Origin of the sequence: Veronia nyctiphanis (genome assembly GCF_004116385.1) — a bacterium.
In the GTDB taxonomy this organism is placed as follows: Bacteria; Pseudomonadota; Gammaproteobacteria; order Enterobacterales; family Vibrionaceae; genus Veronia; species Veronia nyctiphanis.
Map to the genome: position 1 here is coordinate 1 of NZ_PEIB01000016.1, position 106,528 is coordinate 106,528.

100 protein-coding genes, 9 pseudogenes and 2 riboswitches are annotated in these 106,528 nt (G+C 44.1%); of the genes and pseudogenes, 58 read left to right on the forward strand and 51 right to left on the reverse strand.

Annotation, left to right across the window (positions count from 1 at the left end):
- The 10 genes from CS022_RS24895 to CS022_RS13590 form a co-directional block, all read left to right on the forward strand.
- Window positions 1-274 (forward strand): hypothetical protein (locus CS022_RS24895; protein ID WP_161569635.1); only part of this gene is annotated, 274 nt, incomplete at its 5' end.
- Window positions 196-468, forward strand: coding sequence for a hypothetical protein (locus tag CS022_RS28110; protein ID WP_408057245.1), 273 nt, complete (start codon window positions 196-198; stop codon window positions 466-468). The genes CS022_RS24895 and CS022_RS28110, both read left to right, overlap by 79 nt.
- The gene (locus CS022_RS13560) at window positions 390-1,193 is read left to right on the forward strand and encodes an Ig-like domain-containing protein (RefSeq protein ID WP_161569636.1); all 804 of its coding nucleotides are present in this window, start codon (window positions 390-392) and stop codon (window positions 1,191-1,193) included. Before CS022_RS28110 ends, CS022_RS13560 begins: the two co-directional genes overlap by 79 nt.
- The gene (locus CS022_RS28115) at window positions 1,142-1,813 is read left to right on the forward strand and encodes an Ig-like domain-containing protein (RefSeq protein WP_408057246.1); all 672 of its coding nucleotides are present in this window, start codon (window positions 1,142-1,144) and stop codon (window positions 1,811-1,813) included. The genes CS022_RS13560 and CS022_RS28115 overlap by 52 nt, the downstream gene beginning before the upstream one ends.
- Window positions 1,735-3,912: a Calx-beta domain-containing protein gene (locus tag CS022_RS13570; protein WP_129122734.1), complete on the forward strand. Its 2,178-nt coding sequence runs from the start codon at window positions 1,735-1,737 to the stop codon at window positions 3,910-3,912. Before CS022_RS28115 ends, CS022_RS13570 begins: the two co-directional genes overlap by 79 nt.
- A 710-nt stretch (window positions 3,913-4,622) precedes the next feature.
- The gene (locus tag CS022_RS13575; RefSeq protein WP_129122735.1) at window positions 4,623-5,078 is read left to right on the forward strand and encodes a GNAT family N-acetyltransferase; all 456 of its coding nucleotides are present in this window, start codon (window positions 4,623-4,625) and stop codon (window positions 5,076-5,078) included.
- A gap of 127 nt (window positions 5,079-5,205) precedes the next feature.
- Window positions 5,206-5,697: an SDR family oxidoreductase gene (locus CS022_RS13580; RefSeq protein ID WP_129122736.1), complete on the forward strand. Its 492-nt coding sequence runs from the start codon at window positions 5,206-5,208 to the stop codon at window positions 5,695-5,697.
- A gap of 2 nt (window positions 5,698-5,699) precedes the next feature.
- A complete protein-coding gene (locus CS022_RS24720) occupies window positions 5,700-5,900 on the forward strand; it encodes a Rossmann-fold NAD(P)-binding domain-containing protein (RefSeq protein WP_145964516.1) in 201 nt (66 codons plus the stop codon).
- Between the two features lie 23 nt (window positions 5,901-5,923).
- Entirely contained in the window at window positions 5,924-6,424 is a 501-nt protein-coding gene (locus tag CS022_RS13585; protein ID WP_129122737.1) for an NUDIX hydrolase, read from the forward strand.
- 795 nt (window positions 6,425-7,219) lie between these two features.
- The gene (locus CS022_RS13590) at window positions 7,220-7,543 is read left to right on the forward strand and encodes a hypothetical protein (protein ID WP_129122738.1); all 324 of its coding nucleotides are present in this window, start codon (window positions 7,220-7,222) and stop codon (window positions 7,541-7,543) included.
- 560 nt (window positions 7,544-8,103) lie between these two features.
- On the opposite strand, the gene CS022_RS13595 is transcribed toward CS022_RS13590, so the two are convergent.
- Complete coding sequence (locus tag CS022_RS13595; RefSeq protein WP_129122739.1) at window positions 8,104-8,490, reverse strand: DUF2306 domain-containing protein; 387 nt, start codon at window positions 8,488-8,490, stop codon at window positions 8,104-8,106.
- A gap of 248 nt (window positions 8,491-8,738) precedes the next feature.
- Here CS022_RS13595 and CS022_RS13600 point away from each other — a divergent pair, with 248 nt between their 5' ends.
- From CS022_RS13600 to CS022_RS13620, 5 genes and pseudogenes are all read left to right on the forward strand, one after another.
- A complete protein-coding gene (locus tag CS022_RS13600) occupies window positions 8,739-9,248 on the forward strand; it encodes a tetratricopeptide repeat protein (RefSeq protein WP_129122740.1) in 510 nt (169 codons plus the stop codon).
- A gap of 2 nt (window positions 9,249-9,250) precedes the next feature.
- Window positions 9,251-10,270 (forward strand): annotated as a pseudogene (locus tag CS022_RS26410) (tetratricopeptide repeat protein); the annotation flags it as partial.
- Between the two features lie 92 nt (window positions 10,271-10,362).
- Window positions 10,363-10,560: pseudogene (locus tag CS022_RS28120) on the forward strand (tetratricopeptide repeat protein); the annotation flags it as partial.
- A 24-nt stretch (window positions 10,561-10,584) separates the two neighbouring features.
- Window positions 10,585-11,043 (forward strand): tetratricopeptide repeat protein, encoded by a 459-nt coding sequence (locus CS022_RS13615; RefSeq protein ID WP_235869506.1) that lies wholly within the window; start codon window positions 10,585-10,587, stop codon window positions 11,041-11,043.
- 288 nt (window positions 11,044-11,331) lie between these two features.
- Window positions 11,332-11,574 carry a hypothetical protein gene (locus CS022_RS13620; protein WP_129122743.1) on the forward strand — a complete coding sequence of 81 codons (243 nt, stop codon included), beginning with the start codon at window positions 11,332-11,334 and terminating at the stop codon, window positions 11,572-11,574.
- 335 nt (window positions 11,575-11,909) lie between these two features.
- Here the strand turns inward: CS022_RS13620 and CS022_RS13625 are convergent, their stop codons facing one another.
- Window positions 11,910-12,419, reverse strand: a complete 510-nt coding sequence (locus CS022_RS13625) for a hypothetical protein (protein WP_129122744.1) — start codon at window positions 12,417-12,419, stop codon at window positions 11,910-11,912.
- Window positions 12,420-12,998: 579 nt separating this feature from the next.
- On the opposite strand from CS022_RS13625, the gene CS022_RS13630 reads away from it, so the two are divergent.
- From CS022_RS13630 to CS022_RS13645, 4 genes are all read left to right on the forward strand, one after another.
- On the forward strand, window positions 12,999-13,415 hold the full coding sequence (locus tag CS022_RS13630) for a VOC family protein (RefSeq protein ID WP_408057241.1): 417 nt from the start codon (window positions 12,999-13,001) through the stop codon (window positions 13,413-13,415).
- A 141-nt stretch (window positions 13,416-13,556) separates the two neighbouring features.
- A complete protein-coding gene (locus tag CS022_RS13635) occupies window positions 13,557-13,886 on the forward strand; it encodes a hypothetical protein (protein ID WP_129122745.1) in 330 nt (109 codons plus the stop codon).
- Window positions 13,887-14,142: 256 nt separating this feature from the next.
- Window positions 14,143-15,150 (forward strand): hypothetical protein, encoded by a 1,008-nt coding sequence (locus CS022_RS13640; protein ID WP_129122746.1) that lies wholly within the window; start codon window positions 14,143-14,145, stop codon window positions 15,148-15,150.
- 351 nt (window positions 15,151-15,501) lie between these two features.
- Complete coding sequence (locus CS022_RS13645) at window positions 15,502-16,398, forward strand: hypothetical protein (RefSeq protein WP_129122747.1); 897 nt, start codon at window positions 15,502-15,504, stop codon at window positions 16,396-16,398.
- Between the two features lie 63 nt (window positions 16,399-16,461).
- Here the strand turns inward: CS022_RS13645 and CS022_RS13650 are convergent, their stop codons facing one another.
- Window positions 16,462-17,022 (reverse strand): histidine phosphatase family protein, encoded by a 561-nt coding sequence (locus CS022_RS13650; protein ID WP_161569637.1) that lies wholly within the window; start codon window positions 17,020-17,022, stop codon window positions 16,462-16,464.
- A 352-nt stretch (window positions 17,023-17,374) separates the two neighbouring features.
- Here CS022_RS13650 and CS022_RS13655 point away from each other — a divergent pair, with 352 nt between their 5' ends.
- Window positions 17,375-17,725 carry a DUF3147 family protein gene (locus CS022_RS13655; RefSeq protein WP_129122749.1) on the forward strand — a complete coding sequence of 117 codons (351 nt, stop codon included), beginning with the start codon at window positions 17,375-17,377 and terminating at the stop codon, window positions 17,723-17,725.
- 19 nt (window positions 17,726-17,744) lie between these two features.
- Here CS022_RS13655 and iolG read toward each other — a convergent pair whose 3' ends face one another.
- The 7 genes from iolG to CS022_RS13690 form a co-directional block, all read right to left on the reverse strand.
- A complete protein-coding gene (iolG, locus tag CS022_RS13660; RefSeq protein WP_129122750.1) occupies window positions 17,745-18,731 on the reverse strand; it encodes an inositol 2-dehydrogenase in 987 nt (328 codons plus the stop codon).
- 309 nt (window positions 18,732-19,040) lie between these two features.
- Window positions 19,041-19,709: a 3,4-dihydroxy-2-butanone-4-phosphate synthase gene (gene ribB / locus CS022_RS13665; protein ID WP_129122751.1), complete on the reverse strand. Its 669-nt coding sequence runs from the start codon at window positions 19,707-19,709 to the stop codon at window positions 19,041-19,043.
- Between the two features lie 194 nt (window positions 19,710-19,903).
- A riboswitch (FMN riboswitch) is annotated at window positions 19,904-20,056 on the reverse strand.
- Window positions 20,057-20,114: 58 nt separating this feature from the next.
- Window positions 20,115-20,879 carry an HvfC/BufC family peptide modification chaperone gene (locus tag CS022_RS13670; RefSeq protein ID WP_129122752.1) on the reverse strand — a complete coding sequence of 255 codons (765 nt, stop codon included), beginning with the start codon at window positions 20,877-20,879 and terminating at the stop codon, window positions 20,115-20,117.
- Window positions 20,876-21,703 carry an MNIO family bufferin maturase gene (gene bufB, locus CS022_RS13675; RefSeq protein WP_129122753.1) on the reverse strand — a complete coding sequence of 276 codons (828 nt, stop codon included), beginning with the start codon at window positions 21,701-21,703 and terminating at the stop codon, window positions 20,876-20,878. The genes CS022_RS13670 and bufB overlap by 4 nt, the downstream gene beginning before the upstream one ends.
- A 22-nt stretch (window positions 21,704-21,725) precedes the next feature.
- Complete coding sequence (gene bufA2, locus CS022_RS13680) at window positions 21,726-22,007, reverse strand: BufA2 family periplasmic bufferin-type metallophore (protein WP_129122754.1); 282 nt, start codon at window positions 22,005-22,007, stop codon at window positions 21,726-21,728.
- Between the two features lie 359 nt (window positions 22,008-22,366).
- Window positions 22,367-22,582 carry a hypothetical protein gene (locus tag CS022_RS13685; protein WP_129122755.1) on the reverse strand — a complete coding sequence of 72 codons (216 nt, stop codon included), beginning with the start codon at window positions 22,580-22,582 and terminating at the stop codon, window positions 22,367-22,369.
- 64 nt (window positions 22,583-22,646) lie between these two features.
- Window positions 22,647-23,078 carry a TraR/DksA family transcriptional regulator gene (locus CS022_RS13690; RefSeq protein WP_235869507.1) on the reverse strand — a complete coding sequence of 144 codons (432 nt, stop codon included), beginning with the start codon at window positions 23,076-23,078 and terminating at the stop codon, window positions 22,647-22,649.
- A 447-nt stretch (window positions 23,079-23,525) separates the two neighbouring features.
- Between CS022_RS13690 and CS022_RS13695 the strand changes: the two genes are divergently transcribed.
- Entirely contained in the window at window positions 23,526-23,915 is a 390-nt protein-coding gene (locus CS022_RS13695) for an SgcJ/EcaC family oxidoreductase (RefSeq protein WP_129122756.1), read from the forward strand.
- A gap of 361 nt (window positions 23,916-24,276) precedes the next feature.
- Window positions 24,277-24,370: riboswitch (cyclic di-GMP riboswitch) on the forward strand.
- A 91-nt stretch (window positions 24,371-24,461) separates the two neighbouring features.
- Window positions 24,462-26,023: pseudogene (gbpA, locus tag CS022_RS27745) on the forward strand (N-acetylglucosamine-binding protein GbpA).
- Between the two features lie 711 nt (window positions 26,024-26,734).
- Here the strand turns inward: gbpA and CS022_RS13705 are convergent.
- The 5 genes and pseudogenes from CS022_RS13705 to CS022_RS28130 all read right to left on the reverse strand — a co-directional run bounded on the left by CS022_RS13705 (window position 26,735) and on the right by CS022_RS28130 (window position 30,041).
- A pseudogene (locus CS022_RS13705) lies at window positions 26,735-27,195 on the reverse strand (GNAT family N-acetyltransferase).
- 90 nt (window positions 27,196-27,285) lie between these two features.
- Window positions 27,286-27,903 (reverse strand): GNAT family N-acetyltransferase, encoded by a 618-nt coding sequence (locus CS022_RS13710; RefSeq protein WP_145964517.1) that lies wholly within the window; start codon window positions 27,901-27,903, stop codon window positions 27,286-27,288.
- 121 nt (window positions 27,904-28,024) lie between these two features.
- A complete protein-coding gene (locus tag CS022_RS13715; RefSeq protein ID WP_129122758.1) occupies window positions 28,025-28,465 on the reverse strand; it encodes a bifunctional diaminohydroxyphosphoribosylaminopyrimidine deaminase/5-amino-6-(5-phosphoribosylamino)uracil reductase RibD in 441 nt (146 codons plus the stop codon).
- Window positions 28,466-28,784: 319 nt separating this feature from the next.
- A pseudogene (locus CS022_RS28125) lies at window positions 28,785-29,454 on the reverse strand (adenylosuccinate synthetase).
- Window positions 29,418-30,041, reverse strand: a complete 624-nt coding sequence (locus CS022_RS28130; protein WP_408057242.1) for an adenylosuccinate synthetase — start codon at window positions 30,039-30,041, stop codon at window positions 29,418-29,420. The pseudogene CS022_RS28125 and the gene CS022_RS28130 overlap by 37 nt, the downstream one beginning before the upstream one ends.
- A gap of 110 nt (window positions 30,042-30,151) precedes the next feature.
- On the opposite strand from CS022_RS28130, the gene CS022_RS13725 reads away from it, so the two are divergent.
- Complete coding sequence (locus CS022_RS13725; protein WP_129122759.1) at window positions 30,152-31,006, forward strand: LysR family transcriptional regulator; 855 nt, start codon at window positions 30,152-30,154, stop codon at window positions 31,004-31,006.
- Here the strand turns inward: CS022_RS13725 and CS022_RS13730 are convergent.
- The 5 genes from CS022_RS13730 to CS022_RS13750 all read right to left on the reverse strand — a co-directional run bounded on the left by CS022_RS13730 (window position 30,998) and on the right by CS022_RS13750 (window position 35,510).
- Window positions 30,998-32,104 (reverse strand): glycoside hydrolase family 18 protein, encoded by a 1,107-nt coding sequence (locus tag CS022_RS13730; protein WP_129122760.1) that lies wholly within the window; start codon window positions 32,102-32,104, stop codon window positions 30,998-31,000. The genes CS022_RS13725 and CS022_RS13730 overlap by 9 nt on opposite strands.
- Window positions 32,105-32,107: 3 nt before the next feature.
- The gene (locus CS022_RS13735) at window positions 32,108-33,193 is read right to left on the reverse strand and encodes an acyltransferase (RefSeq protein ID WP_161569638.1); all 1,086 of its coding nucleotides are present in this window, start codon (window positions 33,191-33,193) and stop codon (window positions 32,108-32,110) included.
- Between the two features lie 103 nt (window positions 33,194-33,296).
- Window positions 33,297-33,869 carry a glycosyltransferase gene (locus CS022_RS27345; protein ID WP_129122762.1) on the reverse strand — a complete coding sequence of 191 codons (573 nt, stop codon included), beginning with the start codon at window positions 33,867-33,869 and terminating at the stop codon, window positions 33,297-33,299.
- A complete protein-coding gene (locus tag CS022_RS27350; protein WP_129122763.1) occupies window positions 33,863-34,546 on the reverse strand; it encodes a glycosyltransferase family 2 protein in 684 nt (227 codons plus the stop codon). Before CS022_RS27350 ends, CS022_RS27345 begins: the two co-directional genes overlap by 7 nt.
- A gap of 472 nt (window positions 34,547-35,018) precedes the next feature.
- Window positions 35,019-35,510, reverse strand: coding sequence for a nucleoside deaminase (locus CS022_RS13750; RefSeq protein WP_129122764.1), 492 nt, complete (start codon window positions 35,508-35,510; stop codon window positions 35,019-35,021).
- Between the two features lie 386 nt (window positions 35,511-35,896).
- Here CS022_RS13750 and CS022_RS13755 point away from each other — a divergent pair, with 386 nt between their 5' ends.
- Window positions 35,897-36,313 (forward strand): GFA family protein, encoded by a 417-nt coding sequence (locus CS022_RS13755; protein ID WP_129122765.1) that lies wholly within the window; start codon window positions 35,897-35,899, stop codon window positions 36,311-36,313.
- A 125-nt stretch (window positions 36,314-36,438) separates the two neighbouring features.
- On the opposite strand, the gene CS022_RS13760 is transcribed toward CS022_RS13755, so the two are convergent.
- Window positions 36,439-37,035, reverse strand: coding sequence for an OsmC family protein (locus CS022_RS13760; RefSeq protein ID WP_129122766.1), 597 nt, complete (start codon window positions 37,033-37,035; stop codon window positions 36,439-36,441).
- Between the two features lie 136 nt (window positions 37,036-37,171).
- Here CS022_RS13760 and CS022_RS13765 point away from each other — a divergent pair, with 136 nt between their 5' ends.
- Window positions 37,172-37,639, forward strand: coding sequence for an Lrp/AsnC family transcriptional regulator (locus CS022_RS13765; protein WP_129122767.1), 468 nt, complete (start codon window positions 37,172-37,174; stop codon window positions 37,637-37,639).
- 59 nt (window positions 37,640-37,698) lie between these two features.
- Here CS022_RS13765 and CS022_RS13770 read toward each other — a convergent pair whose 3' ends face one another.
- From CS022_RS13770 to CS022_RS13790, 5 genes are all read right to left on the reverse strand, one after another.
- The gene (locus tag CS022_RS13770) at window positions 37,699-38,457 is read right to left on the reverse strand and encodes a class I SAM-dependent methyltransferase (RefSeq protein WP_129122768.1); all 759 of its coding nucleotides are present in this window, start codon (window positions 38,455-38,457) and stop codon (window positions 37,699-37,701) included.
- A gap of 47 nt (window positions 38,458-38,504) precedes the next feature.
- Window positions 38,505-38,729, reverse strand: coding sequence for a hypothetical protein (locus CS022_RS13775; protein WP_129122769.1), 225 nt, complete (start codon window positions 38,727-38,729; stop codon window positions 38,505-38,507).
- A 207-nt stretch (window positions 38,730-38,936) separates the two neighbouring features.
- Window positions 38,937-39,404 carry a hypothetical protein gene (locus CS022_RS13780; protein WP_129122770.1) on the reverse strand — a complete coding sequence of 156 codons (468 nt, stop codon included), beginning with the start codon at window positions 39,402-39,404 and terminating at the stop codon, window positions 38,937-38,939.
- A gap of 649 nt (window positions 39,405-40,053) precedes the next feature.
- On the reverse strand, window positions 40,054-40,320 hold the full coding sequence (locus CS022_RS13785; protein WP_129122771.1) for a nitrilase-related carbon-nitrogen hydrolase: 267 nt from the start codon (window positions 40,318-40,320) through the stop codon (window positions 40,054-40,056).
- A 38-nt stretch (window positions 40,321-40,358) separates the two neighbouring features.
- Entirely contained in the window at window positions 40,359-40,832 is a 474-nt protein-coding gene (locus CS022_RS13790; protein ID WP_129122772.1) for an OsmC family protein, read from the reverse strand.
- Window positions 40,833-41,153: 321 nt separating this feature from the next.
- Here CS022_RS13790 and CS022_RS13795 point away from each other — a divergent pair, with 321 nt between their 5' ends.
- Window positions 41,154-41,636, forward strand: coding sequence for a GNAT family N-acetyltransferase (locus tag CS022_RS13795; protein WP_129122773.1), 483 nt, complete (start codon window positions 41,154-41,156; stop codon window positions 41,634-41,636).
- 156 nt (window positions 41,637-41,792) lie between these two features.
- On the opposite strand, the gene CS022_RS13800 is transcribed toward CS022_RS13795, so the two are convergent.
- The gene (locus tag CS022_RS13800) at window positions 41,793-42,185 is read right to left on the reverse strand and encodes a hypothetical protein (protein ID WP_129122774.1); all 393 of its coding nucleotides are present in this window, start codon (window positions 42,183-42,185) and stop codon (window positions 41,793-41,795) included.
- A gap of 138 nt (window positions 42,186-42,323) precedes the next feature.
- On the opposite strand from CS022_RS13800, the gene CS022_RS13805 reads away from it, so the two are divergent.
- Window positions 42,324-42,884, forward strand: a complete 561-nt coding sequence (locus CS022_RS13805) for a TetR/AcrR family transcriptional regulator (protein WP_129122775.1) — start codon at window positions 42,324-42,326, stop codon at window positions 42,882-42,884.
- A 660-nt stretch (window positions 42,885-43,544) separates the two neighbouring features.
- On the opposite strand, the gene CS022_RS13815 is transcribed toward CS022_RS13805, so the two are convergent.
- The 6 genes from CS022_RS13815 to CS022_RS13840 all read right to left on the reverse strand — a co-directional run bounded on the left by CS022_RS13815 (window position 43,545) and on the right by CS022_RS13840 (window position 48,445).
- Complete coding sequence (locus CS022_RS13815) at window positions 43,545-43,958, reverse strand: VOC family protein (RefSeq protein ID WP_129122777.1); 414 nt, start codon at window positions 43,956-43,958, stop codon at window positions 43,545-43,547.
- A gap of 71 nt (window positions 43,959-44,029) precedes the next feature.
- Window positions 44,030-44,470 (reverse strand): helix-turn-helix domain-containing protein, encoded by a 441-nt coding sequence (locus CS022_RS13820; RefSeq protein WP_201746285.1) that lies wholly within the window; start codon window positions 44,468-44,470, stop codon window positions 44,030-44,032.
- 470 nt (window positions 44,471-44,940) lie between these two features.
- Window positions 44,941-45,546, reverse strand: coding sequence for a Rossmann-fold NAD(P)-binding domain-containing protein (locus tag CS022_RS13825; protein WP_129122778.1), 606 nt, complete (start codon window positions 45,544-45,546; stop codon window positions 44,941-44,943).
- 360 nt (window positions 45,547-45,906) lie between these two features.
- Window positions 45,907-46,710: a hypothetical protein gene (locus CS022_RS13830; RefSeq protein ID WP_129122779.1), complete on the reverse strand. Its 804-nt coding sequence runs from the start codon at window positions 46,708-46,710 to the stop codon at window positions 45,907-45,909.
- A gap of 685 nt (window positions 46,711-47,395) precedes the next feature.
- The gene (locus CS022_RS13835) at window positions 47,396-48,037 is read right to left on the reverse strand and encodes a glutathione S-transferase family protein (protein WP_129122780.1); all 642 of its coding nucleotides are present in this window, start codon (window positions 48,035-48,037) and stop codon (window positions 47,396-47,398) included.
- Window positions 48,038-48,076: 39 nt separating this feature from the next.
- Window positions 48,077-48,445, reverse strand: a complete 369-nt coding sequence (locus tag CS022_RS13840) for a VOC family protein (RefSeq protein WP_129122781.1) — start codon at window positions 48,443-48,445, stop codon at window positions 48,077-48,079.
- A 180-nt stretch (window positions 48,446-48,625) separates the two neighbouring features.
- On the opposite strand from CS022_RS13840, the gene CS022_RS13845 reads away from it, so the two are divergent.
- Window positions 48,626-50,191: a gamma-glutamyltransferase family protein gene (locus tag CS022_RS13845; RefSeq protein ID WP_129122782.1), complete on the forward strand. Its 1,566-nt coding sequence runs from the start codon at window positions 48,626-48,628 to the stop codon at window positions 50,189-50,191.
- 168 nt (window positions 50,192-50,359) lie between these two features.
- Here CS022_RS13845 and CS022_RS13850 read toward each other — a convergent pair whose 3' ends face one another.
- A complete protein-coding gene (locus tag CS022_RS13850; RefSeq protein WP_129122783.1) occupies window positions 50,360-50,680 on the reverse strand; it encodes an EthD family reductase in 321 nt (106 codons plus the stop codon).
- Between the two features lie 209 nt (window positions 50,681-50,889).
- Here CS022_RS13850 and CS022_RS13855 point away from each other — a divergent pair, with 209 nt between their 5' ends.
- The 4 genes from CS022_RS13855 (at window position 50,890) to CS022_RS13870 (ending at window position 55,845) form a co-directional block, all read left to right on the forward strand.
- A complete protein-coding gene (locus CS022_RS13855) occupies window positions 50,890-52,521 on the forward strand; it encodes a phytoene desaturase family protein (protein ID WP_161569639.1) in 1,632 nt (543 codons plus the stop codon).
- A gap of 106 nt (window positions 52,522-52,627) precedes the next feature.
- Window positions 52,628-53,104, forward strand: a complete 477-nt coding sequence (locus tag CS022_RS13860) for a TetR/AcrR family transcriptional regulator (protein ID WP_161569640.1) — start codon at window positions 52,628-52,630, stop codon at window positions 53,102-53,104.
- Window positions 53,105-53,472: 368 nt separating this feature from the next.
- Entirely contained in the window at window positions 53,473-54,207 is a 735-nt protein-coding gene (locus tag CS022_RS13865) for an SDR family oxidoreductase (RefSeq protein WP_129122786.1), read from the forward strand.
- 1,395 nt (window positions 54,208-55,602) lie between these two features.
- Entirely contained in the window at window positions 55,603-55,845 is a 243-nt protein-coding gene (locus CS022_RS13870; protein WP_129122787.1) for a hypothetical protein, read from the forward strand.
- A gap of 367 nt (window positions 55,846-56,212) precedes the next feature.
- Here CS022_RS13870 and rpiB read toward each other — a convergent pair whose 3' ends face one another.
- From rpiB to CS022_RS13895, 5 genes are all read right to left on the reverse strand, one after another.
- The gene (gene rpiB, locus CS022_RS13875; protein ID WP_129122788.1) at window positions 56,213-56,644 is read right to left on the reverse strand and encodes a ribose 5-phosphate isomerase B; all 432 of its coding nucleotides are present in this window, start codon (window positions 56,642-56,644) and stop codon (window positions 56,213-56,215) included.
- A 555-nt stretch (window positions 56,645-57,199) separates the two neighbouring features.
- Complete coding sequence (locus CS022_RS13880; RefSeq protein ID WP_129122789.1) at window positions 57,200-57,796, reverse strand: class I SAM-dependent methyltransferase; 597 nt, start codon at window positions 57,794-57,796, stop codon at window positions 57,200-57,202.
- Between the two features lie 49 nt (window positions 57,797-57,845).
- Window positions 57,846-58,445: a phosphoribosylglycinamide formyltransferase gene (gene purN, locus CS022_RS13885; RefSeq protein ID WP_129122790.1), complete on the reverse strand. Its 600-nt coding sequence runs from the start codon at window positions 58,443-58,445 to the stop codon at window positions 57,846-57,848.
- Window positions 58,446-58,577: 132 nt separating this feature from the next.
- Window positions 58,578-59,066, reverse strand: a complete 489-nt coding sequence (locus tag CS022_RS13890; protein ID WP_129122791.1) for an HAD-IIIA family hydrolase — start codon at window positions 59,064-59,066, stop codon at window positions 58,578-58,580.
- Window positions 59,067-59,482: 416 nt separating this feature from the next.
- Window positions 59,483-60,526, reverse strand: coding sequence for a tetratricopeptide repeat protein (locus CS022_RS13895; protein ID WP_129122792.1), 1,044 nt, complete (start codon window positions 60,524-60,526; stop codon window positions 59,483-59,485).
- Between the two features lie 812 nt (window positions 60,527-61,338).
- Between CS022_RS13895 and CS022_RS13900 the strand changes: the two genes are divergently transcribed.
- On the forward strand, window positions 61,339-61,632 hold the full coding sequence (locus CS022_RS13900) for a DUF998 domain-containing protein (RefSeq protein ID WP_129122793.1): 294 nt from the start codon (window positions 61,339-61,341) through the stop codon (window positions 61,630-61,632).
- Window positions 61,633-62,079: 447 nt separating this feature from the next.
- Here CS022_RS13900 and CS022_RS13905 read toward each other — a convergent pair.
- Both CS022_RS13905 and CS022_RS13910 read right to left on the reverse strand, forming a co-directional pair.
- Window positions 62,080-62,960, reverse strand: a pseudogene (locus tag CS022_RS13905) (homocysteine S-methyltransferase family protein).
- A 710-nt stretch (window positions 62,961-63,670) separates the two neighbouring features.
- Window positions 63,671-68,386, reverse strand: a complete 4,716-nt coding sequence (locus CS022_RS13910; protein WP_129122794.1) for a hypothetical protein — start codon at window positions 68,384-68,386, stop codon at window positions 63,671-63,673.
- Between the two features lie 522 nt (window positions 68,387-68,908).
- Here CS022_RS13910 and CS022_RS24900 point away from each other — a divergent pair.
- Both CS022_RS24900 and CS022_RS13915 read left to right on the forward strand, forming a co-directional pair.
- A complete protein-coding gene (locus tag CS022_RS24900; RefSeq protein WP_161569641.1) occupies window positions 68,909-69,076 on the forward strand; it encodes a hypothetical protein in 168 nt (55 codons plus the stop codon).
- The gene (locus tag CS022_RS13915; protein WP_268967901.1) at window positions 69,077-69,454 is read left to right on the forward strand and encodes a YdcF family protein; all 378 of its coding nucleotides are present in this window, start codon (window positions 69,077-69,079) and stop codon (window positions 69,452-69,454) included.
- 21 nt (window positions 69,455-69,475) lie between these two features.
- On the opposite strand, the gene CS022_RS13920 is transcribed toward CS022_RS13915, so the two are convergent.
- Together CS022_RS13920 and CS022_RS13925 are read right to left on the reverse strand one after the other, a co-directional pair.
- Window positions 69,476-70,357: an AraC family transcriptional regulator gene (locus CS022_RS13920; RefSeq protein ID WP_129122796.1), complete on the reverse strand. Its 882-nt coding sequence runs from the start codon at window positions 70,355-70,357 to the stop codon at window positions 69,476-69,478.
- A 149-nt stretch (window positions 70,358-70,506) separates the two neighbouring features.
- On the reverse strand, window positions 70,507-71,415 hold the full coding sequence (locus CS022_RS13925) for a LysR substrate-binding domain-containing protein (protein WP_129122797.1): 909 nt from the start codon (window positions 71,413-71,415) through the stop codon (window positions 70,507-70,509).
- A 111-nt stretch (window positions 71,416-71,526) separates the two neighbouring features.
- On the opposite strand from CS022_RS13925, the gene CS022_RS13930 reads away from it, so the two are divergent.
- From CS022_RS13930 to CS022_RS26435, 4 genes and pseudogenes are all read left to right on the forward strand, one after another.
- Window positions 71,527-72,066, forward strand: a complete 540-nt coding sequence (locus tag CS022_RS13930; RefSeq protein ID WP_129122798.1) for an NADPH-dependent FMN reductase — start codon at window positions 71,527-71,529, stop codon at window positions 72,064-72,066.
- Between the two features lie 354 nt (window positions 72,067-72,420).
- Window positions 72,421-72,789, forward strand: coding sequence for a hypothetical protein (locus tag CS022_RS13935; protein ID WP_129122799.1), 369 nt, complete (start codon window positions 72,421-72,423; stop codon window positions 72,787-72,789).
- A gap of 535 nt (window positions 72,790-73,324) precedes the next feature.
- On the forward strand, window positions 73,325-73,891 hold the full coding sequence (locus CS022_RS13940) for a hypothetical protein (RefSeq protein WP_129122800.1): 567 nt from the start codon (window positions 73,325-73,327) through the stop codon (window positions 73,889-73,891).
- An 83-nt stretch (window positions 73,892-73,974) separates the two neighbouring features.
- Window positions 73,975-74,100: pseudogene (locus CS022_RS26435) on the forward strand (fluoroquinolone resistance protein); the annotation flags it as partial.
- 127 nt (window positions 74,101-74,227) lie between these two features.
- Here CS022_RS26435 and ileS read toward each other — a convergent pair.
- Window positions 74,228-77,380, reverse strand: a complete 3,153-nt coding sequence (gene ileS, locus CS022_RS13950; RefSeq protein ID WP_129122801.1) for an isoleucine--tRNA ligase — start codon at window positions 77,378-77,380, stop codon at window positions 74,228-74,230.
- A gap of 244 nt (window positions 77,381-77,624) precedes the next feature.
- Window positions 77,625-78,164 (reverse strand): Crp/Fnr family transcriptional regulator, encoded by a 540-nt coding sequence (locus tag CS022_RS13955; RefSeq protein WP_129122802.1) that lies wholly within the window; start codon window positions 78,162-78,164, stop codon window positions 77,625-77,627.
- 90 nt (window positions 78,165-78,254) lie between these two features.
- On the opposite strand from CS022_RS13955, the gene CS022_RS13960 reads away from it, so the two are divergent.
- Entirely contained in the window at window positions 78,255-78,983 is a 729-nt protein-coding gene (locus tag CS022_RS13960) for an SDR family oxidoreductase (protein ID WP_129122803.1), read from the forward strand.
- A gap of 54 nt (window positions 78,984-79,037) precedes the next feature.
- Entirely contained in the window at window positions 79,038-79,709 is a 672-nt protein-coding gene (locus CS022_RS13965; RefSeq protein WP_129122804.1) for a TVP38/TMEM64 family protein, read from the forward strand.
- Between the two features lie 71 nt (window positions 79,710-79,780).
- Here CS022_RS13965 and CS022_RS13970 read toward each other — a convergent pair whose 3' ends face one another.
- The 3 genes from CS022_RS13970 to CS022_RS13980 form a co-directional block, all read right to left on the reverse strand.
- Window positions 79,781-80,443: an NAD-dependent epimerase/dehydratase family protein gene (locus CS022_RS13970; protein ID WP_129122805.1), complete on the reverse strand. Its 663-nt coding sequence runs from the start codon at window positions 80,441-80,443 to the stop codon at window positions 79,781-79,783.
- Window positions 80,410-80,757 carry an NAD-dependent epimerase/dehydratase family protein gene (locus CS022_RS13975; RefSeq protein ID WP_161569642.1) on the reverse strand — a complete coding sequence of 116 codons (348 nt, stop codon included), beginning with the start codon at window positions 80,755-80,757 and terminating at the stop codon, window positions 80,410-80,412. The genes CS022_RS13970 and CS022_RS13975 overlap by 34 nt, the downstream gene beginning before the upstream one ends.
- A 181-nt stretch (window positions 80,758-80,938) precedes the next feature.
- Window positions 80,939-81,523 (reverse strand): TetR/AcrR family transcriptional regulator, encoded by a 585-nt coding sequence (locus CS022_RS13980; RefSeq protein WP_129122807.1) that lies wholly within the window; start codon window positions 81,521-81,523, stop codon window positions 80,939-80,941.
- A gap of 201 nt (window positions 81,524-81,724) precedes the next feature.
- On the opposite strand from CS022_RS13980, the gene CS022_RS13985 reads away from it, so the two are divergent.
- From CS022_RS13985 to CS022_RS14025, 10 genes are all read left to right on the forward strand, one after another.
- Window positions 81,725-82,747, forward strand: a complete 1,023-nt coding sequence (locus tag CS022_RS13985; RefSeq protein ID WP_129122808.1) for a Rieske 2Fe-2S domain-containing protein — start codon at window positions 81,725-81,727, stop codon at window positions 82,745-82,747.
- 30 nt (window positions 82,748-82,777) lie between these two features.
- Complete coding sequence (locus CS022_RS13990; RefSeq protein WP_129122809.1) at window positions 82,778-83,938, forward strand: hybrid-cluster NAD(P)-dependent oxidoreductase; 1,161 nt, start codon at window positions 82,778-82,780, stop codon at window positions 83,936-83,938.
- A 33-nt stretch (window positions 83,939-83,971) separates the two neighbouring features.
- Window positions 83,972-84,502 carry a hypothetical protein gene (locus CS022_RS25430; protein ID WP_201746286.1) on the forward strand — a complete coding sequence of 177 codons (531 nt, stop codon included), beginning with the start codon at window positions 83,972-83,974 and terminating at the stop codon, window positions 84,500-84,502.
- Between the two features lie 96 nt (window positions 84,503-84,598).
- Window positions 84,599-84,826 (forward strand): hypothetical protein, encoded by a 228-nt coding sequence (locus CS022_RS25435; RefSeq protein WP_201746287.1) that lies wholly within the window; start codon window positions 84,599-84,601, stop codon window positions 84,824-84,826.
- Between the two features lie 636 nt (window positions 84,827-85,462).
- A complete protein-coding gene (locus CS022_RS14000) occupies window positions 85,463-86,419 on the forward strand; it encodes a haloalkane dehalogenase (protein ID WP_129122824.1) in 957 nt (318 codons plus the stop codon).
- Window positions 86,420-86,879: 460 nt separating this feature from the next.
- On the forward strand, window positions 86,880-87,908 hold the full coding sequence (locus CS022_RS14005) for a haloalkane dehalogenase (RefSeq protein ID WP_201746288.1): 1,029 nt from the start codon (window positions 86,880-86,882) through the stop codon (window positions 87,906-87,908).
- Window positions 87,909-88,327: 419 nt separating this feature from the next.
- Entirely contained in the window at window positions 88,328-89,743 is a 1,416-nt protein-coding gene (locus CS022_RS14010; protein ID WP_235869508.1) for an SLC13 family permease, read from the forward strand.
- 11 nt (window positions 89,744-89,754) lie between these two features.
- Complete coding sequence (locus CS022_RS14015; RefSeq protein ID WP_129122811.1) at window positions 89,755-90,546, forward strand: hypothetical protein; 792 nt, start codon at window positions 89,755-89,757, stop codon at window positions 90,544-90,546.
- The gene (gene apgM, locus CS022_RS14020; RefSeq protein ID WP_129122812.1) at window positions 90,543-91,790 is read left to right on the forward strand and encodes a 2,3-bisphosphoglycerate-independent phosphoglycerate mutase; all 1,248 of its coding nucleotides are present in this window, start codon (window positions 90,543-90,545) and stop codon (window positions 91,788-91,790) included. The genes CS022_RS14015 and apgM overlap by 4 nt, the downstream gene beginning before the upstream one ends.
- A gap of 67 nt (window positions 91,791-91,857) precedes the next feature.
- On the forward strand, window positions 91,858-92,823 hold the full coding sequence (locus CS022_RS14025) for a LysR family transcriptional regulator (RefSeq protein ID WP_129122813.1): 966 nt from the start codon (window positions 91,858-91,860) through the stop codon (window positions 92,821-92,823).
- A 39-nt stretch (window positions 92,824-92,862) separates the two neighbouring features.
- Here CS022_RS14025 and CS022_RS14030 read toward each other — a convergent pair whose 3' ends face one another.
- Window positions 92,863-93,522, reverse strand: a complete 660-nt coding sequence (locus tag CS022_RS14030; protein WP_129122814.1) for a winged helix-turn-helix domain-containing protein — start codon at window positions 93,520-93,522, stop codon at window positions 92,863-92,865.
- 221 nt (window positions 93,523-93,743) lie between these two features.
- On the opposite strand from CS022_RS14030, the gene CS022_RS14035 reads away from it, so the two are divergent.
- The gene (locus CS022_RS14035) at window positions 93,744-94,010 is read left to right on the forward strand and encodes a VF530 family protein (RefSeq protein ID WP_129122815.1); all 267 of its coding nucleotides are present in this window, start codon (window positions 93,744-93,746) and stop codon (window positions 94,008-94,010) included.
- On the opposite strand, the pseudogene CS022_RS14040 reads toward CS022_RS14035, so the two are convergent.
- Window positions 93,994-94,631 (reverse strand): annotated as a pseudogene (locus CS022_RS14040) (bifunctional 4-hydroxy-2-oxoglutarate aldolase/2-dehydro-3-deoxy-phosphogluconate aldolase). The gene CS022_RS14035 and the pseudogene CS022_RS14040 overlap by 17 nt on opposite strands.
- 74 nt (window positions 94,632-94,705) lie before the next feature.
- Window positions 94,706-95,626, reverse strand: coding sequence for a PfkB family carbohydrate kinase (locus CS022_RS14045; protein ID WP_129122816.1), 921 nt, complete (start codon window positions 95,624-95,626; stop codon window positions 94,706-94,708).
- Window positions 95,627-96,265: 639 nt separating this feature from the next.
- On the opposite strand from CS022_RS14045, the gene CS022_RS14050 reads away from it, so the two are divergent.
- From CS022_RS14050 to CS022_RS14070, 6 genes and pseudogenes are all read left to right on the forward strand, one after another.
- Entirely contained in the window at window positions 96,266-97,906 is a 1,641-nt protein-coding gene (locus tag CS022_RS14050) for a methyl-accepting chemotaxis protein (protein WP_129122817.1), read from the forward strand.
- A 182-nt stretch (window positions 97,907-98,088) separates the two neighbouring features.
- Window positions 98,089-98,814, forward strand: a complete 726-nt coding sequence (locus CS022_RS14055) for a histidine phosphatase family protein (RefSeq protein WP_129122818.1) — start codon at window positions 98,089-98,091, stop codon at window positions 98,812-98,814.
- Window positions 98,815-99,053: 239 nt separating this feature from the next.
- Window positions 99,054-100,964, forward strand: a complete 1,911-nt coding sequence (locus CS022_RS14060) for a penicillin acylase family protein (protein ID WP_235869509.1) — start codon at window positions 99,054-99,056, stop codon at window positions 100,962-100,964.
- A gap of 166 nt (window positions 100,965-101,130) precedes the next feature.
- Window positions 101,131-101,349: a penicillin acylase family protein gene (locus tag CS022_RS26440; protein ID WP_235869510.1), complete on the forward strand. Its 219-nt coding sequence runs from the start codon at window positions 101,131-101,133 to the stop codon at window positions 101,347-101,349.
- Window positions 101,350-102,055: 706 nt separating this feature from the next.
- Window positions 102,056-103,648 (forward strand): annotated as a pseudogene (locus tag CS022_RS14065) (retention module-containing protein); the annotation flags it as partial.
- Between the two features lie 62 nt (window positions 103,649-103,710).
- Window positions 103,711-106,528 (forward strand): beta strand repeat-containing protein (locus CS022_RS14070; protein WP_328590366.1); only part of this gene is annotated, 2,818 nt, incomplete at its 3' end.

Below are 106,528 nucleotides of genomic sequence, written 5' to 3' on the forward strand. Positions count from 1 at the left end.
TTTCTCTGTTACCTTGCCTGATGACCTCATCGACAGCACCGACGGGAGCGGAAGCCTTGATGTCACCGTATCTGTCACTGACAGCGCGGGTAATATTGCGACCGTCACCGATACCGTTGACTACACGGTGGATACGTCAGGCCCAACAAGCAGCACCTCCAGTGTGACGCTGAACACCATTGGGCTGATGGCGTCATTAATGCGAACGAAGCGGCGCAAGACCAGACGGTTTCTGGTACTGTTTCCGGTGAATTCAACGCCAACGATGCCGTGACGGTCAGCGTCGGTAACCACACCTACTCCGCGAATGTGGATGAAGATGGCTATTTCTCAGTCACAGTTCCCGGCAGCGTTCTGGCCACCAATAGCGGGGTTGATGTTGCGTGGTGGTGTCGGATAACGCTGGCAATACCGCGACGATTAACAACTCACTGTCATACAACGTTGACACTCACGCCCCAACGGTAAACCTCACACTGGACGAACTGAACGATGGTGACACACTCAATGCGGACGATCTGACGTCCGACATTACGCTTGGCGGCAACCTCGGCGATGCACTGACTGACGGCGACACCGTTACAGTGACCGTCACCGTGGGTGACACCACTCACACCTTGCCTGTCAACGTCGATAGTGAGGGCAATTTCTCCGTTACCTTGCCTGATGACCTCATCGACAGCACCGACGGGAGCGGAAGCATTGATGTCACTGTCTCTGTCACTGACAGCGCAGGTAATGTCGCGACCATCACCGACACCGTTGACTACACGGTAGATACCTCAGGCCCAACAAGCAGTACGTCCAGTGTCACGCTTAACCCCATTGGGACTGATGGCGTCATTAATGCAAACGAATCTACACAAAATCTCACTGTTTCAGGCACCGTTTCCGGTGAGTTCAACGCCAACGATGCCGTCACGGTCAGCGTCGGTGACAACACCTACTCTGCGAACGTAGATGATAATGGCAACTTCTCGGTCACTGTCCCCGGCAGCGTTCTGGCCGACAATCATCAGGTCAACGTCACCGCCACGGTGTCAGATGATGCGGGAAATACCGCACCGATATCTGTCTCGCAGGCTATACCGTCGATACCTCAGGTCCAACGAGCAACACCTCCAGTGTCGCCCTTGACCCTATTGGTGCTGACGGCATCATTAATGCGAACGAAGCGGCGCAAAACCAGATAGTTTCTGGCTCTGTCTCGGGTGAATTCAACACCAACGATGTCGTCACGGTCAGCGTCGGTAACAACACCTACTCCGCAAACGTGGAGGAAAATGGCAATTTCTCGGTCACTGTCCCAGGTAGCGTTCTGGCAGCACACAGTGCTATTACAGTGACCGTTACAGCCACTGATGCCAGCGGCAACAGCGGCAACATTAGCACCACCGAGACCTATTACGTTGAGCCACTTCCGACGTTGTCTACTCTGAACTTGGTCCAACATGGTATAGAGGATGCATCGAGTTACCAAGAAGGCCCAGCGTGGGAGATCAGTGTCACCAATGCCAGCCCGACCAGTGGCAACCTGCACTTTGTATTTAACGACAACCAATACAGCTCCAGCTTCGGTCAGTTTGAGAATGAAATCTTTGTTGAAGGCAGTGACGGAAACCTGATCAGCCCACCGGAGGGCCAGGCTGGCCCCAACGGCGGCTGGGTTGTCGCGTGGACGGCGCCATTCATGCAAGGTGACGTCACCTTGCGGCCGGGGAAACCCAGGTCACGGTGTACCTGTTACCCAAAGATGACAATGTCTTTGAGACCAACACCAATATTGGCTTTGATGTCAGTTACAACGGCATGACATTGCGCGCTGACGGCGACAAAGAGGCCACCGTCAATGACGAGGCAGATAAGCCGACCGTGACAGATGTTTCTGATGCTTCTGTGACTGAAGGTCAAGAAGCAGTCGTTACCGTTACTTTGAGTAATACGTCAACCACAACAACTCGTGTCTTCCTTGATGCATATAACGGCCAAGCTACAGGAGGTGGTGTTGATTATAACGAGACACTCTTCGTCGATTTTGGTGATGGTCAAGGTTGGCGTGACCTTGGAGACTTCACCTATGGCAAGTGGGTAGATGTGCCCCGCCATGTGAACGCTTTCAATGTAAAAATCGGTACCGTCGATAATGGTGTCTTCGAGCCAACTGAACAATTCACCCTTCATGCCAAGGCGCATGGACAAGCAGCGGTAGTTGGAACAATTACCATCATGGACAATGATCTGATTGAAGTAACGTCTATCACCAAGTATCAGAACGGTGTCGAGAATGTTGAGGGTAAAGATAGAGACGTCGGTTGGGAGCTTAATTTATCTCAAGTATCGAATACTGAAACAGTCATCAAATTAAACATCAATGATAACCAGCATTCGGCAAGGGTTAATGAAGATTACAGCGGTACATTCACTGTGATTGATAACCAAGGTAATGAACAAACAGTAACGTTAAGCTACGGGAGTCAATGGGTGGGTGAAATCGTCATTCCGCCAAATACGAGCAAAGTAACGTTACTGGCCGAGACCCTAAATGATGACATTTACGAGGGAATGGAGACACTTACCGTCAATGCGCTCGTTGTTGGTTCCCAGACTGACTACATTACGTCTGTTGCTGTAGGTATTAACGATGCTTCAGATAAACCTAAAGTAGAATCAGTCAGCAGCCCAGATGTGTCCGAGGGCGATGCAGCCATCTTTGATGTCATCATGACAAACCAATCAACCACCTCTACTGTGGTGACACTGGAATTACAAAATGGCGCAGCCACTGCGGGGACTGATTTTAACACTGGTATGACGGTTAGCTTTGATAACGGCGCCACTTGGCAAGCATACGGATCTGGTGGTATCAGCGTCCCGGCCAACACAGACTCCTTCAAGGTACGTGTAAACACGATTGAGGATCATCACTACGAAAAAGGTGAAAAGTTCAGTTTAATTGCCTCTTCGGAATATGAGCTAGGCAAAGAAAAAGGGACTGCCACTATTGTTGATGACGAGCTGATCCCTCGCGACGTCAATGGCCTTTGGGATGTTGAGGACGTCAGTAAGCTGACACTTGAAATGCAGAACATTGTTCAAAAACTGAGCGCGAGTAACAGAAGTAGCCTCGGTTACTACTTGATGGACAGCTCAGGCAACATCATCAAATCTGAAATCATGATGGCCAAAGTAGCGGACCACAGTCATTTGAACTTCGATGTTTATCTGTCTGGTGCAGCAAAGATGGGGCTGTTTCTGATACCTAACGGTGCCACTTATGGTTTCAAAGAGGGCAGCGCCGACATCACGGTGACAAATAATGGTTCAGAAATCCGACAGAACGGTAAATTCAGCCGGGTAGTCCTTTCTGAGTCACATAAAAACCAAGGAGACTACGATAACGAGAAAAACAACAATGACCACGAATCGTTCTGGGAAGATATGTTCGGTGGCGGTGACAAAGGTCATGACGATGTCAGACTGAACGTGGTCGCCCGTCCAAAAGCGTTTGTCAATTCACGCTCATTAGACCTTGAAAATGATAGCAGAATGCTTGATACCTCGGAATTCATTAGGTCTAACAGAGTGGCGCCTCGCGCTTTCTCTGATTCTCAGAGTAATGAATCAAATAACTCGGATAGCTCTGGCCAAGAGCAAAAACTTCCCGAAATGCACACTGACTTGACGATAGATACAAGCAAAACAAGCAGTCATACCGCCAGTGTTTCTGCTGACGTCATCTCGGATTTAAACGGAGGCTTTATTCATACAGAAGAAGAGTTCTCTCTCTCTGATTTGATAAAAACAAGTCCAAGCAACGAAATCGGCGCTAGGGATGAAAGTGATGAACTGTCTGAGTTTAACGAGAAAGGCATCATTCTGGACAAGAATAGCCTCATGATTCTGATGTTGTGAACGGTTTATATGGCGGCTCTGAATCTCAAATGTTAGCAACGACGGTGGATGATGCAGCTGAGGATACCTCTTTCACGCCACTCATCAATATTAATCATGATTTGCTAGAGTCCTAATTTTCAATGCTGCGTGCTGAATTTAATCAGCTGAAAATACATTAGGTGATAGTGAAAACAGCACACATTCAGAGAAAATAGGTACTCGCCTACTAACCGAAAAACCATCCACCATGCGGGTGGTTTTTTTATGGACAAAGGGGCCCGGTGAGGGCTCCGCTTAGGGAAGGAGCATACTAAAAGGAAGGTAGTTCTCACCGGGCATGTCGGGGCAACAAGCAAAAGGCGTCATCGACAGAGACACAATAATGTAATCGTTTACATCAGCAAGGGGAAATCACTACGGTGTGATTTAACACTTCGAAAAATACAGCTTTAGCTCATTGCTTTTCATCATTTTTCATCGAGTCACTCATTTCAATGACAATTCATTTTAAATACCTTGACGTAACATGAGGGATAAATGGCCTAAGAAATCGTATTTCTACGTTATTTTGCCTGTATCGCTCAACACTTCAGGTACTCCACTTTTCTTTTTCCCTTCTCGGACCACATCACAGCAATTCATTCAAGGTACTTGCGAGTGTCTGATATTGTCTTGAATCAGCTTATTTAGGTACATCATCAGGAATCACAAAGTAGGAAGTGGCAAAGATGCAATTACGATTCGAGCCGGTCGAGGATCCGTTCGGCGACGAGGTCTTTCAGATGATGAAATCTGGGCTTTACCCATTCGTTGAAGAGGTTTTTGGCTGGGATGAAGAATTCCAAAAACGACGCATGCGTGATGACTACAAAGCCGAGTGGTTCTATTGGGTTCTCGATCAAACGGAGAAAGTCGGTTTTGTGTGTTTCAAGCCTTATGATGAGTCGCTTCACCTTCATCTTGTCGTCGTTATGGTACCGTTTCAGGGGCGCGGTTACGGAAAGCTAATCATGCATAAAATTCATGAAGTTGCTCAAACAGAATCCAGAGACATTACTTTGTCATGCTTCAAGAAAAATGAACGTGCAGTAAGGCTATATCAATCACTCAGTTATCAATTAACCGCAGAAGAGGAGCACTTCTACTCTTTTAAACGTAGCAACAGCAATCAAGAAGGATGCTAGGAGAGCAGCAAGTATTTCCCTTGAACTCCAACAGATCGGGCGTCCTATGAAAGAGTCCAGACTCCCAAACTTGACGCTGCAGTAGTCAATTCATGATTAAACAAAATGAGATAGCGATAGAAAGACAATGCCTAGCATACTAATCACCGGCGCAGGAAAAGGGCTGGGTAACGAGCTTGCCAAAATATTTTCCAGCAATGGGTGGCAACTTTATCTGGTGGTTCGAACCATTGAGTCAGCGAAAAACATCTCGCAAGAAATCGAAACCGCGAAGGTTTTTATCTCTGATATCACCAGCGAAGATTACGAATCTCAACTTCAAAAGTGGTTGGAGGGTGACACGATTGATGTTGTCATCAACAATGCTGGCGCAGGTAGCAAAGAGCCGGATATACATAGTGCAACCGCGGAGCAGTTAAAAACCGTATTTGACACCAACTGTATCGGTGTGTTTTCGACGATCAAAGGCGCTTATTCGTCATTACAAAAGGCAGAAAACGGGCTAGTGATAAATATCAGTTCGCGTCGGGGTTCTCTCAGTATGCAATCATCAGGCGCAGCAAAGGTAGTGGTTGCTCTTACTCATACCGTATTAGTAAGGCCGCCCAAAACATACTGACATTGTGCCTTGCCGACGACCTCGAAGTTGATGGAATATCAGTCGCTGCCATGCACCCTGGCAGACTGCTCACTAAAATGGCGCCAAATGATGCTGCTATGACACCCATGAAATCTGCCGAGTTAATTTATGACGCTATCGCCAAAGGCCAGATAAACAGTCGTGATTTCCTTTGCATGGAAACAGGAAAGCTCGCGTGGTAAACCATCAGTTGGAGAAAGAAAGTATGACAACAGTAAACTGGGGCTTTGGTCCGGCAAAGTTAACTTGGCTGGCGGCCTCGGCTGATATTGACCTGAATAACGTCACCTCCGTTCACGGTTATCTTCTCCACAATAACCAGCTCGCCATTGTGCAGAATAAACGAAAAGGTTTCGAAATTCCGGGAGGGCACGTTGAAAAAGGAGAGACATTGGAGGCAAGCCTACGCCGTGAAGCGCTAGAAGAGGCTTGCGTGACTATTGAGAAGCCAAAACTTCTTGGTTTCGTGGAGGTGAATAATAGTAAGAACCCCGAATTCCCTGACGACAGCCCATACCCCAAGGTTGGTTATCTCGCGTTTTTTTGTGCAGATATTAGAGAGCTCCTCCCTTTCAGTGCGGAATTTGAGACCAGCCATAGGCAATTTATCGAACCATCATCATTGCCCAAGGCGCATCATGCTTGGAATTCTGTTTTTCAACAATCATTAGAGAACCTTTCGCAGCAAGTGAATATTGGTGACTAATAATTTGATTGCTGGCGTTGATTAACTGAATCACGTAAAAATAAAAGGTCGGTGTGTCAGCGGCACTCAAATAGTAATGAGAGTGGGCATCTCCGCTGACATGCCAGAAGGAGCTTGCTGGCCACCGAAAGAGATAGTTTGTAACTCAAGATTGTTGTTCGACGTTCTCATACACACACTATCTATCTGGTTATTTACATACCAGTGATCCTTTCTATTTCACGACTGAACAAACACATTCTTTTCAAAATGCTGTCTGTCATTTACACCCTCAATATCAAACAAGAAAGGGAAAGAGGGAAGAATATTTACTATCAGGCCCCTGAATATAATTGAAAGAAAATGTTAGGAAAAGTCGTTATTTAGAAAGAGAGCCCGACGAAAAAACAGCACCCCGCAGAAGAAATGGGCGCTGATACTAGTCGTATGCCTGGGAGGAAGTTTGCAGGCCGTCGGGCAACGTCAAAAAATGACAAAAGGTTACAGTTGGCGTAACACGGCGCGCACAATATACAACACATCACACTTCTTATAGTGCTTCTACACAAATACGAGATATCACTCGTAATGTAATCGCTACCATAAACTCAGAATCGTATATAACGAGCATCCGGCTAATGGTTACCAGGCTCAAATGAAGGCAGCTGTTTGCATTAAGTATTTAGTAGTAAAAGATTCATATGAACCCAAGGCACAAAAGCATACAAAAGCACACACTAAGTGCATAATTTGCTGTACGTTTATCATAAGTACTCGAAGTTCGAGTTTAACCCATCACCAATCAGTGAGGTGCTTATGTCTGAATTAATGATTAAATCGACAGTGGTTTCATTACAAAACGGTGCTGTAAGAGTAGATGGTAAGCTTGTAATGTTTGATTCAAAGGTTCAGTTTGAACCGTTCAATCCACAGGCGTATTTGGGGCCTTACACTTTTAAAACTGACTCCATTGCCCATGTGGAGAAATGCCTTGGAAAAGGCGCAGGGGTATTTCCTGTAACGACAGATGCAATCAGAATTACACTCAGTAATGGTGATGAGTACGAGTTTATCGTTGCCAATGCAGATGATTGGGTAGAAATGCTATGTCGATTACAAAACACGTCAACACAAATCTAACCCCATTACCTTTCTTCCAGCCCGTTTAGTTGAGCCGATACTAAACGGGCTGCTCTCAATATTCTTCCCCAGGACCGCAAATTTCATAACAAAATCAATCACTTTACAAAGCATCATTCAAAACGTAAAAGACGTTGTTTTTACCGGAGAACTCGACGGATTGAGCGCCTATTCCAAAGCAGACATCACCACTAATGGCACTTGAACAACGGAGCGCAAAGAAGGTGCTCATGATCATAAGCCTAAACACACTGAGCATTTTACAGACATTGGAGACCTTGCATTAAATTGTATTGGGTTCAATAGCTTTGGATTATTTAAAAATAACTTGCAGGAGTAAAGAAAAGCCCCGGAAAACCTGCATCTCGCTTAGGGATGGGATGTAGGCTTATTATTTACGCTTCGTAAGGAAATATCAAAGCTACCGGGTAAAAATAAGAAAACATGTAACTTAGAGACTCACGTTACTGAATTAAACATACGTTTTAAATAAACGCTGCTGCTTTTGCGATACACAATCGGCTCTTTACAATTAGTAACAGCAATGACATTGCTTTTATTCACATAAAAATCACTGAGTGCAACATCCTTCCGGGCTGAACAGCAAATATTCCTGCGACGATACACGCGCCAAAGTATAAACCGATCATTTCATTTCGATGCGTTTTAATGTTACCCCGTTTCGCGGCTAAATAAGCTTTTGGTACTGAAATCAGCGCGAACACGCTCAATATGTGTATTGGGCCAAAGTGTCCTAACACTTGAAGGCCTACCCGGGCCTCAATGCCTAAAGATATCGCGGCTGTCACAAACATCAGCACCATAAACGTTCTGCCAAAAAGTTTATGCAGTGCCCCGCCCTTTTTCATCATCATGACCAACGTCCCAAGCAACATGGCTGGAAGAATTGTAAACAAGTGGCTGTAAATCAAAAATTGTTGGCTCATGGTCTGTCTCTATCTCTGTGTGCTTTGACGTTGTGGACATATTATCTAGAGACATGAGTGTACATATGATGCTGCGATAAATTGCTGCTATGGGGGATGAATGGCATTTGCAGAGTATTAACAGTCACGAGATTTATCCCCAATAATGGTTAATATCTTGAAAATATCCTCTCTATGCTGATGAATTCGACAGCGCTCAGTGTTAGCGTTTTCATTATCACCTTGTTGCTGTTGGACTTACTCACTGTATGAAAAAGTACTTACTCGCGCTCACTGTATTTTCTGGTATTTGTGCTGCTGAAGAATCAACCAATGGGTGGCTTGCACTTCAAGCTGGCGACCATCAAGCTGCTTTTCAGCATTATATGAATGCTGCGGAAAATGGTAACGCCGATGCTCAAAACAACCTTGGCAGGCTGTACCAAGGCGGAATAGGGGTAGAGCGCGATGTTGAACAAGCCCAAAAGTGGTATAGGTTAGCCGCAGAGCAAGGATTACGCGTTGCTCAAACCAATCTCGCTGTGATGTATTTTGAGGGCAAAGAGACAAAGCAAAATTATAAGCAAGCCATGCATTGGTTTCTCAACGCCGCTGAGCAAGGGTCACCCGCAGCTAAATTTTACATTGGTAAAATGTTCCTTGAGGGGCTGGGTGTAAACAAAGATTATCAAGAAGCAATCGGTTGGTTTATTCAATCTGCTGACCAGGCTTTGCCCCCGCTGAAAATACCATTGGGCACACTTTCCAGCATGGCCTAGGGATCGTAAAGAGTGATAAAGACGCCGTTTACTGGTACAAAAAAGCAGCTGCTCAAGGGCTTCCTAATGCCATGAGTAATCTTGGCTTCATGTATTTACACGGTTTGGGAATCACAAAAGACGAAGAAGCAGCAATACGATGGTTTAGGCTCGCCGCGGAACAGAGCGATCCTTATGCCCAAAATACGCTTGGCGTCATATATGAAACTGGCGATATCGAACCAAAAGATTTACGTATTGCGCTTGATTGGTATCGAAAAGCAGCCATGTCTGGATATGAAGCAGCACAAACCAACCTGGGTTTGGCACTTTACAAGGGCCATGGAACCCAGATTAACTTCTCTGAAGCATTTCACTGGTTTACTGAAGCCGCGAAACAAAAAAGCACAACAGCCGAACTCTATCTTGGCCTGATGAACAAGAATGGCGAGGGCGTTAAACCTGATCCTATTGAAGCAAATAAATGGCTTCGCTTGGCCGCTGAAAAAGGCCAAGCTAACGCGCAGTTTTATGTAGGACAAATGGCTGAGCAAGGTGTTGGCCAGCGGAAAAACATCGAAGAAGCCATTCAGTTTTATCGCCAAGCCGCAGAACAAAACATCGCGGAAGCACAATTCAATCTCGCTTTACTACTAGAGAAAGGGCCGAAAGACTATGTCAATCTTGAGGAAGCAGCTAAATGGTATAAAGAGGCTGCCGAGCAAGGCATTGTCGATGCGCAGCTTAACCTTGCCCTGATGAATGAAGAAGGCCGAGGAGTAACGCAAAATATTGAGCAAACTGAGTTTTGGTATAAAAAAGCGGCTGAGAGTGGTAATTCTGGTGCACAGAATAACCTAGCGCTCATATATTTCAATGGTATTGCTTCAAAGCCAGACTATCAAAAGGCAGCTTTCTGGTTCGAGAAGGCAGCGAGGCAAGGCCTGAAGGAGGCAGCATTCAACCTTGGTTTTGTATACGCAACGGGAAAAGGCGTCACTCAAAATGGTCACCAGGCCGTTTTTTGGTATACGAAAGCGGCTGAGAAGAGCCACAGAGATGCGCAATATGCACTTGCTGAGATCTATTTTGATGGCCTACTCGGCGTAGCAACAACGATAAGCAAGCCGCATATTGGTTCAAGCTTGCCGCACAACAAGGCCACACTGCGGCACAAAATAATATCGGCGTCATGTACAAAGAAGGACGTGGGATATCTCAGGATTTTGTTCAAGCCGGTATTTGGTTTGAGAAAGCCGCAAAAAAAGGGAATCACCTTGCGCAAACCAATATTGGTCAATTATATCTTCAAGGAAATGGCGTCGAAAAGAATGTCAAAGAGGCTGAAAAGTGGTTCTTGTTAGCCGCTAAGCAAGATGATGTAATTGCACAGACCAATCTAGGTTTTCTCTATTTACAAAGTGGAATCAAAGATGAGCAACTTGCCTTTAAATGGTTTTATAAAGCGGCTGAACAAGGGTATGTCACGGCGCAACACAACATTGGGGTTGCCTTCGATCAAGGCATAGGCACTGCCCCTGATGCTGAAAAAGCGGCAGAGTGGTATAGAGAGGCAGCACTGCAAGGTAATAGCGCGTCTCAATTTAACCTCGGCGTGATGTATTTCAACGGGCAAGGTCTGAAAGAGAACAAAGAAAAGTCACTCAAATGGCTGATTCTGGCTGACCGAAATGGTTTTGCCAATGCGCGTGAAGTCAGGCAGTCTATTGCGGCACAGCTGCAGAAGTCCGCTCTTGATAAAGCTGAGAAAGCCGCTGATGCCTGTTTAGAATCTGGTTATAGACAGTGCGTGTAACCACTTTTAATCTCTAAATAAAGCCGCCATTCGCGGCTCTCCTCCCTAAATCGCCACAATTCTGCAAGCAATATTATGATTTAATGATGATTTCATGTTGATTATTATTTTCTATTTAACCAGACACTTTCTCTGCAAAAAAGCCAGCAATACATATATTTTGCTTAGAGGTATCACGTAAAATGCTTTCAGCTTGAGCGAAATTACTATAAGCATCATAGGCATAACCCTATAGTCACTCTTTAACAACGTAAAATTAGTGTTAAAAATGTAATCAGGAAAAGGTTTATGACCACTGATGTAATTATGCTTTGTCAGTTTGTCGCTGGCTGCGCCTTGTTGATTGGGATTATGTGTTACCGAGTAGCGAAAAAGAAAACACAGTCTCCAATACTGTCTGCACTGATTGGCGGTATCTTATCGGTTTGCCCACTTTTAGGCTTACTGTACCTTTTGGTGCTGATAAAGCGGCCAGACTTGCCCAACCTCCGACAAAGGCTTGCTAGTCATCAGTCATTTCCCAGCAGGTAAATGGCTAGCCCGAGACCATAAAGATACTGCAAAGGAAGGAAAGCAGTTCTCTACGATTAAGCCGAGTGCATCAGGGGTCGGCACTCGGGCTCACCGGTTGGTACGTCGTGAAAATCCAACTGACCCAAATTAATTGATAGCCTTGTGATTTTCTAGTGGAATGGCGAGTTTTGCGAGACGATGTATTTCATTTGTATTATCTAGGGATAACCAATTACGCATTTTCCGCGCACTGCGTCTGAATTTTTCAATTAGGCAGCCACCTACATGATCGAACTGACAGCCATGTGCTTTTTTTTATCCTGACATTACTGACCACTGCAGACCCAACCCGACTAAAGCTGCTCATTTTCTGGCAATGTACGCTTTTTGTTCAAGTGCCGAATAGCAGCGTCCATCATGCTCTCAATGGCATCAGCCGCGCCCGACAGGCTAAACCTCGACACTTGAAACTTGCCGCTTTCCATTGGTACGGCAATCCCAAACTGACTGCCCTGCAATATCGCAAGGTCAATATCATCATAAGGCTCAAGCACCATGACATTCTGGGAGCCAAAGGTGTCACCACAGTGAAGTGTGACATGAATCGCTGCATACTCAGAATTCACCAACGCCGGGTATTCAAATCCCTTTTCACAGGTAATATCAACGCCGACAAGGAAAAGGCATTTCTCGCTGTCAAAGTAACAGTACTTGCCAAATATATCGTTGCTATTGTTCACCGTCGCAGCAAAGTAGTATTCCGCACCATCAGTATTGACCATCCAATCCCTATGGAACTCTTCAGCAGCCAGTAATGTCGTGCTGTAAACACATCCAGCTAAACACAATGCCTTTATCTTCATTGTTCTGTCCGAAACTAGTCACCCCTTATTAAGGTGTAGGACAGAACAGGAGTCTTGACTAATTGACGGAAGTTACGCTCTCATCAAACTCAGCGCACTAACAAGGCCATCCCTTTCGTTTTTCTGATACGGCAAAGGGCTTCCCAGAAAAGAATCTACATCTTTAACGTCACTGAATATAAGAATGTTCGCCTGGAAGTAAACGGATAAAAAACCAAATCGGAAGAGAGTGAGAAGTGTTGATCATTTATAGCATTAGAGAAAAAATGCCCGAATTACCCAGTGGCAAACACTTCGGAGGGGATTGGTAAAACCACTTAAACAGTAGACCAGCATAGCTGGAATTCGGGCTAAAACAGTCGCAGGAACTACCCTGCTATGGACAAGCAACATAATATTCTTATTTTTAGTTTTATGAATAGCATCAATGACTATATGAGAAGTAGATTCCAATATATTTACTTCATATAAAAATCAATACCTGAAGTATCGTAGGGTGTTGACTTGCCTATGAATGATAAACAACATGCCAGCAACACCTCGCGATATACTAAAACGTAATTAGTCTGGGAGTTCAGGATGATGCTTAAGATAGCTAGGCTCGACCATATTGTTCTAAGAACAAACGACGTGAGTAACATGGTGCGTTTTTATTGTGAGGTTCTTAACTGCCATGTTGAGCGTACAACAGATCCGGAGATAGGACTGACTCAGATTCGAGCGGGCTCTGCACTCATTGACTTAGTTGACGTAAATAGCTCACTCGGTAAATCGGGAGGTGGCGCGCCTTCGCGGTCAGGAAATTCCCTTGATCACTTCTGCCTGCTCCTCGAAAAAATTGACAATAACGCACTCCTCGAACATTTGAGTGATCATCACGTCAAACACAGCGGTTTTGCCAATCGTTATGGTTCGGAAGGCTTTGGTCCATCTTTATATATCGAGGACCCTGATGGCAATACTGTTGAACTGAAAAGTGAGCACAGCAGTCGTTAAACGATCACCGTTTTTACTTACAACGATCACACTGATAAGAATACGTTGTAAACAGAATATTTATTTATTTCTCCCATCACATCATCTCTCCCTTGAACCATCTAACGCAATGTTTTTACATCATTAAAATTGTGGTTAGTGATGAAGACAACACAACTAGGAAGACCAGAGTACCATCTTCTTGATGCTGCTATTGAAGAGTTCTGCCAACAATACTGCTGGGCTCATGATGTTCAATCGATTGACATCGAACAAAGGAGTGTACTTGAGATATTTCCTTCAAGTGGCCACTCGGCATACCGGAGGATCATGACCAACACTTACAATGATTTTGCATCAGTAAGCACATTTTTACTTTCAATCGGTTTTGCTAGTCTGAAATCAACCATCGGTAGTCAACATGTCGAGTTTCACTATCAATATAAAGTGCTCCAACGCACACTATTACCATCTCATCACATTGCAAACTAGCCTGAGTATATGCAGTCAAACACGTCACATTTCACTCTCGCCAGCAACGTAAAATATCAGTTAATAGAAATAATCTTATTCATGAAAATACCATTACTGATAATTATGTAAATATAACACTCCTTTATTTTGACCTTCTCAAAGTCTCAATCCCGGTACGTCATTATTGCGCCACGAAAAAAACTAAGTACGTCCCAGAAGTACTTAAGTAAGACACGAAATAAGACGTTAAGTCAGGATAAGAAAGGGAGAGATAATGAAAAGGTTAATACTGGCAAATCTGATTGTTGTCGCACTCACAGGATGTGAAGGGAAAGGGAGCAGCACGACGGTATTCCCAAATAGCGAAACAGTTTTTTCCGATACCAATGCGAATTCGTCGTCAGACACGAATGACGACACCAATACTGGTACTGATTCGCCCCCCTCGGAAACGCCAACAGGAGATACAGGAAACAATAGCGATAACGACAATACCGATTCGAGTGGAAGCTCAGATAGTAATGCTGACACACCTCAAAACAATGAACCATCGAACACCGGTGACACCAACACAGACACAGGAAACGACGGCTCAAGCGGTGATTCGAACGTAACACTAGACAACGCATCTGATTGCTATAACCCAAATCTAATAAGAACCGGATACAGATACGAAGCCACTTATTCATTGAAAATAGAAAATCAAAACTTCGTCACTTATGACTCATTCTCTGTTCTGTCGCCAGCGACAGAGAACGGTCGAAATGTTGTTTCTGTGACTTACTCCAGTCGAGTCAGACCAGAATCTAGCCCTAACCAACTCATTTTTAGCTATTACACAAATAACAGTGTTGCTCTGGATGACAGCAATAAAACAATGACACAGTTCAGTAGTTCAAACTACACAGATAGCTCTTATACCCGCTACGAACCTAACGGGCTTATAACACCTTTTGATATTGATGAGGGTGAGACCATTGAGGCACCCATTATTTCGGTTATCACCTCGAAAGGTTCACAGTCACAAGTTTCAACATTAAAACTCAAACATACCTTTCTCGGTCACAAGCAGCTTGTCTTCGGGAATATCTCATACAATACGTGCGAATTTATTATCACCAAAACACGCACAATCAATGATGAGATTACCACAACAAGTGACGTGGACTATGTTGCCGTTGGAACAGGCCTGATTGTTAAACGTATAGAAAAAGACAGTGTCGGTAATATCATCTCAACGAAAAGCTTAAAAGAGTTTACTCCCCTACCAGACGCTCAATAGAAAATTTTCATACATAAATGGCATCGCATATACAGATATGAATACATGCGTTGCCCTCTCACTTGTTATTTCGAAACCTGACTTTCTTCGTTATTCGCTATATTTCTTATTAGGTTAAAAGCTCTATACCTTCACTCTCATCATTAAGAATATGTATATAAGTTGCGTAAGATTAATGATCCGCTCTGAAATCACTGTCTGAACTTGAGCACTACCGATATATTGACGATTCTCTTCGCAGCATGACCAGATAAATAAATATTATCAGCTGGCAGAGGTGTTAAATACTATTTGTTTTTTAATAATTTAGATGCATCTAAAAGATGCACCCTTTGACAAGGTGGCGTAACTATGGATGGTAAAGTTGTGGTTAAACCGCTGATATTAACAAGCTCAATGTTAGTCTGTATTTGGTTTTCTGCTCATTCACTAGCAGCTTCAGATGAAAAAGGAAAAGAACATATTTCCCTAGCACAAGCTTTAAATATCCAAGACGACAGGCTCACCATTCTCAAAGCGTTTTCTTCTGCAAACCGGGTTGTTAAACACCCAAAACTTACCATGGCAATGTTCAATCAGTTTAAACCCAAACCCAACTACATCCTGAGTGGTCAGTACAAGGCCGCAATATTATTAGACAAGCCGTTCTATTTTCATCCTGACAAAATCAAGATAGGCATAGCGTCAGAAGTAAAAACACTCGGTGCAGAAATCATGCTGGTAGATACCAAAAAAAGCGAGATTTTGCTCCGCAAACCCATGAAGAATGAGTACTTACAGATAGATACTGACCCATCTTGGCCAGAAAATATAAGGGTTGTAGCCAACTTACAATTTAAAAATGGCTTCGACGTAATCAAAACCGACGTGACTTTCGCACTGCCTGTTGCAAGGCTTTCGAGTGAAAAAGAACCTTTTGTTTCAGAGGATCATATCCTTATACCGCTGAAGCTAGAATCTGAAAAAAAAGGGTTATTCCGATTTAAAGGTTTCTTGTTCAATGAAAGTGGCATTCCAATCATTTCATTATCAGAAACCCAACTTATCGATCAGGGCACGAATAACGTTGCCATGAAAGTGAGTAAAGAACTCATCGAGTCAGCGAGAGAAAAATTCAGGCACTTTGATGTTCAAAATCAAACCCTCACCATTCACAACCTTGCCGTAGAACAAGTGTGTCAACATACAGGAAAGGTATTAGCGCAAGGTCAAAGCGAAAAAGCTGTCATCAACCTCAACAGCTTGTAAATCTCGTAACCCCGCTAGCATCTTCATAGCTGCATACTTCGGTAATCTGGTCACCTCATCAAATCACAGAATGCGATTGATATAATGGCAGGTAACACCACTGCCTATGGATATATGCGTCAACCCACAATTGTCGTGTGGAAAACATATTTTCACATCAGTCTGCAGATATTCGTTAAGTATTTCGCGAAGCATATGACCGTGACTAACAACAAGGATTCGCTTGGCCTGTATCTCATTTATTGTACTGACTGACTGCCTGACACGCGAGAGAAAGGCACCGGCTGATTCATCTTCAGGTGGAAAAAGCTCTCCATTGGCGTCAAACACAAAATCTGCGGGCTCAGGCGAAATCAATTGGTCAACACCGATGTTCTGCCCCTCTGCAAGCGCAGGCAAGATATTTACCGAGATATCAAGTTCACGCTTTATGGGTGCAATGGTATCTCTCGCTCTCAAACAAGGAGAGCACATGATGATATCAAGGTTGAGGTCAAGAAGATCTGGAATGATGCGCTCGGCATCCATATAGCCTTTTTGTGTCAAAGGCTCACCGGGGTCAGAAGAGTAAGAACCATTGCAGTTAGATAACGACTCTGCATGCCGCAAAAAAAATATATCCATAGCGCTCTCCTCTCGCAAATACATTCAAGACCTGATACGAAAAAACGCAACCGATAGGTCTTAATCAATTGCATAGATAAAACGCACCGCGTTATCTAAGAAAAAGGCTAACAGCGAAGGAAGAAAAATGAACCAGAGCGAAGGAGGAAATCCGACTGAGGACTAACTTTTTGTTAGGTAAATAAATTGTATTAAACACCGCTAGGCATCAAAGCATTGCAAGTTCTATATTTTATCGATGTAATTAAACAACAAGAACGACACGCCATTTATAAACAGTGTATGATCATCCCGCGTTTACTCGACGTCGCCCAAAAGCAGTTACCCAATATCAGGGACCTAGCGGAGCCTTATCATGATGCTTGTTTTCAAATACCTAATTACCGCAGCCGTTGTTGTTCTTATCTCAGAAGCTGCAAAGCGCAATGAACACCTTGGCGCACTATTGGCGTCTCTTCCAGTGATTACCGTTTTAGTACTGATTTGGCTTCACGTTGAAAAGAGCACACCCGAGCAAATAACCAGCCATGCCTTCTACACGTTTTGGTACGTCGTGCCTACTCTGCCAATGTTTCTCATTTTTCCTTGGCTATACAGTCAGCTCGGATTCTGGATTGGTCTGGGTCTGAGTGCCGTAACAACCGTTGTCATCTTTTTTGTATGGGGACTGGTTGTCCGGCAATTTGGAATTGAGCTTTGGTAACACTGAGCACGAGGCCAGCCTAGAGCAGGATTGTTTGACCTGTTTCGAGAGATTTTTTGGCCGCATCAGCCAGTTGGAGTGCACGTAACCCATCATCTCCCATACACTGTGGTATTGACATACCACCGAGTACGTCAACAAAATGTTGCCACTCAAGCTGAAAAGCCCGTTGGTATCGGTCGTAAAATTCAAATTGAGGCGTCGCCCTGACACACCCTTCATCGCCCCAATGTTCTACCTGCGTGTCAGGTGTATTATCGGCTCTAAGCAAGCCTTTACTACCATGAAGTTCGATACGTTGATCATATCCGTATCCGGACCGGCGACTATTAATAATGGTTGCAATGGCACCAGAGCGAAATGTCAATACAATGACCGCCGTATCCACATCACCTTCGTCGGCAATATTTTGGCTAATGAGCGCACTGCCATGGGCGCTTACAGACACTGGCTCATCGTCTAAGATATATCTCGCCATATCCAAATCACGCAGTGACATGGACTTGAAAAGGCCACCCGAGTTTCGGATGTATTCCAGTGTCGGTAGTGATGGCTCGCGTGAAATGATGGTAAGAGACTCAGCAACGCCAATCTGGCCACTTTCAAATTGCTCGCACAATGTGCGAAATTGAGGGTCATAACGACGATAATACCCCACTAAGAATGGCACATCATGTTCCCGTACAACCTCCAGGCAACGGGTGATACGTTCTGGATTTAAATCTATTGGCTGCTCGCAAAAGATTGCCTTGCCATGCCTTGCCGCCATCTCAACCAAATCAGCATGTGTATCAGTGACTGAGCAGATACACACCGCACGTATCGACTCATCAGACATCACTTGCTCGGCGGTGAGTATATTAACGCCGTAACTGTCTGCGAAATTTTCCGCATACTGTTGATGAGATTCAACAATACCTGCAATCGCTGTTTTTTTGTGCATGGCGATGCTTTTCGCTCGCACATGCCCCATACGGCCTGCGCCGAAAATCGCTACCTTATACATTCGTTACCTGCGTCTATTTATTCAACTTCAGACAAAACGTTGAAACCAGCATGCCGGATAAATCCCTTCTGGCAAAGATGCGTTTTTTGGATGTTTGATTTGACGAAGGGAGCGCTTTCTTTCAACGACTCAATGAGTAATTAACCATAATTTTTGTCAGCCACACAAAACAAATTAGCGGTAATAGAGCGATGTTATTCAAGATGAGAAATTTGCATTGGTCGCGCATAGATTTATTGATAAGCAACGTTTGTTTACGTTTTTGAGCCGAGAATCCCCGGCTCAAACATTAGCTTTGAAGCGTTCTAATTATGCCACTTTGTTATCTTTTATCGATTTGTCCTTAACGAGACGATATGACACTAAATCTTCGATTGTCAGTACTGGCATCCCCATTTTCTGACCAAATGCGATGACTTCAGGTAACCTCGCCATCGTTCCATCAGGGTTAGTTAGCTCACATAACACCCCATACGGTGAACGACCTGAAAGGCGCATCAAGTCTACCGTTGCCTCGGTATGCCCTCTGCGGCCTAGCACGCCCTTTGCGTTCGCTTTGAGGGGGAATACATGCCCGGGACGACTGAGATCGGAAGGCACTGCATTATCAGCAATCGCCGCTTTAATTGTCGTCACCCTGTCAGCCGCAGACACCCCTGTTGTGACGCCCTGTGCAGCTTCAATCGATACAGTAAAGCCTGTCTGATTGGCGCTGGTGTTGCGTTCTACCATCATAGTTAAGTCGAGCTGTTTCACCCTCTCCTCTGTCAGACAGAGACACACAATTCCGGAACATTCTCGGATCATCAACGCCATTTGTTCAGGCGTTAAGGTGTCAGCGGCGAAAATAATATCGCCCTCATTTTCGCGATCTTCATCGTCGACAACTAGCACGCCACGACCGGCCCGAATTGCAGCGAGACCTGCCTCAACGCGTTCAAACGCCGAACCAAATGATGTTAACAAAGACTGATTCATGGTAATTACTCCCTTCATTTTGCTACCAGAATCAGGGCATAGAAAAGCAGTGCGCCAGCCACGAATGCAGCCGGGCGAGACCATCATGTCACCATGTGGCCCAAAGAAGACGGTCGGTGATCATTCACCTTATTTACTCTCGCAAGTTTCACTCACGAAATAGCAAAGCCGCCCCTTAATACGAGGTAACCTCCACTGATTCTCTCCCATCCGGACTATGACCGTCGGCTCTGGATTCACACCAGATCTGCTGACCCTACAAAACAACATGCAGGCGCTCGCGGGCTGAACAAAAAAGATTTGTCTTACCGCCGGTGGGGAATTCCACCCCGCCCTGAGAAATCAGAAAAATAGTAATTGAACAGATGGTAGAAATGCAAGTAGATGAATAGTGTGATGGATTGTTCAGTCGGCTAAGACCTCATCGTTAATCCAACGGTGAAGCATCTGACCAAAGACGGTCGAAGCATCAATATCAGGGAATCGATTTTGTAATGATTCACCAATTTCATTGATGCTATAGCCCTCTTTCATCCAACTCAGGGCTGTCGCTTCGTGGGCTAAAACACTGCGAAAATGCGGGGAATGCCCTTTTCGCCATACCAGAACATCAACGGGCTGCGGCAGTAAGATCACGGGTGGTGGCGCGTTTTCCTGATCGATGGCATGCCAAATGTCTAGGGTATTACAAGTATGCTTTGTTAACGTCACTGTCGGCACGGGGAATAACCGAAAATTTTCCGGGTCGCGACTGACAACAAGCGGTAAGGTCTCCATCGTCAATACGCCACTGTCTTCGCCATCAAAGGCCCGCCTTAACAGCCAATCTAGTTCAGCGAGTTCTGCAACTTCTTTGTCTTCAGATAACTGTTTTAAGAGAAACTCAGCAAACTTGTCACCGTAATAACCGATATTGTTGTAGGTGGACGGATGTTGCTCAACATACGTCTTTGCCAATTGATTAAACCAATCATCGCCAAGATAGATTGCAGTGTGCTCGAAGTTTTCTCTCAATACCTCAATGAGGCGGATACGGTAAGCATTATGATAAATATCTAAACGCCCTTTCGAAGGTAAGCGCCCTTCTCTCTGACTTACCCAATCGGCGCTGCGGCTTTTTTCAGATAAAACAATGTTTTGAAAATAGCCCTGTAACGTCTCGAGATTCATGCAGCACCCTCTGCTCTGAGTGTTTTATCAGCAATGATCCGCGCTGTATCGAGCTCATCAAGTAATTCTTTAAGAGGTGGAATATTGTCATCTCGCTCAATCATGGTCGGCACCTCACCAAACCTTTTCAGAGCGTAGGCGTACAAATCCCAAACGCCATTACAAACAGCATGATCATGAGTGTCTATCAGATGATCATCATTATCTTGGTGACCCGCGAGATGAAATTGGCGAATCTGATTCTTTGGTACACCATTTATAAAATCAATGGCCGAGAAACCATGATTAAATGCACTGACGTAAATGTTGTTAATATCCAGCAATAACTGACAGCCTGTCTGTTTACATAAAGCCGTGAGAAATTCCCATTCGGCCATTTCAGAATCTTTAAATTCCACATAGCTGGAGACATTTTCTATCACTAACGGACGCTGTAATACGTCTTGCGCATGGTGAATATTCTGAGCAACCACATCGATGGCTTCATGAGTAAAAGGCAATGGCATCAGGTCGTGAAGTTTACGACCATGAACCCCGCTCCAGCATAAATGATCAGATACCCACAAAGGCTGAACTCTCTGCTCAAGCTCTTTCAAACGCCTTAGATAATCTTCATCGAGACCATTGACTGAACCAATGGAAAGCGCAACACCATGCATTGTGACAGGATACATTTCACAAATTCGGTCGAGCATAGCCAGCGGCTTTCCGCCATTGACCATGTAATTATCAGAAATGACTTCCAGCCAATCTACAGGCTGTTTTGCAGCCAGAAAATCCGTGTAATGCTGAGTGCGCAAACCGAGTCCAAAGCGTAAAGTCATTTCTGTTTCTCCTTGCTAAAAATCAAACGTCAGAAATAACGCCGCCTTTATCAAGGCATTGCTTGGCTGTCATCGCTTTAAAACCGTGACCACCACAAGCATTTTGCCCTTTACAAGCATGTTCTGCAGTTTTGCAATCTGATTGGCCTTTGCATGAATGGATTCCATAACAATGGACTTTATCGCCAGCACCGATCGCAGCACCAGAACTTCCTGCAGGTGTTTCAGCGGCAAACGCACTTGTGCTCATGGCAACAGCCAATGCAACTGACGCAAAAGTAGCGTTTTTTTCAATCTTACTCATCGTGTTTACTCCTTGTCGTGTGGTAGACAGCCATTCATTAATCATGAAGTGATTGGCTAGTATGTACTCTTGTCATATTCCACAGAGCAGACCTTGAGCATTGGAAAAAAATTTCATGCGCACTAATACACGAAGACCAAATAGACTATTAAATGACTGATTTATATGAATATAAAAATCACATTTTTTCGAAACGAAGACGATCTTTATATCGATAGATATAAAACAGGCTGTGAAAAAGAAAGAGAAGTGGCTTAATTAACTTTTCGGAGGCTTATTTTGGGGGATATTATCGAAAAACGAAAAGCACAGTAGCCCAGCATTTAACGCACTACTGATACTTTTCTTTGCGTTATTTATCAAAGCTTGTTTTTCGCTTTGGCAAACCACTCCAGCGTTTTGAGTCTTTGTTGCTCGCCATACAAATCAACAAACTTTTTCGTCATGTAGTCCTTGGGCGAATTTAACGCTTTGATTCGTTCTTCTATGTAAGATGGGGTTAGCTCTTCTCCACAGATTACGGTAATGCAATGTCGCCACTCTTCATAAGAGTTAGGAATAAGTGCAGTACTCATTTTTGTCTTTCACCTCTTTTAACGTGATATTTGCGTCGACCTTGATATCAATGATTTCTAGAAATCAGTCCTTAAACTGTAGCTCTTTCATTTCCATCAATGATTTTACATCCGCGCAATACTCTGCTGTTGGCCTAATCAAAAGCCTCGGGATGCCTATTGGTTCTCCTGTTTCCATGCAATAGCCGTAAGAGCCCACACGGATTCGCTCTAACGCTGAACGAATTTTCGGTAACAGTTTCTGCTCTCTATCAACAATCCGAAGCGCCATGCCAGATAGCTCCTCTGATGTTGCACGATCGCTCACATCGCTGGAATCCATTGGGCTGACCATTTGCTCCTTCGCCGCCTGAATTCGAGCTCGCGTCGTATCATGGAGTTCAATAAGCCGCTGTTTAAAAAAGGCTAATTGAGATACATCCATGTAGTTTAATTCTGGTTGCTGGAGAATTTGCTCTTCAGTCAAAGCCTTTATGTCAGGGTTTATAACGTACACTCGTCGCACTCTTATTTTGATACGTTATAACATAACAGTCTTGCAAACATACAACGGATGACCCCACAGAGGAAGAAGTCGGCCGCAAAAACAGCGAAGAGAAATGAGTCGTACACAAGTCCACTGCGCATTCAGTTAGAGTTTCAAACTAATAAAATTCAAAGAGTAGCGAGCGGTGTTCGTGTCAAGCCATTGAGTAGTCTGAATCCAAACTTTGCGGTCCAACATGAGTCGAGATCGCAAATCGTTTCGAGAAAAAGCTGTATGGCTATGACACATCAATGACATCATTTTTGTGATGTTATAACATCACAAACCGCAAGATTACACTGGCCTCTTGATAGAGGAAAAGAGAGAGACACACTCAATAGTTCGAGCCACTCTCTCAGCGTAAACAGGCAATTACCTGCGTAACATTTGAACCATAGTTTCTGCAAAGGAAAGAACATGAACGGAAGCCAAATTAAGTCTTTGTTTGACGACTGGAATAATGCCCTTAAAACACTAGAGCCTAAGAATGTTGTTGCTCTGTACGATACGGAAGCAATACTTTTACCGACAGTTTCCAACAAAGTCAGACATAGTCACGAAGAAATAGAAGACTACTTCACAGACTTTCTTCAACGACACCCTGCTGGCACCATTAACGAGTCTAACGTACGTCTTTTTGGTGAGTTAGCAATTCACTCTGGCGTTTACACGTTCACTTTCAAAGATTCAGGTCCTGTGCAAGCAAGGTTCACTTTCGTTTACAAATGGAACGGCAGCAAGTGGATGATTGTTGAGCACCATTCTTCGCAGATGCCGGAGCATGTTGAGTTAGATAAAACGGCTTAGCGCATCAGCTAGATGATGGATACCCTTTGCATGTGGTCAGCACAGCAGGGTATCCCTCCTTTAACTAATGCCCTTTCCAAACATTTCAAACATTCTCGCCAAATTAGTTCGATAACAAACTCTGTGCATTACGCTAAGCACTGTTCTGAGCTCTCTCTAAATACCTCCTTCAGATACTTATCGACCTTACATTTAGAGCAATAAACAAACGAAAATGAGCAGAAAACCCTCAAGGCTCGCTCGCAAACTAGTCAAATCAGGCTTAAAACGTGATCTCCGTCCACTAATTCGATTAATGTGTATGACTCGTTGAAAAAATACATTGTGTCCGGAAAAATTCTGAATACTATGCGCGCCACTCCACAGTCAACGGCAAACTGCCTGAAAAGGTAGGACGCAAAGTTTCCGGTCTAAGAGTGACTTTAAAGATCACTTAAGATAGCGGGGCCGCCATTTTCAACCGTGTGTTGTCACGTTGAAAATGTTCCGACGCGATAGTTTGTCCGTGCTTGGGTAATAACAATAAATCACCTAGGAAGCACACAAATGCTCAAACTTAGAACCACACTTTTACCTGTCGCGGCAGCGATCTTCAGTGCCAGCGTCATGTCTCATGGTTATATCAGTGCGAAAGACGGCGGTATTGCTGCTGGTCGTGCAGCACTTTGTAAATTCAGCACACCAACAGGTGAACAAAACAGTGCCTGCGGTCAGGTTCAGTGGGAGCCCCAGAGTGTCGAAGGCCCAGAAGGTTTCCCTGAGAAAGGCCCTGCTGACGGCAAAATCGCCAGTGCAGGTTTGTCGCAGTTTTCTCCACTTGATGAACAAACGTCATCACGTTGGGTAAAACAGCCTATCACTGCCGGACAACATGATTTCGAATGGACCTTTACCGCAAACCACGTTACGCGTAACTGGAAATACTACATCACAAAAGCAGACTGGAACCCAAATATGCCGCTGACCCGCAGCACGTTTGATTTGAACCCGTTCTGTGTGGTGGAAGGCAACATGCAAAAGCCGCCCAAAACCATGCTTCACAGCTGTAATGTGCCCGAGCGAGATGGCTACCAAGTCATCCTTGCAGTTTGGGATGTGGGCGATACAGCAGCAGCATTCTATAACGTGATTGACGTTCAATTTGATGGTGATCAGCCAGTGGTCCCTGACTGGACGCAAGGCGGTCAAATCAATCCGGGTATGACCCTTGCTGAAGGCGATGCCGTCTTCACACGCGTATTCGATTCTGAGGGTGAACGCCTGAGCTGTCCACTCGCATCATTATCGAGAACGACAAAGCCGGTGAGGCAAATACATGGGCATACAATCTGGCAACCAAAATTAACCAGACCTATGACAACATTAAAGCTGGACAGCGTGATACCAATGGTGAATTCAGCCCAGTATTCGGCGCTAACCCAATTTACCTGAAATCGGCTAGTGGCCTTAAGCGCGTTGAAGTCGGTTATGACATTCAATCTCCAGAGCCTGAGTACTCTGTGACGATTGATGGAATAGCAAAAGAATACGTGATCAATAATGACCAAGTCACTCTTGATTATTCAGTGACCACATCAGGTGACCTGACTGTTGAAGTGACTGTCTTCAACCACGGGCAAGAAGCGCTGGCACACGAGAAGTTAACCATGTCAGACGGTGCGTCGGCAGCGGTTGAGATGGAGCTGAAAAACGCGAAAGTGGGTCACCATATGTTGGTCTCAAGTGCCAAAGATGCTAAAGGTAACCTGGTCGATCAACAGACGATCGATTTCTTCCTGCTGGAACAAGGCGAGCAATGCGGTACTGACCCAGAAGCGGCAAATCACCCAGCTTGGTCAAAAGGCATCACCTACACTGGCGGTGAGAAAGTGAACTTTAACGGCCTGGTTTGGGAAGCAAAATACTGGACACAAGGTTCAACACCAGATTCAAGCGATGCATGGAAACTTGTCAGCAACATGCCAGTGGCATGGACATCAGGCAAAGCCTATTTATCCGGTGAGCAAGTTATCTTTGAAGGTAAGCTGTATCAGGCAAAATGGTGGGTGAACAGTAGCCCAACGTCAGCGCCACAAGCTTGGACAGATAAAGGTGACTTCAACTGCTGATAATTATCGAACTCGTAAGACGATAATGAGTAAGTAGCGAATATCCAGCCCGATATACTGATTTGTGTATCGGGCTTTTCCATCGCTAAATGTGCCTACTTTTCCGTTTTAGAATTCTCGTACTGCCTATCTACGCGCCAATATAGGCAAATGATATCTGTGAAAATATCATTTGATTTCCTGCACAACCACATACTCCAACCATCATAAGAGCTAACGAAAAGTAGGATTTTTGAGTAGTATTGACGCTTCACTGTTACAAGGACTGTTTATGAGACCATATTTAGGCTGTTTCTTAATGGGTTTATTTTTTCTTATTGCGGGTTTTTACAACTATTACGAGAGACTCTCAGAAGAAAAATTAATCAGGTCTGTGGATTATCTGATTATTGGTTTTGGTATCTTTTTCTTTATTATTGTTGCCGCATCAGAACTTTTCATACAATTCCACGGCAATAAAAAAACACCTAAGTAGTTGACTTAAAGTTCTATATTGTATTCTTTTTGATTCTTTGTTTATCTTACTTTTAAAGTACTCCACCACGTAGAAACAACTTAATACCATCTATTGATAAAAATTAATGTCAAGAGATGTTCAGGGGGCTATATCAAGTAGATTAAAAGCCACCGATCAAACAAGGTGGCTTTTTCGTACTTATTCGTCCAAGTTCGTCAGTTCCTATTGATGCTGCCAAATGAATTTTTCTGGAATCACAGCGCCTCCCACTCATCTCGCAAAACACCCATTTTGACCGAATCGTAGTAAACACCTTGGTAATATCGGACTTTACGAATAACGCCTTCGATTTTTAGACCAATCGACTCCGCGCTTTTGATCATCCTCGGATTACCTGACCATGTCGTCATTCCCACCCTTTCCACTTCTACCGTAGCAAAGATGTGGCTGATCCAATCAACAAGCGCAGTCCGACCAACCCCCTGACTCCACACTGAACTGTCATAGATAACAATTCCAGCCTCAAGCCAGCGTGTTTGTTCACACTCCCAATACCAACTGACAGAGCCAACAACGCGGCCCTGATAGTCAATCGCCATGACACGTTTTCCTTCGCACATGGCGTTAAACCAGTCAGCACGCCACGAGTCAAAATCAGGCGTTGATAGCCAAAATAGGGACCGTTATATTCGGTCCACTTTTCATCGGTCGTCATTAAATCATATATCGCCTGCGCCTCTGAGATGTGAGCAGGACGAATGATAATTTCCGTTTTCTTACCCAATCGTTATTCCTTCTTTGTGGGTTAGTCTTCCGTTTTCTCTCCCTCAAACTGTCCCACTAATTCCAGCCCCATCGACTCGGCAAGACCGATAGATTTCAGGTTATCTAACTGCGAGCGGTACTGCAGGAAGTAATCGCGCTCCTGCATCTGCTCATGCGCATAGCTGACAAGTATTTTTGCCAAGCCTTTACCGCGCAGTGCTGGCGTTGTTACCACACCGAGGTCGGCCAGTTTTGAATCCCGGAACGGATACAGACTGCTTGCAACGGCCAGTTTACCGTCGATGAAAAGCCCGTAAACCACCCAGTGATCCAGCTCAACCCATGCGTCGTCCAAGTCTTGCTCACTGATATCCGCACAAAATGCGGTAAATATTTCCTCATCAGCCTGTGTTAATGGGCGACAGGTAATATTTTCTTGGCTGTTTTTCAGCGAATGCGAGGCAGGAACCTTATAGACATTGTCCGGCTCATAAAGAGAGATGCCCGCAGCTTCTAGCTTCTCTCTGAATACTTCTGATGTAAGGCTCTCTGGAGCGCTTAAATCGAGTTTTTGAAGATGAGCCTGTGGTAAACGTACCAATTTTACCTTCTGAAAGCGATAAAACCACCAGCTCATCGTCATCAGCAGGGTAGACACCCAGTGTCGGCGAATCGATAACAGGGGTAGTAGAAAAGTAGAGTGAATACCACTCAGCGTTGAATGTTGTCATAGAGACCTCCGGGTCATGCCATCAGCCAGTGACCAGAGGTCGCTAAGACTATGACTGACCTAAATAAGGTAAAAGAAACTCGCTGACTTCTTGCTCGCAAAGGCCGATTTCGACCTCGACACCTGCATCGCGCAATATGGCAATGCCTTTGCCGTTGTTGCGCGGATCAGGATCCAGCATCGCAACGACAACCCTTTTTATGCCTGACTCCACCAGAGTCCGGGCACAGGCTGGTGTTCTGCCAACAAATGAGCACGGCTCAAGTGTGACATATGCGGTGACCTTTGTTGTGTCGCCAGCAAATATGTTTAATGCTTCCACTTCCGCATGGTTTCCACCAATTGCCTGAGTAAAACCCTCTGACACGATATGTCCCTGCTCGACCAACACACACCCGACGGGAGGGTTAGGTCTGCATTCAGGAAGTGCATTTTTAGACACCGACAAAGCGCGGCGCATAAAGTCAGATTGGGTAAAAGGTTGGGTCATGGTTTTGGTCTCGCTACAACAATGAGACCTCGAATATTAGCCAGAAGAAAGAGCATGTCGATACGCAATGAATACGCGAGGTGATGTTAAGCCAAAAAATAACCGATTCACAATAGGTTACGAAATAAGCTGCGAGACAGGTCAATTTGATGAATTAACTTGCTGTTCTGACAGTAAAGAAGACAATGAATGACAGAGTAGACTTTTCTGTGAAAAGCGTTGAAGAAGAGTGGCAGATTTCCCTGCCACCTTTAAAGTCGTATCTCTCGCTACTATCAATAGCGAGTGCTATCAATAACGAGTACCGAAAATTCGAGCATTATTTTCGAATGATCATCTGCTCGCGTTCGGGGCCAACAGAGACCATGGAGACAGGCAAACCCAGCAGGGTTTCAATTCTTTCCACATACGCTTGCGCTGCAACAGGCAATTCCTCAAACGTTCGACAAGCAGTAATGTCTTCAGCCAACCTGTCATCTCTTCATACACAGGTGCCAGACTCTCAGTTTGCGGCCAAATCGGATTGTCGCTGTGCTCGCCCTGATAACCCACACATATCTTCAAACCACTCAACCCTGTCAGACAATCGAGTTTGGTCAACGCAACCTCTGTTGCCGCTTGTAGCGAGACGCCGTTTTTCGTGGCGACGACATCAAAGTAGCCATATCACGCGGGCGACCCGTGACCGCGCCGTATTCATTCGACGCTTCGCGGAAAGCATCTTGCTCTTCCATCGCCGTCACCAAGGTCCCTTTACCGACCGAAGAGCTGAATGCTTTAGCCACTGCAATAACACGCTCTGGTTTCAACGCAGGCAAGCCGCTGCCAATTCCTGCATAGGCAGACAACACATGCGACGACGTGGTCCACGGGTATTCACCATACGTGACGTCACGACCAGCGCCCAACTGCGCCTCGAACAGCAGTGTTTGGTCCTGTTGCTGAATCGTATTCAGCTTTGGTGTGACATCGCAAATCGCGTCACGCAAGGTGAGGTGATATCTAAAAGCCAGTCAGCCAGCTCATCAGCGGTTTGGGTGAAAGCAAGTTCAGGATACAAACCTCTCAGCTGCGGCAGTTTCCAGTCCAACCAGAACTGAAGGCGCTCGCGCAGTACATCAGGTTGTTTCAGCCAGCCAACCAAAATACCTTTTTTCATGACTCTGTCGCCGTATGCTGGCGCAATACCCTGCCGGGTTGAGCCGTAGGCAAAATCACCCAATCGTTGTTCTTCGGCAACATCTTCCAGCGCATGCAGTGGCAGGCAAAGTGTTGCGCGATCAGAAATGCAAAGGTTTACGTTGAGACCTGCAGCCTTCACCTCGGCGATTTCTTCGCTTAACGCTTGTGGACTGATCACCATACCCGGCCCAAGAACTGCCAAGCAATCTGGGTTGAAAATACCACTTGGCAATTGGTGAAGCTTAAAGGTGCCGTGTTCATTCACAACAGTGTGGCCCGCGTTGTTTCCGCCCTGAAAGCGGATACTTGCGGCAGCTTTTTCTGCCAGATAATCAACGAGACGTCCCTTACCTTCGTCTCCCCAGTTTGCGCCTACAACAACGATAGATGACATGTTTTCTTCCAATCTTTGAAAAGTGACCCAAAGAGAGTAAGTTGACGCTTAACATAATAGAAATTAATTGTTTTAATTAACTTGATAATTAATTCATATGATGATGAACGATGCTTGATTCCAACTGGTTGAGAACCTTTGTTACGCTCGCTGAAGTAAAACACTTTGGCCGTACCGCTGAAGCGCTGCACATGACACAACCGAATGTCAGCCTTCACATCAAGCAACTCGAGAAGACAACACAATCGCGGCTTATTGAACGTAATCCTTTTCAGCTCACTCAGGCAGGGGGGCGACTCTTAGAAACCGCCTCATTTATTTTGAATGAGCTACAGGTTTGTCAGTCAGATCTTAATGCAATCAATGCGTTGGAGTTGGGTAACCTTTCTATCGCAGCGAGTGATATTGTATCCCGCGCGTTGCTGATTGAACCCTGCCAGCGATTCAAAACACAGTTTCCCGGTATCGATCTTTCACTGTTCAATACCACCTCTGATCAGGCAGCAGAATTAGTCAAAAGTGCCAAAGCAGACATTGGTTTTGTCATCGACCATAAACCTATCACTGCTTTATATTACTCTCCCCTTTCAAAGATTCAGTGGTGTGCGCTCGGTAAGAATCCGTTGAAGAAAGAGAACAAAAAAGGGCTGACGTTGATTTTGCTGGGAGATGACACTCGAACCCGCCGACTGATGGACAGCGCTTTGCCTTCACTTGAGCTTGAAGATGTGAGAGTCATGGAGGTAGGCAGTGTTGATGCGCAGATTGATTGGGCAGAAGCGGGGTTTGGTACCGCAATTCTGCCCACATTTACCTTGCGGCGTGACAGACAATTCCAGCAAAGGGTGACGCTTCTACCTCACTTTCCGTCGACTGAATTTGGTTACATCCTGAGACAAAACCAAGTGTTATCAAAGGCAGCCAAGCAACTTCTTCACTGGATTGAACAAACACGTTCAGAGTGATTCACTGAGGCTGGTGATAAGTTCATGGTTGAAGTCTTGCGTGAGTTCCCACACCATGACGCCAGCCAATTTTTCATCTTTGACATAACGCGCTTTTTCCGCGAGTGCACGAGGGCCATCAAAGCTGATAAATGTCTCACCGTTCTCTAGGTAACCAGACTTAGTATGGTTATCCCAGTGAAAAGTAAACCCCTCATCCTTAGAGTATTTTTGGCGAATGTATTTATATTCCATCGCATTTAACAGTGGCTGATCAGCATACTGAAACAGCGCTGACTCCCCTTTTTCAATTCCAGACCACCCGTAGCCATAAAACGGTGCGCCCAGAAGGATCTTCTCTCGCGGCACGCCCATTTCTATGTAGCGTTTTACAGCATCGTCGACACTGATGATTGGATTGAGCGGGTTGGCCGGATTAGCATGAAGATTGGCGTGGTGCGCCGCCATATTCCCCCATGGCCCAAATAAGTCGTAACCCATCAAATTGATGTAATCGACGTACTGGCTAACCTTCTTCACTTCTGTACCCGCATAGGACCAATATTGGGTGCCCGCTGCATAAGAAAGCTCGTAATGCTTGGTCGTTTTGGCTTCAAGTGCATCAAACGCAGTGCGTAATTCAATGATCAAGGCAGTGAAGTTTTCTTTGTCTGATTCACGGGCTACCTTTTTCCCCCAGCCATCATGGCCGGGGTATTCCCAATCAATATCTACACCATCCAAGTCATACGTTTCCACCAAAGACAATAGACTTTGAATGAAGACCTGTCGGCGCTGTGTCGTCAGCGCCATATCAGAAAACCCATTCGCCTCGCCGCCGCCTACCGACAAAATTACTTTAAGCGTCGGATGCGCTTGCTTTAGGCTGACGACCTGCCGCATTTGACTTGTATAGCGTTCGCTTTCCTCGATAATTGCCTTATGGTCGTCCGAGATACTGGCAAATGCCAACGTCACATGGGTCAGCTGAGACGCCGGAATATCATTAACCTGCCATGTTTTCCAAAGCGGCAAATAGGCATTCACCACTTTCTTCTCGACAGGTTGTGCAACAGTGAAGAACGAAATAAATAGCAGTAAAAACGCAATACCTCTCATACACTACGCTCCCAAATATCGCGCTGTTTTTTGGTGAAGGTTGAAGACTTTAACCATCACAAAACTCAACACCAGGATCAGGAAGGTATTCACCAGCATGAAGCTGATCATCGTGATGCTCTGGCCAAGATCGACATAACGCATCACGAAGTCTTGAATCATCATATGAATGAAGTAGATACCAAAGGTGGCGGCACTCATTGCGGTGATCAACGTGCGCAATTTATCAGGCAAACTCTCCCATGAGCGCTGTTTGCATAGTAAAAAGATGGCGACCGCCGCCAAGCAGTTTGTCACCGCGAAAGGACTGTAAAACGACTCGACCAGACGACCCGCATCAATGGTTAATGCATAAGTCACAATCGGTGTTGTAAGCAAACTTGCTGCACCCAAGGCAATGGCTAGATCTCGCCACGCTTGCTTTATGTCGAAGCGATAAAGATAAAATCCAAGAATGAAATAACCAGCATATCTTGCAGCGAGAGGGATATCGATTATCACCAGCGGATAGCGGAAACCATCGTTAAAATGCGCGTAGACCTGCTGAATCGAAAACAACAAGATGCTGACGACGAACCAGATAACCAACAAATACCGGATCTCTTTCTCCGACGCGCCGTAAACCGCTCGATGTATAAAAGGTGAAACCAAGTAAACCGCAAGGATCACATACATAAACCACAGATGGCTGTATATCCCGTTAGTGGCAAACTCAACAATCAGGTTTTCAACAAAACTGACAATAGAAAGCTCGGTATCTCCGACGACCTGATGTTTATAAACAAAGTAAATCAGCGACCAGATCATAAAAGGAATACCGAGTTTGAGTACTCTTCTTTTTACTAATGCCAGCGGGTTCTCTGCTACTTTCCCGTTGAGTAACAAAGCACCACTGAGCATCAAGAACATGGGTATTGAAAAACGTGAACTTGAATTTATAACATTGGCTACCCACCAGGTAATGCCTTCGTATGTCTGATAATTCGTCACAAAGTAACCAGTCACATGGATGGCTATGACACCCAAGATAGCGGCAGTACGTAATAGATCTAGATAGAAAACTCTGTCTTCATTAATTGTATTTTTCATCATCATTTCCTATACGATTGAGACTTCGCCTTTACGCTTGGGTTTTCCCCACTTTCCTTTTCCAAAGAAATAAGAAAGGGTCCCACCAATAACAAAGAAGCTACTAATTAAGCGGAAAAAAAAAAAGATCGACAGGGAAGAACAGCATAATTTTCATATAGTCTTGCCAACTGTATTTAAAGCCTGTTTCACGACTTTTTATCAGGGCAATAATATTTTGTAGTGATGAGAAAAAGAGCGATGTCGATAGCATGATAATTGCTAAAGTAAACGCATAAGGTTCATCAGTGAATATGAGTGAAATAAGAACAAATAGGTTTGAAAAAGCCACCAAGGTACCGAGTAATAAAGAGTCTAAAAGAAAATAGGCCGATACCCGCTTGCTGAAAACATTCAAAAAGCCATCCCAATACACGAGTGCGCAATCAATAAATGCACGTTGCCAGCGTAATCGTTGAGTGAGCAGGTTTTTGAAGTCTTCCGGGCACTCTGTATAACAACAAGCTTCAGGGATATAGGCCATACGCACATGCTCACCTTCAGAGCGCTTTTGTTTTATATAGCGTTGCGCTTTAAGCGTAATGTCCATATCTTCACCGACAGTACTTCGATAACCGTCAATCGCAAACAACAACTCACGCTTGAACACACCGAACGCACCAGCAATAACTAACATTGACCCAACTTTTGATTGCGCTGCTTTCTGAACGAAAAAACCATACAAATACTGGAGTATTTGATATCTGACGATACCCTTGGCCTCGAAAGTAGCTTTAACTCGCCATTTTCTTTTTTCATACCCTGAGCGATATGAACCGTTCCACCCGCCGCGATAATTCTCTCGTCGATGAACGACTCATTGATATAACTGAGTGATGATTTGTCCAGCATGCTGTCTGCATCAATGGTGATAACCATTTCGTGATTGGCACCATCGATACCTGCATTCAGTGCATCCGCTTTACCACCGTTGTATTTATCGATAACCCATACATTTTTGAATTTCGTTGACCGATAAACAGACTTGACTGGCTTGTAATGTAATTTTCTTTGAAAGGGTAATTCCGCTTCTTCCAAACCAAGGTAGTCGTTGAGTAGGACCATTGAGTCGTCAGTAGAGCCATCATTAATAATGATGGTTTCACAATTTTCATATTCAAGAGCGTCAATGGCATCAATACAGTTTTTAAGTACCAATTCCTCATTGTAGGCAGGTACTAAAATAGACATTCCCTTTTCTTCTGATAACTGACCAGATACTTTTCTGATCTTATCCGAGAAGATCGCTAAAGAGACATATATGGTCTGAAAGACCACAAAAATAACAAATATTCCGACAGATAAAACGAGCATTACTTTTCCTTGAGCTAAATCAAAACGTTTTTTGCATGATAAAAAACATAAACGCGAGGCCTTACTAAGGGTTTTATTTACTTTCCCTTTAATAATCTTGTAATAAAACTACAAATGACATCGGGGCTATCTTTGCACCTCAACGTGACAAGCTTCAATTAAATTTTATGCATTAGTGTTTAATAATGTATAAAAAGATATACATATGGAGATTGTTCACAATATCAATGTAAATGATTATTATATTTATTTCATTTAAGTAATGAATTAAGAATAAAAATGTTAGAATAATGATTTTTATGGGTGTGAATGGATCATTTCAGTAACTTTATTTCAATTAATATTGTTATTTATCTACGTTGAGCATAAAGCCAAACTCGGTCAAACGTGGCTAATAACCATATTATTTACAGGTATTTAGGTTAAAGGTGAGGATCGCGTGAATAAAGTCCGTAGGGCAAAAGTAAGAGTGTTACTTTTTTCTCTCACCGGGACGAAAATCCATCAGCGCCATACCCCGCTCTCTGAGCACATCAGGAATGATTTCAAGTTTAGGGGAGGAGGCATTAACAATTGCCTCACAGGTGACATCGACACGATAACTTTGCGGATTTCTGGAGTCATAAATTCGATTGGCAAACACAATTCCCTTCATTCTTGCCCACGCAGCTGCTGCAGCACACATTGCACAAGGCTCGTAAGAAGAATAAAGCCAGCAATCAGTTAACCTTTCACTGTTTAGGCGTTGACTGGCCTCTCGAATGGCGTTCACCTCGGCATGCCCTGTCGGGTCGCAAGTGCGCCTGATACTGTTGTCACTGCTCGCAATAATTTCGCCACTCTTAACGACCATGGCACCCACGCCATAGCCTCCCTGCCGCTTGTTCTCTTCAGCAATCGACAGGGTCAATGCCATAAAATGTTCATGCTGTGCCGACTGTTTACTTTTTGACTCTTTACTCATCGATTTTCCAAGCCCTCGTCGCTGATACTAGGGTTTACTCACGTTCTCTCAATTACATTAGCATGGGCAACGCTCTCGTCATTTTATGTTTCTCGTCGTTCTTAGACTGACAGCTCACGTCATAGATGCAAACTTAGGAGTCCATTGAAACTACGAAAAATTCGGTATCTCAACGGCACAGACTGATGAGCAAAAGTACCCATTGAGGGCATCCACGAATTTCTGCCCTGAGCATTAATACCCTTCTCGGTTGCAGCCGACTGATTTGATAAATTTTCGAACGACACCACAACAACAAGTGCCGAAGCCTTAACGCTGTTTGATATGGTGATCGGCCGGGCAGCATGTTTTCAAATGACAGATAGAGAAATACAGGGAGAAGGGCAATGAAATTCCCAATAAATGGCTCATGCCAATGTGGACAAGCCACATACACATTATACGAAGCACCAAAAGTGGTTTTTGCCTGTCATTGCACTGAGTGTCAGAAGCTATCAACCAGCCCTTTCAGTGTCACCGCAGTGATTGATGCCAAGAAAATCGAATTCTCAGGAAAGCTATCACACTGGAGCCGACAAGCAGACAGCGGTAACCAAAATCATGCCGTGTTTTGTCCGCAATGCGGAAACAGGATTTACCACTTTAACCCTGATGATCGCTCTACAGTAAAACTAAAACTCAAGCCTGTAGATTTGTCGGATGCAAACATGTTTGAACCCACTGCGCACGTTTGGGTTAGCGAAAAAGTCAGTTGGTATCAGATCCCAGAAGGGGCGACAGTGTTCGATAAACAGCCGAGATAACCTGTTCAGGCAAAATTTTTATTTCCGTTTGCCCAAGTAAAAAAGGTTGTCTCAAACCACCATTAATGGGTGTCTGAAACAACCTTTTATTTTTTATCTATGTAGCCAACAATCCGTTGTAGTGATTATTCGCCAGAGCGGCTGATCGCTTCTTTACCGTTATAAACCAAACGGGTAGACCAAGGGATAGGGTTTCTCAGGGCATAGTGCGCCATACAACCATTTTCCGCTTCGTCCAGCAGATCTTTGATCTTCTCTTCTGGCTCTGGGCTATCGATGATCACGTGCGTTTCAACAACGTCACAACCACCGTCAGTCATGTAGCCGTGGTCACGCATGTGGCCAAGGTTGGTTCTGAACACAATACGCTGCTCTAGCTTCAGTGAATCAACCTGAATCTTACGTGCCGTCAGGATGTCAGTCAGGTGAGTCATCAGACAGAAGCCAATACCTGCAGAGAAGAATGCCAGCGGTGGTGGCGCAGTATCGTTACCAACAGGTGGCTGCTCATCGCAGTAAAGTTTTACTGGGCTAAATCCTGGGATATTGACAGAAACCACACCGGTTTTCTTCTGCATATCGCCCGCTTCAGCACTCAGGTTGACTTCAAAACGGTAAGGTTCTGGATGACGCGCTTTAGCGAATTTAGACTTTTCGTATTGCGTTGTTGCTGGTTGTTCTGCACTCAGTTCACCAACATGGAAAAATTTCTCGTTTGACATGGGTTCCTCCTATGAGCCTGTGAAACTGGATATATATTACCCAAACTTTGTTGGTGGGTGTCGTCAAAGTCGCCCTTGAAACGACTCATTGTGGTGATATCATTCACTTTAATATTTAAAATTGACGGATTACATCATGCTGACCAAGCAGGACAAAAATATACTATCTGAACTTCAGGACAACGGACGTATGTCGATTGTTGAACTGGCCAAAGCCACGCACATGTCAGAGTCGACTTGCCTGCGCAGAACGAAAAGCCTCGAAGAGTCGGGAGTAATAAAAGGTTACAGCGCAATACTGGATGCTGAAGAAGCAGGCTTTGGCGTTACGGCTTTTATTCAGGTGAGCATAGACCAGAACAGCGAGGCCGCTTTCGATAAGTTTAAGACAACGGTCAGAGACCATCCGCTGATCCTTGAGTGCTATTCCCTATCAGGGCCTTATGATCACCTGATGAAAGTGGTTGCGCGAACCAATAAAGAGCTGTCGCATTTTGTTCTGAAGTCGCTGCGGAGTTTTCCGGAAGTGAGAGAGGCGCAAACCCTGTTTGTGCTGGATTTAGTTAAACACACCAGTGCGTTACCCGTGGATTTGGCAGATTAGTTAGGCTGAAAAGCAAAGTAGAAAGAGAAAAGGCTCTTCTTCAAGAGCCTTGTTACGAATTAATTATTGCAACTCTTTCTCGCAATACAAACCAAATTTCCTGAGTCAGCGTTCAAGTCATTACCCTTCCAACTACTGAAGCGCTCAATAACAGAAAGCCCGGCTTTGCTCAGCAAACGATCAATGTCTTCGAGTGATCTGAATTTCAAATCTATAGACGTCAACCGTGTAGTGCCGTCTGCAAAGGTACGTTGCATCTCGTAGTAGACAATGTTGGAGTATTCATCATATTTTGCCAGCTTATGCGATGACGCAACGTGGTCGCCGTTTTGGTCCTGGTAACCTTTTTCGACAACCCAGTCTTCATCAAGCGCAAGTTGCGATTCAATCGGTAAACGTTTGTCGAATACCAAGAACCCACCCGCGTTAAGATGGCGATTTACATTGTTAACTAAGGCATCGACTGATTCTTCATCCAGAAATGCTTGAAAGGCGTTTCCTGTCATAATGACCAAATCAAATTGTCTACCCGCGCTGAATGAACACGCATCAGCCTGAACGAAATCAACATTATCTTTACCCTGCCGTTTACCTTTTGCGGTTTCCAGCATTGCAGGGTGGATATCAACGCCCAGTGTGTCTGACAGCAAACGGGACAGAGGTATGGTCACAATGCCCGTGCCGCAACATAAATCCAGCATGCTTGTCAGTTTGTGTTCAGTAATGAGGTGTTGAATAAAGGTAATTTCGTCATCATAAAGATGGGAGTACTGGCAGTCGTAATCGATGCCGGAATGAAACTCAGATAGGTCCTGCATAGGGTCTCGTTGTAATTTTTTTGGGATATAGTCAGGCCGAGAAAGCCTTAACGATCATGTAGCTGTGCGAAGTCTGAGTGTATCTCAGCGGCTGATTCGATCCGCTTTTGCGCCTTAACAATATGGCCTTGCGACGCAAAGATATGTGCACAAGCACGGGGAACATTGTGTTCTCCAAAGTGCTCAGCCATTACTCTGCAATGTGCTGCCGCTTTTTCCAGCTCTTCTGCAATTTGAGCGAATTCATTCGCCATTTCTTCACGCTTTCCCATAACAACTCCCTTCCATGCAGAATGAAGTTTGTGACTCTACGGAAGCTTTTCAACGTTCGCCACGTCACGCGAGCAAGTCTGCGATTGAAATCGAAGAACACCCTGAGTTTAGTTATTTCGTGCTATATCCAAAAAGTCTTTTCGAAAGGTATTCAGCATGCGTCATAAACCAATAAATAGCAGCAAATCAGGTTTCATCCTGCAGGCTCATTTACTTGCAGCCTCACCGAGAGACTGATTAACGTACCAAAAGCTGATTAAAACGAGGATAAAGTAGGTACCATGCTCCAACAACTCAGCTCTGTCTCCAATGACAATATCGCCCATTGAGAACGCAAGAAACGTCAATGCGCCGAGATTCATTCCTAAATTGAAATAATCCCGGCAGAGAGTAAAACGAGGCTTGTACTGCCATGCCGCATAGCAAAGCGGTACAGAGATAAGCACTTCCCAAATCCCAATAGTATTCAACAATGGGGAGATCCAAACTGGAGGAATGTCACTTTGAGCAAAGTAGTTACTAAACTGTTCCGTTCTGTCTTTACCATACCAGGTGAATATGCACATTTCGGTTCTGAACAGAAACTTGTCGAGACCGTTCAGTAACCAAAAACCCGCCCAATATATGATGATAATCCTTGGCATGACCAAGAATGAATTGACTTTGTCTATCATGCAATCCCTTACAATGATACCCGCAGTTCCCTTAGCAGGTATAGGTCATCAGAAAACCTAAATCGGTAGAAGACATTTGCAGACAGTAACCAAAGGCAATAACTTCTCCCGTCCAAATTAGGCATAAATGAAACATATCACCTAAATCTAGACTGGCCGTTCTCGTCTTTGAAAATATCAATGTTTTAGAACATTCGATATCACTTAATTGATTGTTTGTATGACTAATTCATCATCAGTCTCAAGGCTTATATTTCGACCATCACACTGCCAGAACCCACTTCTACCGCAGCCTAACCACCCTCCCGTTTCAACCCTGTAATTTGACAGAACAACCGGCATTTCGTATTGCTTTGCAATGTTTTTGAGTACATCACTGTCTGCCCCAAATCCGCTTTCCGAAATCAGGGCGCTAACGAGGTAGACATCAGCCCTAATTCATTGGCCGCCAAAGCATGCCTTGAATCAAGAAAATCGGCGCAGATTGCAAGAGCACACCTTAGTCCGTTAATTTCAAAGAGAAAATTTTGGTCTCCGGTTGATGCATACATGTCCTCGCCTTGATGCAGATATTGTTTGGCATACTGATAAACACGGCCATCGGGAAAGCATACAAATGCGCCAATATGCGGTTTATCTCCCTCATTGGTCAGCGGCGCGCCCGCAATAACGAAAATCTGATACTTAATAGAGCTTTAGACAGCGCCAGAATGACTGGATGAGAGCTATCCATGGCTAACGTAGCCAGAAAATTGAGTTCGTAACCTGTCAATGAGAGTTCTGGGAACATCACCAAATCTGCGCCTTTTAACGCAGCGTTTTGAATATGCTCGATATGAGTATCAAGATTTTTCTCTACGTCGCCTTTATAGACCTGAGATTGGACTAACCCGACCGTCAGCGCACTCTTATTCATCAGCTTTGTCTCTTTAAAATTAAATCGTTGAGATATCGCTATCTCGACAGCGGAAACTCGGTAATCACCTCGGTTTTCACCGAGTTGGCAATAAAGCAATGTTGATGTGCAAGGTGATGGAGTTTCTGGTGCGCTTTCTCATCAGGGACTTTGTCGCCACTGAAGACAATATGAGGCCGAAGGGTAACTCGCGACACCCATTGCCTGCCACTTTCCATTACCGACAGTTCACCGACGGCATCATCAATATAACTCTCAACAACGAATTTGCGTTTCGCAGCAATCGCCAGAAAAGTCAGCATGTGACAACTAGAAATCGAGGCAATAAATGCTTCTTCCGGATCAATACTTGATTCATCAGAATAAGGAAGAGGCACAATAAGTGGTGATGGCGATGCATCAACGATAATTCCACCGTCAAAATGCCAGGTATGACGCCGACTAAACTTGTTGTCATAGAAAACGTCATCAGCTTTACGACGCCATTCGATGTGTGCAAAATGTTCAGACATGATTAGCTTCCTGATAAAACTCAGGAACAGCACCCTAAGCGAGATTTGCTGGCAACACCAGAACACTGAAGAGAGCTTGAGGCATGTGTCGTAAACTCGCTTAACCTTCGTCCACGCAAATACTGGCGATTAGCAAAAAGGCTATGGCGATTTGATAGATGAACCTGCATGATCATCTGCCCTCCGAATGGGAACCGGACCAATCCCCGAAGATGTAAACAAGTTTACTGAAAAAGTACTCTTCGCCGTGTAGCCTATTTCGGCATCCAGATTTTAGTTGAAACTTATCAATGTAATCCGACTTATAGTGGGGACGAAAAGATGGAAGTATCACTTAAAAAGATGAATGAAGAGTCCTTCGCAGAATATTTGCAGTTTGCGATACCGGCTTATGCGAGTGAGAATATTAGAGCTGGACGGTGGCCTACAACCGGAGACTTGGAAAGATCTAAATTAGAATACGCTGATTTATTTCCCGAAGGGCTAAAAACAAAAGACAATTACTTGTTTAACATCGTTGAATCTTCAAATGACATAGAAATCGGCCATTTATGGGTCAAAATAACAAGTAAGGAGAATTCTAAATCAGCGTTTATTTACGACCTCCACATACATGAAAGCTATCGCGGTAAAGGGTATGCAAAGGCTGCACTTCTTTGTACTGAACATTTCGCGTCCAGTTTAGGTGCAGACAGCATATCGCTGCACGTATTCAACCATAATGATGTCGCTAAAGCGCTTTATAAAAAAGTTGGTTATGAAGTAATAAGCCATAATATGCGCAAAACTATCGATAAGTGCTGATAAAGTCCTCTATCGTTTTTTCTTCGTATCTCACGACAAAATCTGCCACACACAATCAAATTTATTCGGTGGAGAATTTATAGAACTAAAGTAGACAGCCCACTCAGAGGCTGTATCAAAGGTAACTGCTTTGCAGATATTATTTTATTGGCGAGACTACGAATAACAGTTCCCCGCTAATTTGACCCTAAAACCACTCTCTGTAATTCCGTTAGGGCAACACAAGTCCATATCTTTCCTTTCATCATCAGGCTTAATTTCAAATAAAGACAATATCTGATCTTTCTCAGAATCAGCCACTCGATAAAATGCTTGTTGATGATGCACTCGAATTGAGCCATCTGAGTGACGAAGAAAAACCTGATTGTCAGAGCCCTCTTCCCCCGTTCCTTCTCGGATTTGTAAACAGTAACCTATGGCATTTTCGAAACCGTCACCACAACTGCTGTATGCAGTAAGTAACAGCTCATACTGAGAAATTCCCTGCAATGAAAAGTCAATTTTCTCTCGTCGTTCCATCGCCGATAGATAGACGGCTCTCTTGTTCATACCATTTCCTCATTTTGAAGAGTCATTTCAGATAAAGATGAGTGTTGAACTGCAATTCTCTTTTACAAAGCTTCTATAGGTGCCAATCGAAGATTACTGTTCACCACAATATGTTCAATATAATATTTTGAAAGATATATGCCTTGGCCTAAAACGAGAAAGAGAGAAACACGGGAAAAGATACTGAAAAGTGCAATCGAACTATTTGCGAAAAAAGGCTTTCACAGTGTTTCTTTAGAGGATGTACTGAAAAACGCCGAATTAACGCGTGGCGCTTTTTATAGCCATTTCCAGTCAAAGAGTGAACTGTACAGAGAAGCCGTTCTAGCAGCGACAGATACTGGTCCTCTGGCAGAATACGCAGATAAAGATAACCTGTGTTTAAAGAAGATTTTAAGTAGTTATCTCAGCGAAGAGCACGTAAAGCATGAGGTTTCACCTTGCCCGTTAGCTGCCTTTTCAACTGATACATTCAGTCAAAGTCTCGATATCAAAGACACTTACAGTGAGGTGTTTGAGAAATTATTAGAGATGTTGCAAAAAGAAACTGATGGCGAAATAGCAGATCGACAAAGTGCGCTGTCTCTGGCCGCCTTAATGATTGGAGGAGTGATAGTTTCAAGGGCTCTAAGTGATGACGAACTCATTCAAGAGTTACTTACCGCTTGTGTTTCGAATGCTCCATTATTGTTGAAGTAGAAAGCGCCAAAAAAATCTATGGTTCAGCCTTTTAGACAAAGACTGGTAGACTTTTTAAATCACATTGTTAATCAGATAGTGTCTGCTCTATGACAATTAGGCAGATCGTGGTTAGTAGTCCCCCTTTTCTCGTTCAAAATCATGAGGAAAAATAAGGGGAGTTTACGCCTTAATGAAAATAGTATGTGTTAACTTGAAAGCCATAATCTCTTGTTAACTTAAATTATGCACCACCCTATAAATGTGCCTAAAAACAAAATATTTATTACCCAAATGAGCACGCTTTGTATTGGAAACATATGAAATACAAGCGGCGGGTATGCTTTTACGCTATCTAAGGAAAACCTCATCTGAGGTTGCACATCCCAACAAGTGGCAAGTCTCAGTGCTCTTTGAGTATTTGGGTGATTAGCCAGGTATTGAATATAGGACGTATATATAGTCGATAACCCCAAAAGGCCAAGCAATTCAATTAATGAAATAACCTCCAAGCTAAATGGCAGCAATGCTGGCCCACCAACCAATAAAATTGCCGCAAAGAGCCATCTTCTGTTCGTCATTAAACATCCTTGTTATTGATTTGTGCTAAAGCCGCATAACACCGCCGACAACAAAGCGGCTGAGCTGTCTGCGGCGTCCTACTGACTTTACTTGTTATATTTATTTTTCCCTTTGAACCAGGCTAAACCAGTTCCCAGAGTTATCTATTCCCATCGCTTCAACACCATAAAGCTGCTCTGTCGGTGGCTGGATAAATTCCACCCCTTTAGCCACAAGCTCTTCGTATGTTTTTTGACAATTTTCAGTTTCGAAAACTCCCGCTCCAAATGCGCCTTCTTCGATTAAACTTCGTATTTTTTCGGCAGAGTCTTTGGTGAAAAGAGGCCCCTCTTTTGGCTCTGCCAAAACCAGTTGAAGCTGTGATTGAGTTTTCGGATAAACGGTGAGCCATCGAAAACCGCCCTCCACTTTCATGTCATCACCGACCTCGAAACCAAGCTTATTTTTATAAAAATCGAGTGCTTCATCCTGATTAAGTACATATATCATTGCGTGCGCGACAGATTTGATCATTTTTATATTCCATATTGTTGATTCATCGTTACTGTATAGAAGTAATCAAAATGATGTTTCTCCAATCTTGCTCAGTTAGGCAACTTCCCTAAAAAATGGTAGGCAAAACACGCCGGGATAGCCTGCGAGGGAAAGCGAAATTCCTCAGAAGACAGTGACCAAAGTTTACGGCGGTACAAAGTAGGTGCCATGCCCGTATGTTTTAAAAACAATGAAGAAAAGCTGCCCAAGCTTGTGTACCCCACTTTTTCGCATACTTCTGAGACACTGAAGTTTTCTGTAATGAGCATTTTCTTGGCTTGTTTGACTCTAAGGCGAATCAAGAATTCGTTAGGTGTTTCCCCATACATATCCTTGAAAACGCGCAAAAAGTGATAGGGCGACATATAGGAGTGCTCTGCCATTTCAGGCAGGCTTAGCCTTACTTGATAATTATCAGCAATATAATCCCTACTGACATTCAACCTTTTTAAAGTAGAGTTCGCTGCCATAAGATAAGCCTCTTGGTCCACGTAACATATAACACCTACAAGCACAGGTTAGAAATTACGGCACGTTTTCTGGCCTTTGGCTGTACATTTTAGCCTCATGTTCCATAACTTTCGCAGCGTGCCACCGGAATCTTGCGATAAAGTATCCGCACATTTCTTTACCGAAACCTTGTTTGAACCACTACGAAACAACAACTTGAATCAGAATTCAAATTAGCGTTTGTTATTTCAGACACGTAATGCAAACAAAGGTTATTTGAATAGCCGATTTCGATACAAAGCTGCAGCTATGGGAAGAGGAGCTTGGTTACTAAACTTCGTGACTAAAGCTCTAGAATTGATGGGGGAGAACACCAAACAGCCTAGCGCAGATTTGGACAAAGACCAGCTAACAAGGTGAATTGCCCAATTTGAAGCTTGATAATAAAAACTAATGGTTTTTTGGCTAAGTACAGCATCGGCTAGTTTTTGGGTAGTAGCTCAAGCGAATCTTACATATCAAGCTTTGATTTGATGACCATGCTTGAAAGGTAAGTATTTGAATCCATTTTTGATAACGTATTTATGATTTCCAGAATGCTCGAATATTCTATGCGTTCTTCTTCTCGTTGACCAATACTACCTATGGTGAAATGGGTAAAACGATAGGATTGATGTATGTTTTGAAGTTGGCATGAAATATCTTTTAATAGTTTTTTGCTCAACGAATACGCGGGATATCTTGTACCATCAGGCATTTCAGCCGTTGAGCCAATAGAGACAATACTGCACTTCTCGCCCAGAGACTCTTGTGAATGAAGCTCATTGACCAAGTTAAGATAACCTAACGGGCCAACGTTCATAAAATCAACCAGTTCATCAGTTTTGAGGCTTGATGATTCTCCCCACATAGAAACTAAGTAGACAACTATATCGAATTTAATATTATCAAAACACGAGTAATCGGGTTTTTTCTCTGGGTTTACATCAATACAGAAGTTAGAAATTCGTTCATCACTTTGCTCTGACCTAGCAATCATGTATGTTTCGGCATTATGCACATTTGATGCTAAATATTTACCAAGACCTTTACTGCCACCAACAATAAGAACTTTCACCAACCACCCCTTAGTTTTATATTCACTAATCTAAATTAAGCGTTTAGTTTAGGACATAACACCTCACGACTCTTTGCCATAAACCATGTTTAAATTACAAAGAAACAACAACTTAAATTAAAATTCAAATGTGCTATTTGAATTTTCGACATGTAACGCAAACAGAGTTTTTGTCGATTTCGACGTAAAACTGTGGTTGTGAAAAGAGGAACAGGCTTGTTAACCTCATGACTCAAAATTAGCGGGGGATAACGCCAGACGAGCTGGCGTCAGGTTTGTCTAAAAGTTGTTCGGGTTAAATCCTGCAATCTTGAATGGGGATTGACACCTGCCGATGATAAAGCATCTTCGACTTCATGATCACTGAGAAGCAGTGAGTTGTAGCTCTTCTTTCAACCATGCTGCAAACTCTCTCATCTGACGAGCATTATCTGCAATTTCTTCATCCCCGCACGGTTGACCAAACCGATAAATATCTGGCGAAGAATATACTGGGAGTGATTCTGTAGCTCCAGATGCAGCCATAATAGTGTCAGCACCTTTGCAGTTATAACCCCTCGCATAAGTCTTTAGATTCGAGTGATGCCTTGGCAAAATGGTGCTTTTTAGATGAAAGGTAGTTGTGCCTTGATGAAAAGCCCATGACAAATGACCAAGCTCATGTTCTAGCGTAGTAGGCTTAGCATTTGAATACATAATGAAAAAGTTATTACCAAAGTTCATGTGTGCAACCCCCAATATGTCGTGCTCAGCTTCATGCTCAGCTGAGAGTACCAGACCGTAGTAACTGCCAGGTAATCCTTGGGATTGCAGCTTCTCCTTCCCAACCATATTGGATAGCTCACGGCGTATATGACCGGGAACGGTGAGTATATTGTCAGTGTCAGTAAAGTGACTAACATCGATATACTCGATACCTGAGATTACTCGTTTTAGTGGTATACAGGAGTTCTTTAGCGTCTGATTGGCGTAGTCTATGAACTGTTTACTGTCGAAATTCTGCACTCTCTCATCTACATAAAGGTAAACAGGCGTTTCGAGAGTATCTGTCATCGCATACCGTTTACAGTCTGGTAGTTGGAGAGGTTCACCAGAATTTTTACCGAAATAAAACATCCCAAAAACCAGAAGCAAACTCATTGTTATAATGACTTTTTTATTCATTGTTTCAATTTTCCTCATTAACAACTAACAGCACAAGCTACCGAATCTTTGGGGTGTTTTTGCTGAATTTTGCGAAGATACAGCCAAATTGCGAAGAGTATCCAACTAAAACTTGGGTGGTTTCGAGTTACTTCAAATGAGTTGGCACGGGTTTGGACAATTTCGATTTAGTTCTTGGTCTAAACAACCCGTACGTAGAAGGATAAATTGTATATCTTGGTGTCTATTTATTTGAAGATATAAGCAGCGAAGTAACATAATCATTTAACTTGCTCCGCGGCAGCCCAACTTCAGCATTGTAATATAACATCCAACTCGAACACGGCGGGTTAGCCATCACAGGAAATAATATTGAAGCGCAAAGGTATTTGTCCCGAAGCTGCGCATTGAATGAGGGGTATTTTGTTGAATATTACAGTGAAGATTGCCTCAAAGCTTATATTAAGCTTCTCTCGCCACCGCCATAATATAGTGGCATTCATAACCTTCACTAGATTTGTAAACACACATTGTATCTTGTTTTTCAAGTTTAAAACCTACATTCTTTTTACTTCTTTTTCTGTGTAAGCAGCGTGTACGACATTTCCACTATGTGTATTTCTGGGGTATTTCGAGTTATCAGGGTCATGTAATTGAAAGGACATAAAGCACATGCCTTCTTGGCTCAGTAGTTGATAAATATCACTCAATAGTCCGTGCGCCCTTTCAATTCAGTGAAATCACTCATGATCCACTTTTGGTAACCATCACGCACTCTAAGATGTGAATACCAGACTGAGACCGACTCGGGTAACCGAACGTCCAACCCTTGTTCTGTTAATCGATATAAGGCTGCGCCGACCACAATATCGGCCAGTGAAAGTTGGCTTCCAGCAAGGTATGGTGTTTTCGTTAACTGCTCAGACAGCGTTTCAAGGCAATCATGGCATATATCTAACGCTCGATTTACCTCTTCCATGTCTCTTTGCGCTGGCGGTTGGCGATAGTAGCCCCAGAAAGTTGTCATAAACGCAGGTTGAAAAATCACTTGAGACCAATCCATCCAACGCTCATAGAGAGTGCGTTGATAAGCATCGTGAATTTGCCACTGCGCACTACCATACTCAGAGGCCAGATAACGCAAGATTGTGTGTGATTCCCAGACAACGTTATCGCCGTCCACCAGCACAGGTACTTTTCGCATTGGATTGAGCTGAACGAAGTTCTTATCGTTTAAACCACCATGTCTTCCGCCAACCTCAATATGCTCAAAACTAAGTTGGAGCTCCTCAAGCAGCCAAAGCACCTTTTGTACGTTGAAAGAGGTCGTTCGTCCGTAAAGTTTCATTCCGTTTCCTGCCAATAAATGAAAAGCGCTGAGTAAATATCAAAGAGGCAATCGCTGCATCAGCTCTATCCGATTGCCAAATGGATCGCGAATATCAAACCTCGCCCATCCCTCGATAGCGGTATTTTCTTTGATGCTAATTCCTTGAGAAGTCAGCTTTTCCCGCCAATACACAATGTCCGTCACTTCGTAAGCAATATGGGCCTTGGACTGATCGCGGTGAGGGTTATTTTCTGTACCAAGGTGAATCTGTAAATCACCAAGTAGTAACCACAAGCCACCATTTACTTTGAGCGCATCAGGTTTTTCCAACTCCTTGAGGCCCAAGACCTTACAGTAGAACTCTCTAGCATCTTGTTCTTTACCGACAGGAATTGTGACCTGCACATGATTAATACCAACTATCATGCTTACCTCCTAAACGTCGTAAATTACCGCCAAACCCTAGCGCGTAACCCTTAAATGTTCCTCTGTTTTCAAAAGACTTGAGAGTGGTCAGACATAATTTTGGCTGTCTTACAGAGATAATGAAGGTCATAGTTTCGTATTAATTTGCTTTGAATCGCCGCTATAAAAGGATACCTATCAATGATCGATCCAACCCAGCCCTACGCTTCTGAACGCTCTCCAGTCTGTGCCGACAATATGGTCGCGACATCCCAACCACTGGCTGCGCAAGCTGGTCTCGATATGCTGCGCCGCGGTGGGAATGCCGTTGATGCAGCTCTGGCCTCTGCGATTACGCTGACAATCGTAGAGCCAAACTGTAACGGCATTGGTGGTGATTCATTTGCAATAATTTGGGATGGCAAAGAGCTCGTTGGCTTGAACGGATCGGGGCGCTCTCCGGCAAGATGGAAAACTGAAAAGTTTTCCTCACTCGATGAGATGCCACTGTATGGCTGGGACAGCGTCACGGTACCCGGCTCAGTCAGTGCATGGGTGGCAATGTCTGAACGCTACGGCAAGCTCCCATTCGATACTTTGTTCGAATCGGCGATTCACTATGCTGAAAAAGGCTTTCAAGTTGGGCCTAAAACGGCGTATTACTGGGAAAAAGCGCTGGAGAAATTCAAAGATTATCCTGAGTTTTGTAAACATTTCGGACCGGCTCCCAAAACAGGACAACGCTTTTATCGGCCAGAGGCAGCGAAGACATTACGGGATATTGCGGCAACGAAAGGGGAGTCATTTTATCGTGGCGAGTTAGCAGCAAAAATGGAACAAGCCGCAATCGCAGGAGGCGGCGACCTTCGTGCGAGTGATCTCGCCGCACATCAATCTGAATGGGTTAAGTTAATTGCTCAGCCTTATCGAGATGTTGTCCTCCATGAAATCCCACCTAACGGACAAGGTCTGGCAGCGCAGATTGCGCTTGGGATCCTCCAGTATTTCCCCGTTGCTGAGTTGGACAGTGTTGAAAGTGTTCACTTACAAATTGAAGCAATGAAAATTGGCCTCAAAACGGTTTACGAACACTTGTCAGATCTTTCAACCATGAAGGTCAAACCCGAAGACCTCCTTGACCCAGAATTACTGGCGAGAACAGCAAATAGCCTCACAGATAAAGCCACTCCCTTACCGCCTGTTTCTTTGCCCGTCAGCTTGGATACCGTTTATCTCTCTACGGCCGATGAAAACGGCATGATGGTGTCGTTCATACAATCCAATTTCTGGGGCTTTGGCTCTGGCATTGTCATTCCCGGAACAGGGATCAGTATGCAAAACCGAGGGTCAGGCTTTTCGACCGATCCTGCCCACCCGAACTGTGTCGCGCCAAGTAAACGCCCCTTTCACACTATTATCCCGGGGTTTGTTACCAAGAATGGGAAACCAATGCTCAGCTTTGGTGTAATGGGCGGGCCAATGCAGGCTCAAGGGCATGTTCAGATGGTGCAGCGTATTTTTGACCACGGGCAAAACCCGCAAGCGGCCAGTGATGCCCCTCGCTGGCATTTGGATGAGAACTATGTTGTTAAGCTTGAGCCAGGTTTTTCTGCAGACGTCGCCGAGGCGCTGAAAAGCCGAGGACACAAAGTAGAGTTTGACGCAGATAAGGTACTCTATGGCGGTGCGCAATTGATACTGAATACTGAAGACGGTTATGTTGGAGGTTCAGACCACCGGAAAGAAGGCATGGCTGCTGGTTACTAATCAAAACGCTGATAATGTGTTTTTTAAAAGCAGGTGTAACAGCCTGCTTGGTAAAGAAGATTACAGTTGAAAAAAGTAATACCTATTGATTACCTGAAATCTCACCGTGATTGATTTTATCGCATCATGAGATGATTCACCTTGATACAAAGAGAGACGAAAGTAGTATCAGCACTTCATTATTGCCTCAGAAATAAAATGAACGGGCTCTGAATTCGTATAGTTTTTTACATCTTTCATGACTGCTTTTCCCGCCTCATTCAGGCACGTCGTGGCTGTCTTCAGATCAGTAAAATATATCTCGGTAATTGCCCGATACTTTGGCTGTTCACCGTTAGCGGATGGCAACGGAAAATATACGTCAATATACAATAAACCATGGGGTTCAAAAGCCGTTCGAGCCAACGGAATATGTTGATTTAAGTAATATTCTTGATCGAATGATAAATCTGACGTGTTTTCATAACAAATACTCATTTTTATTGTCATTCATCGTTCTCCTTTCATTGTTTAAGACGTAAATCCTTTTGTTAAGCCAGATAAAACCATAATAAAGTATACGCATGTAAACATTAATTAAATCCTATATTAATTAGCTATAAATGTCTATTGATAATTTTATTATTGATCATCTGGTATACATGTGTAACCTTAAAATGGAATGTGGGTTATCGATACTGAAAGTAGGGAATTTAGTTATGACGTATGTCGGTGAGCGGTATAGCCGTTCTAAGTGTGATGATATCTACGATGCCATTGTCATTGGTTCTGGTATGGGGGGAATGAGTGTCGCTTCAATACTGTCGCAAAAAGGGAAGAGAGTATTACTGCTAGAGCAGCACAATGTTATTGGCGGCTGTACTCACGCTTTTAAAAGGAAAGGCTATCAGTGGAATGTCGGGTTACATTATGTCGGCGACGCACATAAGGGCGGTTTTACGCGTCGAATGTTTGATTACATCACCCAATCGGGTGTAAATTGGACACCTGTTGATGACCTTTATAATCGAGTTGTCATTGATGGAAAGGAATATCAATTCTTTAAGGGTACCGAGCAATATATTTCAGGGTTAAAAGCCGCATTTCCCGATGAAACGAAAGCGATTGATGGCTATATGCAGCACCTGAAAGCAACGGCTAAATCTTTGAATAAGTATTTTATTTGGAAGGCAATGCCGTTAATAGCAGGTGATTTACTGCATAAACCTCTTACTGGTGCTTTTCATAAGTTATCAAACAAGACCACCTACGAAGTTCTGTCTTCGTTAACGAGAAATCAAGAGTTGATTGCAGTGATCTGCGGTAACTATGGTGATTATGGTCTCCCTCCCAAACGTAGCTCTTTTGCCATGCAGGCAATGCTATCAGGACACTACCTCAATGGAGCCTCGTTCCCCGCAGGAGGCGCGGCATCGATAGCAAAAAGTGTTGTGCCCATCATCGAGAAAAATGGCGGCAAGGTTTTCTACAACGCTTCAGTTGAAAAAATATTAGTCAAAAATAAGAAAGTGATGGGCGTTCGCTTGGCTAACGGCGATGAAATACAAGCGAAAGCTGTCGTCAGTAATGCGGGTGTTAGCAATACCTTCAACAGGCTCTTACCGCAAGAATTACCAATTACGAAAAAATTGCGGCAAAAGTTAACTCGGGTTGAGCGCTCATTCTGTGCTGTTGGCTTGAATATCGGTCTGAAGCAAGACGATGAGACGCTAGACCTTAAAGGGGCCAATATTTGGTCTCACCCCAGCAACGATTTTGATGAAAATACGCTTAAACACAAGGAAGATTTTAATGCCCCCTTCCCTGTTCAATTCATTACTTTCCCCTCAGCGAAAGACAAAACATGGCGTGAGAACTTTCCGGGTAAAGCAACGATTGAAATGTTTGCCGCTACCGATTTCGATCATTTTACACAATGGTCCGGAAGCTTGTGGAGAAAACGTGGGGACGACTATAAAGCGTTCAAAGAGGGGATTGCTCAAAGAATGTTGGTTGAACTTCTCAAACATGTACCTCAAATTGCTGACCACATTGACCACTATGAGGTTTCAACCCCACTGACTTACCAACACTTTTTACGTCGTGAGCATGGCGATTTCATGGGGTTAGAAGCGTCACCTACTCGATTTAGCCAAAAATGGCTTCGCGCCGAGACGCCCGTTAAAGGTTTGTTCTTGACCGGCCAAGATGTTACCTCAGACGGTATTGCTGGCGCTATGAGCGCTGGAGTCATCGCAGCCTCTCGAATTTTGCGCAAAATATCATTGCTGAAATCTTTGATAAGTCGAAGGAAGAGCGACGTTCATCTGTCAATTAATCGTCCGAATTAATAACAATTTAAAGAACAGAAACGTCTGAACCGTTTATGTATACTTACCTGCTGTAGGTATCTCCTCGTTGGGAGTGTGTGAAGATTTACTTCAGGTAAGATATATTTTGAAAAATATAAAAAAATTATCCGGCAACCTAAATACCAAAGATACTATTTTAAAAGTTGCTTGTAAGAAGTACCTAGAACTCGGCGATGCCGGATTTAGTATGCGTAGTATTGCTAAAGAAATTGGCATTACTCCTATGGCTATATATAAGCACTTTGAAAATAAAGAGGCATTACAGCATGAGCTGTTAAAGGAAGCGTTCCGCATATTTTCCAATTATTTATATGAAGGATTGAAGGGAAAAAGTGCCAAAGAACGATTTGATTTGACTGCCGACGCTTATTTTAATTTTGCCGTTCAGCAAAGTGCTTATTTTGAATTGATTTTTCTTTCAGTCAATCCAATGAATAGCCTCAAGGCAAGAGATGTTATTCGTCAAGAATCTATGCCTTCATTCCAGTTTCTAGTGGACAGGGTTAGAGATTGTATTAATGACGGATATTTGAAAGATGCGATGCCTATGAAATATCCCTAACCTTATTGGCGCAAAGCACTGGTACAGCAGCACTTTATTTAACAAATTCACTTGGGTTAAGTGAAAGTGAAGCATACAAAATACACCAACAGAATATACAAAGAGTGTTAACAGGCCTTTTAAAGGAGCCGCAGCCGTAAGTGATACCCGCGGATAATACTCCACTCCTGAAAGTTGACCTGTTTAACTCTCGTATTTTTCTGGCGCATCTAGCACCATCGATGAAGAGAGACGTTTAGACGCCATCTGGGAAGAAGTGTCAAGCAAGATAAATTGCCTCGTTTGCCACTGAAGCATTTACGTCATGACCGGGTCAACCAAATATGCGCTATCGCGAATTTGCGCAGACTTTAAACAGGAGCAAAAAAATGAACGATTTGCAGGGACGGATAGTCGTCATTACTGGAGCCAGCAGTGGTATCGGCGCTGAAACGGTAAAAATATTGGCACAACATGGCGCTCATTTGGTCATAGGGGCGCGAAGAGTTGACCGAATGGACGCGTTAGTCTCAGAGCTGGGTAATATCGAGGGGCAAGTCATCGTCAAACAGACCGACGTGACAAAACAAGCAGATATTGATTCATTAATACGGACCGCTCTAGATAAGTTTGGCCGTATTGATGTGCTTATTAATAATGCGGGCTTGATGCCTTTGTCTTTCTTGTCCCAAACCAAAGTCGATGAATGGGAACAAATGATCGATGTGAACCTGAAAGGCGTGTTGTATGGCATTGCAGCTGTCATTGGCCCGATGAAGCTACAACAGTCAGGACATATTATTAACATCGCATCCATCGCAGGTCATAGTGTCTTTGCTACAGGCAGCGTCTATTGCGCCACTAAACATGCAGTCAGAGCATTATCTGAAGGATTGAGACAAGAAGAGCCTCACATACGCACAACAGTTATTTCGCCGGGCGCAGTCGATACTGAGCTGCCAAATGCAATCAGCGACAAACGTATTGGTGCGGCTACACAAGAGATGTATCAGCAAGCCATCAGTGCCACCAAGGTAGCAGAATCCATTGCTTGGACAATGGCACAGCCTGCTAACGTTGACGTGAACGAAATTGTCATCCGCCCCGTGAGTCAATCGCAGTGACGAATGCGCTTTTTTACTCATTGGCTTACTAGCATTTAGATACATTCATCATTCTCTTGTTAAAGCATAAGCTGGAGCTTCCTGGTCCAGCTTAAAAACTTCTCTGGCAACAAGAAAAATAGTCAATCGTTGAACCAAGTCATCCTAATTAATAAGAGCAACATATTGAATATTAGTAATCTTCACAACGTTCTATCTTTTAAGTGCATTTAGTGACAACTATCACGGTGTACAATTTTCCATATTTTATTTCGGAACCTCATACACTCACCATGCACTCACATTGCGAGCGGTCTTGCTTGTAGTTAGTCTTCAATTTCGACAACGCAGATTTTGATGATGGCAGCTATTGCCAGTTGGCAGAAAGTGGAGAGTTAATCATCACTTTCTCCGAGCCAGAAAATCAGCCGATATATGAGCGTTCAACAAGCTGGTTTCCATCTGTTGTCAGAAGAATCAAGACGCTGATTTATTCACATAAAGCAGTCGTCCACGTCGATTTTGGAAGACCAATAATGGCTATTGGTGTGACACTGTTACCCAAATAGCTCCCGGGAAGGCAGGTGACTGCCCTTCCTTTTTTATATTGACGTTGAAATGACATGTGTTCGGGGTACCCGCCACTGAACATCGAGTAACGATTGCCATCCGCTATGTCCTTAGGGTCTGCGCATTTAACGTCAAATCGGCATTTCAGGAGATATCTGGCGAAAAAGTGAAACGGTGGGGATAAAAGAAACCCGGCTTGCCAGCGGTTACCTTAGGGCGACCACGCCGCTGACATGTCAGAGAGGAACCAACTGACTGCCGGGACAGAACTGTTAGTGAAGCTTTTCTAATTATCTATTTTCCTGGGCTAAGATAACGTGAAGTTATACAAAGAACGAATTTACTGACAATTTGTGCGATAGGGAATTGAGTTTTATTTCAAAAAGAAGTTACTCAATAGTAATTTCATTTGTACCTAACCGCATAAAGCCCGCAATTAATAGAAAACAACCTGCTAATTTGTAGACAAAATTCGTGAAAATGTCCGACTTTGCTGAAATACCGCTTCAGGCATTCTACGAGTCCTCGGTATTCAAAGTAACAGATATACTCCTCATTGATCGCCTCAGGTTTATGTCGAAATCGCGGGAAACCCTTGCTCATATTCACTGCCCTTTGGCGCTAAGTTCAGACTCTTATCATTCCCAGTTTGGCATACTGCATCAGATGTCCTTCATTGAGTAAGTTTGGTATTTTTCTGACGCCTGACTTTTTCGACCTGTCTCCAAGCCAGAAGGCTCAGGGCGTGTAGCCAGTCGCAAATCTATCGTCGAATTACATTAGGAACTCAAATTTTTAATACTCTGAACATCTCAGTAATGTTGTGTTTTTCAGACGGAGTATTAAATGAAAACATATCAATTTTATACGAAGCAAGATGTACTAGTGCATCTTGATATTGATGGCGAAAGTTACAAAGAAGAAAAAAAACAGCTTGTCGCTCAGGGCTTCAACCCTATTGGCGATCTTGTTCAAGCTGAAGATGCCAAACAAGCATTTAAAAATTTAAAGTCCTATGACTTAGATGACCTTGTTGCAGATGCAAAACTGCATACTTTAGCAGGTGGCATCATACTCGCTCTGGGGTAGTTGCTATTTAATAAAAACTCCCGAATGCGGGAGTTTTTTATGGGAGAAATAACTCTCACCGACTTCTACAACTAATATTACCAGAAACGTCAACATGATATGAAATATGTAAATAACCACTTACTAAACCTAATTTATAAGCGCAACGAGATAGTTTGAAAGCTCCCACTTAACTGAGACTAATTTCGCCAGACAAGCTGGCCCTGATTCGGACAATATTGAGTTGGAAAAAATAGATTTCTGGATAGCCTAGTTGATAATAAAAACTAATGAATTCTTGGCTAAGGGCTGCATAAGGGATGAAAAACACTGCTTGAATTAGCTATTGACGCCATAGTCCCTTATTATACGCAACCAATGAACCAAATTAGGCAATTGATATTTTGTTAACTCTATTTAGGTGACGCCCTGCTTCAAAAGGAGTAGAGATAAATGCGTCTACAATTTGAACCGCTTCTCGATAGGAAATGAATCTAGCTGGTAAAGCCAATATATTAGCGTCGTTATGCGACCTAGCTAGAGATGCGACTTCAACGTTCCATGCTAATGCGCACCTAACTCCCTGATGTTTATTTGCAGTTATAGATATTCCATTGCCACTGCCGCACATGATAATGCCTATATCATGTACTTTGTTATCAATGGATTTAGCAAGGGGGTGTATCATATCCGGGTAATCGCATGATTCTGAACTAAATGGGCCAAAGTCATCTACTGAGTACCCTTGTTCTTCTAATTTCGTAATCAGCTGCTTCTTATAAAGGTAGCCAGCATGATCACCACCTATCGCTATTTTCATGTAAAACTATCCTAGTACTTAAAATTTTCGTGTCCGTATAACGTTGCAATAACGGGCGCTTACCAAAGCACCCAAACTGCTTTAATCCTTTGTATTGACATCACTTTGAAAAGCTACCGCGTTGACAAAGCGTCTCTATTTATTGCCTTGTTATGTTTTTCCACGCAGAGAAAGACATAAGGAGCCACATAGTTAGTAGTATTATTGGCAGTTGAATAATGAGTATATAGCCAATGGCGAATACGTAATCAGCACTGATCACCCACAAAAAAGCGAGTGAGGGAAGCAACGCGAGACAGAGTATGACAACAGCATGGGTCTTATAAGCTAGCCCCGGATCACTGTGAACAACACCAGTTTTTACAAGCGTAAAGTGTATTATCCGAACCACCAGCGCATATGCCGTGATCAATAGGTTCGCAATTGTAATTACTATTATTTCTGTACCCATCTATATCTCGGAGACATAACGCCAAGTTAAGTGATGAGCGATGCGTGCTAAAATTGAGCAAAGCGAAATCAGCACGCGTTATCGAATCCATCTTAAACTTTTTGTCATGTACGTTTTATTGCAACCACACCGTAGGTGTGCCAATGCTTTTCAACACCTATAGTTGTTTTACCGAGTTCGTCACGTTCTGAAAACTTAACGATTTCAAAATTAGTAAATAAATCTCTGACCTTTTGTTCCGTAAGTGCTGTCGTAGGAATTCGAAAGCCTTGAGCCCAACTGTCTTTGAAACCCATAAAATCGCCAGCAAATACACCACCTATTGCTATCGAGGATTCAATTTTTGCCCAAGTTTTAGAAAATTGAAGTGGGTCAGCAAAAAATAAGCTTGAATTAGCCACAATTACCCCGGTCTCAGGATAGTTAAAGGTCTCAAATGAAGCTTGATCAATATTTACCTGAGCAATTGAGCCAAACCTGTCACGACAAATAGTGACGGAATCTTGATTTACATCGAACCCAAACACCTTGTAATCTTGTTTCGACAAATACTCAACGTCACTACCTGTCCCACAGCCACAGTCGACCGCGACATTTAGATCTGATTCATTTAGTTGAACCGCTAATTCTGTCCTCATAGCGTGTGGGCGAGTAAGAGCCTTTTGGTAGTATTTTTTCCAATTATCTGTTTTGTCATCCATAATTTCGAAAATTTCCTATAAGTACATAACGCTCAAAGCAAGCGTGCGTTTACACGTCGCATTGCCTTTTCTTGTTGTGTAAGACTTGCTGAATAGCTGAGAGGTACAAATCACCTTCTATGGCCTGCACCTTTGTCTTCAGTGTTTCTACTGTCTCTCCGGGGGAAAGTTCAACAACCTGTTGAGAAATAATTGGCCCTTCATCATACTCTTCACTGATGAACTGAACCGTTGCTCCAGATAGAGCATCTCCGGACCTAATTACAGACTCATGCACTCTATCGCCAAACATACCTTTGCCTCCATGTGCTGGTAATAACGAAGGATGAATATTTAGAATTTTGTTTGAGTACTCTGAGAGTGTTAATGGACCAATTTTCTTCATATATCCCGAAAGAACAATGATGCTTGTTTCAGCATCTATCAAGACCTGATGTATTGCAGAATCCTTTTCACCTTCATCAGGGTGTGTTTTTCCACTCATATAGTGAACATCTACATTTTTTTCTTTACACCATCGGTAAATTTCGGAGCCACCATTGTTAGTTATTACAACTCCAATATCAGCATCTAGCTTATTCTCTTTTACTGCATGGATAATATGCTTGGCCGCCGATCCGCCGTGTGAGGCAAGAAAACTAATCTTCATAACTTCTCCAGTGCATAACGCCTTGTTAAGAGATGAACAACGCAATACCAAAGTTGCCGCATACCACAGTAATCACTTAAAACAACGCAGAGTAAAAATGCCACGAGTTGCGAATCCCTTTTGAACAACTTGTTAGCTTTTGAAGCTTACGTTTGCAAGATCGTGAACCCAGATAAAATCACAACTTGCGCTTTCCGCTGCAATTTTATCTTTAAGGCGATCACCGACGAAAACCGTCGATGCCGGCTCGACACCAAAATGCGCTATGATGCGCTTTAACATTCCGCCTGCTGGCTTTCTGCATTCACATTCACCATCAATAGCATGCGGACAAAACTGAATGGCTTCTTTATCCGGAAGAAAACCAAAAACGCCTATAACCATATCATTAAGGAGTTGAAGACTTACTTCCTCTGTAAACTCCCCCCTAGATATACCCGGCTGATTTGTAGCAATACCAAATTTTTTGGATGTCCAATCGTATTCGCTGAGGACATTACAAACATCACCTTTTAACACCCACTCCCCTTGCGCAAGCGGATAAAACTGACCTTCAACAGTACACTCCCGTAGTGTACCGTCAGCATCAAAGATGACCAATTCATACCTATTCAAATCCATTGAATACCTCTTTGAGTTCTATAGAAAGCTAACGCCTGCCAGCACAGGTAAAAAAATGCGGAGCGGCTTCTTGTGCTGTGCCTGCATTTGCTAGCCTTTACTCCATACCTTCCGCGGCTTACCGCCACCACTTTATTGAAAAGCTAAGGTATTTAGCTTTGCAACAAGCTGTGTTTAACCACCAAGAGACAACAACCTGGTTATGAATTCAAATGTGTAATTGGAATATCAGACGCGCAACGCAAACAAAGGTTGCTCGCGGGATTCTATAACACCAAACGAGCTGGAGCAGATTTGGGCGATTTAGAGTTAGCTATTATGACTAATCCAACAATGGAAATCGTTTGCTGAAAGTTTACTGTCGACTCCATGCGCCACGGAACAGTTGAACGTGGTCTAACCCAACTCACTGCATGTCACAATACCGGAGGTAAATCAGTCGACTTATTAATTGTCGCCAGCAGTTTCTTTGCATCTGTTTTTAATTTTGTGTTGTCAGTTCTATTGATCAACTGTTGGAGTCTGGGTTTGATACTGTGTAACTCACTTTGTTTGGCCAGTGATGCATACAAAGTGATCATTTCAAAGTTGGACTCAGTGGGTAATTTATATTCTTCGAATAATTTAGAAAGCGCCTGCACGCCGAGCTGTCTATCCAGACCCTCTTCACGAGCGAAAATAGCAACTTGGTAGCAAGCATCTATCCACTTAACAGTTTGATACCAATTCTCAGATATAGGCATAGAGTGACATGCTTTAGCGAACATTGCTTGTGCCTGCTGTTCATTGTCTGTCGTCCAATGTAATTGAGCAACTCTCTCTAAAACATCAAAATCATTTGGAAATTTATTAATTGCTTGGAGTGAGATTTGATGAGCTAGGCTAAAATTGACATTATTTTGTGCCAAATTGATACGCGCAATATAGCCCCATTTCTCACTGACTTTTATAATTTTTCTAACTATGTTTATCTGTTCATCGGGGTCTCCACCATACGACTTACTTTGACCCAGTGCAGAGGCTCGCATAGTTAAAAATCTTCCCGATTCTGGCGCTAATAACCCCGCTTTAATTTTAGATTGGACTGCTTTTTTGTAATATTTCCGCTTTGAGAAAAGACTGGATTGATGTCCTATCACACGCCATGCTTCAGACGAAAATGAAAATGTATCGGCGCGTTCTGAAAATTGTTTTTCTAAGGCTGTTAATTTTTCAATAGCCCTAGAGGTCTTGTTGGACTCAAGTAAGTAGAGCACTTCTAAAGTATGAAATTCATATTCATCAGAGTGTTTCACTTTGTTTATCAGATTGTTCGCCAGGCTCAATTCTCCTTGAATTAAGGCATTTTGAGCAACTCGAACTCTATTGACTAGCTCTAAACTTGGATTTGCAACGCTTTTAAATGTACTCAAAAGAACCAAAAAAAATATCACCAAAACTTCAACTTTAGTGTGCCGCATTGTCTTTCCTTATGCCAAAAAGAGGCTTACAAGTGATAAGCGCTTGGGTTTATTCATGCTAGAACTAAGCTGATGTCCAGCGACGTTGATAACAGTCAAAAAGGCAACTTTGACCATAGCTCAATGACATAACAAGTATTAGACCAACTTTTTATTTGATACTTATCAATGGTTTAGGGACAAAAAATAAACGTGATTTTGAATGTGTAGCCATATCGGAACATAAGACACTCACATTGTATCGCTTTCGACACATAGTCTAGAGCTACACAAGAACATGTTTTCATTCGCAAAAGCGACTATTTGCAATACCTTGTTGCAAAACGTCATCTACTTGGCAGTATCGAATGAATTAACTTTCTTCAATTACTGGGTTAATCGCATAAAGTAGTTGGGAAAACCGGAGCCTGATGTCGATTCTCTCCTTCCTTTGAGTGCTCATGACCAAATAGCTCGGGTGTTTCTGGGCCTTTGCTCCAAGAGATCATGACCAGACTCGCGCAGTGCCCATTTACTGTTCCAACTTTGAGAGGTTTTGAGTTACGTCAGATAAGCTGGCATTGATTTTGAGTAGTTCCGGTTTATGTCAGACAAGTAAGTAGATATTTGTGGCAGATTTATGTTGCAAACATTAGCAATCTACATCACAGACTAGATATCACTTACGGACAGAAAATGCACCTCCGAACCTTGCTTTCTTTTTAGCGTATAGAGAGTCGCAAACTTTCCTTTTGGATTGTCTTGCATCTATCGCAGAAATTATATTGGATAACTTATCGCTTACTAATTTTTAGATATTTTGGAATAATACTATGGAGCTTAACATCAATAGAAAAATATCTATTTTTCTTATCTTCGCTGTTGCCACCAGTTACTTGGTAATGCTTTTAGGCGGGGGAGCAATAAAGCCTGAATATTCTCATCTAGAGCAATATATTAGTGAATTAAATGCAACGGGTACACCATTTTCAATGTTAATTGGATATCTGGGCTTTATTCCTTTTGGGGTCCTTTCTGCCATTCTAATAGTGTTTGTTCTTAATCAAGCATCAATAAGCGGCATAACTAAAGTGGGAGTTTGCTTACTATTTGCAGAGCCTATATAGGCTCTGCGATTGCGCCGTGCGACGTCGGTTGCCCTGATTCGGGTAGCGCGAGTCAAAACGCACATAATGTATTGGCAATTTTTACTTATCTTTGTACGTGGTTAGCATTAGTGATATTTGCCTTCACGCCAGGGATTAAAACTCATACAAGAATTTTTTGGTTCTTTTGTTCATTGCTTTGGCTCTTGCTCTTGTCTCTTATGGTCGATAGTTCTCTATCATCAGTTCGTGGCGGTCTTCAGAGGCTGGCTGAAGGGGTAATATATTGCAGTTTACTGGTCGCAGCATGGAGACTGCTAAGTAAGAGTCGCAATAATATCAATGCGCCGTGCTAAAAAGCATTGCTGAACAATGTCAAAAACCCCGTCAAGCGGGGTTTTTCTACTTCTAATATTTTCACCTAAAGCTTTCATAATAACTGATTAAAAGGAAGTAAAATCATGTCGTTCACCGCCGCATAGCATCAATAAATGCAATATGCTCGGGAAAAATTGCGCAACAGCCTCCAACTATATCAGCGCCAGCATCAAGCCATTCTGCAACAAATCGACCGTACTCCTCTATCGGGATATCCCGCTCATTGCTGAGTATACCGTTCGCCTCATGCCCGTCATCTATTGCCTGAAATCCATTAGCGTATGCGCCTAGAGAAACATTTTCACCGTAATCAGTGGAAACCTCATGAGCTATTTCAATCGCTTTGCGCATTATTTCTGGCTGAGAGCAGTTAAATAAAATACCAGCGACACCCTCTTTCAAAGCTGCCAGCACAGCATCCTCTACCCGCTCACCGGAGCGAAGCGTAGGAGCAATCGAGGGGTTATCTTTTAGCGTAAACGCCACCAAAAATGCTTTGTCACAAGAGCCGAGTACCTTTTTGATTGTTTGGAACTCTTCAATACTGCTGATAGTTTCTGCCAACCAGAATCAACGTAATAGCTTTGCGCAGCAACAAGGTTCTCAATAATCGGGCTCGCTTTCTGAGCGTCAAAAAGATCTGGTCGATATGAGCCCAAAACCGGCGGAATACAGCCGGCAACCTGAACAGATCTGCCGCCTTCGTCTGCTGCCTTTCGGGCAATTTGTGCAGCAAGCTGAGCCAGCTCAAATCCAGACTGACTATAAAGCTCATCACCGAGATGAAACGGCACACACGCGTAACTGTTCACCGTGATGATGTCACATCCCGCTTCTATAAAATTAATGTGCGCATCAAACACAAAGTCGGGTGCTTCAAGCAACGCTTGAGCACTCCAGAAGGGTTGTGAAAAGGGAGCACCAATTCTGAATAATTCTCGCCCCAATCCGCCATCGAGTAATACAAACATGATAACCTCTTATTCAACGGCTTTTTTTCATTATTAACGACAAAACCGATTTCTTCATTTGAGCCATTTTGCTCTATCGCTTCAACCCATACCTATTACAAAGAGTTAAACCATGACGCTTCTAGCAGGTACGTGGTCACCTTTTTTAGCACTTCCCGTAGCTTCAAACCAACAGATTTTCAAAAGCTTAATCAATTCACATCCAAATGCAGCGCCTTACTCACTGCATGATTTTTGACCTATATCGTAGTTAGTATGAATATGTTAGGGACCAATTAGGCAGTGAATTGGACTAACGCTTTCTTCACATTGAGCCTAGTATCGATACGAAATATGAAGTGTCACCAATCTGAGTCTTTTCTTCAGCTCTAAATTAAGATCAGCAGGCCATCAAAATGAAAACATGGGTTCAGATATGGTTAACCTATTGATATCATTCATTCAGCTATTCGATAACAAACTCGGTCGATGGAGTTCACTCCATTTAAATCAAGCTATCAATCAATGGTAAACGCTGTAATTGCGACATCGCATATCTCTTTTTTTACTACCAGCACGAATTGAGAAACATCTGGAAGAGGGAAGGTTTGATAGAGCGGCATTTAAATTGCGAGCAGTGAATATAACTATCTCGAATAGCTATGTATAGATAAGGCTTTCAACACTAAGTAGGCTGGTTACCCCATTCGTAGACCAGCCTACTTAGTCGGTTAAATTTGTATATTGCCTGTGGGTGCAGAAAGGTAGTACTTCCCGTTAATGACTAACACCCTATTGGCAGGGTTAAATCGATCACTTGGTATTGCCAGATAGTATTGGTTGTTTTGTGGATTTCTCTCCAGATACACACGGCCATCAGAGCCACTGAACGCAATCAAATCTTCAGGGTTGATACCACTGATGTAAGCTGTCTGAGAAACTAATGAAGCAGGGTCTTTTTGATAGTCCTCTTCGCGCTGGGTTGGCCTATTGTCAGAATTAGATGTCTGACTACCATAAGGCTGCAACCCCTCACTCTCGCCTTCAGTTTCTTTTGCAGAGTATACGGGCAGTTTTTGCGGGTAGCGCTCAACAGGAATAAACCCGCTACCGTCAGCACGGGTGCTATACCTACGAGAACCAAAGTCTTGGCTGAGGTTGTTATTTACATCTCCAGATTCGACGTTGAGTTTCCGGTATTTGCCACCGGCAGGATCGGCGGCATAGATCTGATCCCTCTGACCGTTCAAAATAAAGTGTGTTGGCCTCAATGCCCCTTGAGGGCCAATAAATTGCACTGTTCCAGACCGCGGAAAACGGCTAGGTGATACAGGTTGACTATATTTATCTCGACTGAACGGGCCTGGCGACCATCCAAACGTATTTTGTGCATCAACTGGATTAAGAATATCGTGAGCGGGGTTGAAGCCAATCGGCAATACGTTAGATGAGAAGCTTGCGCCGTTAGGTATTTGATGATTTGTCGACGGACCTGTTGGAATGGTGTGCCGCACAGTCAGACTAACTTCTTGTCCCCGCGAACTTCTGTTACCACGCGGCCCGTTTTGCCAGAAGCCACTTCCGTCTTTTCCAAGGGGTTTTGCTGTTTTCGACTCGTAATAATTCTGTACGTATGTTTCAACTTTATCCGGTCGGTACGCAGCCCATGCACCAGCGCCTGCAGCAAGGGCAACACCACCGAGAAGCTTACCGAGGCGAAGTCTATTTCGATATTTTTTTTGATTGGCGGACGTGCTGAGATCGTCAGGAACTGCGAATTTTGAAGAACTGGCGGATATCGCAGCAGCTAAAAATGGCGTATTAGCGATCGCAGCTTTAGAAAAGAAGTCTCCCCAGTCCACATCACCGTTTTGCGTAGCATTAACTTTCCACCGAAGATCAATGCCAGCGTCATGCTTTGCACTGACTTTGTTTGCAACACGTTGACGACCGAGAAACGAATCAGGTTTCGGGCTGATTTTGGCTGCCGTCACATCGTTGTGTCGACCATAGCCATTGATTATAAATTCAATAGAGTCTTTTTTTACTTGATGATCACTGCCAATTTTAAACTGTACCGCTGTATCAATACCTAACTCGCCACCAATTCCCTGAGCCTGAAATGGCGAGTTGTCGGAGTTAAAGTCATAAATGTAGTAGGCTTTAACTGTTGTTTCGCCCTTTGGATTGTTAGGCAAATCGATTTTTACGCGAAAGACACTTTCATTAGCAACATTTTTTTTCGTACCCGAGGAAACGCGAGCACTATTGCCTTTCTTTGCATAGCTGAATACCAGACTTGTTTTTCCAGTATTTCCGTCACCTCTTGTCGTGTAGTAATTTCCAGTTTGCGGATCAAACTTTATATTTTCATTATTTTTGCGAACCTCTTCCATATCAATACCAAGGAGATTAGGGAGAGATACTCTGTCTGACTCTATGGATTTTCTCACAATCGCACCAAGATGACCGAATGTCGCCGCCATACCTGGAAACGTTTTAACCAGATCAACGGTCGCTTGCGAGATTTCTATTGCCTCATTGACCTCATTGGCCTTTCCTGCAGGATGGAGTGAAACACTCTCGTCAGACCGGCGAAAAAGCTCTGCCGTTGTTTCACTTTCTTCCCTGATTATTCTTTCTGCAATGTCTTGCGACGCTGGATTAACCTCTGGGTCTACCCGACTGGAAGGTGTCTGAAGAGCATCATCCGGGAGACGTTCCGGCCTCACCCGCCCGCCGGGTAAAGGGGGTTCACTGTTACCTGGGGTTAACGTTCGTGGCCTGTTGTTTGGCTGAAAACCAGAGAAGGCATCGTCTTTCAAGTTACCAAAAAATTGCTTAACTTTGCCTACACCACTCCTGAAAATAGACGCAGTAGTGCTGGCTCCAGCTCCTAATCCAGCTCGGGTAACGCCCTTAGCCACTAACTTTAACGCTGATTTACCCGCTTTCAAGACACTACCTAATGCGGGAATCAGTTCAGGAACACTTTCAATAAACCCGCTACCGATACCTTTCCAATCTATCGGGTAGCCCGGGTTATTGATTGCACGGTCAATGTGACTTGAAAATGGAAATAATGTATCAGCTACCGCTAAACCAGCTGCTTCAAGTGGTGACTTGTCAGAAAATACCTCTTGGGTAAATGGCATCTGGGCTTCTACGTTTTTCTTGTACATATTTCCAACCGCGTCTATCAGACTTGATGCGCTGCTCTCATCAACACTGCTGCTGTAAGCGAAAGTTGGCTCTCTTTCTACGTGGAAGTAAACTGGTTCGAGACGGTCTCTACCTAGATATTCACGCTCTCCGAACATGTCCTCGTCTATTCGGCGTGGAAAGCTACTATCTGGGCTGTAATGACTCCCTCCTGAATATTTGTTTTCGATAAAGTTGTTATATTCTTCATCAGAAATCGGAACTTTTTTGACCTCGTTATCTTTGTTCAAGTAGAGCGCAAACTTGTCTTTATTTTCCATCTCTACAACACTTAGCGACTTTACAGGATATGTTTTTGTTGGATGGTCATAATTCACTGAAAGTGTATGAGAATTGGCAACCCTTTGATTTAACCAACTGTTTAACACGTCGGATTTCACTACGTGTTGAAGTGCTTTGTGTGTTGCATAAGCCTGATTTAACTGGCTATTGTTAAACTGCGCCTTGAAGCCATCCTCGTACAACTTAGTGGTCATAGCGTCATTGATTTGGCCTTGCGTTGGCAGGTATTTGTCCCCACGAATGCGGGCCTCTTGGAACATTTTCTCACGATAAAATGTTTCACGACCCTTTAAAACGAAGCCACGATCGTTCAGTGCAGAAGCATCGTCGAAGAATCGGCTAACATTGTTCATCTTCTTTGCAAAATCGATATCAGACATCTCTTGTTTTCGCTCGATACCGTTTCTTGCTGCCCATAGATAAGTAGCAACATCGTTGGCGTGGTTAGATAAGTTGTTGTAATACGATTCAAGGGCGTCATTGTCAGAATAACTGCCGGTATAATTGCTGTTAGACTCTAAAAAGACGCGACCTGCATCGAGCCTTGCCTGCCAAAGCCCGGAGACATCTTTACTCTCGCTATATAAACCATATTTGCTAAGTCCATTCAGCCTTTGCTTCGCGCGTTGTAATTCTGCGCTTGCTCTTTGGCCAGCTTCCGCTGAAGGACTTCCTAACATCCCCATATCAAAACCGGATTCGTCTCCGTGCAAGGTCGATCGGCGATCCTGTAATATTCGGGCAGCCGCGCGACTAACGAGTACTGACTCATCTGTGTTAGCGGAGGCATTGTTGTAGGTCTTGAATATAACGTCTTCAAATTCCTCAACACTGATAGGTGCTGAAAAATCCGGATTATAATTCGAAGCTTGCTGAACGGCTTGCCAAACTTTGAAAGGAGGCAATCGTTTATCGTAACCAAAAGGATTATTTTCGGGTGACAAGTCTGCTACATGTTCGCTACCAGAGCTCGCACCGTATTCACGGGAGAAATCGTAATTTGGTTGGCTGATAAGTGACTTTCTAAACGTTGGATCATGCTGCGGCCCGGGAGGTATTTCGGTCCGGTCATCATTACCTTGGGTAATTGGAGGAGTCTGGGCTGAGGGAAACGAGCTCCATTGCGCTTTACCTTTCAGCAAAACCGAAGAGCCATCTTGCTGCTTGATCGTAATGAATCCCGTATCATTGTCCGCCGTTTTAAAGTCACTCTCCGTCAGCAACTGAGCGTTTAAACGTGATATTTTTTCTATCCTTGCTCCTACATCGCCGTTGGCAAGTTTTATCCCTAATTTTTCCGCGTAACTTCCTATCGCTTCACCATACTCTTCCCTGATGGTAGCACCAAGTCTCTCCCTAGAAAGATGAGGCTTGATAAAAATCGTACTTTTTTCTCCACCTTTGCCCGCAACAAATAGCCCATTGAGCCCACCATCATTGGGACCGTTCTGTCGCAAATTTCCACCAGCTTTTGCTCTTGTGGTTTTTCCTGAAGACAAAACAACTTTCTTCCCATCTGCAACCACGATGTTGCCGTCAAAAACTTTTCGTTTTTTAATATCATTGACCAGTAAAGACAGCTTTTCTTTGTCTTCTGCGCTTAAGTTTTTCTTACCAGTCAAGGCAAAGTAGAGCACCTCTTGATTATTTTTGTCATCTAGCCAAGTTGACGTGCTTGTGCGCACTTTTTCGAGTGTATTTTGTGCGTCTAAGGTGTCTTTTTTATGTTGTATAGTTTCTACTTTATTTTTATTTACATCATTGATTAGGCTTTGTTTTGCAATTTTTTTATCAGAAAGCACATTACTTTCCTTAGTTTTCTTTTCTCTCTTTTTTTTTATATTACTTTCGTTCTCTCCCTTAGCCTCTTCGCTCTCTCCATCAAATCGATTGTTTACTTTATAACCCTTGTCGTTCGTTACGTTTGATTGTGTCGTTTCCATAATCACCTGCCGCAAAGATTTTTATGTTCTAATAAAGAAGATTAATCCTGATTATATTTTCAGGCTCTAACGCACTCACTATTCTTAACACTACAGGACATATATAAAAACAAAACAACTATTATATATTTAGAAAAACTAACATAAGATTATCTGATAAAATATGAACACTAATTTATATAAAAAATCGAATGACATTAGATTTAACACATAAGCAAATAATAAATATAACTATTATGAAGAATAATATATGAAGGAAGATATAGTAAAGAAGGTGACTCACTTCAAAGTAGAAATTGAATACAATGAAAAACTCAAACTAAAAGTCTCATAATTAAGTTCACTAAAACGCAAAGAAATAAATTTGTAATTGAAAATTAACTAAAGCCACTAAATAAATGATTAATTGACAGCCAACATTCACAATGAAATACGCAAGCTAAGTTTGGATTGGTCTCTCATATCTGATTTTATTTGAGTGTTAACATTACCTAAATAGTCAAACCATCTGTTTAAGCAAATATGAACAATCAAGACATACAACGCATTACTGACTGCGTTTTTCCCGAGTATCAGGCGGCAGCCAGTTTTTGCGATATTTTGGTCGTACTTGGCAGCGCTAAAGCGGTTGAATACAAAATGCCGGATGCAGTTAGCCTTTACCATCAAGGAAAAGCCTCCAAGCTTTAGCTGACAGGGGCAAATAAAACAGTTTGCGGACGCCCCGAATATGAAGCAATGCAAGGTTATGCCATTGAACATGGTGTGCCCGAGTCTGACATAATTATTGAGCCAAAAGCACGAGACACCATTGAGAATGCGAAATTGAGCTGCCAGCTTATTCAAGCATGCGTCCCTGCTGTATCTAACATCGGGTTGCTTACCACCGCATTCCATATCAAAAGAGCAGAGCACCTGTTTAAAGCACTTCTTAGTGAGAATCAGACATTACACTGTTTTTACGTCAACGATAGAACTACCCGACGAGAAAACTGGTGGTTAACAGAAGCAGCCCGTCAACGTGTTTTACACAGCTATAAAACACTGCAAGGCTTTCATGCGAATTAGCCAGCTTATAGCAACAGGCCATTAATCGGATTGGCCAACAACAGGTATCCACCAGCGTACCCGCATCTCCCCCATTGGTTTGAACGGAATGGGGAAGTAAGACACGATATCGGGCTTACTGCCGTCTCTTTCATAACCTGTCGATGAAAACCATTCGCCATAAATATATCGATTCGTTTTCATCGACGTTTTGTAGGTACACATAAATTCCGCATACGTTGCCGCAAGCACCTTATGCACATCAAAATTCGTCGACGGCGATATTTCTTGGCTTTCAATACCCAACACATCTACAAACTCATCCCGCTGACCATTCTCTTTTGGAAAATAGGCAGACAATAACGGTGACTGGGTTATTTCCCCTGGTCGACCTTCATTGAGGCTATAGAGCGCCTGGTAGTCTTCTGAGTTGACATAATCTTTCCAAAACTTGGGGCCACTTTCAATGAAGCTACCCAGATCGAAATGTTTACCTTTGCCAATGACGCTAAATTCCGGAACTTCAATGATTGTGTAGTCCATTCTTTTACCACCTCTATTTTGTGAGGGAGAAAAAACTCTGTTGAAGGACGATAACCTCACGCTCGTTGATCGTGCTTTACTCGGTGTAATGCCATGCACATCCCGAAACGCGCGTGTAAAAGCATTTGGCGAGTGATAGCCATACTTCAACGCAATATCGGCAATGCTTGTCTTGCTGGTCAGTAGCTCAGTTGCCGCCAGCGTGAGTTTTCGTCTACGAATATATTCAGCACATGTGATGTTGAAACTAGCTAAGAAGACCCTGTGAAAGTGATACTTTGAGCAACAGGCTTGTTTCGCTACCTCTTCAAGGCTCAATTCACTGTCAAGATGCTCCTCGATATAGTCGATTGCCCAGTTCATACGTGTTGACCAATCCATATCATCAGGCCTCCTTAAGAGATTCCATACTATTGGATGACACAGATTGCCGTCTCACCTTTTCTTGCTGTTTTCACTGAAAACTTGAGCTTTTTGGGTAGAGGAAAGACAAGGAATATATGGTATCCCCTCCCTTCAGGGAATGCGTGTTAGCTCGCAACAACAGCAGGCAATCTTTCTCTAAGAAACGCGGACAATGCTTGCGTTTGCGGGGGGACACCGTCACGAGACGGCATTAGCAGACTTAAACTTGCCGAAAGAGACAACCATTCAGGAAGGACTCTCACCAACAACCCATCTTTTAGTGCTTCACGACAAACATATGTCGGTAATGACACGACGCCCAGGCCCTCGGTAGCACCCATCAGCAAGGTCGACATATCTTCTGAGCATAAAATGATGTTGGTTTTTTGGTGCGTCCGCAGTCCGTCTTGATGCTGAAGTGGGATCGCACCCATGGTGCGATTCTGCCCCATATGTAAAAACTGGCAGTGCATTAAATCCTGCGGGCTATCAATCCCCCCTTCCTGTTCCAAATAGGCAGGCGAGCAAAAAAGCGCCCAATCAATATTTGCTACGAATCGTCGGATAAGACTGGAGTCTGGCAGCTCATTAGTATGCGCACGAAGGGCAATATCCACCCCCTCAGCGACAAGATCGACCTTTTCATTGGTCACACGCTGTTCAATCAACACCTTCGGATGTAGTTTTGCAAATTCGTTGATCAGTTTAACCAGCACAAACTGAGCCGTACCCACGGAGCAACTAATCACCACCTTTCCCGCCAGCGTGCCGTGGCTATTCTCCATCGCAGATTCAGCCATTTCCATCGCATCCACCAGCTTGCGGGCATACACGTAGAAATTCTGGCCTTCGTAGGTCACTGAAATATTCCGTGAGGTTCTTTGCAATAGCCTTACGCCCAGCCTTTCTTCGAGCTGAGCAACATGACGACTTAACCTTGATTTAGGCATATTGAGTGACTTGGCCGCCGCCGTATAGCCATTTTTCTCCACAACATGAACAAAATAGAAGTAGTCATTCAGATCAATTTTCATCGTCAGCCTGTGTTCTATAAATGGAACGATAAGTTCGATTATTGGCTATTTTTGCTGCTAAGGCGAGTTGATATAGTAATTTCAACCTGAAAAATAGAACGGACTATCAAAATGAAAGTACTTACCTTTGCCGCAACAAACAGTATGAACTCAATCAATAAAGCACTGGTAAAATACGCCGCGTCGAAACTGGACGGTGCCGAGATAGATTATGTCGATATCAATGATTTTGACTTGCCGATTTATAGCATTGATCTGGAAGAGAAATTTGGTGTGCCAGAAGCCGCCCATGCTTTCCTAAAACGTATATCACGAGCCGATGCGATTTTGGTCTCTTTTGCCGAGCATAACGGCAATTATACCGTCGCCTTCAAGAATCTGTTTGACTGGATGAGCCGGGTTGAAAGAGGCATCTATCACAACAAACCTACTGTGATGCTCTCAACTTCACCTGGCGCAGGGGGTGGACAAAACGTGCTTAACTTAGCAGAAAACGCTGCACCACATTTTGGTGGGAACGTAAAAGGAACACTGAGCATTCCGAGCTTTTATGACAACTTCAACGCCGAAACTGGCCAGCTTACTAACACTGATTTGGTTGAATCGTTGGAAGATGTGTTAAAGGCGCTGCAAGAGTCAGTGACCGCCTGAATACAAGCCGTCAGCGTCAGGTCAGCCTAAAATCAAGGGAGCTATTTGCTCCCTTTTTATTCCTCGCCATGTACTGCCTCTTGTCGAAAACTGGCGAAAAGTCACATCAAGTTTCTTTCCAACTACCGCAACCCCACAGATCGTAGACGTGTTGAGACTCGCAAACTTTTCCGTCTAAGTATATTTACCCAAATCATCGGAATTATATTGATGTTTTCTTGATGGCTATGTGGTGACAAACTGCTTGTTTGCGGCGATAAGCTCAAGACGCTTTAACGGTTCTTATAAAACCATACCGAAAACAATGAGCGTCGCCACATTGCCAGTCACATACCGGAGCGCTGAGAGGCTGAGATGAAACTGTTCAAACACTTAGTCCTGACATTAATCACACTCTTTGGCAGTGCAGGTTTCGCAGACAATGAAATCCCGTCCGATTTTCACGGCATTTGGGATAGCAACGAGCAAACATGTGCCAAGCGATTCAGTGATACGAGGCTAAAAATAGGCACATCGACAATTAAGTACTTGGAATCAAGCGGTCAGCTATTGGACATTACAGAATCTTCATCAACGTCATTAATTGCAACATTTGAAATGAGCGGTGAAGGCAGTACGTGGACGAGCGTGAATACTTATCTCCTTTCAAATGAAAACGACAAGCTAACACAGGTCTTTGACAACGGTAGAAAAGTGACAAGAATACGTTGCGTGGCCATATAAAAATAACTGATGAGTAATTCAATTCAGCATAATTAACCCAATACTGATCTTCTGCTGAATATGACAATACTGAACTGACAAAGGCATAGTCTTGCTCGAGATACAAGCGAACAGTGAAACTGCTTTGACTTTCTCACCCAGTTTATATGTCAAATTTAGCAACACAGCTTGTAAGATGTGAAAGCGAAACCAAAGATATCAATACATTTATTAGAGCCACTTTCTTCACGTTAGCCTCTATTTAACTTGGTCAAGAGTATCAACTATATGCCACACAAAACCTCACCTAAAAACGCAGAATTTACAATCAGTTTGATGATTTACGCAAGGTGGTTGTATAAACGCTCCTCCTAAGTTCATTACGTACTAGAAGAATCGTCTTACATGCTTCAAAAGCAGGGAAAGCTACCTTAGGTAAGGTCTATCACACACTGCCCGATAAATCTGGACTTATAAGGCGAGGTACGTATGATTCCGGCCAACGTTACAATGAAGCAAACCACCTGTTTGTTTAAAGACAAGGTTTCATTCCATCATGATAAGAGCCAACACACTCGTACCTTATAAAAGCTGGGCTAAACCCCTTGTTTCGGAAGTTGCCACAATTATTTACCTACTTAAAGATAATGGTTACGACGCAGCTCAATTGGCAAAAGTAACAGGGTTGCAGCAGAAAAATATCAATGTTTGGACTGCACGTTACAAAAACGAGCCAGACAATCTTTCTTCTATCCCTTACCCGTGCTGGTGTTTTTTGTGTGCACTGGTTGGTAAGCCAAACATTCAAAGTAACGGAGACGTTATTGATGTAAATGTGAAAAAAGTGCTGTATTACTTCAAACCAACGGCTTTTAGATCGAACGACAAGTTCATTTGTCCTTCTCAAGAACAGTTCAGCAATCTGATTGATAATGACAATTACGAATCACTAACGACTGAGAAACTTTCGACAGTCTTCAATTGGAACGCATCTAACTTTGCACACGGTGTTGAAAATGGGTCGCTGCCATTTTTGAACTGGAGCCTCATCTTGATGACATTGGGCATCGACATTCAAAAAATGATTCTGAAAGATCTCGAAGGTGATGTCTCTATCGACTAGGCGACGGCTATTTCGCGGTGTGTTCACCACATAAAATCATCAAGGTTCTTGATATCTGATTATGTAACTGTCCCAGTTTTTCCGTCGGCGCCAACTTGAGAGGTGCATCGTTAAAAGGGTCTGACCTCAGCCGTGGTGTTTTCTCTGAAGATTGCTGGCAACAAGAGCAACTGTTAGAACAATTGGGTCTTATCATTCGTCCAAATTAAGAATCCCGATTGATACCGCGCAGTGGACAGTTCGGCGATGAAGAATATCTAATAGGACAGAGGCTGGATGGATTCGCTGACTACCAAAGGCACCCAGCGAATCCAGCAATGTCAGCGGTTACAAAAACTAACCAGCAGACGATGGTGATTTTTGAACATCAACAAACACAGTGCCCAATTCGCTTTCGAATTCTTCACCCTCATCAGCACCTAATTCAAAATCAAGTTGATTTGTCAGGGTTTCAGAGAGTAAGTAATCCTGATGTGTGGTTACCCAGCTCTGTATGGTTTGCGATGTGCGCATAGAAGTGTTGATCTTATCTGTCACCTCAAACCCGAGAGCTTTTCGTCTCTTTTGTATGAAGCTGACAATTTCTCGCACCATGCCTTCTGCGATGAGGTCTTCCGTTAATTCTGAGTCGAATTCTATCGATATATATCGGTTAGATACCGCATTGACGCCTTCTTTAGCCTTACGATAGATAATGATTTCCTCAGCACTGAAAGATTGGCCATCAAGGTCTATCTCTCCGTTTGTTTGCAGCTGATCAATATCTTCCGCTGTCATGTTAGCAATCAGATTGGCGAAGTGCTTCATCTGCTTACCTAGACGTTTACCTAGCAGCGAGAAGTTCGCTCTCGCGTACAAATCAATAAATTGGTCTTCTTCTGTGCTGAAGTCGAGCATTTTAATATTCAGCTCAGCTTTGATGTAGTCAGCCAAACGCATTACATCTTGCAACTCCGCCGTGTTTCTGTGCAGCACGGTGGCACGCTTGAGTGGCGTCTTAGTTTTAATTTTCAGCTCGTTTCGCTTTTGCCTTCCCATCACGACAAGGTTTTGCAATCTTTGAACGCTTTTCTCCAGTTCAGGCGCTTTTCGTTCAGTGCTTGATTGTGGGTAATCACACAAATGCACAGAACTTGGGGCGTTGTCTTCATTTGAGAAGTGCTTCAGCTCCTGATAGATATGTTCAGACAAGAAAGGCGCAAACGGAGCCATCAAGGTCGAGAAGGTATTCAGGCAGTAATAAAGCGTCCCGTAGGCAGCTTCTTTGTCTTCGTTAACCTCAGTTTGCCAAAAACGCGCGCGGTTGAGTCGGATGTACCAGTTGGTCAGGTCTTCCAAAAACTCAAACAGTGGCGGCACCACTTCGTATAAGCGGTAGGCCTGCATTTCAGTGTTTACTTTTTCCTTGAGGCTCTCAAGGCGAGACACAATCCACTGATCAAGGACATTGTCAGAGCTTAACATGCCCGATGCTTTCCACGAATCGATGTCAGCATAGGTTTTAAAGAACTTGAAGCCGTTATACCAAGGCAGCAGTACCTGACGCACCATTTCCTGCACACCGCTGTCAGCAAACTTCTGCTCTTCCGCTTTTACCAGTCCAGAGTTGATGAGATACAAGCGCAGTGCATCTGCACCGTATTGCTCCATCAAAATGTCCGGCGCAGTGTAGTTTTTCAAACGCTTGGACATCTTCTTGCCGTCTTCGGCCATCACAATGCCGTTAACGATAACGTTCTTAAATGCTGGCTGACTGAACAGACACTCACTGAGTACCTGTAGGGTGTAGAACCATCCGCGAGTTTGGTCGACCCCCTCAGCGATGAAGGATGCCGGGAAATTTGACTCAAATTCTTCTTTGTTCTTAAACGGATAATGCGCCTGAGCATAAGGCATTGCACCGGATTCAAACCAGCAGTCAAACACTTCTGGGATACGGCGATATACGCCTTCTTCACCAGAAACAGTGAAAGTCAGCTCATCAACATGATCACGGTGAAGATCAGAGACCTTTTGGCCAGTAAGCGACGTCAGCTCTTCAATCGAGCCAATACAAACATGGTTGCCTGTTTTGTCGTTGATCCATATTGGCAGTGGCGTTCCCCAATAACGGTTTCTGGATATGGCCCAATCCATGGCGTTTTCAAGCCATTTGCCCATTCTTCCCTGCTGGATATGCCCCGGCACCCATTGAATCTGCTGGTTATTCTCAACCAGCTTGTCACGAATGCTTGTCACGTTGACATACCAAGAAGGTACGGTGCGATAGATGATTGGCGTGTCTGAACGAGGACAGAATGGATAGCTGTGCGACAGTGTATCGTGACGATAAAGCAAACCTTTATCCTTCAGGGCATGAAGAATAGGCTTATCAGCATCTTTCACATAAGCGCCCGTAAATGCCTCAACCTCATCGGTAAACCGACCCCGGCTATCGAGCGGGCAGACGCTGGCTTCAACACCATGTTCACGACAAACACGTTGGTCGTCTTCACCAAACGCAGGAGCCATGTGAACGATACCCGTACCACTGTCTGTAGACACGAAGCCATCAGACAAAATCTGGAACGCGCCTTTATCCTGTTGTGATGTAAAGTAAGGGAAAAGCGGCTGATAACGCTTTCCTGATAACTCGCTCCCTTTTGCTGTCGTCAGCACTTCTACATCATGTTTTTTCACCACCTCTTCCATTCTGGCTTCGGCGATCCAAACGGTTTTATCGATAGTTTTATCAAGCACCTTCACGTAGTTAATCGACGGATTAACACATAGCGCCAAATTAGACGGGAGTGTCCATGGCGTTGTGGTCCACGCAGCAAGATAAGCATCTTCATCTTCTAATTTGAACAGTACTGTTGCTGCGGGATCTTGAACGTCTTTATAGTTAGAGGATGCCTCAAAGTTAGAAAGGACAGTTTCAAGCTCAGTAGAGTAAGCGACCACTTTCTCACCAAGATAGACCAGTCCTTTATCCCAGAGTTGTTTGAACACCCACCATACCGATTCCATGTACCAAGGCTCCATGGTGCGGTAATCATTTTCAAAATCGACCCAGCGCCCTAAACGGGTGATTGTCTTTTCCCACTCCTGCGTGTAACGCTGCACAATGCCGCGGCATTCGTCGTTATATTTGGTGATCCCGAATTTTTCTACCGCTTCTTTGGCCGACATACCGAGGGTCTTATCGATCTCATGCTCGATGGGCAAACCGTGACAATCCCACCCGAAACGACGTTCAACATGATGACCAAGCATGGTCTGATAGCGAGGAACAATATCTTTGATAGTGGAAGCGACGAGATGACCATGATGAGGTAGGCCAGTTGCAAAAGGGGGACCATCGTAAAAAACAAAGGCAGGCTTAGCTTTGGTTTGTTCGATGGATTGTTCAAAGACCTTGTTCTGTTGCCAGAATTTCAGAACCTCGTGCTCGGTCTGGACAAAAGAAAAGCTCGCCGAGCTGGGGCCGGGGTGTTGTTCTGAAGACATAAATACCTCTGTTGGTTTCCCTGAGAGGTGAGTTATAAAAAAACCCGCCTCTTGGGCGGGTTTCTAATTTGTTAGTTACGCAAACTATCCCACCATTTCGAAAGAAATAATGCTAATAATTCGTGAGATGATTGCGTTAATTTTCATCAGATTATCGTGACACTGCTGTAAGTGCTTGTCAATGACCGCACAGCCTTTACTTCATTAGTATTGAATTAATGATCTTTCGAAATGCCACAGTGTGTTACTGCGCTTCCTTCTCACATACCCGCCGTTTTATTCGACTCAACGCCACGGGCGTGATACCGAGATACTTCGCAATGTCGTTTTGGGTAATACGGTTAATAAGATCGGAAGACTCTTCCAACAGTTTTTCGTATCTTTCCTGCGCGGACAGGCAGAGTAGTTCTCTTTCCCTGCGCTCTTTCTTAATCGCAAACGCAAGAAGAATGTCCATCAGGCTGTTTGATAGCTCAACATCACTTTTGCTTGCTTCATAAAGACGACGAAAGGAGAACCGACGTATTACGCATTCGCTCAACGCAACCAACCCAAAGGTATTTTCACATTCAGTGTGTGCTGCCGTCAGGTTCCCGATGACATTTCCCTCACCAATGAAGGATTTCACGGTTTCTTTGCCTTCCTCACTGAGGTAATAGGCTTTTAGCACCCCTTGCTGTATCAGGTATACATTCCTATCACCCTCTCCCTGATGAAAAACATGTTCACCTTGAGCGCGAATAAGTGTTTCGCCATGACGTTCAACATATTCAAAAAATTTCATCACTTTTAACCTAAGTTAACGCGCTGTTCTCGCCAACATTTTACATTTCCTATCAGCACCTTATCTAAACATACGAACAAGGAACAGTGCATGGAACTTATAGATAAAAAAATAGTGATCACAGGCGGTACGTCAGGTATTGGGCTTGAGGTGGTGAGGGCACTTGCTCCGATGAATCAGATCATAGTAATCGCACGAAACAGCAAAAAGCTAAGCCAGCTTGCCGAAACCTTTAACATTACACCTTATCAGTGCGACTTATCTGATCTTGAACAGGTTAAACAGACTGCCGCAGCGATAAAAAGCGATCATCCAACATTAGATGTGCTGATCAACAATGCTGCCGTACAGTTCGAGCCAACATTCATCAGTCGCGATTTCAGCTATGACAATATTGAGAGCGAGATTACCACCAACCTAACATCAGTCTGTTGTTTGACCTCAATGTTGCTTCCCACTCTTTTAGCGTCTTCTCGCGCCGCGGTTGTCAATGTGAATTCAGGGCTGGCACTGGTGCCAAAAACCAGTTCCGCCGTCTATTGCGCCACCAAAAGTGCTCTGCATGCTTTCTCTACCTCTCTTCGTTATCAGCTAGCCGACACAAACATCAGTGTTTATCAGTCGTTAATGCCATTGGTAGAAACCAATATGACTGCAGGAAGAGGAACAGGAAAAATGTCACCGGAGGAAGCAGCAAGCCAATTGATAAGTGGTATCGAGCGAGGTGTTGAGGATAACGATATTGGGAAGGTCAAAATCCTCCGCTGGCTGACGAGGATTGCGCCCTCTGCGGCAGCCAAATTGATGAAAGCCTCTTAGTAGACGTACTTCAGCACTATGTCATTGTCGAAAACGAGTTAAATGGAAAACCCGATGAAATCACTGATCAAAGTAATGCTTATTCTTGCGCTTGGCTTTGCGTCGACGCTCCTTATTTTAAAAGCTCTCGGTATTCTTGATGCACAGCAGATTGAGAGCTGGTTACGTCATGCCCAGACACTATCTCCCTTTTACACCGGCGGCTTAGCAGTGTTGTTATTGTCAGCCGATCTCTTTGTTGCTATGCCTACGCTGACTATCACAATCCTATCTGGTTTTCTGTTGGGTCATTTGGGTGGCGCGCTATCGGCAATCCTTGGCATGATGTTCGCAGGTTGTATCGGCTTTTTTATGGGCCGAAGATATGGCGAAAAACTACTGATGTTTCTGCTTAAAGACCAGAATAAACTTGATGATGTAAGAACCGCATTTCAGCGCCAGGGGTTGATGATGATTATCTTGTCCCGAGCGGTGCCTATTTTACCCGAAGTCACTGCATGCCTTGCGGGCACAACAGGGATGACATTTTCAAGGTTTCTGGTGGCATGGTCTGTTAACACCATTCCTTATTGCCTCATTGCAACGTATTCAGGGTCAATTAGCACGATTGAGGATCCCAAACCAGCGATTATCACCGCCGTTTTGCTGACCGCCTTCTTTTGGTTGGGATGGCTGGTATTTAGAAAGCTGGTGTTGAAGCAAACACTGTCTTTGTCAGATAACTAAACCCATACCGTTGTTCAATATAGCTGTTCAATATAGCGAGCGAAGTGGATGCCCTTCGCTCGCTTTAACAACTAGTGGCCCGAAATCAGCAACGCTTCTTTTCCTTCCGCCAGAAACTCGCTTCGAATATCTTCTGGTGTGATATTTTCTGCTCCGTGTTGATGCATCCAGTTGGCGAAACTTTGCAGCGTAGTCTGAACATCGGTTACCGAGAAACCCGAAGCGCGCGCTTTTTGGTTAGATATATTCATGAATGACGCTTCAGCAATCCCCCGGGGGCGAAATAACGGCAATTCGCGAAAGCTCAACGCTGCTTCTTCACGCTCATTGGTTGCTACGTCTACCCAACGTCCGTTATCGATACCGAGCAGCTCAGCGAACGTCGTCCAAGAAATGGATGGACCAGACAGATTAAAATCGCCAAACACTCTTTGTTCTGCGCACCGCAAAATGAACGAGGCGACGTCGTTAACATCAACAAATTGCAGCAAGTCACCGCCGTCACCCGGCAACAAAACTGGCGTCTCAGATTTCGATTTCATCACCCAGTATGCAAGACGACCTGAACGGTCTCCCTCACCAACCACAACTTGGGGCCTGAGGACAGTTTGCCGATCTGGAAAATACTCCCTGACAATATTTTCGCAGGTTGCTTTTAGTGGTCCGTAAGTCAGGTTGTTTAGTTCGGTGATTGACTCATCTATTGGTTCGTGAAGCGGGCTTTGTTCTGTAATTTGCTCACCCTTGGTTGCTGAAACGCCCTCACTGCACTGATATAGATGTAATGTCCCACTCGCTTATGAAATTGAGATGCACTGTCGCGAACATGTTTTGCTGTGTACCCACAAAGGTCAATGCAGACATCCCATTCACCGTGTAACTCAGAGAGACCTATGTCCCTGTCTCCTTCAATTCGCTCTATATCACCAGATAAAGTATTCGGCGTTTCACCGCGGCTGAATACTGTCACGGAGTGCTTTGCCAAGAGACACTTTTCCACCAGCTTTGAACCAATAAAACCCGTTCCACCTAAAATAAGAATTTTCATGTTCGTGCCCTCAGTGATAAATAGAATGGCCCAAGCCTGACATTGTTGTTTAAGCACCATGCTCAGGCCAAAAAGGGGAAAGCATTCTCTTAGAAATATCTCCGAAGGAAAGGGAACAGGCAAAAAACTGCGATGTATTTAAACCTGAAAGTTCAGTGAGATGAGTAGAAGCCGAGTATTACTATTTACGCAAGGTTTTCAGAACGACATCCGCCAATTGCTCTGCGAACGATTGATCAAGTTCTGCATGGTGAGAAAACGCACGGAAATAAATAGGCCCTGCATAGAGGTCAATGATGAAGTCCATCTCTAGGTCCGTTCGAAAGCATCCGCTATCCTGTCCACGTTTAATAATTTCACTGGCATGCCCACGCCGAGGCATGAGAAATACTTCCTGAAATTTAGTCATTAATTGCGGGTCACTTTGCGCCCGGCCGAGTATCTCTGCGATCACTCGACCAGCCCACGAATTCACGAAGTTGCAAAGCAATAAGATGTACTCATGCAGCTGCTCTGACGGCTCAGAGGCCTTAGGCGAAGGCACACTTTCACTGACAGCATCGAGAAAAGCATCGATCACAATATCTTCAACCCGTGACCACCGCCGATAGACGGCTGGCCGGGTTGTTTCCGCGCGCGCTGCAATTTCATTGATGGTGAGCTCGGCAAGTGGCCGCTGAGCCAACAGCTCCCAGGCGGCTTGTTTAATCTGAGTGTTCAGCTCGTCATTTCGCGGGCGACCTGTCTGTGACGGTGTTTTTTTCACACTGTACCTTTCGAGTGTTTTGTTTTAAGTCCAAAGGAGAACCCTTATTCAATCACTTGTAACAAACTTGTTGCCTTTTTTCAATACAGGGTGTAATGATACATATTGTAACGTTACGTTTTGTATCGATTCTATTTTCACAATTCACCTATTGGAAAATACCAACAAGGACAAGATGCATGGACAAAAATTTTTTAGATAATGAAACTTGGCATTATTTTTGGCACGCTGGATGAGCTGGAGCAATCTGACCAAGGCCGAGGAAAGTTGCTACAGGTGACTTTACTGGGTCAGGAACTGGTCATTGCGAAACTGGATAGCGGTGTTGTAGCAATGGCAAACCGTTGCCCGCACCGCTCAGCCAAACTCCATCTTGGGTGGAATTGCGGCTCGTCGGTTCAATGTGCGTATCATGGCTGGAAGTATGGCAGCGACGGTATGTGTATCGAAATACCCGCCCTGCCGGACGGCCCAATTCCCCCTAATGCCAAAGCAACGGTGTTTGACTGCGAAGTAAAATACGATTTGATTTGGGTACGATTAGATAACACTGTAAATACCGAGATACCCGCACATCTGGCCTTCGATGATCCGTCTTTTACCTGCACCATGGGGATACCTTATACATGGAAAACCCATGCAGCACGTCGACTCGAAAACTACACTGACTTAGCGCATTTTCCCTTTGTACACCCTGAAACCCTCGGAAACCCTGATTTTGTTACCTTTTTGATCCCTGATATCGACCTGCAACCACCCGGTTGCATGCGATTCAAATATGAGCCTCCTGAAGGTGGACGAAACGGTATGGATGCGGCAGGTAATCTAGCACCACTGATTTACACCGATTACACCGTTCAGTTGCCTTTTGGTGTCACTCTGGATCAGCCTCTATCCAATGGCACACGAACCATAATGTGGATGTGGGCAACCCCAATAGATGAGAGGCACTGCCGAACCTTTTGGTTTTGTTGCAACGATACAAAAGACCCCTTTGATCCCATGGTGCCGATAGCAACACAGATGGCGATTCTGGAAGAAGATATCGGGCCAGTTGAAAGTCAGGAACCTGAACAAATTCCTCACCCTAAAGATGAAATTGCTACCGCCGCAGATAAGGTGTCACTGACATACCGCCGAATGCTCTTTGAACTTTGCAAAGCAAAAGCAGCTGGACCCGCAGCCCTAGAAACACTGCTGGCCTCTGAAAGAAACAACATTTAGTCAAACCAAACAGATCAAAGGGAGCCGAGTATGAGTCAGCCCACCAGCAATCACCCGGGCAAGTGGACACTGGAGTGTGTCGACATTGCCTGTGAGACCCATGATGTAAAAAGCTTCTACTTACGCGTCAGATCAAATGAAGATGATTTGGTACCTGTCTGGCCATATAAACCTGGCCAGTTTGTCACCCTTATGCTTTGGCTCGAAGAGAAGTTGGTACCTCGTTCCTATACTCTCTCGTCGTCACCGACACGACCTTCGTTAGTCTCATTGACGATTAAACGCGATCCTCAAGGGCTAGTTTCACGATTTATGTACGACAAGCTAACTATCGGCGACAGACTCTCAGCACGAGGCCCCGGCGGAAGTTTTGACCTCCATTCGGTTGCACCGAGACGGAAGATCATGATGCTGACAGGCGGAGCTGGGATCACCCCCGCGATGAGTATGCTTCGCTACCTATGCGATATAAGATCTGACAAACACGAGGTAACCTTTCTTCATTCCGCACGGACCCCAGAGGACATGATATTCCGTGAAGAAACTCTGCTGTTGGCGAAACAACACAATATTCACGTGCAGTATGTCTGCGCACATCACGCAGAGCCAGACATGGAAAGTGGTTTTCTGTCACGTCAGATATTCGAGCGGAATGTCGAAGATATCCATGAATACACCGTCCTCCCCTGCGGGCCTGCCCCATATATGGACGCAGTAAAAAGTATACTCAGAGAGATGGATTTCGACATGCGCCACTACCATGAAGAGAGTTTTGGCGACCTATCACAGCGCACCAACCCGCAAAACGCCTCACCAGAAACATTGACGACCAGAAATATCAGCATTGCCGACAAAATCAAACGACGTAGCGAAACAATTCAATCAAAGGGGCACACAACACAGCAACCTGATACCGAAACTAATTCGACTGACAACAACATCCATTTTTCAGCCAGTGACACAACAGTAGCCTATTCACCGGGTGAAACCTTGCTTCAGATCGCTACTCGTGCAGGCATAGCGGTGCCAACGAACTGCCAAATGGGCCTTTGTGGGACATGTAAAGCCAAGTGTCTTTCCGGCACCGTTGAAATGGAGTTGGCCGACGGCCTGACTTCAGAAGAAATTAACGGCGGGTGCGTGCTTACCTGCATCGGTAAGCCCAATGGCTCGGTCAGCATAGAGCTTTAATTTGCTTTTGCATTTAGCTTGGGAGGAAGAAAAATGGATGGAATCTCATTGGGTTGTAATGGCAGCGGACTCATGCACACCATAGAGCTGCAGCTGGATGACCAGTTTCGTCTCATTCGGGACAGCGGCGTGTTCGATCATTTTGATCGCATCCCTCAGCCCGTCCTTGAAAGAGAATACGTAGAAGCATCAAATCGGTTTGGCATACCCTTGACGACTGGGCTTTGGACTTATCAAATAGGCAGGGATGAAAAGCTGGTTGAGCATAACCTGCCGTGGGCAAAAAAAGCAGGAGCACAGTGTCACAACCTCATGATTCTGACCCACCATGCTGAAGGACATGTTGTTACCGATGATGAGGTGGTTGAGTTTTATATGCGTGCGTTTGAGGTAAGCGAACGACTTGGAATAACCATTTCGATTGAGGTTCACATTTACATGTTCACAGAAGACTTCCGCCGGATATCGCCTGTCGCAGAGAAAGTTCGTGCAATGGGCGTCCCATTTAATTTCGTACTCGACCACAGTCATATTCTATTGAAAATGGAAAGTCCGGAAGAATAGGATGCCAGCGGTATTCGTGGGGATGTAAACAGCGGGAAACTGATTCTTGATCCTTTCGAGGACAACAACATCATAGATGATTGGATCGATCAAAACATGGTGGTGTGGTTACAAGTGCGTCCCGTCGCACCGAATGGACCCAAAAATAATGCACAAATCGGCTTAGGTGGACGTTGGGGCAGAGCCTGCCAGTATCCATTCAAAAAACCAGCAAAAGGCAAATGGGATCATTTTTGGCATGCATGCAAGATTGAACCGAGTAAAGAGGTTGTTAGAAAGGTATTCCGCTATCACCAGCGTACCAATGCCAGCCCTCTGCGTTGAATAACAACAGATATGATTGATATTCCTGACTATGGTGGTGGAACTCGCTCTTCTCTTTTCGAACAGAATGTCGCAATCGCCGATTGGCTTCGTTCAACATGGCATCAGTAGAAAGCTAACCTGAAAATGATTGAAATCACTTCTATGCCAATATGTGTTGTTCTACTCATCGCCTACAGAGCTAGGCAGAAAACTCTAATCATCAGGCAGATAATCACTCAAAATCTTTCGTAAGTTATTTTTAAGTAATAAATGAGACCAGAAAAATTTATAATCCATCAGTTTATATGCAATATGTTATATATTGTTAAATTATCAATCTGAGATATTTCAAGCGTGACAATAAACTTATATATTCACGCACTCTGATTTTTCGATGAAGCTGTTATAAATAATCTACAAAACATAACCAAAAACCAATACACTTTCTATTTGATTTAAAATAAATACTCTAATTTCGATATTGATTAGCGTTATTATTTTCTTAAAAATGAAACGCTAATTTTTAAATTACATATATACATTCGCATCTCCTTCACAGACGTAAACAGGAGAGAAGAAGTGTTTTCAATAATTATAAAAAAATATCGTTCCATTTTTATTGCCATTTTTAGTTTATATATTTCATTTATATCAATGCCGACAACTGCGGCGTCGGGCGAGAAGCCAGAGACGTTCTGGTCTTATACAAAATATGGCACACTAGAAACAGTGAGAACACCAGACGAGCGCTTTAATAATTTATCTGGGTATTCTTTTTCGCCGAACTACATCACTGTTGATGGTCTTCGTATGCATTATGTCGACGAAGGTCCAAAAGACGGAGAGGTGATTTTACTCCTTCATGGAGAACCAACCTGGGCATATCTCTATCGCAAAATGATCCCTGCTCTGGCTGACAGAGGGTATCGCGTGATTGCACCAGACCTGATTGGTTTCGGACGCTCAGACAAGCTTCTCAACAAAAGTGACCATTCCTATGCGAGGCATGTTGTATGGATGAAAGAGTTTGTAAAAGCAATGAAGCTCAAGAAAATCACCTTATTTGTCCAAGATTGGGGTTCATATATTGGTTTACGCGTTGCAGCAGGTCTAAAAGGTCGCTTTGATAGGGTTCTTCTTTCTAACGGTGGTCTCCCCACTGGTGAAAACACACCACTTGGATTTTACGCTTTCAAGTTTTCTGTTGATTTAGCAGGAGAGCACTTCCCGATTGCCGAAATTATGCAAGTAGGCACAGTCAGCATACTGAAGAAAGATGAGTTATTGGCATATTTAGCGCCATATCCTAACACCTACTACACAGCAGGCCCTGATGTCTTTGATGACTTGGTACCCACGTCGCCTGATATGGCTGGTGCCACAAAAAATAAAGAGGTATGGAAAATCTATGAAAACTGGCACAAGCCCTTTTTGACTGTTTTTGGTAAATTAGATTTGGTCTTAGGTACGTTATTCAAAGAATTTAAAGAACGTGTCCCGGGAGCACAAGGCCAGCAACACGATATCATCCCTTTTGCTAGTCACTTTATTCAGGAAGATGCCCCTAATGATCTTGTCAATCATTTGGATAATTTCATCAAGAACAACTAAACATGTTCTCCCAGAAGCCCTAACATTCTGGGCTTCATTCTTAATAACTAAAGAACATGAATGCATCAATTATGTATGTTTTAGATAAGACTTATTTACAAGTTTAAATAGACATTTTAAAAGAACGGTTAGACAACCAAAAACCAGATATTTACATGGATTTTAAAATTAGTTTACGACTCGCATTCAATTAAATGGCAAAACCAATTTAAAACTTTCACCTCCATTTATTAAGAGTGAAAACAACGATTTATTGACACATAAGATTAATTAGAAAGTGTTTATTTTTTATACCATGAATAATTTTGACAACAAATGTAGCCAACTTTAAATTTATAGTCCAAAATTATAGATCTAATAAGCATATACATTTATATATATTCTTACTTTTTTGACTTTATATATTCTGGAATTTACCTAAGTTCATTTACCCTCATATAAATATTCAAGGAAGATATTTGTGTTCGCTATTTTTATAAAAAAACATCGCTTTATACTTTTCTCATTTATCGCACTGCTTTCAGTGTTTGTTTCAACGCCGACATTGGCAATGGCACAAAAGCCACAAACATTTGATTCCAATACCAAATACGGAACATTAGAAACACTGCGTACGCCCGGTCACCGCTTCGATAACTTACAAGGTTATTCATTTAGGCCGAATTACATCACCATTGATGGCCTGCGCATGCACTATATCGATGAAGGACCAGAAAATGGCCAAGTCATACTTCTGCTGCATGGAGAGCCGACATGGGCGTATCTTTACCGTCATATGATCACCCAGTTGGCTGATAAAGGTTACCGCGTTATCGTGCCTGACCTCATTGGCTTCGGGCGATCCGATAAGTTGTTGCATACCAGTGACCACACCTATGCACGACATGTTGATTGGGTTAAAGAATTTGTCGTCTCGATGGAGCTAGAAAACATTACGCTATTTGTACAAGACTGGGGAGCATACATTGGCCTTGTCGTCGCAGCAGAAGCTGAAGAACGCTTTGATCGTATCCTTCTTTCAAATGGCGGCTTACCTAATGGTGAGAATACGCCTTTGGGCTTTCATCTATTTCGATTGAGTGTTTCTTTAGTTGGCGAGCACTTTCCTATCAAGCTCGCAATGCAATTAGGGACATTTTTCCCGTTGAGTCTGAAAGAAAAGTGGGCATACGTTGCGCCATTCCCAAACACCTATTACACCGCAGGACCAGATATCTTCGATGACTTAGTGCCAACATCACCCGATATGCCTGGAGCTGCAAAAAATAAAGAAGTCTGGAAAACGTTTGAGAACTGGCAAAAACCGTTTTTAACCGTTTTTGGGGATGCGGATTTTGTACTCGGCACCTTGGACAAAGAGTTTCAAGAACGCGTGCCTGGAGCACAAGGGCAACCCCATAGGCGTCTTAAATTCGGGGGTCACTTCATCCAGGAAGATTTGCCACACATCCTCTCAGACGAACTGGATAAATTTATTCAGAATAATTAAAGCCTAAATAGTGAAGCTCATTGAAATGGGCTTCATTTTTCTTCGCTCAACCCGTTATTTTAACGAGTTACTAATATGCATAAATAATTAGTCGTTTAAGAAATTTCCCTATCTGCTGTTCTATCTTTTAATTATTCCCTCTCTTTTACTACTTATTCGATAAACCTCAATAATTCCAATAATATTCAGCGGCTTAAAGTTAATCTGAAAAGTGGAAAATATGGTTATTTAATTAGTTGATACATGCCATTCGCTATTTCAATTGGATTAGATATTTACTGGATTGTAATCTTTTTTCATCTCAGCTAACGCTGAGAAAAATTATTTCATAAGACGGCTTCACAAACTCTAAGCAAAGGAGAATGCTAGTGGTAAGCATTGTGAGAGATCTAAAATCTAAAAGTAAAACGGAGAAAATAATGTATTACGTTGGTCTGCCGTTAGCGATGGTAGTTCTGGCGATTTTCTATTCTATTCCTACTCCCGAAGGCATTAGTTTTGAGGGGAAAATGTCTCTGGGCATTTTCTGCTTCGCACTCATCTTATGGGTAACCGAGTCGCTACCCAATTACGCCACGTCTATGATTTCCATTGCCCTTTTATCAATACTCGGTGGTTGGGCCGAGAAGAACGCGCTGGGTACCATGGGATACGGTGTCATCTGGTTGATGGTCTCCGCTTTCATCATTACATCAGGTATGGAAAAAAGTGGGCTGGCAAAACGTATCGCTTTAGCCATCATCACCCGTTTTGGCAAAACGTGGAAGTCCATGCTTCTCTCTCTGATGGCGGCGAATTTCACCATTGCGTTTATTGTTCCATCAACCACAGCGCGTGCTGCAATGCTGTTACCGATTGTGTTGCTAATAGCAAAAGCTTTCAATGTTGAAAATGGCAATAAAAACTTAGGTAAGCTGCTCGCCATACAGGGTTTGCAAGCCAATAATATTTCTACCTCGGCAATTGTCACCGCGACGGCACCTCAAATTCTTGCAATAGGGTTAATGAAGGAATTGACTGGATCCTCCATTTCATGGGGTGAATGGTTTATCGCGTCTGCACCCATCGCAATTTTGACGCTCCTCGCTTCTTTCTTCATCGGTATTTTCCTCTTTAAACCCAATACTGCCGCAAAAGCTGGAGGCGAAGAAATCAAGGAAATTAACCGACAATACCTTGAGTTGGGCCCGATAACAGTCAATGAAAAAAAAGCGGCGTCTGTTTTTATATTCACCATTTTCTTGTGGGCAACAGACAAGTGGCACATGGATTTATTTGGTTTTCAGATAAGTCTGGTGATGGTAGCTATTATTTCAGCGTCTATTTTCTTCATGCCATACATCGGAATTTTGACGTGGAAAGAAGCGAAAATTCCTTGGAACCTAATGGTCTTTGCGGCGGGTGCCTATGCTGTTGGAGTATCTTTGAGTGAGACTGGCGTTGCATCTTGGGCATTGGGCAGTATTTTCAGCCACCTTGGCGTCAAAGACATGAGCTTCACGATGCTTTATGCCGTTGTGATAGCGATATCTAGTTTCAGCCACTTCGTCTTTACCAGTAAAACGGTTCGGACCATTATTCTTATCCCAACCCTGATTGGGCTGGCAGAGAGTGCAGGTGTTCCTCCGCTAATGTTGGTCTTGCCAGCCGCATTTACGATAGCAGATACCATCACTCTTCCCCCGCACAGCAAAGCCAACCTGATTTACTACAGCACAGGCTATTTCTCAGTCAATAATCAGCTTACTTACGGTGTTTTAACCTTGCTGGCCAAATGGTGTTTGATGTTCGGCGCTTCGTTCACCTGGTTCGCGTATTTGGGTATCACAGCATAGGAGCTCAAAAGATGTTAAAGCACGTAATACAACTGAATGTTAAACGTAAAGTCATATTGAGTTTGGCTTGCTTCACCTTGCTTTTCTCATCAGTGAACTTTGCTGAGAGTTTTGAAAATATCACTGAATATCATGAAATTATTCGTCCTTCAGGTTCTGGAGCTGAGATCACAGCGAGTGTTACCGCAATACCCAATATCGATGGGCAGGTGTACTTACCGACATACAAAAAAGGGGAGTTAGCCAGCTACGAAGTATTGAAAGGTACGTTGCTTGAAGGTCCCATTCAGTTCTCCATTCACGGCAGAGAGGCGCTTCTTTATCGTTTTAAAAGGGACGGTTCGCCTGTCACTGTTAAGCAAAGTTTCGAAGTACAAAAGGTCTACAGAGAGAAGAAAGCAAAGCTTAAATACAGCCACCCGGGCGGCGTCACCCGCGTTTCGTACACTTTTGTTAATACCTCGCCATCGACGATTGAGACGTTTTCTACCCAGTTTTCAATGCCGAAAGATGCCGAGCTTTATGGTGTCGTGACACCAAAATGGTCAAAGAAAAAGAAGACGTTTTCCATTGGCGAACATGAGGGTTGGAAGGAGGTCACGGTTAGTCGCTCCAGTCTAGTTGCAGGCGATGAAGTAAAACTGAAGGTAAGACTATATCGGCCATCTCCCATGATTAAATGGGTACTTTGGTCCATCGTTATCCTTCTTTCTTGTGCCTTACTTTGGAAACGTAGAGACGTACTTTCAGAAAACCCCGGCAATCATGAGCCACAGTCATCACTCCCAGAGGGTCAAAAATGAGTAAACAAGCACTGCTAATTATCGCTGATGGTATGGGAGATAACCCTATCCCAATGTTAAATGACCTGACCCCTCTTGAATACGCGGATACGCCTCACTTAAATGCGCTTGCATCGAAAGGTCTGTTTGGAAATGTATACCCGGTAAAACCCGGAGTTCCAGTAGGAACGGATGTTGGTCATTTAGCGATTTTTGGTTACGACCCTTATGAGATTTATACAGGAAGGGGGCCAATAGAGGCTTACGGCGCGGGTATCGACCTCCATCCTTCGGATATTGCATTTCGTGGTAATTTCGCGACGGTTGATGATGAACTGATGGTTATTGATAGACGCGCTGGGCGCATTAATCAAAACACAGAAGAACTCGCTCAAGCAGTAGACGGTATCATGCTTTCGAATGGCGCAAGAGTCATTGCTCGCGCGTTGAGCGCACATAGAGTAGCGATCGTAATTCGTGGAAAAAACCTTTCTGAGCATGTGACGACCACAGACCCCGGTACAACCAGGGAAGGTAAGCGCGTGCAGCAAAGTGTTGCTCTTAAAGAGGACTCTGACTCGATTGAAACCGCTAGAGTCATCAACGAGCTGACAGAGAAGATGTATGCCGTATTAAGTCTGCATCCAATTAATCAACAACGTATCATCGAGGGACTTCCGCCAGCAAATATGATTTTGCTCAGAGGGGTTGGCCGTGAAATTCAGGCTCCCAAAATGACAGAGTCGTTTGGTATTCGAGGGGCATGCGTTGCAGGAGACAGAACAGTGTTGGGGATAGCAAGAATGGCAGGGCTGGATGTGTTCCATCGAGAGAGTTTTACTGCTGGATACGACACCGATTATATCGGCAAAGCTGAGCTTGCTTTAAGTAAATTGAAAGAAGGTTATGATTGGGTCGTTCTACATATAAAGGCACCTGATCTAGCAGGACACGATTGTCAGCCTATGACAAAAGCTTCAACCGCAAGTAAGCTGGACAAAATGGCAGGCTACATTCTTCAGCGTCTGGATCTGGAACATTGCTACATCGGTTACACCAGTGATCACTCAACGCCTTGTGAGCGTCGTGATCATTCAGGTGATCCGGTACCCACATTCTTTGCTGGTGACGATGTGAGAACACTGCCAATAGAGGACTTTGGCGAGAAATACCTTGTACACGGTGCATTGAATAATCTAACAGCGCTGGACTTCTTTCATATTCAAATGGACCACTTGGGAGCGGTGAAGAAACTCGGCGCGTAATACGCAGGCAACAGAGAGCAATAGCAGGTCGCTCACTGTTGCCTCTCATCTATACGAGGGATCAACGGTGAGAATCGAGAATTTTGAGGCATTTGTAAATATCGCTCGCTTGGGCAGCTTTACCCAAGCAGCAGAGGAGTGTTTTTGTACTCAGGCAACCATGTCGCAAAGAATCAAGAAATTGGAGAATTTCTATAAAGTCCAATTACTGAATCGTATTGGCAGAGACATTGAGCTCACCGTGGCTGGCCAGAAAATTTTGCCTCATTGTGAAGCCGTATTGACAGCCATAAGAGACTCTAAAAACGAATTAGTGCACGTTGATAAACTCTCGATTGGCGAGTTAAATATATGCAGTTCTAATACACCTGGCACCTATATTCTTCCTCAGTTCTTGTCTAATTTTCACCTGCAGTTTCCCGGTATACAGCTAGAGTCCCAAATAAAATATGCCAAAGATGTGATTAACGAGATCTCTTATGGAACTGAGTGTGAATTAGGCTTTGTCTCTCAACCGGCTGGAGTAGGTGTTGACGACAAAAAGTTAGTGTTTGAGCCGATACTCAGAGATGGGTTGGCTGTTGTGGTATCTCCCGAACACCCAATGGTAAAAGAGAAATGGCAAGGCAAAACGTCAATATCACTGGACGAGCTTCAAGGACAGACACTCCTCACCTCCAACCGCAAAAGTTCCACAGTCCAAAACCTCGAAAGGACCAGTGGCAAGAAAATGCACTTCAAACAAGTATTGGCTCTTGGCAGCATGGAAGCAGTGAAAAAATCTGTAGAGCTCAACGCCGGGATTGCAATCGCTTCCCATTTTCTAGTTAAGGACGACGTAGATTCAGGGCGCATACTTTCTTTTTCCATAGATGATATTTCTGTTTACCGCTTTGTCATGCTGGTGCACAGGAGAAAAGTAAGCTTGTCTCCGACGGCACGCGCTTTCATAGAGCACCTCAAGAAAGACCTCGTCGAAAAGTATCCCACACTGAGTTGTGATTTAGACCATCGATTAGAAATGAGAAGGTGACGAGCCAGAGCCAGATGAGCTTACATCGCGGTAGTGAGTTTAGTTTTGATGAACAAGGCTGTCAGTGGGCACATAGCAATATCCTTTGCCTTTCAGTGTCTCAATGGCTTTGTCATCTAAACCCGCGTTTCGAAGCTTTCGGCGGATATTAGAGATGTGTACGTCTATCACCCGGCCCACCCCCTTCCAATCTCGCTTTAATACATCTCCAAATAACTGACGTTTACTCACGGTAGTATTCCGTCTGTCGTAAAGATATTGGAGTAATGCTTGCTCAGTCGGGCTGAGTGGTAAAGGCGTATCCATTAGACACTTTCCACAACTTGGTGAGAGTTCATTTGAAGCATTAGTATTATCATCAAATAGAAAGCAGAAGTGTTTGTCACTGAGTAGCTTATCTTGCTGAGACACCACTTTAATACCCAAATTTACGAGCGCATCGTACCGTGTTTCTTTTTGGTCGCTTGTTATAACCACCAACGTGGAGGGCGAGCGTTTTGAGAGTAATTCGATCTCTTTTTGGGGAATTTTCACGCAGTGAGATAAATCGACAACAACCAATGAAAATTGATTTTGCCTAACCGCTACAAGGGCCTGACGAAAACTCAAGGTTCTGGTCAACTTACATTTTTGCTCTTTAAGGTCCCCCACCAACGAATGGCTCTGATAAACGGGGTCTTCAACGATCAGTACTTCCATGACCAACTCCACCGAAAAACTTGATGATAATAGTTACCATTAACATTTGTCACTATATGACAAATTTATGCCTAAAATCGTGCTCAATACCACATTCAGGATTTTTCAGTTAACAATTCAATAACAAGTGCCCGCACTTGAATGGTTTACACAGATATGGGAAAGTAGCGCCCCTCTGAAAACTGGGCGTAAATATTTAACGGCATATACAGGATTTCTCTATGGCAGGCGAACAGCGCAATAACCCCATGCATGGCATTAAACTTGAGAAAATTGTCACTGACCTCGTTGACCATTATGGTTGGCAAATACTCGGCGAAAAAATAAAGATCAACTGCTTCCGCAGTGAGCCGTCAGTGAAATCTAGCCTAAAGTTTCTGCGAAGAACGCAGTGGGCAAGAGATGAAGTAGAACTGCTTTACAAAGAGACTTTTATCGAGCAGCGAACATCTATCAACCCTTGGGATAATCTTAAGCCTCAAGATTAACGGTCGACACCGCATCCTTAACCAACTCGCCTATTTTATCCCAGTCTTCCGCGTCAATCAGCATGAGGGAACCATCCAACTTCCGCCGCAACATACAACGCGACTGATCGATAGGTAATCAGTGATATTAGCTTTGTTTATACCGCCTGTTGGCATGAGTGAAACGTCGACATAAGGGGCAAGCAAGGCTTTTATCATTGCAGTACCACCGGAAGCCTCGGCAGGAAAGAACTTGAGAAAGCTGATACCCATTTCGAGAGCCTGTTCAATTTGGCTTGGGTTGTTAACCCCGGGAATCATGGGTAAATCAATCGATTGACAATACCGGACTATAGTTGGGTTCAGGCCCGGAGCGACCGCAAATTGAGCCCCGGCATTTTTAGCTCTGTTCGCCTGATCTATCGTCAAGACAGTACCAGCACCAAGGTACAGTTCAGGAACCGCTTGGCTTATCTGACGAATAGCATCCTCGGCGGCGGACGTTCGAAAAGTGACCTCAGCAACCGGTAAACCGTTCTCAACCAATGCCTTTGCCAGCGGAACAGCATGGTCTGCATTATTGATCTGAATAACGGGAACAACTTTACACTCTTTTAGCGTATCCATGGCTGCCTGCGACATTGATTTTACTCCAAAACGATAAAGGCGCAATCCTATCATCTGAGCATTTATTTTGCGTAGACAGAGCCTGTAATTTAAAGCAGATCATCCATAGATGTCACAGGAATCAAGCCGTGATGGCATTTCTCTACTCGCCCAGCCACGATGTCCCCGAACATCGCAGCGGAATACATATCACGACCAGCCAGTCTTTCCGATAAGTACGCTGCAAAAAAAGCGGCTCGCGTTGCCTTCGCGTTTACCCAGTGTTCCGGTAAATCAGACGCCAGCTCTTCTGTCTTTGTCACTTCTTTATGAGATGAAAGAAGCAGACAAGGCTTCCCAGAGCCGCGAACGATGACTTCAGGGCAACCAAACAAACGGCATCTCGACTGGATACTTTGAGATTTTCCCCAAACTGCATATTCATCAGATTCATCAAGGTAAGCGATATCAGCAAGCGGTAAAATTTGGCTGTACCATTCAATGGCCTCCGATCTATTCCAGCGTTGTGAGCAAAACGCATTATCGAAGATAATCTTGCTTCCCTGAGCTTTCAACTGACGAACCAGCATCACCAGCCGCCCTCTCGACTCAGGTTTTAAAATTGCAAGGCTGATACCAGAGATACAAAACGCCTCTATCTCTCCGCGAGCCGCAGCCATAGCGAGAGGAGAACGCTCGGCACTAAAATAATAGCGGGCTGCGCTGTCATCTTTCCAGTAGTGGATAATCGGAGAGGCCGAGGGTGAGTCTTCTACAAAATATAAACCGGGCAGTTTATTGTCGATACGCATCACGAGGTGAGTGTTGATTTCCTCTCGTTGCCAACGCTCCAACAAATGGTCAGAGACGCAATCAACACCAAGAGCTGTTGCGTACGTTACATTCATCGAGCGAGACCGCGCGAATCGTGCCATATAAGTGGCCATATTTATCGTGTGGCCACCAAGATTTCGGTGCAATGGCTCCCTGCTCAGTTCGAGCATGCTTTCGCCAAAGAAAGTCACTTCCATATGTCCTCCTGTCTGCGATTTTCGTCGCGATTGACGTCGTTTTCGAAGGTTCACTTACACTATGGCCAGCATTCGCAACGCTCAGCATAGTAGTGACTACCAAAATAGACATTGAGATACATTCACTTTCAACATACCCGATGATTGACACTACTTTCGCGGCCCACATCGCATTTCAGTTCGACCACTCAACCAAACGGATACATTTCAACCAAAGCGACGATGTCTTGAGCGGTTTTCGTCAGTCTTTTGATTTCTTGAGGCATACGAAAATCAAACGCATCGCAGGGAGCAAAGAACAATGAATACCGACCAGTCATGATCACAACAGGTTGTGGCCAAGCATTTCGATGAAAAGAAATGGAACCCAATCAGAGTAATTGCGATTAAGTTTGTGAAAGAATTATTTCAGAGTGATTGCATTGTCAACTAAGTCATACAAAGAGATGGAATTTAATACATCGATCGCGTTTCGTGCCATGAATTTTTAGATCAATGTAACTATTTAATGGTTACGTTTTCACGAAAGCAAAACAAGGAATAGTACAAGGTCTAAAAGATATTCAATGGGATACAGGAGAAACTAATAAGCATGATTTACTGAGCAATATAGGCTAATGATAGATAGGAAAATTAGACATGAATGCCTTCAACTTACGAAGTATTAACATTAAATCGCGCCTTTATTTGCTTACGACTGTAATCTCTATTCTTCTGATCGTTCCTTTCATTATTATGTTGACGGACTACAAAGCCGATCTGATTGATGCAAAGAAAACCAAAACCCGCCACTTGGTAGAAAGTGTCCAAACGCTTCTGGGCCACTATCATCAAAAGCAAATCTCTGGCGAACTCTCGCTTTCTGAAGCGCAGGACGCAGCCAAACAGGCTGTCGCTGCATTGCGCTATGAAACCAATGATTACTTCTGGATTAATAACGTTGAACCAAGAATGATCATGCACCCAATCAAAGCATCGCTAATCGGTAAAAACGTAGGCAGCGTCATTGACCCAACAGGTAAGGCTTTGTTTATCGAGATGGTGGACCTTGTTCGCAAGCAAAAGAAAGGCTTTGTGAATTACATGTGGCCGAAGCCCGGCTCTGATATTGATGTAGAAAAAGTCTCCTATGTTCAGCTCTTCGAACCTTGGGGTTGGATTGTGGGCACTGGCGTATACATTGATGACGTTGAAGCGCTTGTCTGGCAGCGTTTGCAATATGCCGTGATGATTCTACTCATTGGCTTTGCTGCCATGATTGCCGCCGCAACATGGATCAGTGCCAGCCTCACTCGACCCAGCCGCGCCACACAACTTGCGATGGAAGATATTGCCAGCGGAGAAGGTGACCTTACCAAGCAGTTGGTCGTTGAAGGTAAAGATGAGATCTCAAAAATCGCGCTGTCCTTCAATAACTTTACCCATAAACTAAGAAACATTGTCACCGACCTTACCCCAATCACAAACGACGTGACATCGTCAGCGGAAGAACTGACTGAGGTTGCGAAAGACGCTTCGTGTCGAGCACTAGAACAACAAAACGCGGTCGATGCTGTCTCTCATGCTATGGAAGCCCTTCAGCTTCAAAATAAAGAAGTGACCGAAGCTGCAGAACGCGCTAAAGAGGCGGCGAATATCGCTAGCGAGAAAAGCAGTACCAGTAGCCGAGTGATCACCGAAGCGTCAGGCCACATGCAACAGTTGTCTGAAACCGTTTCGAGTACCGAAAACAGCGTCAAAGAATTGGCCGAGGAAACGCAGAAAGTCAGTGCGGTACTTGACGTTATTCGAGGTGTCGCCGAGCAGACTAACCTTCTTGCACTTAACGCAGCTATTGAGGCTGCCCGTGCAGGTGACCAAGGTCGTGGCTTCGCAGTTGTCGCCTCTGAAGTCAGAACACTAGCAACAAGAACCAGCTCAAGCACCGATGAAATAGAACAAATTGTCACCACACTTCAATCTCGTGCTTCGGATCTTTGTGTCGCGATGTCAAAGACACAACAACAATCTGTATCGACACAGGAAAAAGCCGCTGAGGCAAACCGTACGCTTGATGAAATTGACCGTCAGATTGAGGATATTGTTGGCGTCAACCTGCATATCTCGGAAGCAGTCAATGATCAGCTAGAAAGTGCCAATGCGATTAAAAATAATCTGGGCGCACTGGTTGAAAATACCAATCAGACTGCAGCACAGGCCAATCAGGTTGCGGCGGCTAGCGAACAACTAATGCAAAGTGGCAAGCAGCTGCAAAAGAGCTTCTCTGCGTTTAAAGTATAAGCCCCAACAAGCATCACTCGTCATGATACTGATGAGTGATGCTCTCCTGTTTTAAGCCCCCAATAAAGTGACAATATCTCAATTAATTAGAACCTGATTACATTCTCAGCTCTACTGCCTCGAAACGGGGGATTCCAGACACTACGCTTTCCGTTATCCATCGATTATCTGTGAGAATTGCGATGCCAACCAAACTTCACATTTTCCGACATGGCGAAACTGAATTTAATCTACAAAAGCGTATCCAAGGCCATGCAAACTCTCCGCTAACAAGCAAAGGTCGAAACCAAGCAGCGGACGCCAGAACGAAAATTAAGAATGTTACATTCGATGCCGCTTACAGCTCTGATAGTGGCCGTGCACATGACACTGCATGTATTCTGCTTGAAGATAGGCAGTTATCTATCTGCACAAAGACATCACTCAGAGAAATTCATTTTGGTGACTGGGAAGAGAAGCTACTGACTGAACTCCAACAACAAAACCCGGACATGTACGAGAGGTTGTGGAATCAGCCAGACCAATTCATTAATACCACAGGTGAAACCTTTGCAGAGCTGAGGGATAGAGCTCGAAAAGCGCTTGCTGAGCTCGCTTCAAATCATCCTGACCAAAATGTGCTGATTGTCAGTCATGCAGGTTTCATTAAAACCGTGATGAATCATTTTGACGGACGCCCGCTATCAGAATCGTGGGAAGCCCTTATGCCGAAAACCTTTGCCACAGCATTGTGTCTGTCTGTGATAACGGTGATTTTTCTATCGAAGTTTTTTGTGATACACCTTGGTAAGTTGATACCACCAAAAGGCTATTCGAGAAAAACTACGACTCGAATTTTTTCGATGCGGTGTTTTTTCGTTTTCAAAACACCTGCTGAATTTTCACCCAATCCCCATCTTAATTTCTGAACGTTGCTTTCATCATTGATAATACTTAGCAATAAATGATGTCTAATTTTGCATGTATAGGTTACTTGAACCAGCCCTCAGTTTTTCCCCCATCCTCCACTAAACTATTGTCAATAAACAATATTTAGATGTTTCCTTGAAAGCTGGCGATGTGCAAAACTTTACGCTTGGCCTTTGCTCTATCCGGGACAGATGAATAACAAAAGACCAGAGATAATTTGAAAGTTCAGAGGAAACATATGCTCAATGTGCTTAAGAAAATAGGGGGAACCGTAATTTTGCTGGCCCTGTTGGCCACAGCAATTATTTATGGTCTGCTCTATGTTAGCCTGCCCGCATTGTCTGGCACTGCCTCTACCAACCACGTTAAAGCCACCACGACGCTTGCTCGAGATGATAAAGGCATAGCTATCATACATGCAGATAACCGTTTGGACGCAGCCTACGCGATGGGATATGCGCATGCGCAAGACCGTTTTTTCCAAATGGATCTGCTCAGGAGAAATGCGGCGGGCGAGTTATCAGAGCTCTTTGGCGATGGTGCTCTAACACTGGATAAGTCTCACCGTTTTCACCAATTCAGAACACGTAGCCAAACAATATTTTCATTGCTGCCTGGCAGCGACAAAGCACTACTTGAATCTTATTCGTCGGGCGTTAACGATGCCCTGCTCCATTCTAAAGTGCCTTCTTTTGAATATCTTCTAACCGGATCAGAAAGGAAACCATGGTTACCTGAGGACAGCATTCTCGCCATATATAGTATGTACTTTGACTTACAGGGCCGTAACGTTAAACGTGATTTACTTTATACACAGATAGCCAAAGAGTTCGGTAACGATATGCTCGGCTTCATTACGCAAGCGAGCGAATTCCAAGCCGCACTTGATGGCAGCCGGCTACCTGTTACCGTTGTTCCGCCACCCAAGCTAGATAAAGAGCTGCTCGCCAATTCCCGAACGATAAAAATGGGTGAATCACCCGCGATCGGCAGTAATAACTGGGCAGTGTCGGGCAAACTGACAAATAGCGGTCACGCGATGTTGTCAAACGACATGCACCTCGGAATTAATGTCCCTGTCATTTGGTATCGTGCACAAATCAATGTAGGTGGCGCAACACCCTTTAGTGTTGATGGTCTGACATTACCCGGTACGCCTGCCGTAGTGTCTGGCAGTAATCGACACGTCGCTTGGGGTTTCACCAACTCCTTCGTCGACAATGCAGATTGGGTTCACCTTTCAGACGATATATCGACGAATACAGTCGTTGAAATCATAAAGTCTGAGGGTAAAGACGTCGAATATGAGTTAGAACTGAGTAAATTTGGACCAGTAAGAATTGTCGATGGTGAAAAGTACGCGCTGTCTTGGGTTGCTCATCAGCCTTACGCCGTCAATCTTGGCCTACTTCGCCTTGAGACTGCTTCCTCGGTTGAGGAAGCACTGGCTATCACCAAGTATGTTGGCATACCCGCACAGAATATGGTGGTTGTCGATAGCAGCGGCAATCTTGCTTGGCAACTTACTGGCGCTGTGCCCAATCGAAAAGTACCTGCCAATGTTGCACTCTCTCCCTCGGATTATCCTGACGGATGGCAAGAACCCGCGGATGATACCCCGTTTATCTTAAACCCAGAGAATAACCGGTTGTGGACAGCAAACAGCCGTGTTGTTGGTAAGGAAGCTGATACCCGTTTTGGCAACGGGGGATATGCGCTCGGAGCAAGAAGCCAACAAATCAGAGACCGCCTGCTGAGCCAATCGATGTTTGATGAGCAGGATTTCTACCAAATACAGCGTGATAATGAAGCCAAATTTTTAGTCCGTTGGCACACACTGTTACTCGGTCTGCTCAACACCAATGCAAACCTTTACGCTGAGGATATTGAGGCATTAAAGAAATGGAAACAATGTGCGTGTAGCGATTCCGTTGGCTACACCCTCGTCCGTCATTTTAGAAGTGCGTTGATTGATCAGGCTTTTGCACCTTTAGAAACAGCACTTTCAAAACATGGCATGACACTGAAAACCACCAGGCGCACATTAGAGCCTGCTATTTGGCAATTGGTTAAGCAACAGCCTGATAGTTGGAAGCCCAAAGGCTCAGCGTCGTGGACTGCATTCATGCTGGTGTATACGGCAAAATGAAGCACGAACTGCTTGAAGACCTCACAGGTCACGGTGATACATCAATACAGGCACTTGCGTGGGGAGAAGTAAATAGGCTTCAACCCCAGCATCCGTTTAGCCGTCAAATACCTGTTCTCGCACAGTTTTTAGATATGCCTAGTGTAGAGGCTTTGGAGATACATATATGCCGGCCGTTCAAGGGAAACACTTTGGCGCATCGCAGCGGTTTTTCGTTCAACCTGGGAATGAAGAGAATGCAATACTGACTGTACCGGGTGGTCAAAGCGGTCATCCACTGTCGCCGTATTACCGAAATGGCTATGACGAATACACCTCAGCCGAAGCAACACCTTTACTACCAAATGTGCCGATACATAAAATTACATTCACAACCAACCAGTAAAATACGCAGGCTATCTGCAAGGTGGCCTGCCTTTTCCGCTTCACCATCGGCTTTCAGCATTACTGATATCTTCTAATTCACATGACACTCTTCGTTTCTTTCTTTCAGCATGAATTTACTAACACGGAATGATACGAAAAAATACGCCTTCTGTTGACTATTAAGCATCAATAACAGTTTTATCTATACTTATTTTTATCCACAACCAAGTTTATTACTCAGAAAACATGATTTCTCATTATCGAAATTTAACCCAAAAAACTACGTGAAAAAAACCCTTTCTATTGACATGTAAATTAAATAATAAATAAGAGAATGAACACATTGTAAAATAACGCTTAAAATTTCAATTTAATCATTATAATACATACACTTAAAAAATATAATAGTGATTAAATAATTCAGCTTAGAGAGTAATCTCTTAAATAAGAATTATGTTTCAATAATGATAATTATATATCCCAACTCCCCAGCAGCCTGTCTAAGTTAATTGAAAGTCTCAAATTTGAAACGGTTGGGTATATTGAATGAAGACCCTAAATATTCAATAGTTATCTACTGAATAAATTCAACCAGCTTTAAGTAATTCAAACAGTTTACGTGCATTAAACTTGGTGACGCATTGCGTAGTGCAGCGATGGGAAAAGCTGATTCAAAAATTAAACTGCTTTAGGGACTATAAACGCAGGCATATTAGGATAAAAATATGAACCTTATCGTTATTGAAAAATCCGGTGTTGTAAGCTCCACTTCTGGTGACACACGCATTCTATATAACGGCCTACCGGAAACGCTTGCAGACGGCTTACGTATGGCTGCTGGCAGTCGAGTACTCCTAAAACAGGGTACCAATTTTGAATTAGCAGCGACCGATGGTTCAGTGCAAACCTACAATGCTGAAACAGAGAACGAACAGACCTCCGGCGGAGATGATGCACAAGCCGCGACAGATGATATTGCAGCACTGCAACAAGCTATTGAAGAAGGGCAGGATCCCACGCAGAATCAGGAAGCCCCTGCTGCTGGTCAACCAGCAGGTGGTTCAGGAAGTAACGGTTTTATTACACTCGGCAGAACTGCCAGCGAGACTATCGCTACCGCAGGTTTTGATACAACAACATTTGGTGACACGCTTGATTTTGCCAACGAAGGTGGATTTGCACCTTCACAACGTGATGCCAACACAGATCTTATTCAGAGCGATAACACACCAGGTCCCACACCCACAGGCCCAACAGCAACACTTACTGGCCCAACCTCAATAAAAGAGGGTGAAACCAGCACTGATTTTACCGTCACACTTTCACAGACAGCGCCTGTTGGTAGTATCGTTACGCTCGAGTACAGCTATGTTGGCGGGGCTGACTCCTCAGATATTGTCCAACAAGCAACTGCAGAGATTGGTTCTGATGGTTTAACAGCGACATTTACGATAGCTGTCAACTCAGACACGCTTGTCGAAATTAACGAAGGTTTTTCCGTTGCAGTAACGGGTATCACAGATTCACAAGGTGCTGATGTTTTCAGTACCTTAAACCTAAACGACGCATCAGTCCTCGTCGGCATTGAAGATGACTCTGATAATCAACCTGATATCGTGACGGTGACTTTAACCGGACCAGATTCCGTCATAGAAGGCGAAACCACATCAGAATATACGATAACGTTGAGTGAGCCCGTTCCTGCTGGCGGTATTATCGCTACGCTAACTTATCAATACATAAACGCCAGCGGCGAAGATATTACGGAAGTCATTGAAGTTCCATTTACGGCGGGAAGCACTACTGCGACGTTCACCATCGACACCATTGATGACGTATTCGCTGAACCAGGGTTACCACCGTCTAGTCCTGGTGAGAAGTTCGTTGTACTTGTCTCTGGAATCACCTACAAGGACACAGGAGACGATGTCTTTGAAGGTCTAAACCTGACAGACGCCAACCAAATTACGGCAATTATCGACGAGCCGACGCCAGACGAAGTACTCGTTAGCATGACGGGCCCTGACACTGTCGTTGAGGGCGAGACGACAACAAATTATACAGTCAGCATCCCTGAGACCGCTCAAACTGATGTGACAGTTAACTTTACTTATACTGGCACAGCAACCGATGGTACTGATTACACCAGTGTTGGAAGTATCACGATCCCTGCCGGTCAAACAAGTCAAACGTTTACCATTTCAACACTCGCTGACACAATTGTTGAAGATACAGAAGATTTCACCATCACTATCAGCTCAGTCAGCGGTGGTGGTTTTGAGGCTATCGGTATCAATACAGCAAGTGATGACGTAACCACAAATATCACCAACTCGACCATTGAACCTGTGCTGGTTAGTATTGAAGGCCCGGTTCTGTTATTGAGGGTGAAACCACAACTGACTACACTGTTAGCCTTACTGAGACTGCACAGTCACCAGTTACCGTTACCTTTACCTATTCAGGCACTGCAACCAATGGCGAGGACTATACGGGTGTCGCATCCGTCATCATTCCTGCTGGTCAGCAAAGCGCAAACTTCACCATTGATACGATAGACGATGTTTATGGCGAAGGCACCGAAAGCCTGATTGTCACGATAAACACAGTGACTGGCGGTGGGTTCGATGCCATCGCTGTCGACGCAAATAACGACACGGTTGCTACCAATATCTCTGATGAGGCAACACCTGATGAAGTTGAGGTCTCTATTGCTGGCCCCGCAAGTGTGACAGAAGGCGAGACAACATCTAATTACACCGTTAGCCTCACTGAACCAGCAGCTACAGATGTCACCGTTCAATTGCTCTACTCAGGTACAGCAACAGATGGCAGCGACTATACGGCTGTCACCTCTGTCACCATCCCTGCGGGACAGAGCAGTGTTAACTTCACCATAAACACACTCGATGATGGCTTGTCTGAAGACGGCGAAGCCTTCACCGTAACCATCGGCAATGTCGGCGGTGGCGGTTTTGAATCTCTTATTGTCGGTAATCAAAACAGTGTCGAGACGACGATAAATGACGAAGGCCAAGGCGATACCGTTCTGGTCAGCATCACAGGTCCAACAACAGTCGTCGAAGGTGAAACAGCAGAAGACTATACCGTATCACTGACGGAGGTCGCACAGACTGATGTAACCGTCACCTTTACCTATTCTGGTACCGCAACAGACGGCAGTGACTACACCAGTGTCGCGTCTGTCGTTATCCCAGCAGGAAGTCAGAGTGTAGACTTTGATATAACGACGTTGGACGATGCGATTGCCGACAACAATGAGGCCTTCACCGTTACGATTAACACCGTCAGTGGCGGTGATTTTGAAGGTCTGGCAATCAATACGCAACAGAACAGTGTCGAAACCACCATTACCGAAGGCACTGGCCCCGGCGATAACGTGCTGGTCAGCATTGAAGGCCCGGGCTCAGTAGTCGAAGGCGAAACAACAGCCAATTATACGGTCAGCCTCACCGAGGTTGCACAGACTGCCGTCACTGTCACTTTGACATATACTGGCACGGCTTCAAATGGTCAAGATTATACAGGCGTCACGCAAGTTATTGTTCCTGCTGGCCAGCAAAGCGTCGACTTTGCAATAGACACAATTGATGATGTGTATGCGGAAGGCACAGAAAGCCTGATCGTAACCCTGGGCACAGCAACAGGTGGTGGATTTGAAGGCATCGCTGTCGACGCAAATAACGACACGGTTGCTACCAATATCTCTGATGAGGCAACACCTGATAAAGTCGAGGTCTCAATCATTGGGCCTAATGAAGTCATTGAAGGCGAGATCACAGACAAATACACCGTTAGCCTAACTGCAGTTGCCGCAACAGATGTCACCGTAGATCTGGTTTACTCTGGTACTGCCGAAGACGGCTCTGATTACACTGGCGTTGCATCCGTCACTATTTTGGCTGGCCAACAGAGCGTTCAATTTAATATTCAAACCATTGATGATGGATTAGCAGAAGTCAGTGAAAGCCTAACAGTCGGCATTGACAATGTTGGCGGTGGTGGTTTTGAAGCGCTTGGAATCAGCAGCACTGAAGGCAGTGTGACGACATCGATTAAAGATGAATCAGCCGCTGATGACGTACTCGTTCAAATTGCTGGCCCAACAACTGTTGAAGAAGGTCAGGAAACAGGTGATTACACTGTCAGCCTGACGGAAGTTGCTCAAACCGACGTGACAGTGCAGCTACAATATTCCGGTACAGCGACTGACGGTTCTGATTACACTGGCGTCACGTCAGTGACCATTCTTGCGGGTCAACAAACCGCCACCTTCAATTTGAGCACAATCAACGACAGCATCGCTGACGATGACGAAACTATCGTGGTCACATTAGGTAATGTTTCCGGTGGGGACTTTGAAAACCTCATTGTTGACGTCAACAACAACAGTGTTCAGACAACGATTACCGAAGGTGCAGCCGACCCTGTGTTGGTTGGTATTACTGGTCCGGCATCAGCACTAGAAGATACAACAGCGACGCCTTACACCATCACGCTAAGCGAAGTAACAACAGCCCCAGTAACCGTGTTCTTTACTTACAGTGGTACTGCAACAAATGGTGGACCATTAAGCGATTACACTTCGGTTGCGTCTGTCGTTGTGCCCGCTGGTAGCAGTTCCGTTGATTTTGGTATCGAAATCCTCAATGACCCATTCGCCGAAGGCTCTGAAAGCCTGATCATTACCATCGACAATGTGACAGGCGGAAGCTTTGAAGCAATCGCGGTTGATCCTGCAAATAGTCAAGTAGTTACCAGCATCATTGATGAAAATGGTGGTAACGAGGTAATGGTAAGCATCACCGGACCTGAAACTGTCATTGAAGGTGAGCAAACAGGCCTCTATACAGTCACCACTGGCTTCCCTGGTCAGAGTGATGTCACCGTTGAAGTTGAATACACGGGCACCGCGACTGATGGCAGTGACTACAGTGGTGTATATTTAGTCACTATTCCTGCCGGACAAAGCAGCACCACCTTCAGCATTCAAACGATTGATGATGGACTGGCAGAAGACAGCGAGACGATCATCGTAACGCTGGGCAATGTCGCAGGCGGCAACTTTGAAAATATCATTGTTGATCCCAACAACAATTCAGTCACGACGACCATCACTGATGAAGCAGACGGTGATGATGTGCTGGTCAGCCTTTCTGGCCCAACAACGGTTGTAG

Bases quoted from the DNA above. Each gene is read 5' to 3' on its own strand.
- CS022_RS13575 (WP_129122735.1), top strand. From the start codon at position 4,623: ATGCAATTACGATTCGAGCCGGTCGAGGATCCGTTCGGCGACGAGGTC.
- CS022_RS13580 (WP_129122736.1), top strand. From the start codon at position 5,206: ATGCCTAGCATACTAATCACCGGCGCAGGAAAAGGGCTGGGTAACGAG.
- CS022_RS13585 (WP_129122737.1), top strand. From the start codon at position 5,924: ATGACAACAGTAAACTGGGGCTTTGGTCCGGCAAAGTTAACTTGGCTG.
- CS022_RS13590 (WP_129122738.1), top strand. From the start codon at position 7,220: ATGTCTGAATTAATGATTAAATCGACAGTGGTTTCATTACAAAACGGT.
- CS022_RS13595 (WP_129122739.1), bottom strand. From the start codon at position 8,490: ATGAGCCAACAATTTTTGATTTACAGCCACTTGTTTACAATTCTTCCA.
- CS022_RS13600 (WP_129122740.1), top strand. From the start codon at position 8,739: ATGAAAAAGTACTTACTCGCGCTCACTGTATTTTCTGGTATTTGTGCT.
- CS022_RS13620 (WP_129122743.1), top strand. From the start codon at position 11,332: ATGACCACTGATGTAATTATGCTTTGTCAGTTTGTCGCTGGCTGCGCC.
- CS022_RS13625 (WP_129122744.1), bottom strand. From the start codon at position 12,419: ATGAAGATAAAGGCATTGTGTTTAGCTGGATGTGTTTACAGCACGACA.
- CS022_RS13630 (WP_408057241.1), top strand. From the start codon at position 12,999: ATGATGCTTAAGATAGCTAGGCTCGACCATATTGTTCTAAGAACAAAC.
- CS022_RS13635 (WP_129122745.1), top strand. From the start codon at position 13,557: ATGAAGACAACACAACTAGGAAGACCAGAGTACCATCTTCTTGATGCT.
- CS022_RS13640 (WP_129122746.1), top strand. From the start codon at position 14,143: ATGAAAAGGTTAATACTGGCAAATCTGATTGTTGTCGCACTCACAGGA.
- CS022_RS13645 (WP_129122747.1), top strand. From the start codon at position 15,502: ATGGATGGTAAAGTTGTGGTTAAACCGCTGATATTAACAAGCTCAATG.
- CS022_RS13650 (WP_161569637.1), bottom strand. From the start codon at position 17,022: ATGGATATATTTTTTTTGCGGCATGCAGAGTCGTTATCTAACTGCAAT.
- iolG (WP_129122750.1), bottom strand. From the start codon at position 18,731: ATGTATAAGGTAGCGATTTTCGGCGCAGGCCGTATGGGGCATGTGCGA.
- ribB (WP_129122751.1), bottom strand. From the start codon at position 19,709: ATGAATCAGTCTTTGTTAACATCATTTGGTTCGGCGTTTGAACGCGTT.
- CS022_RS13670 (WP_129122752.1), bottom strand. From the start codon at position 20,879: ATGAATCTCGAGACGTTACAGGGCTATTTTCAAAACATTGTTTTATCT.
- bufB (WP_129122753.1), bottom strand. From the start codon at position 21,703: ATGACTTTACGCTTTGGACTCGGTTTGCGCACTCAGCATTACACGGAT.
- bufA2 (WP_129122754.1), bottom strand. From the start codon at position 22,007: ATGAGTAAGATTGAAAAAAACGCTACTTTTGCGTCAGTTGCATTGGCT.
- CS022_RS13685 (WP_129122755.1), bottom strand. From the start codon at position 22,582: ATGAGTACTGCACTTATTCCTAACTCTTATGAAGAGTGGCGACATTGC.
- CS022_RS13695 (WP_129122756.1), top strand. From the start codon at position 23,526: ATGAACGGAAGCCAAATTAAGTCTTTGTTTGACGACTGGAATAATGCC.
- CS022_RS13715 (WP_129122758.1), bottom strand. From the start codon at position 28,465: ATGACCCAACCTTTTACCCAATCTGACTTTATGCGCCGCGCTTTGTCG.
- CS022_RS28130 (WP_408057242.1), bottom strand. From the start codon at position 30,041: ATGTCATCTATCGTTGTTGTAGGCGCAAACTGGGGAGACGAAGGTAAG.
- CS022_RS13725 (WP_129122759.1), top strand. From the start codon at position 30,152: ATGCTTGATTCCAACTGGTTGAGAACCTTTGTTACGCTCGCTGAAGTA.
- CS022_RS13730 (WP_129122760.1), bottom strand. From the start codon at position 32,104: ATGAGAGGTATTGCGTTTTTACTGCTATTTATTTCGTTCTTCACTGTT.
- CS022_RS13735 (WP_161569638.1), bottom strand. From the start codon at position 33,193: ATGAAAAATACAATTAATGAAGACAGAGTTTTCTATCTAGATCTATTA.
- CS022_RS27345 (WP_129122762.1), bottom strand. From the start codon at position 33,869: ATGTTAGTTATTGCTGGTGCGTTCGGTGTGTTCAAGCGTGAGTTGTTG.
- CS022_RS27350 (WP_129122763.1), bottom strand. From the start codon at position 34,546: ATGCTCGTTTTATCTGTCGGAATATTTGTTATTTTTGTGGTCTTTCAG.
- CS022_RS13750 (WP_129122764.1), bottom strand. From the start codon at position 35,510: ATGAGTAAAGAGTCAAAAAGTAAACAGTCGGCACAGCATGAACATTTT.
- CS022_RS13755 (WP_129122765.1), top strand. From the start codon at position 35,897: ATGAAATTCCCAATAAATGGCTCATGCCAATGTGGACAAGCCACATAC.
- CS022_RS13760 (WP_129122766.1), bottom strand. From the start codon at position 37,035: ATGTCAAACGAGAAATTTTTCCATGTTGGTGAACTGAGTGCAGAACAA.
- CS022_RS13765 (WP_129122767.1), top strand. From the start codon at position 37,172: ATGCTGACCAAGCAGGACAAAAATATACTATCTGAACTTCAGGACAAC.
- CS022_RS13770 (WP_129122768.1), bottom strand. From the start codon at position 38,457: ATGCAGGACCTATCTGAGTTTCATTCCGGCATCGATTACGACTGCCAG.
- CS022_RS13775 (WP_129122769.1), bottom strand. From the start codon at position 38,729: ATGGGAAAGCGTGAAGAAATGGCGAATGAATTCGCTCAAATTGCAGAA.
- CS022_RS13780 (WP_129122770.1), bottom strand. From the start codon at position 39,404: ATGATAGACAAAGTCAATTCATTCTTGGTCATGCCAAGGATTATCATC.
- CS022_RS13785 (WP_129122771.1), bottom strand. From the start codon at position 40,320: ATGAATAAGAGTGCGCTGACGGTCGGGTTAGTCCAATCTCAGGTCTAT.
- CS022_RS13790 (WP_129122772.1), bottom strand. From the start codon at position 40,832: ATGTCTGAACATTTTGCACACATCGAATGGCGTCGTAAAGCTGATGAC.
- CS022_RS13795 (WP_129122773.1), top strand. From the start codon at position 41,154: ATGGAAGTATCACTTAAAAAGATGAATGAAGAGTCCTTCGCAGAATAT.
- CS022_RS13800 (WP_129122774.1), bottom strand. From the start codon at position 42,185: ATGAACAAGAGAGCCGTCTATCTATCGGCGATGGAACGACGAGAGAAA.
- CS022_RS13805 (WP_129122775.1), top strand. From the start codon at position 42,324: ATGCCTTGGCCTAAAACGAGAAAGAGAGAAACACGGGAAAAGATACTG.
- CS022_RS13815 (WP_129122777.1), bottom strand. From the start codon at position 43,958: ATGATCAAATCTGTCGCGCACGCAATGATATATGTACTTAATCAGGAT.
- CS022_RS13830 (WP_129122779.1), bottom strand. From the start codon at position 46,710: ATGAATAAAAAAGTCATTATAACAATGAGTTTGCTTCTGGTTTTTGGG.
- CS022_RS13835 (WP_129122780.1), bottom strand. From the start codon at position 48,037: ATGAAACTTTACGGACGAACGACCTCTTTCAACGTACAAAAGGTGCTT.
- CS022_RS13840 (WP_129122781.1), bottom strand. From the start codon at position 48,445: ATGATAGTTGGTATTAATCATGTGCAGGTCACAATTCCTGTCGGTAAA.
- CS022_RS13845 (WP_129122782.1), top strand. From the start codon at position 48,626: ATGATCGATCCAACCCAGCCCTACGCTTCTGAACGCTCTCCAGTCTGT.
- CS022_RS13850 (WP_129122783.1), bottom strand. From the start codon at position 50,680: ATGACAATAAAAATGAGTATTTGTTATGAAAACACGTCAGATTTATCA.
- CS022_RS13855 (WP_161569639.1), top strand. From the start codon at position 50,890: ATGACGTATGTCGGTGAGCGGTATAGCCGTTCTAAGTGTGATGATATC.
- CS022_RS13865 (WP_129122786.1), top strand. From the start codon at position 53,473: ATGAACGATTTGCAGGGACGGATAGTCGTCATTACTGGAGCCAGCAGT.
- CS022_RS13870 (WP_129122787.1), top strand. From the start codon at position 55,603: ATGAAAACATATCAATTTTATACGAAGCAAGATGTACTAGTGCATCTT.
- rpiB (WP_129122788.1), bottom strand. From the start codon at position 56,644: ATGAAAATAGCGATAGGTGGTGATCATGCTGGCTACCTTTATAAGAAG.
- CS022_RS13880 (WP_129122789.1), bottom strand. From the start codon at position 57,796: ATGGATGACAAAACAGATAATTGGAAAAAATACTACCAAAAGGCTCTT.
- purN (WP_129122790.1), bottom strand. From the start codon at position 58,445: ATGAAGATTAGTTTTCTTGCCTCACACGGCGGATCGGCGGCCAAGCAT.
- CS022_RS13890 (WP_129122791.1), bottom strand. From the start codon at position 59,066: ATGGATTTGAATAGGTATGAATTGGTCATCTTTGATGCTGACGGTACA.
- CS022_RS13895 (WP_129122792.1), bottom strand. From the start codon at position 60,526: ATGCGGCACACTAAAGTTGAAGTTTTGGTGATATTTTTTTTGGTTCTT.
- CS022_RS13900 (WP_129122793.1), top strand. From the start codon at position 61,339: ATGGAGCTTAACATCAATAGAAAAATATCTATTTTTCTTATCTTCGCT.
- CS022_RS13910 (WP_129122794.1), bottom strand. From the start codon at position 68,386: ATGGAAACGACACAATCAAACGTAACGAACGACAAGGGTTATAAAGTA.
- CS022_RS24900 (WP_161569641.1), top strand. From the start codon at position 68,909: ATGAACAATCAAGACATACAACGCATTACTGACTGCGTTTTTCCCGAG.
- CS022_RS13920 (WP_129122796.1), bottom strand. From the start codon at position 70,357: ATGGATTGGTCAACACGTATGAACTGGGCAATCGACTATATCGAGGAG.
- CS022_RS13925 (WP_129122797.1), bottom strand. From the start codon at position 71,415: ATGAAAATTGATCTGAATGACTACTTCTATTTTGTTCATGTTGTGGAG.
- CS022_RS13930 (WP_129122798.1), top strand. From the start codon at position 71,527: ATGAAAGTACTTACCTTTGCCGCAACAAACAGTATGAACTCAATCAAT.
- CS022_RS13935 (WP_129122799.1), top strand. From the start codon at position 72,421: ATGAAACTGTTCAAACACTTAGTCCTGACATTAATCACACTCTTTGGC.
- CS022_RS13940 (WP_129122800.1), top strand. From the start codon at position 73,325: ATGATAAGAGCCAACACACTCGTACCTTATAAAAGCTGGGCTAAACCC.
- ileS (WP_129122801.1), bottom strand. From the start codon at position 77,380: ATGTCTTCAGAACAACACCCCGGCCCCAGCTCGGCGAGCTTTTCTTTT.
- CS022_RS13955 (WP_129122802.1), bottom strand. From the start codon at position 78,164: ATGAAATTTTTTGAATATGTTGAACGTCATGGCGAAACACTTATTCGC.
- CS022_RS13960 (WP_129122803.1), top strand. From the start codon at position 78,255: ATGGAACTTATAGATAAAAAAATAGTGATCACAGGCGGTACGTCAGGT.
- CS022_RS13965 (WP_129122804.1), top strand. From the start codon at position 79,038: ATGAAATCACTGATCAAAGTAATGCTTATTCTTGCGCTTGGCTTTGCG.
- CS022_RS13975 (WP_161569642.1), bottom strand. From the start codon at position 80,757: ATGAAAATTCTTATTTTAGGTGGAACGGGTTTTATTGGTTCAAAGCTG.
- CS022_RS13985 (WP_129122808.1), top strand. From the start codon at position 81,725: ATGAAACTTGGCATTATTTTTGGCACGCTGGATGAGCTGGAGCAATCT.
- CS022_RS13990 (WP_129122809.1), top strand. From the start codon at position 82,778: ATGAGTCAGCCCACCAGCAATCACCCGGGCAAGTGGACACTGGAGTGT.
- CS022_RS25430 (WP_201746286.1), top strand. From the start codon at position 83,972: ATGGATGGAATCTCATTGGGTTGTAATGGCAGCGGACTCATGCACACC.
- CS022_RS25435 (WP_201746287.1), top strand. From the start codon at position 84,599: ATGGTGGTGTGGTTACAAGTGCGTCCCGTCGCACCGAATGGACCCAAA.
- CS022_RS14000 (WP_129122824.1), top strand. From the start codon at position 85,463: ATGCCGACAACTGCGGCGTCGGGCGAGAAGCCAGAGACGTTCTGGTCT.
- CS022_RS14010 (WP_235869508.1), top strand. From the start codon at position 88,328: ATGTATTACGTTGGTCTGCCGTTAGCGATGGTAGTTCTGGCGATTTTC.
- CS022_RS14015 (WP_129122811.1), top strand. From the start codon at position 89,755: ATGTTAAAGCACGTAATACAACTGAATGTTAAACGTAAAGTCATATTG.
- apgM (WP_129122812.1), top strand. From the start codon at position 90,543: ATGAGTAAACAAGCACTGCTAATTATCGCTGATGGTATGGGAGATAAC.
- CS022_RS14030 (WP_129122814.1), bottom strand. From the start codon at position 93,522: ATGGAAGTACTGATCGTTGAAGACCCCGTTTATCAGAGCCATTCGTTG.
- CS022_RS14035 (WP_129122815.1), top strand. From the start codon at position 93,744: ATGGCAGGCGAACAGCGCAATAACCCCATGCATGGCATTAAACTTGAG.
- CS022_RS14045 (WP_129122816.1), bottom strand. From the start codon at position 95,626: ATGGAAGTGACTTTCTTTGGCGAAAGCATGCTCGAACTGAGCAGGGAG.
- CS022_RS14050 (WP_129122817.1), top strand. From the start codon at position 96,266: ATGAATGCCTTCAACTTACGAAGTATTAACATTAAATCGCGCCTTTAT.
- CS022_RS14055 (WP_129122818.1), top strand. From the start codon at position 98,089: ATGCCAACCAAACTTCACATTTTCCGACATGGCGAAACTGAATTTAAT.
- CS022_RS14060 (WP_235869509.1), top strand. From the start codon at position 99,054: ATGCTCAATGTGCTTAAGAAAATAGGGGGAACCGTAATTTTGCTGGCC.
- CS022_RS26440 (WP_235869510.1), top strand. From the start codon at position 101,131: ATGCCGGCCGTTCAAGGGAAACACTTTGGCGCATCGCAGCGGTTTTTC.